General features: G+C 72.8%; 100 protein-coding genes, 4 tRNA genes and 3 pseudogenes (2 of these 107 running past the window's edge). 54 read left to right on the top strand and 53 right to left on the bottom strand.

All coding sequences use genetic code 11. The annotated features are described in order from the left end of the window. On the bottom strand, window positions 1-425 hold the start of the coding sequence (locus tag AC067U_RS09715) for a LacI family DNA-binding transcriptional regulator (protein ID WP_478829109.1). The gene continues 691 nt to the left of window position 1, outside the view; the window shows 425 of its 1,116 coding nt (coding positions 1-425); the start codon lies at window positions 423-425; the stop codon falls past the left edge of the window. A 350-nt stretch (window positions 426-775) separates the two neighbouring features. Here AC067U_RS09715 and hisC point away from each other — a divergent pair, with 350 nt between their 5' ends. Then, a complete protein-coding gene (gene hisC / locus AC067U_RS09710) occupies window positions 776-1,858 on the top strand; it encodes a histidinol-phosphate transaminase (RefSeq protein ID WP_478829108.1) in 1,083 nt (360 codons plus the stop codon). Between the two features lie 2 nt (window positions 1,859-1,860). On the opposite strand, the gene AC067U_RS09705 is transcribed toward hisC, so the two are convergent. Then, window positions 1,861-2,229: a cyclophilin-like fold protein gene (locus tag AC067U_RS09705; protein WP_478829107.1), complete on the bottom strand. Its 369-nt coding sequence runs from the start codon at window positions 2,227-2,229 to the stop codon at window positions 1,861-1,863. Window positions 2,230-2,422: 193 nt separating this feature from the next. Between AC067U_RS09705 and AC067U_RS09700 the strand changes: the two genes are divergently transcribed. The 4 genes from AC067U_RS09700 to AC067U_RS09685 are packed head-to-tail and all read left to right on the top strand — an operon-like array spanning window position 2,423 to window position 10,345. Further along, window positions 2,423-3,931: a cytochrome ubiquinol oxidase subunit I gene (locus tag AC067U_RS09700; RefSeq protein WP_478829106.1), complete on the top strand. Its 1,509-nt coding sequence runs from the start codon at window positions 2,423-2,425 to the stop codon at window positions 3,929-3,931. Window positions 3,932-3,949: 18 nt separating this feature from the next. Then, a complete protein-coding gene (cydB, locus tag AC067U_RS09695) occupies window positions 3,950-4,954 on the top strand; it encodes a cytochrome d ubiquinol oxidase subunit II (protein ID WP_478829105.1) in 1,005 nt (334 codons plus the stop codon). Window positions 4,955-4,969: 15 nt separating this feature from the next. Continuing rightward, window positions 4,970-8,569 carry a thiol reductant ABC exporter subunit CydD gene (gene cydD / locus AC067U_RS09690; RefSeq protein WP_478829565.1) on the top strand — a complete coding sequence of 1,200 codons (3,600 nt, stop codon included), beginning with the start codon at window positions 4,970-4,972 and terminating at the stop codon, window positions 8,567-8,569. Between the two features lie 42 nt (window positions 8,570-8,611). Beyond that, window positions 8,612-10,345, top strand: a complete 1,734-nt coding sequence (locus tag AC067U_RS09685; RefSeq protein ID WP_478829104.1) for a GAF domain-containing sensor histidine kinase — start codon at window positions 8,612-8,614, stop codon at window positions 10,343-10,345. Between the two features lie 28 nt (window positions 10,346-10,373). Here AC067U_RS09685 and AC067U_RS09680 read toward each other — a convergent pair whose 3' ends face one another. Beyond that, window positions 10,374-11,342 (bottom strand): Cof-type HAD-IIB family hydrolase, encoded by a 969-nt coding sequence (locus tag AC067U_RS09680; protein WP_478829103.1) that lies wholly within the window; start codon window positions 11,340-11,342, stop codon window positions 10,374-10,376. Window positions 11,343-11,405: 63 nt separating this feature from the next. On the opposite strand from AC067U_RS09680, the gene AC067U_RS09675 reads away from it, so the two are divergent. Continuing rightward, window positions 11,406-12,308 carry an LLM class flavin-dependent oxidoreductase gene (locus AC067U_RS09675; protein WP_478829102.1) on the top strand — a complete coding sequence of 301 codons (903 nt, stop codon included), beginning with the start codon at window positions 11,406-11,408 and terminating at the stop codon, window positions 12,306-12,308. A gap of 61 nt (window positions 12,309-12,369) precedes the next feature. Here the strand turns inward: AC067U_RS09675 and AC067U_RS09670 are convergent, their stop codons facing one another. The 3 genes from AC067U_RS09670 to AC067U_RS09660 form a co-directional block, all read right to left on the bottom strand. Beyond that, complete coding sequence (locus tag AC067U_RS09670) at window positions 12,370-15,459, bottom strand: tetratricopeptide repeat protein (RefSeq protein WP_478829101.1); 3,090 nt, start codon at window positions 15,457-15,459, stop codon at window positions 12,370-12,372. Beyond that, window positions 15,456-17,309, bottom strand: coding sequence for an HSP90 family protein (locus AC067U_RS09665; protein ID WP_478829100.1), 1,854 nt, complete (start codon window positions 17,307-17,309; stop codon window positions 15,456-15,458). Before AC067U_RS09665 ends, AC067U_RS09670 begins: the two co-directional genes overlap by 4 nt. A gap of 166 nt (window positions 17,310-17,475) precedes the next feature. Next, a complete protein-coding gene (locus AC067U_RS09660) occupies window positions 17,476-18,030 on the bottom strand; it encodes an RNA 2'-phosphotransferase (RefSeq protein WP_478829099.1) in 555 nt (184 codons plus the stop codon). 174 nt (window positions 18,031-18,204) lie between these two features. On the opposite strand from AC067U_RS09660, the gene AC067U_RS09655 reads away from it, so the two are divergent. Beyond that, entirely contained in the window at window positions 18,205-18,954 is a 750-nt protein-coding gene (locus AC067U_RS09655; protein WP_478829098.1) for an aquaporin, read from the top strand. An 82-nt stretch (window positions 18,955-19,036) separates the two neighbouring features. On the opposite strand, the gene AC067U_RS09650 is transcribed toward AC067U_RS09655, so the two are convergent. From AC067U_RS09650 to AC067U_RS09640, 3 genes are all read right to left on the bottom strand, one after another. After that, the gene (locus AC067U_RS09650; protein ID WP_478829097.1) at window positions 19,037-19,951 is read right to left on the bottom strand and encodes a MerR family transcriptional regulator; all 915 of its coding nucleotides are present in this window, start codon (window positions 19,949-19,951) and stop codon (window positions 19,037-19,039) included. A gap of 114 nt (window positions 19,952-20,065) precedes the next feature. Beyond that, window positions 20,066-21,838, bottom strand: coding sequence for an SDR family oxidoreductase (locus tag AC067U_RS09645; RefSeq protein ID WP_478829096.1), 1,773 nt, complete (start codon window positions 21,836-21,838; stop codon window positions 20,066-20,068). Beyond that, a complete protein-coding gene (locus tag AC067U_RS09640; RefSeq protein ID WP_478829095.1) occupies window positions 21,835-22,668 on the bottom strand; it encodes a M24 family metallopeptidase in 834 nt (277 codons plus the stop codon). The genes AC067U_RS09645 and AC067U_RS09640 overlap by 4 nt, the downstream gene beginning before the upstream one ends. Before the next feature lie 234 nt (window positions 22,669-22,902). Here AC067U_RS09640 and AC067U_RS09635 point away from each other — a divergent pair, with 234 nt between their 5' ends. The 5 genes from AC067U_RS09635 (at window position 22,903) to AC067U_RS09615 (ending at window position 27,148) form a co-directional block, all read left to right on the top strand. Beyond that, window positions 22,903-23,883, top strand: a complete 981-nt coding sequence (locus AC067U_RS09635; protein WP_478829094.1) for an ABC transporter ATP-binding protein — start codon at window positions 22,903-22,905, stop codon at window positions 23,881-23,883. Continuing rightward, complete coding sequence (locus AC067U_RS09630; RefSeq protein WP_478829093.1) at window positions 23,873-24,760, top strand: ABC transporter permease; 888 nt, start codon at window positions 23,873-23,875, stop codon at window positions 24,758-24,760. Before AC067U_RS09635 ends, AC067U_RS09630 begins: the two co-directional genes overlap by 11 nt. Then, on the top strand, window positions 24,757-25,668 hold the full coding sequence (locus tag AC067U_RS09625; RefSeq protein ID WP_478829092.1) for an ABC transporter ATP-binding protein: 912 nt from the start codon (window positions 24,757-24,759) through the stop codon (window positions 25,666-25,668). The genes AC067U_RS09630 and AC067U_RS09625 overlap by 4 nt, the downstream gene beginning before the upstream one ends. 15 nt (window positions 25,669-25,683) lie before the next feature. Next, window positions 25,684-26,403: an ABC transporter permease gene (locus AC067U_RS09620; protein WP_478829091.1), complete on the top strand. Its 720-nt coding sequence runs from the start codon at window positions 25,684-25,686 to the stop codon at window positions 26,401-26,403. An 85-nt stretch (window positions 26,404-26,488) separates the two neighbouring features. After that, a complete protein-coding gene (locus tag AC067U_RS09615; RefSeq protein ID WP_478829090.1) occupies window positions 26,489-27,148 on the top strand; it encodes a rhomboid-like protein in 660 nt (219 codons plus the stop codon). Between the two features lie 77 nt (window positions 27,149-27,225). On the opposite strand, the gene AC067U_RS09610 is transcribed toward AC067U_RS09615, so the two are convergent. Both AC067U_RS09610 and AC067U_RS09605 read right to left on the bottom strand, forming a co-directional pair. Next, window positions 27,226-27,876, bottom strand: a complete 651-nt coding sequence (locus AC067U_RS09610) for a response regulator (protein WP_478829089.1) — start codon at window positions 27,874-27,876, stop codon at window positions 27,226-27,228. 10 nt (window positions 27,877-27,886) lie between these two features. After that, complete coding sequence (locus AC067U_RS09605; protein ID WP_478829088.1) at window positions 27,887-28,873, bottom strand: sensor histidine kinase; 987 nt, start codon at window positions 28,871-28,873, stop codon at window positions 27,887-27,889. A 153-nt stretch (window positions 28,874-29,026) separates the two neighbouring features. Here AC067U_RS09605 and AC067U_RS09600 point away from each other — a divergent pair, with 153 nt between their 5' ends. After that, on the top strand, window positions 29,027-29,569 hold the full coding sequence (locus tag AC067U_RS09600; protein WP_478829087.1) for a hypothetical protein: 543 nt from the start codon (window positions 29,027-29,029) through the stop codon (window positions 29,567-29,569). 134 nt (window positions 29,570-29,703) lie between these two features. Here AC067U_RS09600 and AC067U_RS09595 read toward each other — a convergent pair whose 3' ends face one another. From AC067U_RS09595 to AC067U_RS09555, 9 genes are all read right to left on the bottom strand, one after another. Then, window positions 29,704-30,510, bottom strand: coding sequence for an HAD family hydrolase (locus tag AC067U_RS09595; RefSeq protein WP_478829086.1), 807 nt, complete (start codon window positions 30,508-30,510; stop codon window positions 29,704-29,706). After that, entirely contained in the window at window positions 30,507-31,784 is a 1,278-nt protein-coding gene (serS, locus tag AC067U_RS09590) for a serine--tRNA ligase (RefSeq protein WP_478829085.1), read from the bottom strand. The genes AC067U_RS09595 and serS overlap by 4 nt, the downstream gene beginning before the upstream one ends. Window positions 31,785-32,311: 527 nt before the next feature. After that, window positions 32,312-33,247 (bottom strand): prephenate dehydratase, encoded by a 936-nt coding sequence (gene pheA, locus AC067U_RS09585; RefSeq protein WP_478829084.1) that lies wholly within the window; start codon window positions 33,245-33,247, stop codon window positions 32,312-32,314. 42 nt (window positions 33,248-33,289) lie between these two features. Then, window positions 33,290-34,570: an iron uptake transporter deferrochelatase/peroxidase subunit gene (efeB, locus tag AC067U_RS09580; RefSeq protein ID WP_478829083.1), complete on the bottom strand. Its 1,281-nt coding sequence runs from the start codon at window positions 34,568-34,570 to the stop codon at window positions 33,290-33,292. Between the two features lie 5 nt (window positions 34,571-34,575). Continuing rightward, window positions 34,576-36,639, bottom strand: a complete 2,064-nt coding sequence (locus tag AC067U_RS09575; RefSeq protein ID WP_478829082.1) for a copper resistance CopC/CopD family protein — start codon at window positions 36,637-36,639, stop codon at window positions 34,576-34,578. Window positions 36,640-36,661: 22 nt separating this feature from the next. Further along, window positions 36,662-37,165 carry a copper chaperone PCu(A)C gene (locus AC067U_RS09570; RefSeq protein ID WP_478829081.1) on the bottom strand — a complete coding sequence of 168 codons (504 nt, stop codon included), beginning with the start codon at window positions 37,163-37,165 and terminating at the stop codon, window positions 36,662-36,664. Beyond that, a complete protein-coding gene (locus tag AC067U_RS09565) occupies window positions 37,162-37,812 on the bottom strand; it encodes an SCO family protein (RefSeq protein ID WP_478829080.1) in 651 nt (216 codons plus the stop codon). Before AC067U_RS09565 ends, AC067U_RS09570 begins: the two co-directional genes overlap by 4 nt. A gap of 81 nt (window positions 37,813-37,893) precedes the next feature. Then, window positions 37,894-38,640, bottom strand: a complete 747-nt coding sequence (locus AC067U_RS09560) for a YcnI family copper-binding membrane protein (protein ID WP_478829079.1) — start codon at window positions 38,638-38,640, stop codon at window positions 37,894-37,896. A gap of 119 nt (window positions 38,641-38,759) precedes the next feature. After that, window positions 38,760-39,590: a hypothetical protein gene (locus AC067U_RS09555; RefSeq protein ID WP_478829078.1), complete on the bottom strand. Its 831-nt coding sequence runs from the start codon at window positions 39,588-39,590 to the stop codon at window positions 38,760-38,762. 144 nt (window positions 39,591-39,734) lie between these two features. On the opposite strand from AC067U_RS09555, the gene AC067U_RS09550 reads away from it, so the two are divergent. Further along, on the top strand, window positions 39,735-40,202 hold the full coding sequence (locus tag AC067U_RS09550) for an ATP-binding protein (RefSeq protein WP_478829077.1): 468 nt from the start codon (window positions 39,735-39,737) through the stop codon (window positions 40,200-40,202). Window positions 40,203-40,376: 174 nt separating this feature from the next. On the opposite strand, the gene AC067U_RS09545 is transcribed toward AC067U_RS09550, so the two are convergent. After that, entirely contained in the window at window positions 40,377-41,840 is a 1,464-nt protein-coding gene (locus AC067U_RS09545; RefSeq protein WP_478829076.1) for an aminopeptidase P family protein, read from the bottom strand. Between the two features lie 148 nt (window positions 41,841-41,988). Then, window positions 41,989-43,518, bottom strand: coding sequence for a PP2C family protein-serine/threonine phosphatase (locus AC067U_RS09540; protein ID WP_478829564.1), 1,530 nt, complete (start codon window positions 43,516-43,518; stop codon window positions 41,989-41,991). A 376-nt stretch (window positions 43,519-43,894) separates the two neighbouring features. On the opposite strand from AC067U_RS09540, the gene AC067U_RS09535 reads away from it, so the two are divergent. Beyond that, on the top strand, window positions 43,895-44,620 hold the full coding sequence (locus AC067U_RS09535; RefSeq protein WP_478829075.1) for a bifunctional DNA primase/polymerase: 726 nt from the start codon (window positions 43,895-43,897) through the stop codon (window positions 44,618-44,620). Window positions 44,621-45,628: 1,008 nt separating this feature from the next. On the opposite strand, the gene AC067U_RS09530 is transcribed toward AC067U_RS09535, so the two are convergent. From AC067U_RS09530 to AC067U_RS09520, 3 genes are all read right to left on the bottom strand, one after another. Continuing rightward, window positions 45,629-46,606: a DUF5926 family protein gene (locus AC067U_RS09530; protein WP_478829074.1), complete on the bottom strand. Its 978-nt coding sequence runs from the start codon at window positions 46,604-46,606 to the stop codon at window positions 45,629-45,631. A gap of 159 nt (window positions 46,607-46,765) precedes the next feature. Continuing rightward, window positions 46,766-47,380: an ATP-binding protein gene (locus AC067U_RS09525; RefSeq protein WP_478829073.1), complete on the bottom strand. Its 615-nt coding sequence runs from the start codon at window positions 47,378-47,380 to the stop codon at window positions 46,766-46,768. Between the two features lie 84 nt (window positions 47,381-47,464). After that, window positions 47,465-48,265, bottom strand: a complete 801-nt coding sequence (locus AC067U_RS09520; RefSeq protein ID WP_478829072.1) for a glycerophosphodiester phosphodiesterase — start codon at window positions 48,263-48,265, stop codon at window positions 47,465-47,467. Between the two features lie 193 nt (window positions 48,266-48,458). Between AC067U_RS09520 and AC067U_RS09515 the strand changes: the two genes are divergently transcribed. The 6 genes from AC067U_RS09515 to AC067U_RS09490 all read left to right on the top strand — a co-directional run bounded on the left by AC067U_RS09515 (window position 48,459) and on the right by AC067U_RS09490 (window position 54,339). Continuing rightward, a complete protein-coding gene (locus tag AC067U_RS09515; protein ID WP_478829071.1) occupies window positions 48,459-50,036 on the top strand; it encodes a S1C family serine protease in 1,578 nt (525 codons plus the stop codon). A 153-nt stretch (window positions 50,037-50,189) separates the two neighbouring features. Next, window positions 50,190-51,095, top strand: a complete 906-nt coding sequence (locus AC067U_RS09510; protein ID WP_478829070.1) for a LysR family transcriptional regulator — start codon at window positions 50,190-50,192, stop codon at window positions 51,093-51,095. 99 nt (window positions 51,096-51,194) lie between these two features. Continuing rightward, on the top strand, window positions 51,195-51,746 hold the full coding sequence (locus tag AC067U_RS09505) for a cysteine dioxygenase family protein (RefSeq protein WP_478829069.1): 552 nt from the start codon (window positions 51,195-51,197) through the stop codon (window positions 51,744-51,746). Further along, a complete protein-coding gene (locus AC067U_RS09500; protein ID WP_478829068.1) occupies window positions 51,746-52,804 on the top strand; it encodes a YeiH family protein in 1,059 nt (352 codons plus the stop codon). Before AC067U_RS09505 ends, AC067U_RS09500 begins: the two co-directional genes overlap by 1 nt. 187 nt (window positions 52,805-52,991) lie before the next feature. Further along, a complete protein-coding gene (locus AC067U_RS09495) occupies window positions 52,992-54,008 on the top strand; it encodes a trypsin-like serine peptidase (RefSeq protein ID WP_478829067.1) in 1,017 nt (338 codons plus the stop codon). 246 nt (window positions 54,009-54,254) lie between these two features. Beyond that, window positions 54,255-54,339: transfer RNA gene (locus AC067U_RS09490), tRNA-Ser, on the top strand. 129 nt (window positions 54,340-54,468) lie between these two features. Here AC067U_RS09490 and AC067U_RS09485 read toward each other — a convergent pair. Further along, on the bottom strand, window positions 54,469-55,341 hold the full coding sequence (locus AC067U_RS09485; RefSeq protein WP_478829066.1) for a hypothetical protein: 873 nt from the start codon (window positions 55,339-55,341) through the stop codon (window positions 54,469-54,471). Between the two features lie 9 nt (window positions 55,342-55,350). Next, window positions 55,351-55,884 carry a SigE family RNA polymerase sigma factor gene (locus AC067U_RS09480; protein ID WP_478829065.1) on the bottom strand — a complete coding sequence of 178 codons (534 nt, stop codon included), beginning with the start codon at window positions 55,882-55,884 and terminating at the stop codon, window positions 55,351-55,353. Between the two features lie 263 nt (window positions 55,885-56,147). On the opposite strand from AC067U_RS09480, the gene AC067U_RS09475 reads away from it, so the two are divergent. The 9 genes from AC067U_RS09475 (at window position 56,148) to AC067U_RS09435 (ending at window position 65,073) form a co-directional block, all read left to right on the top strand. Next, window positions 56,148-56,729, top strand: coding sequence for a DUF6344 domain-containing protein (locus AC067U_RS09475; RefSeq protein WP_478829064.1), 582 nt, complete (start codon window positions 56,148-56,150; stop codon window positions 56,727-56,729). A gap of 396 nt (window positions 56,730-57,125) precedes the next feature. Then, window positions 57,126-57,437: a hypothetical protein gene (locus tag AC067U_RS09470; protein ID WP_478829063.1), complete on the top strand. Its 312-nt coding sequence runs from the start codon at window positions 57,126-57,128 to the stop codon at window positions 57,435-57,437. A gap of 242 nt (window positions 57,438-57,679) precedes the next feature. After that, window positions 57,680-58,837 (top strand): acyl-CoA dehydrogenase family protein, encoded by a 1,158-nt coding sequence (locus tag AC067U_RS09465; RefSeq protein ID WP_478829062.1) that lies wholly within the window; start codon window positions 57,680-57,682, stop codon window positions 58,835-58,837. Further along, window positions 58,834-59,844 (top strand): bifunctional MaoC family dehydratase N-terminal/OB-fold nucleic acid binding domain-containing protein, encoded by a 1,011-nt coding sequence (locus AC067U_RS09460; RefSeq protein WP_478829061.1) that lies wholly within the window; start codon window positions 58,834-58,836, stop codon window positions 59,842-59,844. Before AC067U_RS09465 ends, AC067U_RS09460 begins: the two co-directional genes overlap by 4 nt. Beyond that, a complete protein-coding gene (locus AC067U_RS09455; RefSeq protein ID WP_478829060.1) occupies window positions 59,844-60,965 on the top strand; it encodes an acyl-CoA dehydrogenase family protein in 1,122 nt (373 codons plus the stop codon). The genes AC067U_RS09460 and AC067U_RS09455 overlap by 1 nt, the downstream gene beginning before the upstream one ends. Then, window positions 60,962-61,345, top strand: coding sequence for a MaoC family dehydratase (locus AC067U_RS09450; RefSeq protein ID WP_478829059.1), 384 nt, complete (start codon window positions 60,962-60,964; stop codon window positions 61,343-61,345). Before AC067U_RS09455 ends, AC067U_RS09450 begins: the two co-directional genes overlap by 4 nt. Further along, window positions 61,342-62,505 (top strand): lipid-transfer protein, encoded by a 1,164-nt coding sequence (locus tag AC067U_RS09445; RefSeq protein ID WP_478829058.1) that lies wholly within the window; start codon window positions 61,342-61,344, stop codon window positions 62,503-62,505. Before AC067U_RS09450 ends, AC067U_RS09445 begins: the two co-directional genes overlap by 4 nt. Window positions 62,506-62,675: 170 nt before the next feature. Beyond that, complete coding sequence (locus AC067U_RS09440; RefSeq protein ID WP_478829057.1) at window positions 62,676-63,251, top strand: SigE family RNA polymerase sigma factor; 576 nt, start codon at window positions 62,676-62,678, stop codon at window positions 63,249-63,251. A gap of 172 nt (window positions 63,252-63,423) precedes the next feature. After that, entirely contained in the window at window positions 63,424-65,073 is a 1,650-nt protein-coding gene (locus AC067U_RS09435) for a long-chain fatty acid--CoA ligase (RefSeq protein ID WP_478829056.1), read from the top strand. Between the two features lie 143 nt (window positions 65,074-65,216). Here AC067U_RS09435 and AC067U_RS09430 read toward each other — a convergent pair whose 3' ends face one another. From AC067U_RS09430 to AC067U_RS09420, 3 genes are all read right to left on the bottom strand, one after another. Next, window positions 65,217-65,792, bottom strand: coding sequence for an antibiotic biosynthesis monooxygenase (locus AC067U_RS09430; RefSeq protein ID WP_478829055.1), 576 nt, complete (start codon window positions 65,790-65,792; stop codon window positions 65,217-65,219). A gap of 13 nt (window positions 65,793-65,805) precedes the next feature. After that, on the bottom strand, window positions 65,806-69,543 hold the full coding sequence (locus tag AC067U_RS09425) for a PAS domain-containing protein (RefSeq protein WP_478829054.1): 3,738 nt from the start codon (window positions 69,541-69,543) through the stop codon (window positions 65,806-65,808). Between the two features lie 119 nt (window positions 69,544-69,662). After that, on the bottom strand, window positions 69,663-70,094 hold the full coding sequence (locus AC067U_RS09420; protein WP_478829053.1) for an SSI family serine proteinase inhibitor: 432 nt from the start codon (window positions 70,092-70,094) through the stop codon (window positions 69,663-69,665). A gap of 200 nt (window positions 70,095-70,294) precedes the next feature. Here AC067U_RS09420 and AC067U_RS09415 point away from each other — a divergent pair. The 4 genes from AC067U_RS09415 (at window position 70,295) to AC067U_RS09400 (ending at window position 73,133) form a co-directional block, all read left to right on the top strand. Beyond that, window positions 70,295-70,385: transfer RNA gene (locus tag AC067U_RS09415), tRNA-Ser, on the top strand. 311 nt (window positions 70,386-70,696) lie between these two features. Beyond that, a tRNA-Arg gene (locus tag AC067U_RS09410) sits at window positions 70,697-70,769 on the top strand. 64 nt (window positions 70,770-70,833) lie between these two features. Beyond that, on the top strand, window positions 70,834-71,778 hold the full coding sequence (locus tag AC067U_RS09405; RefSeq protein ID WP_478829052.1) for an RNA polymerase sigma-70 factor: 945 nt from the start codon (window positions 70,834-70,836) through the stop codon (window positions 71,776-71,778). Between the two features lie 134 nt (window positions 71,779-71,912). Continuing rightward, window positions 71,913-73,133 carry an NAD(P)/FAD-dependent oxidoreductase gene (locus AC067U_RS09400; RefSeq protein ID WP_478829051.1) on the top strand — a complete coding sequence of 407 codons (1,221 nt, stop codon included), beginning with the start codon at window positions 71,913-71,915 and terminating at the stop codon, window positions 73,131-73,133. A gap of 103 nt (window positions 73,134-73,236) precedes the next feature. Here the strand turns inward: AC067U_RS09400 and AC067U_RS09395 are convergent. Next, window positions 73,237-74,203, bottom strand: a pseudogene (locus tag AC067U_RS09395) (SMP-30/gluconolactonase/LRE family protein). Window positions 74,204-74,344: 141 nt separating this feature from the next. Between AC067U_RS09395 and AC067U_RS09390 the strand changes: the two are divergent. The 9 genes from AC067U_RS09390 to AC067U_RS09350 all read left to right on the top strand — a co-directional run bounded on the left by AC067U_RS09390 (window position 74,345) and on the right by AC067U_RS09350 (window position 84,077). Next, a complete protein-coding gene (locus AC067U_RS09390) occupies window positions 74,345-74,779 on the top strand; it encodes an Lrp/AsnC family transcriptional regulator (protein WP_478829050.1) in 435 nt (144 codons plus the stop codon). Continuing rightward, window positions 74,776-75,705: a DUF2797 domain-containing protein gene (locus tag AC067U_RS09385; protein ID WP_478829049.1), complete on the top strand. Its 930-nt coding sequence runs from the start codon at window positions 74,776-74,778 to the stop codon at window positions 75,703-75,705. Before AC067U_RS09390 ends, AC067U_RS09385 begins: the two co-directional genes overlap by 4 nt. 191 nt (window positions 75,706-75,896) lie before the next feature. Then, window positions 75,897-76,238, top strand: coding sequence for an antibiotic biosynthesis monooxygenase family protein (locus AC067U_RS09380; protein ID WP_478829048.1), 342 nt, complete (start codon window positions 75,897-75,899; stop codon window positions 76,236-76,238). Continuing rightward, a complete protein-coding gene (locus AC067U_RS09375) occupies window positions 76,216-77,124 on the top strand; it encodes an amidohydrolase family protein (RefSeq protein WP_478829047.1) in 909 nt (302 codons plus the stop codon). The genes AC067U_RS09380 and AC067U_RS09375 overlap by 23 nt, the downstream gene beginning before the upstream one ends. Before the next feature lie 97 nt (window positions 77,125-77,221). Further along, a complete protein-coding gene (locus tag AC067U_RS09370) occupies window positions 77,222-78,010 on the top strand; it encodes a response regulator transcription factor (protein WP_478829046.1) in 789 nt (262 codons plus the stop codon). Continuing rightward, a complete protein-coding gene (locus AC067U_RS09365) occupies window positions 78,010-79,656 on the top strand; it encodes a sensor histidine kinase (protein ID WP_478829045.1) in 1,647 nt (548 codons plus the stop codon). Before AC067U_RS09370 ends, AC067U_RS09365 begins: the two co-directional genes overlap by 1 nt. A gap of 25 nt (window positions 79,657-79,681) precedes the next feature. Beyond that, on the top strand, window positions 79,682-80,944 hold the full coding sequence (locus AC067U_RS09360) for a bifunctional glycosyltransferase family 2/GtrA family protein (protein ID WP_478829044.1): 1,263 nt from the start codon (window positions 79,682-79,684) through the stop codon (window positions 80,942-80,944). Beyond that, window positions 80,941-83,121 (top strand): ArnT family glycosyltransferase, encoded by a 2,181-nt coding sequence (locus AC067U_RS09355; protein ID WP_478829043.1) that lies wholly within the window; start codon window positions 80,941-80,943, stop codon window positions 83,119-83,121. The genes AC067U_RS09360 and AC067U_RS09355 overlap by 4 nt, the downstream gene beginning before the upstream one ends. A gap of 365 nt (window positions 83,122-83,486) precedes the next feature. After that, window positions 83,487-84,077 carry a TetR/AcrR family transcriptional regulator gene (locus tag AC067U_RS09350; RefSeq protein ID WP_478829042.1) on the top strand — a complete coding sequence of 197 codons (591 nt, stop codon included), beginning with the start codon at window positions 83,487-83,489 and terminating at the stop codon, window positions 84,075-84,077. A gap of 151 nt (window positions 84,078-84,228) precedes the next feature. Here AC067U_RS09350 and AC067U_RS09345 read toward each other — a convergent pair. Next, window positions 84,229-85,749: pseudogene (locus tag AC067U_RS09345) on the bottom strand (MDR family MFS transporter); the annotation flags it as partial. A gap of 146 nt (window positions 85,750-85,895) precedes the next feature. Further along, window positions 85,896-86,318 (bottom strand): MarR family winged helix-turn-helix transcriptional regulator, encoded by a 423-nt coding sequence (locus AC067U_RS09340; protein ID WP_478829041.1) that lies wholly within the window; start codon window positions 86,316-86,318, stop codon window positions 85,896-85,898. Window positions 86,319-86,437: 119 nt separating this feature from the next. Between AC067U_RS09340 and AC067U_RS09335 the strand changes: the two genes are divergently transcribed. After that, window positions 86,438-86,665, top strand: coding sequence for a hypothetical protein (locus AC067U_RS09335; protein ID WP_478829040.1), 228 nt, complete (start codon window positions 86,438-86,440; stop codon window positions 86,663-86,665). 37 nt (window positions 86,666-86,702) lie between these two features. Here the strand turns inward: AC067U_RS09335 and AC067U_RS09330 are convergent, their stop codons facing one another. The 9 genes from AC067U_RS09330 to AC067U_RS09290 all read right to left on the bottom strand — a co-directional run bounded on the left by AC067U_RS09330 (window position 86,703) and on the right by AC067U_RS09290 (window position 92,465). Beyond that, window positions 86,703-87,581, bottom strand: coding sequence for a hypothetical protein (locus AC067U_RS09330; RefSeq protein WP_478829039.1), 879 nt, complete (start codon window positions 87,579-87,581; stop codon window positions 86,703-86,705). Between the two features lie 47 nt (window positions 87,582-87,628). Continuing rightward, complete coding sequence (locus AC067U_RS09325; RefSeq protein ID WP_478829038.1) at window positions 87,629-88,477, bottom strand: RNA polymerase sigma factor SigF; 849 nt, start codon at window positions 88,475-88,477, stop codon at window positions 87,629-87,631. 221 nt (window positions 88,478-88,698) lie between these two features. Next, window positions 88,699-89,541, bottom strand: coding sequence for an RNA polymerase sigma factor SigF (locus AC067U_RS09320; RefSeq protein ID WP_478829037.1), 843 nt, complete (start codon window positions 89,539-89,541; stop codon window positions 88,699-88,701). Between the two features lie 251 nt (window positions 89,542-89,792). Next, window positions 89,793-89,954: a hypothetical protein gene (locus tag AC067U_RS09315; RefSeq protein ID WP_478829036.1), complete on the bottom strand. Its 162-nt coding sequence runs from the start codon at window positions 89,952-89,954 to the stop codon at window positions 89,793-89,795. A gap of 463 nt (window positions 89,955-90,417) precedes the next feature. Continuing rightward, window positions 90,418-90,711, bottom strand: a complete 294-nt coding sequence (locus tag AC067U_RS09310; protein ID WP_478829035.1) for a hypothetical protein — start codon at window positions 90,709-90,711, stop codon at window positions 90,418-90,420. An 87-nt stretch (window positions 90,712-90,798) separates the two neighbouring features. Then, window positions 90,799-90,883: transfer RNA gene (locus AC067U_RS09305), tRNA-Ser, on the bottom strand. 59 nt (window positions 90,884-90,942) lie between these two features. Then, window positions 90,943-91,371 (bottom strand): tRNA adenosine(34) deaminase TadA, encoded by a 429-nt coding sequence (gene tadA, locus AC067U_RS09300; RefSeq protein ID WP_478829563.1) that lies wholly within the window; start codon window positions 91,369-91,371, stop codon window positions 90,943-90,945. Between the two features lie 71 nt (window positions 91,372-91,442). Next, the gene (locus AC067U_RS09295; protein WP_478829562.1) at window positions 91,443-91,985 is read right to left on the bottom strand and encodes a tRNA adenosine deaminase-associated protein; all 543 of its coding nucleotides are present in this window, start codon (window positions 91,983-91,985) and stop codon (window positions 91,443-91,445) included. 273 nt (window positions 91,986-92,258) lie between these two features. Further along, window positions 92,259-92,465, bottom strand: a complete 207-nt coding sequence (locus tag AC067U_RS09290) for a hypothetical protein (RefSeq protein ID WP_478829034.1) — start codon at window positions 92,463-92,465, stop codon at window positions 92,259-92,261. 221 nt (window positions 92,466-92,686) lie between these two features. Between AC067U_RS09290 and upp the strand changes: the two genes are divergently transcribed. After that, a complete protein-coding gene (gene upp / locus AC067U_RS09285) occupies window positions 92,687-93,322 on the top strand; it encodes a uracil phosphoribosyltransferase (RefSeq protein ID WP_478829033.1) in 636 nt (211 codons plus the stop codon). Window positions 93,323-93,332: 10 nt separating this feature from the next. Here upp and AC067U_RS09280 read toward each other — a convergent pair whose 3' ends face one another. Next, a complete protein-coding gene (locus AC067U_RS09280; protein WP_478829032.1) occupies window positions 93,333-93,986 on the bottom strand; it encodes a LytR C-terminal domain-containing protein in 654 nt (217 codons plus the stop codon). Between the two features lie 79 nt (window positions 93,987-94,065). Beyond that, complete coding sequence (locus tag AC067U_RS09275; protein ID WP_099173160.1) at window positions 94,066-94,362, bottom strand: type II toxin-antitoxin system VapB family antitoxin; 297 nt, start codon at window positions 94,360-94,362, stop codon at window positions 94,066-94,068. 88 nt (window positions 94,363-94,450) lie between these two features. Between AC067U_RS09275 and AC067U_RS09270 the strand changes: the two genes are divergently transcribed. Beyond that, window positions 94,451-96,046, top strand: coding sequence for a helicase HerA-like domain-containing protein (locus AC067U_RS09270; protein WP_478829031.1), 1,596 nt, complete (start codon window positions 94,451-94,453; stop codon window positions 96,044-96,046). A gap of 55 nt (window positions 96,047-96,101) precedes the next feature. Here the strand turns inward: AC067U_RS09270 and AC067U_RS09265 are convergent, their stop codons facing one another. Both AC067U_RS09265 and AC067U_RS09260 read right to left on the bottom strand, forming a co-directional pair. After that, window positions 96,102-96,587, bottom strand: a complete 486-nt coding sequence (locus AC067U_RS09265; RefSeq protein ID WP_478829030.1) for a cupin domain-containing protein — start codon at window positions 96,585-96,587, stop codon at window positions 96,102-96,104. 142 nt (window positions 96,588-96,729) lie between these two features. Beyond that, complete coding sequence (locus AC067U_RS09260; protein WP_478829029.1) at window positions 96,730-97,323, bottom strand: HhH-GPD-type base excision DNA repair protein; 594 nt, start codon at window positions 97,321-97,323, stop codon at window positions 96,730-96,732. A 118-nt stretch (window positions 97,324-97,441) separates the two neighbouring features. Here AC067U_RS09260 and AC067U_RS09255 point away from each other — a divergent pair, with 118 nt between their 5' ends. The 3 genes from AC067U_RS09255 to AC067U_RS09245 all read left to right on the top strand — a co-directional run bounded on the left by AC067U_RS09255 (window position 97,442) and on the right by AC067U_RS09245 (window position 99,736). Further along, entirely contained in the window at window positions 97,442-98,263 is an 822-nt protein-coding gene (locus tag AC067U_RS09255; protein WP_478829028.1) for a VOC family protein, read from the top strand. 109 nt (window positions 98,264-98,372) lie between these two features. Beyond that, window positions 98,373-99,152, top strand: a complete 780-nt coding sequence (locus AC067U_RS09250; RefSeq protein ID WP_478829027.1) for a DUF4097 family beta strand repeat-containing protein — start codon at window positions 98,373-98,375, stop codon at window positions 99,150-99,152. Between the two features lie 164 nt (window positions 99,153-99,316). Then, window positions 99,317-99,736: a TOBE domain-containing protein gene (locus tag AC067U_RS09245; RefSeq protein WP_478829026.1), complete on the top strand. Its 420-nt coding sequence runs from the start codon at window positions 99,317-99,319 to the stop codon at window positions 99,734-99,736. Between the two features lie 53 nt (window positions 99,737-99,789). On the opposite strand, the pseudogene AC067U_RS09240 reads toward AC067U_RS09245, so the two are convergent. Both AC067U_RS09240 and AC067U_RS09235 read right to left on the bottom strand, forming a co-directional pair. Beyond that, window positions 99,790-99,960: pseudogene (locus AC067U_RS09240) on the bottom strand (hypoxanthine oxidase); the annotation flags it as partial. 61 nt (window positions 99,961-100,021) lie between these two features. Beyond that, window positions 100,022-101,005, bottom strand: a complete 984-nt coding sequence (locus AC067U_RS09235) for an ArsR/SmtB family transcription factor (protein ID WP_478829025.1) — start codon at window positions 101,003-101,005, stop codon at window positions 100,022-100,024. 158 nt (window positions 101,006-101,163) lie between these two features. On the opposite strand from AC067U_RS09235, the gene AC067U_RS09230 reads away from it, so the two are divergent. Both AC067U_RS09230 and AC067U_RS09225 read left to right on the top strand, forming a co-directional pair. Continuing rightward, complete coding sequence (locus tag AC067U_RS09230) at window positions 101,164-102,447, top strand: MFS transporter (RefSeq protein WP_478829024.1); 1,284 nt, start codon at window positions 101,164-101,166, stop codon at window positions 102,445-102,447. 147 nt (window positions 102,448-102,594) lie between these two features. Then, a complete protein-coding gene (locus AC067U_RS09225) occupies window positions 102,595-103,062 on the top strand; it encodes an SRPBCC family protein (protein WP_478829023.1) in 468 nt (155 codons plus the stop codon). A 32-nt stretch (window positions 103,063-103,094) separates the two neighbouring features. Here AC067U_RS09225 and AC067U_RS09220 read toward each other — a convergent pair whose 3' ends face one another. The 5 genes from AC067U_RS09220 to AC067U_RS09200 all read right to left on the bottom strand — a co-directional run bounded on the left by AC067U_RS09220 (window position 103,095) and on the right by AC067U_RS09200 (window position 108,354). Then, a complete protein-coding gene (locus AC067U_RS09220; RefSeq protein ID WP_478829022.1) occupies window positions 103,095-103,841 on the bottom strand; it encodes a PP2C family protein-serine/threonine phosphatase in 747 nt (248 codons plus the stop codon). 274 nt (window positions 103,842-104,115) lie between these two features. Next, a complete protein-coding gene (locus AC067U_RS09215) occupies window positions 104,116-105,417 on the bottom strand; it encodes an aspartate kinase (protein WP_478829021.1) in 1,302 nt (433 codons plus the stop codon). Then, the gene (locus AC067U_RS09210; RefSeq protein ID WP_478829020.1) at window positions 105,414-106,538 is read right to left on the bottom strand and encodes a DMT family transporter; all 1,125 of its coding nucleotides are present in this window, start codon (window positions 106,536-106,538) and stop codon (window positions 105,414-105,416) included. Before AC067U_RS09210 ends, AC067U_RS09215 begins: the two co-directional genes overlap by 4 nt. Further along, entirely contained in the window at window positions 106,535-107,527 is a 993-nt protein-coding gene (locus tag AC067U_RS09205; RefSeq protein ID WP_478829019.1) for a transketolase family protein, read from the bottom strand. The genes AC067U_RS09210 and AC067U_RS09205 overlap by 4 nt, the downstream gene beginning before the upstream one ends. Then, window positions 107,524-108,354: a transketolase gene (locus tag AC067U_RS09200; RefSeq protein ID WP_478829018.1), complete on the bottom strand. Its 831-nt coding sequence runs from the start codon at window positions 108,352-108,354 to the stop codon at window positions 107,524-107,526. Before AC067U_RS09200 ends, AC067U_RS09205 begins: the two co-directional genes overlap by 4 nt. Window positions 108,355-108,617: 263 nt before the next feature. Between AC067U_RS09200 and AC067U_RS09195 the strand changes: the two genes are divergently transcribed. The 3 genes in view from AC067U_RS09195 to AC067U_RS09185 are tightly spaced (at most 53 nt apart) and all read left to right on the top strand, a layout consistent with a single transcriptional unit that may run on beyond the window. Continuing rightward, on the top strand, window positions 108,618-110,015 hold the full coding sequence (locus tag AC067U_RS09195; protein ID WP_478829017.1) for an ATP-grasp domain-containing protein: 1,398 nt from the start codon (window positions 108,618-108,620) through the stop codon (window positions 110,013-110,015). After that, on the top strand, window positions 110,015-111,364 hold the full coding sequence (locus tag AC067U_RS09190; protein WP_478829016.1) for an MFS transporter: 1,350 nt from the start codon (window positions 110,015-110,017) through the stop codon (window positions 111,362-111,364). The genes AC067U_RS09195 and AC067U_RS09190 overlap by 1 nt, the downstream gene beginning before the upstream one ends. Before the next feature lie 53 nt (window positions 111,365-111,417). After that, a protein-coding gene (locus tag AC067U_RS09185; protein WP_478829015.1) for a lyase family protein crosses the window boundary here: on the top strand, window positions 111,418-112,474 show its 5' portion. Its footprint extends 545 nt past the window's final position; the window shows 1,057 of its 1,602 coding nt (coding positions 1-1,057); it begins with the start codon at window positions 111,418-111,420; the stop codon falls past the right edge of the window.

Raw genomic sequence — 112,474 nt, 5'->3', positions numbered from 1 at the left:
CCGTCCAGGGCCACGTTGGACCAGACGTCGTGGCGGGAGGTGGCCGGGAGGATCACCAGGGCGTAGCCGCGGGCGAGCGCGGCGGAGGTGGCGGCCCTGGCCATCTCGGCGAAGTAGGCGAACTCGGTGAAGGTGAAAGGTTCATCCCCGTACGTCGTCACGGTCAGACCGATCAGACCGGACTTGCCGGTACGGAGGGTGCGGGCGGCCGCGGAGGGGCGGTAACCCAGCCGGTCGGCGACCTCGCGGACGTGGCGGCGGGTGGCGTCCGGGAGCCGTCCCTTGCCATTGAGCGCGTCGGAGACGGTCGTGATCGAGACGCCCGCCGCGGCGGCCACGTCCCTGATGCCTGCCCGGCCCTGCCGGCCGGCGGCCCGCCGGGTGGTCTCGGTCCGGCTCACCTGATGCTTCCCTGCTGCTGTCATCGCGAGCCGATAGTAGGGCTCGGTGGGGTGCTTGGTCCGTATGCATATGCACGCGTTGACAGGCACGTTTCTGCATGGTTCGCCACCGCCAATGACCTTGGAAGTGAAGGGAGTTAGCGGGGTGGAAGGGGTGGGTTGCCTGTCGGCGGGTACGAGCATGCCAAATCGGATTGATCTCGGACTGGTCTCAACTCACCCTGACGAGGGATGCGCGCCACGGCGCAGGCCACCGGCGCGTGCATATATGTGCGCGCTCCCCCTCTTTCTCGGCGCCCGCCGTTTTCGGGAGGGCGGAATCCTCATAAGGTGAGCAGTATTGAGTTGTACGGGAAGGTCGAGGAGGACCTGCGGTGAGCGAGAAGAGCCCGAAGCTGCGCGCCGAGCTGGACGGCATCCCCACCTACAAGCCGGGCAAGCCCGCGGCTGCCGGTGGTCCGGTCGCCTACAAGCTGTCCTCCAACGAGAACCCCTATCCGCCGCTGCCGGGGGTGCTGGAGAGCGCCGTGGCGGCCGCGGGGAACTTCAACCGCTACCCGGACATGGCCTGCACCGGCCTGGTCACCGAGCTGGCCGACCGGTTCGGCGTCCCGGTCGAGCACATCGCCACCGGCACCGGTTCGGTGGGCGTGGCCCAGTCGCTGATCCAGTCCACGGCGGGTCCGGGCGACGAGGTGATCTACGCCTGGCGGTCCTTCGAGGCGTACCCGATCATCGTCCAGATCGCCGGTGCGAAGTCGGTGCAGGTCCCGCTGACCGCGGGTGACGTGCACGACCTGGACGCGATGGCGGAGGCCATCACCGACCGGACCCGGCTGATCTTCGTCTGCAACCCCAACAACCCCACCGGCACGGTGGTGCGGCGGGCGGAGCTGGAGCGCTTCCTGGACCGGGTGCCCTCCGACGTGCTGGTGGTGCTGGACGAGGCGTACAAGGAGTTCATCCGGGACCCCGAGGTGCCGGACGGCATCGAGCTGTACCGGGACCGCCCGAACGTGGCCGTGCTGCGGACGTTCTCCAAGGCGTACGGCCTGGCCGGGCTGCGGGTCGGCTTCGCGGTGGCGCACGAGCCGGTGGCCGCGGCGCTGCGCAAGACGGCGGTGCCCTTCGGCGTGAGCCAGCTGGCGCAGGACGCGGCGGTGGCCTCGCTGCGGGCCGAGGACGAGCTGCTGGGCCGGGTCGGTTCGCTGGTGTGCGAGCGGAACCGGGTGTACGAGGGCCTGCGCGGTCAGGGGTGGACGGTGGTCCCCGAGACCCAGGCGAACTTCGTCTGGATGCGGCTGGGGGAGCGGACCGCCGAGTTCGCGGCGGCCTGCGAGAAGGCCGGTGTGGTGGTCCGGCCCTTCCCGGGCGAGGGCCTGCGGGTCACGATCGGTGAGACCGAGGCGAACGACCTCTTCCTGCACACGGCGGAGGCGTTCTTCAAGGAGCTGTGAGCTCAGGCGAGCTCGACGCGGATGGGGTCGCCGTCGCGGACGGTGGCCAGCAGGCGGGGGTCGCCGTCGAACGAGCCGAGCACGTTGCACGGGCTCGCCAGGCGGCTCTCGCCCCCGCGCGAGATGGGGGTGGGGCCGTAGGGGAGGGCGAGTGCGTCCCCCTCGGTCCAGAAGGCGACCGTGCCGGGGTCGACGACCTGCTGGGCGTCGTGCTCCAGGGCGACCGAGACGCCGGTGTCGAAGTAGACCTCCTCGCCCCAGGTGTTCGCGGTGGCGGCGATCGGGAGTGCCGCGGCCAGGGCCTTGGCGGTCGGGGTCTCGTCGAGGGTTGCGGTGAGGTGGCCGGCGGGCCACGAGATTCGAATCTGCATGAGCCAAATTCAACATTATGTTGAATTCGCTGGCTAGGGGTGTACCCCCCGGATGAATGATCGAAGGGACCATGCGTCATAATTGCTTGTGAATGTGAACGCGTTCACAAGCGTGTCCTGCTTCCTCCCTGTATGGGCGGAACCCGCCAGGCAGACTGCCCGCTTGACCACGGCGACGTAAGGAGAAGACGACGTGGACCTGGCTTTGGCGCCCGAGACATTGGCGCGCTGGCAGTTCGGCATCACCACCGTCTACCACTTCCTCTTCGTCCCCCTCACGATCTCGCTCGCCGCGCTGACCGCCGGCCTGCAGACCGCGTGGGTCAGGACCGAGAAGGAGAAGTACCTCAGGGCCACCAAGTTCTGGGGCAAGCTCTTCCTGATCAACATCGCGATGGGTGTCGTCACCGGCATCGTCCAGGAGTTCCAGTTCGGCATGAACTGGTCCGACTACTCGCGCTTCGTGGGTGACGTCTTCGGGGCCCCGCTGGCCTTCGAAGCCCTGATCGCCTTCTTCTTCGAATCGACCTTCATAGGTCTGTGGATCTTCGGCTGGGACAAGCTCCCCAAGAAGATCCACCTCGGCTGCATCTGGATGGTCTCGATCGGCACCGTCCTCTCCGCCTACTTCATCCTGGCGGCGAATTCCTGGATGCAGCACCCGGTCGGCTACCGGATCAACGAGGCCACCGGGCGGGCGGAACTGACGGACTTCTGGGCCGTGCTCACCCAGAACACCGCCCTCACCCAGTTCTTCCACACCATCACGGCCGCCTTCCTGGTCGGCGGTGCCTTCATGGTCGGCATCGCCGCCTACCACCTGATGCGCCGGAAGCACGTCCCGGTGATGCGGACCTCGCTGCGGCTCGGTCTGGTCACCCTGATCATCGCCGGCCTCGGCACGGCCATCAGCGGTGACCTGCTCGGCAAGGTGATGTTCCAGCAGCAGCCGATGAAGATGGCCGCCGCCGAGGCCCTCTGGGACGGCGAGGCGCCCGCGCCCTTCTCCGTCTTCGCCTACGGCGACGTGGACAAGGGCCACAACGAGGTGGCCGTCGAGGTACCCGGCCTGCTGTCCTTCCTGGCCAACGACGACTTCAGCTCCTTCGTCCCCGGCATCAACGACGTCAACAAGGCCGAGCAGGAGAAGTTCGGCCCCGGCGACTACCGGCCCAACATCCCGGTCGCCTACTGGGGCTTCCGCTGGATGATCGGCTTCGGCATGGCCTCGCTCGGCATCGGCATGCTGGGCCTCTGGCTGACCCGCAGGAAGTTCCTGCTCCCGCCCGCCCTGCGGACCGGGGAGGACGAGGTGCCGAACCTGGTCCTGTTCCCGAACAAGGTGCTCAGCCCCAAGCTCACCAAGTGGTACTGGACCCTCGCGCTCTGGACCATGGGCTTCCCGCTGATCGCCAGCTCCTGGGGCTGGATCTTCACCGAGATGGGCCGCCAGCCCTGGGTGGTCTACGGAGTCCTGCGCACCAAGGACGCGGTCTCCCCCGGCGTCTCCCAGGCCGAGGTGCTCACCTCGATGATCGTCTTCACCGCGCTCTACGCCGTGCTCGCCGTGATCGAGGTCAGGCTGCTGGTCAAGTACGTCAAGGCCGGACCGCCCGAGCTCACCGAGTCCGACCTCAACCCGCCCACCAGGATCGGCGGCGACCCGCAGAACGCCGACCGGCCGATGGCCTTCTCGTACTGAGGCTGGGGAGACCACACCATGCAACTCCACGACGTCTGGTTCGTACTGATCGCGGTCCTGTGGACCGGCTACTTCTTCCTGGAGGGCTTCGACTTCGGTGTCGGCGTCCTGACCAAGCTGCTCGCCCGCGACCGGGCCGAGAAGCGGGTCCTGATCAACACCATCGGCCCGGTCTGGGACGGCAACGAGGTCTGGCTGCTCACCGCGGGCGGCGCCACCTTCGCCGCCTTCCCCGAGTGGTACGCCACCCTCTTCTCCGGCTTCTACCTGCCGCTGCTGCTGATCCTGGTCTGCCTGATCGTCCGGGGCGTGGCCTTCGAGTACCGGGTCAAGCGGCCCGAGGACCGGTGGCAGACCAACTGGGAGCACGCGATCTTCTGGACCTCGCTGATCCCCGCCTTCCTGTGGGGCGTGGCCTTCGCCAACATCGTGCGGGGCGTGAAGATCGACGCGGACAAGGAATACGTCGGCACCCTGCTGGACCTGGTGAACGTCTACTCGGTCCTGGGCGGCCTGGTCACCCTCACCCTGTTCACCTTCCACGGGGCGGTGTTCACCTCGCTGAAGACCGTCGGCGAGATCCGCGAACGCTCGCGGGCGCTGGCCACCCGGCTGGGCGCGGCCACCGCGGTGCTGGCCCTGGTCTTCCTGGCCTGGACCCAGGTGTCCCGGGGTGACGGGACCAGCCTGATCGCGATGATCGTGGCCGTGCTGGCCCTGGCCGGCGCCCTGGGTGCCAACCTCGCCGGGCGCGAGGGCTGGTCGTTCGCCCTGTCCGGGGTCACCATCGCCGCGGCCGTGGCGATGCTGTTCCTGACGCTGTTCCCGAACGTCATGCCCTCCTCGCTGGACGAGGCGTGGAACCTGACGGTCACCAACTCCTCGTCCAGCCCGTACACGCTGAAGATCATGACCTGGCTCGCCGCCATCGCGACCCCGCTGGTCCTGCTCTACCAGGGGTGGACGTACTGGGTGTTCCGCAAGCGGATCGGTACCCAGCACATCGCCGAGCCCGCTCACTAAGGGGGCATGTTTCACGTGAAACCGATCGACCCGCGCCTGCTCCGGTACGCCCGCTCCACCCGCCTGTTCCTCGGCGCGCTGGTGGCCCTCGGCCTGGCCGGGGCAGGGCTGGTCGTCGGCCAGGCGATGCTCATCGCCGAGATCGTGGTCGGGGCCTTCGAGGAAGGACTCGACGCCGGCGCGCTCCGGACGCCACTGCTGCTGCTCGCGGCGGTGGCGCTGGGGCGCGCGCTGGTGTCCTGGCTGACCGAGCTGGCCGCGCACCGGGCCAGTGCGGAGGTCAAGTCGGAGCTCCGCGGCCGGCTGCTGGCGCACGCCTCCGGCCTGGGGCCGGGGTGGCTGAGCGGGCAGCGGACCGGCTCGCTGGTGGCGGTCGCCACCCGGGGCGTGGACGCGCTCGACGACTACTTCTCCCGCTACCTGCCGCAGCTGGGGCTGGCCGTGGTGGTCCCGGCGGCGGTGCTCGCCCGGATCGTCACCGAGGACTGGGTGTCCGCCGCGATCATCGTGGGCACGCTGCCGCTGATCCCGCTGTTCATGGTCCTGATCGGCTGGGCCACACAGGCCCGGATGGACCGGCAGTGGCGGCTGCTGTCCCGGCTGTCGGGGCACTTCCTCGACGTGGTCGCGGGACTGCCGACGCTGAAGGTGTTCGGCCGGGCCAAGGCCCAGGCGGAATCGATCCGCGCGATCACCTCGGACTACCGCCGGGCCACCCTGCGGACCCTGCGGATCGCCTTCCTGTCCTCCTTCGCGCTGGAGTTGCTGGCCACCCTGTCGGTGGCGCTGGTGGCCGTCACCATCGGCATGCGGCTGGTGCACGGCGACCTCGACCTCTACACCGGCCTGGTGATCCTGGTCCTGGCGCCGGAGGCGTACCTGCCGCTGCGGCAGGTGGGGGCGCAGTACCACGCGGCCGCCGAGGGGCTGGCGGCCGCGGAGGAGATCTTCGAGGTGCTGGAGACCCCGCTGCCGGCCCGCGCGGGACGCGCGGAGGTTCCGGCGGGGCCGGTGGCACTGGACTTCGAGGGGGTCGAGGTCCGCTACGGGGGGCGGGCCGAGGCCTCGCCCGGACCCGTCTCGCTGCGTGTGGCGCCGGGCGAGTGCGTGGCGCTCACCGGGCCCAGCGGGGCGGGCAAGTCGACGCTGCTGTCGGTGCTGCTGGGATTCACCGCGCCGACCGGGGGGCGGGTCCGTGTCGGCGGTGTGGATCTGACGGAGCTTTCGGCGGAGGCGCTGGCCGAGTGGCGGTCGCGGATCGCGTGGGTGCCGCAGCGGCCGCACCTGTTCGCGGGGACCGTCGCGGAGAACGTCCGGCTGGCCCGTCCGGAGGCCTCCGACGAGCAGGTGGCCGCCGCGCTGCGGGACGCGGGCGCCCAGGAGTTCGTATCGGCCCTGCCGCGGGGTGCGGAGACCGTGCTGGGGGAGGGCGGGACCGGGCTCTCCGCGGGGCAGCGGCAGCGGCTCGCGCTGGCGCGGGCGTTCCTGGCGGACCGTCCGGTGCTGCTGCTGGACGAGCCGACGGCCGCGCTGGACGGGGAGACCGAGGCGGCCGTGGTGGACGCGGTCCGGCGGCTGGCGGCGGGCCGCACGGTCCTGCTGGTGGTCCACCGGCCGGCCCTGCTGGCGGTGGCGGACCGGGTGGCCGAGGTGCGGCCGGGGGCTGCGGCCCCGGCCCCGGCTCCGGGCCGGGCCCCGGCTCAGGGCGCGGCCGCCGCGGCGGCCGGGGGCTCGGACCCCGGTGCGTGGATCCTCGGGCCGGCGCCGCAGGAGGCCGAGAACCCCGCGCCGGGTACCGGGGCCGGAATCGCCGTCGGCGCCCCCGGCGGCAGCCGGGATCCGCTCGGGCGGGTGCGGGAGGCCGCGCGGGCCTCGCGCGGGCGGTTCGGGCTCGGGCTGCTGCTCGGCGCGCTCGCCGTCGGCAGCAGCGTCGGCCTGATGGCGGTGTCCGGATGGCTGATCTCGCGGGCCTCCGAACAGCCCCCGGTGCTCTACCTGATGATGGCCGTCACCGCGACCCGCGCCTTCGGCATCGGCCGCGCCGTGTTCCGCTACGCCGAGCGGCTGGTCTCGCACGACGCCGTCCTGCGCATGCTCGCCGAGCTCCGGGTCTCCGTGTACCGCCGGCTGGAGCGCATCGCCCCCGCCGGGCTGCGCGAGCAGCGCCGGGGCGATCTGCTCGCCCGGCTGGTGGCCGACGCCGACGCGCTGCAGGACTACTGGCTGCGCTGGCTGCTGCCGGCCGGCACCGCCCTCCTCGTCGGCACCGGCTCGGTGGCGTTCACCGCCTGGCTGCTGCCCGGGGCGGGCGTCGTACTCGCCGCCGGCCTGCTGCCGGCCGGCGTGGGGGTCCCGCTGGTCACCGCCGCCGTCGCACGGCGCGCCGAGCGCCGGCTCGCCCCGGCCCGCGGCGAGCTCGCGGACCGGGTGGCCGAACTGCTGTCCGGCACCGCCGAGCTGACCGTCGCCGGCGCCTTGGCCGGCCGTAGGGCCGCGGCCCGGGAGAGCGACCGTACGCTCACGGCCGTCGCCGCCCGGGGCGCCGCCGCGGCCGGGCTGGGGAGCGGGCTGTCTGCCCTGGTCTGCGGGCTGACCGTGGTGGGTGCGGCCGCCGTGGGCGCCGCCGCCGTGGCCGGCGGACGGCTGTCCGGCGTGTGCATGGCCGTGGTCGTCCTCACCCCGCTCGCCGCCTTCGAGGCGGTCAGCGGCCTGCCCACGGCCGTGCGGTACCGGCAGCGCGTCCGGCGCAGCGCCGAGCGGGTCTACGAGGTGCTGGACGCGCCCGTTCCGGTCGCGGAGCCGGAGCTCCCCGGCCCGGCCCCGGCCTCTCCCTTCCCGCTGCGGCTCGCCGGGATCACCGCCCGGCACCCGGGCCAGGAGCGGGACGCGCTGACCGGCGTCGACCTGACCCTGGAGCCGGGCCGGCGGATCGCGGTCGTGGGGCCGTCCGGCTCCGGCAAGACCACGCTCGCCCAGGTGCTCCTCCGCTTCCTGGAGCCGGACGGGGGCGCGTACACCCTCGGCGGGACCGACGTCCGCACGCTGGAGGGCGACGAGGTGCGCCGGTTCGTCGGGCTGTGCGCCCAGGACGCGCACATCTTCGACAGCTCGGTGCGGGAGAACCTGCGGCTGGCCCGGCCCGCGGCGACCGAGCCGGAGCTGCGCGCGGCCCTGGCCGGCGCCCGGCTGCTGGACTGGGCGGAGGCGCTGCCGGACGGGCTGGACACGCTGGTCGGCGAGCACGGCGAGCGGATCTCCGGCGGGCAGCGGCAGCGCCTGGCGCTGGCCCGGGCCCTGCTGGCGGACTTCCCCGTGCTGGTCCTGGACGAGCCGGCCGAGCACCTGGACACCCGGACCGCGGACGCCCTGACGGCCGACCTGCTGGCCGCCACGGCGGGCCGGACCACGGTCCTGATCACCCATCGGCTGGCCGGGCTGGACCAGGTCGACGAGGTGCTGGTGCTGGAGGCCGGGCGGATCGTGCAGCGCGGGGCGTACGGCGAACTCGCCGGCACCGACGGGCCGCTGCGCGGGCTGCTGGAACGGGAACGGGAGGCGGACCGCGCGGCGGTGCACCTGGCAGATCGCGCGGCGGTGGCTTCGGGATCCGCTTGAGCCGACTTTCCTCGGTAAAAGGGACTAATTAGGCTCAAGGTCATGTCAGTCCAGGAGCCGCAGGAGTCCGCCGACCCGCAGGAGTCCGCCGACCCGCTGGAGGCCGCCACCCGGGCCACCCGCAGTCTGCAGGGGCTGTCCACCGAACTCACCGCACGGGTGCCGCAGCTGCTGGAGGCGATGCGGTCGGTCGGCACCGGCCTGGAACTGCACTCCACCCTGGACCGCATCTGCGAGACCGCGGCCGAGCTCGCGGACGCCCGCTACGCGGCGATCGGGGTGGTGGACACCGAGGGCCGCGGGCTCTCCGACTTCGTCACCCACGGCATCGGAGCCGAGCGGGCCCACCTGATCGGGCACCGCCCCGACGGCAAGCGCGGCCTGCTCGGGGCGCTGATCCGGCATCCCGACCCGGTGGTCCTCGCCGACCTCACACAGGACCCCCGCTCGGCCGGCTTCCCGGCCCACCACCCGCCGATGAAGACCTTCCTGGGCGTGCCGATCCGGGTGCAGGGCGAGATCTTCGGCAACCTCTACCTGGCCGAGAAGCGCGGCGGCGCCGAGTTCAACGACTACGACCTGCACATGGTCCGGGTACTGGCCACCGAGGCGGGCATCGCCATCGGAAACGCCCGGCTCTACGAGGCGGCCACCCAGCGGGAGCGCTGGATCGACGGCTCGGTCGCCGTCACCACGGCCCTGCTGTCGGGCGGCGACGCCGACGACGCCCTGGTCGTGGTCGCCGAACAGGCCCGCCGGCTGGCCGACTCGGCCGCGGGCATCGTGATGCTGCCGGCCGGCGAGGGCGGCATGGAGATCGTCGCGGTGTCCGCCGACGACCCCTCGTCCTCGCTGGGGCTCGTGGTCCCCGCCGGGAGCCCGGTGGTGCGGAAGCTGCTGGAGGGCGAGCCGGTGTTCGCGGACGACGCGTCCACGGACCCCCGCATGATCACCCGGCTGACCGTCGAGTTCGGGCCCTGCATGATGCTCCCGCTGCACAGCGAAGGCCGGGTGCTGGGTGCGCTGGTGACCCCCCGGGCCCGCGGGCAGCGGCCGTTCACCGAGGCCGAGCGGACCCTGGCCACCCAGTTCGCGGCACAGGCGGCGCTCGCGCTGATGATGGCGGAGGCACAGCGCGACCGGGAGCGGCTGGCTGTGTTCGAGGACCGCGACCGGATCGCCCGGGACCTGCACGACCTGGTGATCCAGCGGCTGTTCGCCACCGGGATGATGCTGGAGGGTGCGCAGCGCCGGTCGGTCGTGCCGGAGGTGGTGGAAGGGGTCGGCAAGGCCGTGGACGAGCTGGACGTCACCATCCAGGAGATCCGTACGGCGATCTTCGCGTTGCAGCAGGGACCCGCCGAGGTGCCCTCCGGGTTCCGCACCCGGGTCCTGCGCGAGATCAACATGGCGGCCGTGCCGCTGGGGTTCAAGCCCTCGCACCGGTTCCTGGGGCCGATCGACGCGGTGGTCGGTGAGCTCGTCGGCAAGAACCTGATCGCCGCGCTGCGCGAGGCCCTGTCCAATGCCTTCCGGCATGCCGGGGCCTCCCGCATCGAGGTGGTCCTCGACTGCACCGGCACGCTGCCGGACGGGCGGCCCGCGGTACGGCTGGAGGTCGCCGACGACGGGGTGGGCATCGCGGAGGGCGGCCGCCGCAGCGGCCTGCGGAACCTGCGGCGGCGGGCCGAGTCGCTGGGCGGCTCCAGCCGGTACGGGCCGGGGATCGGCGAGGACGGCGGCGGCACCACCCTGGTGTGGGAGGCGCCGCTCTAGGTGTCCTGCCCAGTGAGGCCGGGGACGCCTACGGCTGTGCCTCCGGCTGGGCGGTGGCCTCCCGCTGTGCGGCCTCCTGCTGTGCGGCCTCCTGCTGTGCGGCCTCCCGCTGTGCGGCCTCCTGCTGTGCGTGCTCGGCGAGGATGCTTTCGATGACGACGGCGACGCCGTCCTCGTTGTTCGCCACGGTCCGGCCGGAGGCCGCCGCGATCACGTCGGGGTGCGCATTGCCCATGGCGTACGAGGTGCCCGCCCAGGTCAGCATCTCCACGTCGTTCGGCATGTCGCCGAACGCCACCACCTCCTCGGGGGAGATGCCGCGCTCCGCGCAGCACATCGCGAGGGTGCTGGCCTTGGACACCCCCGGCCCGCTGACCTCCAGCAGGGCGGTGGGGCTGGACCGGGTGATCGAGGCGTGCGCGCCGGCCACGGACCGGGCCAGCTCCAGGAACGCGTCGGGGGTCAGTTCCGCGTGGTGGGCGAGCAGCTTGAGGACGGGGGCGGCCTGCGCGCCGGGCTCCTCGCGGAGCAGCTTCTCGGCGGTGGCCACGGTGGCGCCCGGGTCCTTGAAGAACGGCGGGTAGTCCGGCTCGTAATGGATCCCGGTGGTCATCTCGACCGCGAAGGAGGTGCCGGGCGCGGCCTCCCGCAGGGCCCGCACCACGGCGAGCGCGGCCGTCCGGGCCAGCGGCCGGACCTCGATGATCCGGGCGTCGTCGTGCAGGTCGACGACCGCGGCACCGTTCGCGCAGATGGCGAGGCCGTGGCCGTGGACATGCGCGCTGACCACGTCCATCCAGCGGGCGGGCCGCCCGGTGACGAAGAACACCTCGATGCCGGCGCGCTCCGCGGCGGCGAGCGCGGCGACGGTCCGTTCCGAGACGGATTTGTCGTCACGCAGCAGCGTTCCGTCGAGGTCAGTGGCGATGAGCCGGGTCACGGGTGCGGGCGCGGACGCGGGTGTGTGCCCGTCCGGGCGCTGGGAAGCCGAGGTCACCTGACCATCTTCGCCGATGCCGGGTGACCCGGAAGGGGTGCGGGCCGCCGTAGGCTCGGTGACATGAGTCTGCGTCTGAGCACGGTGATCCTCCCGGTACGTCGGTGGCACGAGGGAGGGCGGGACCAGTGGCTGCGCGCCGAGCGGCTGGGTTTCCACACCGCCTACACCTACGACCACCTGGCCTGGCGCAGTTTCCGTGACCGTCCGTGGTTCGGTGCGCTGCCGACCCTGACCGCGGCGGCCGGAGCCACCGAGCGGCTGCGCCTGGGCACGCTGGTCACCTCGCCCAACTTCCGGCACCCGGTCACCCTGGCGAAGGAACTGATCTCGCTGGACGACATCTCCGGCGGGCGGATCACCCTGGGCATCGGGGCGGGCGGCAACGGCTACGACGCCACGGCGCTCGGCCAGCAGGCGTGGACCCCGCGCGAGCGGGCGGACCACTTCGCGGAGTTCGTGCCGCTGCTGGACCGGCTGCTGACGGAGGGCGCGGTCACCGAGCGGGGCCGGTTCTACTCGGCTGACGAGGCCCGGAACATCCCCGGCTGCGTGCAGCGGCCCCGGCTGCCGTTCGCGGTGGCCGCGACCGGACCGCGCGGGCTGAAGCTGGCCGCCGCGCACGGCCAGGCGTGGGTGACCACGGGCGACCCGAAGCTGTACGAGGCGGGCACGCCGGAGCAGTCGCTGGAGGCGATCCGCGGCCAGCTGGAGAAGCTGGGCAAGGCGTGCGCGGAGTCCGGCCGGAACGTGGCGGAGCTGGACAAGATCCTGCTGACCGGCTTCACCCCGGAGCAGAACGCGGTGCTCGACTCGGTGGACGCCTTCGTGGACTTCGCCGGCCGCCACCACGAGCTCGGCTTCACCGAGATCGTGATCCACTCCCCGATCCCGGACTCCCAGTTCGCCTCCGACGAGACCGTCTTCGAACGCATCGCCACCGAAGCCCTCTCCCAGCTGCGCTGAACTGCCGCCCTGTCCCCCGTACCTTCGCCGGTGCGGGGGACACGAGCGCATGCGGCTCCGGTCAGTCGAGCAGTGCCCTGGCCGCCTCCTCGACCTGGGGCAGCAGCCAGTCCGGCACGGAGCCGTCCGGCATCGCGCGGAGATCCGCCGCCAGCCCCGCCAGCCGCTCAGCCCCCGCCCCCGGCCGCCCGAGCCGGGCCTCCGTCCAGGCGGCCGCGTGCAGGCAGCGGTAGCGCTGCTGGACGTGCTCCGGGCCGAGCCCGGCGTAGATCCCGGCGGCCCGCCCCCACAACCGCACGGCCTCGTCCCGCAGCGCCCGTATCTCGGCCTCGGTCAACGGCTCGGCGGGACCGCTCCCGCACTCCCCCTGGTCATGATCGTCCTCCTCGTCCTCATAGGCATGAGCGTCCTCGAAGGCGTCCACCCGCTGGTCGAGGATCTGCGCGAGCTGCTGCCAGGTCTGCGCCGTCTCATAGCGCAGCTGGGGCTCGGTGGCGCCGTCCAGGACCGCGGCCGCCTCGTCCATCCGGGCCCGGGCGCGTGCCACCGTCGCGTTCACGGTGTCCTCGCGCAGGTACAGCCAGGCCAGGGACCGCAGGATCCGCACCACCGCCACCGGGTTGTCCCCCGTCGCCCGGTGCAGCTCCAGCGCCCGCTCGTAGGCGGCGAAGGACTCCGCCACCAGCCCGGCCGCGGCCAGGGACTCGGCCGCCGAATGGGCCAGCCCTGCCTGCGGGCGGGGGTCCTCCCAGCCCCTCGCCGTCTCGGCGGCCAGCAGGAACTGCTCGGCCGCCGCCCGCGCGTCGTGCAGCCCGCCGAGCAGCTCCCCCAGGAACTGCCGTGCGTGCACCGCCTGGTGCTCGCCGTGCTCCAGCAGGTCCGGCAGGGCGGACTGGAGCACCTCCGCGGCCTCCGCGGTGCGCTCCTGCCGCGCGTACGCGTGGGTCAGCAGCAGCCGGGCCTTCGCCCCGCCGCCCCGGGAGCCCGAAGGTCCCGCCTGGTCGAACCAGTGGGCCGCGTCCAGAGCGTGCCGGGCCGATTCCTCCGCGTCCCCGGTCCGCAGCAGTACGTCCGCCAGGTTCAGCCGTACGGCGCCCTGCCGCTCGGCCTCGGGCAGTTCCGCCGCGTGCGCCAGGGCGGCCCGGGCGGCCTCCACCGCGTCCCCGGGCCGGCCCAGCGACGCCAGGACTGCGGCCCGGGTGGCCAGGGGGTCCACCGCCAGCCACGGCCGGCCGGAGCCGGTGCCACGGGCGGCGGCCGAGGCCAGCAGGGCGTCGGCCCGCTCGGGGTCCCCGTCGGCCAGGGCCAGCCTGGCCAGCGCCTCCTCGGCGTCGGAGAGCAGGTCCGCGAGGTGCGCGCCCTCGCCCCCGTCGGTGTGGTCCGCGTTCCCGGTCAAGGCGGCCAGGAACGCGGACAGGTCCGCGGCCAGCAGGCGGTCCGCTTCCTCAGGCCCTTCCGCGCTGTCCTGTTCGGCCCGCAGGTAGGCCTCGATGCGGATCCGGGTCAGCTCGACCGAGGCCACCCGGCGGGCCCGCAGCGGCTCGTCCGCGGTGAGTGCTTCCGCCGAACGGGCGGCCACCGCGAGCAGCTCCCGGACCTCCTCGGGTGCGGCCCCGGACTGCACGGCCGCCGAGGCCAGGCGGAGTTCCGCGAGCACGGCCCGGTCCTCCTGCCCGAGGGCCCGGTAGGCGTCCCGGGTCTCGGCGATCAGTGCCGAGGCCGCCGGATCGCCGCTCTGGGCGGCGCGCACGCCCCGGTACTCCAGCAGGTCGGCGGCCAGCAGTGCGTCCGCGGGCTCCTCGCCCGCCTCGGCGAGCACTGCAGCCCACCGCAGATCGGTGGCCGGATGTCCCTGGGCGCGGGCCGCTCGCGCCGCATCCAGCAGTTCGGACAATGCGGTGCGTGCTTCACCGGCCTCTGTTTCACTGGGGGTACCCCCGGCGGCAGCTGGGGGAGAAACATCGCCTCGGGGCACGGCGGCCGGGGCGGGGGCCGAGGCGGCAGGAGCCGGGACCGCCGCGCGCGCCTCCGGCAACGGGCTGCTGCGGACCCCCAGCGGCAGTGCCTCCAGCAGCGGGTCCTGGGCGATGCGCTCCTCGAAGCGTTCCGAGACGCGGGCGTTGCCGTTGCGCGCGTCGAAGCGCCGCGCGATGTCCAGCGCATCCGCGTACAGGAGCTCGTCCAGCTCCCGGACCGTGTGCGGGACCCCGTCGAAGGGGGCGGCCGGGCTGTCGCCGAAGCCGAGCCCGGTCAGCCGGCGCAGCAGTACGAGCACGCCGCCGTAGAAGGTCAGCCGTGCGTCCAGGTCGGCCAGCGGCCGCAGATGGGCGGAGTGCTCGGCGAGGATCTCCAGCCCGCGCGACTCGTTGCCGGTCAGCGCGCAGAACTCGATGTGCTGCCCGACGGAACGGAGCAGGCTCTCGTTGCCCCGGGCCATCCGGTAGCCCCGCAGATGGTGGGCGCGGGCCTCGTCGACCCGGCCCAGGCGGACCAGGGGCATCAGGGATCGGGCCAGTGTCCGGTGCGGTTCCTCCGCGCAGGAGCGGTCGCCCTCCAGGACCGGCTTCCACACCTCGACGGCCTTGGCGTCGTCGCCCTGGTGGGACCAGAACCAGCCCTGGGTGTTGAGTTCGCAGGCGTGGCAGTCGCTCATGGAGTCGCGTTCGGCCGCCATGAACGCCTCGGCGGCGCGCTCGGCGCGGGCGTCGTCGGCCATCGCCTCGGCGAGGAACAGTTCGGCCTCCCGCACGGGGCGGTCGCTGTATCCGGCGATCCGGTAGCGGCGCTCCATCTCGGCCAGCCAGCCGGCCCCGGACTCCAGGGAGATCTCGGGGGAACACGAGATGGCCGTGGCCACCCACTTGAACTGCCAGAACAGCGAGTGCGTCTCGCTGGGCGTGAAGGCGGCCGGATCCCGGTCGTACTCCTGGAGCAGCCGGGCGAAGGGGACCAGGATCTTGGGCCGCTCGGAGGAGAACTCGTACGCGTCGATCTGGCTGTCCAGGGCCTGGCGGAGCAGTGCCCTGTCGCCCGTGGCCTCGGCGGCGGCGCTGAGCGCCTCGGCGTGGGCGTTGCGCGCGGCGCCGTGGGGGGCCCGCCGGTTCTCGGCGAGCTGTCGGCGTACCTCGTCGGGGGTCATGTTGCCGCTCACTGGCGTCCTTCCTGCTGCCCGGCGGAGCCGTCGCTGTGGGTGGCCCATTCCAGGAGTCCGAGGAAGGCCCGGTTGAGCAGGGTGGAGTCGGCGGGGCGCAGCGGGCGCTGCGACATCAGCAGCGCCTGCCCGTAGAGGGACTCGACGGCGGTGCCGGTCAGCTCCGGGTCGGTGACTCCGGCGATCCGGCGGACCAGGGGGTTGTTGTGGTTGAGGACGAGCCGGGCGCGCGGGCCCGATCCGCGGAGTGCGCCGAGAATGCCGGACCAGAGGGAGTCGGCGCTCTCCTCGGCGGCCGAGCGGTCCCGTTCCTGGCGGGCCTGCCGGTCGTCGAGGTAGAGGGCGGGGACGGACACCGGCTGGAAGGCGCGCAGCACCACGTCGCAGCTCTGCGGCTCCAGGCGGGTGCGTGCGGTGGACAGGAACCCGGCCAGGGCCAGCTCGGCCGGGGTCGGCACCGGGTCGAGCCGGTCGGTGACCGCTCCGGCGTCCAGCTCGGTGACCTTGATGCCGGGGCGCACGGTGGGCAGCAGGGCCAGCAGGTCGGCGTCGTAGGTGTAGCCCGCGTTGATCACGCCGAGGCCGTGGGCGGCGGCGATCGGGGCGACCTGGCGGAACTCCTCGACGGTGCGGGTGAAGTGGATGTCGCTGTGCGCTGCGGCGAACTCCTCCAGGCTCATCGAGCCGTCGCTGGTTTCGAAGGGCAGCCACGGCAGCATCAGCCCGAGCAGTTCGGCGTCGTGCCGGGCCAGCGACTTCACGCCGAGGTGGTGCACGTTCAGGAAGGCGGCGAGCCGGTCCGGTTCGGTCGCGGCGAGCTCGGCGAGCCAGCCGCGGATGCGGGCGCCCAGGGCCTCCCGTACGGCGGCGAGGGTCTCGTCGTCGTAGAGGTTCTCCCGGGAAGCGGTGGGCCGCAGGGTGTCGGTGTCCAGGACGGCGCGGACGAAGAAGGCCCAGTCCGGCAGGAGGTTGTCGGCCCGGTCGGTGAGGAGCATGCCCTTGAGGTGGACCCGGTGGCCGGCGCGGTGCGCGGGGCTGGTCGGCTCGGGCAGGACGTACGCCACTCCGCGTACCCCGGCGACCGGCAGGTCCAGGTCGATCGAGTCGAGCGGGGTGAACCCGAACTGCTGTGCGCAGTGGCCGGCGAGGGCGACGCGGCGGGCGGTGGGGGTGGGGAACTCGCGGTCCCAGACCGCCGGCCGGTCGGTGATCACGCGGGGCGCGGTGCCGGTGCCGTCCTCGAAGGTGATCTCGTAGGGCAGCAGCGCGCCGAAGTCGCGGGCGAGCTGCTCGACCCTGGAGGGAACGGTCCACTCGGCGGCGCCGGGGCGGGCTTCCAGGTGGACGGTGGTGCCGGGTTCGGGGCGGGCCTCGTCGGGGAGCTCGCGGACGGTGTACGAACCGTCGTCGGTGGCGAGCCATTCGACGGGGGCGGCCTTCGGGTCGCGCGCGGAGCGGGTGACCACGCGGATCCGCCGGGCGACGACGAAACAGGCCAACAGGCCGATGCCGAACTGGCCGAGGAATTCCTGGCGGGTGGTCTCCAGGCCGCGGAGGTCCTCGGCGGTGCCGCCGCCGCGCTTGGAACTGCGGCCGATGGTGGCGAGCAGGGAGTGGGCCTCCTCGGCGGTCAGGCCGATGCCGTTGTCCTCGATGGAGACCCCTCCGCCGGAGGCGGTCAGGTGGATGCGGACCCCGGCTTCCGGTTCGTGGATGCGCCGGGCGGTGACGGCGTCCACGGCGTTCTGCAGGAGTTCGCGCACATACACCCGGGGGCTGGAATAGAGGTGGTGGGACAGCAGGTCGACCAGGCCGCGCAGGTCGACCTGGAAGTTGTTCACGGACGTCATGGGATGTCACCTCGTGGTGCGCACGGTGGGTGGAGCGACCGCGAGGACCCCCCCTCACAGATCGTTGTGATCAGCGTAGGGGGCGGGTCCGACAATCTCCCGGGTAATTCCGATCGTGCCGGAGGGCTCCGGAGCCGTGCCGAACGGCCGCTGAGAAGAGGGGACTTCAGCGGCGCTGCGCGGGCATGCGCAGGAACTCGGGGGGCACCGCGTCGACCAGCCACACCCCGTTGGCGCTGACCCGGAAGACGTGCCCGGCGGCGCGCATGGCGGCGGCGTCGACGACCAGGACGACGGGCCGGCCGCGGCGGGCGCCGACCCGGGTGGCGGTCTCCCGGTCGGGGGAGAGGTGGACGTGGTGGCGGCGCATTGGGCGGAGCCCCTGGTCGCGGATGGCGTCCAGGGCGGCGGGCACGGTCCCGTGGTACAGGAAGGCGGGCGGTTCGGCTTCCGGGAGGCGGAGGTCGACCCCGGTCACGGTATGGCCCTGATTGGCGCGGATCCGGGTGCCCTCCACCGCGAAACGCTGTTTGTCGTTCGAGGCCACGACATGATCGAGTTCGGCGCGGGTGAAGTGGAAACCGTGGTTCGCGGCGGCGCTCAGAAGATCGTCGATTTCCACCCAGCCCTGGGGGTCGAGCACCAGTCCGATGCGTTCCGGCTGATGCCGCAAATGTTTCGAGACGTATTTGGATACTTTCACAGTGCGTTTCTCGTCCATGGCCACAGAGTGCCTGGTCGGAGGCGGTCCGGGCAGGGATTTTCGGCCCTTGGCCACGTGTGGACCCCCTCTATCGCACTTCCGGGGTACGGAATACATTTTCCGTAATCACATCCTGCGGCGTCGGTCCGAGTCTGACCGACGCCTGCACGCGTCTGCCCCGAGGGAGACCCCATGACCTCTGCCCCCGCCTCACTCGCGCGCCGGGTGGCCGCCGAATCGATCGGTACCGCAGCCCTGCTCATCGTGATCATCGGATCCGGCATCCAGGCGGACGCCCTGAGCGCCGACGGCGCCGTGTCCCTGATCGCCAACTCCGCCGCCTCCGCGATCGGGCTCGGCCTGCTCATCACCCTGATCGGCCCGCTCTCCGGCGCCCACTTCAACCCCGTGGTGACCCTCACCTCGTGGTGGGGCCGGCGCACCGGCGACCAGAGCGGCCTCACCGGCCGTGAGGCCCTGCTCTACACCGCCGCCCAGACCGCCGGCGCGATCGGCGGCGCCGTGGTCGCCGAGACCATGTTCGGCCGCACCCCCGGCGCCCTCGCCACCCAGGTCCGCGACGGCGGACACCTGCTGATCGGCGAGATCGTCGCCACCGCCGGACTGGTCCTGCTCATCCAGGGTCTGGACCGCCTCGGCCGCGGCCGGTTCATCCCCGCCGCCGTCGCCCTCTACATCGCGGCCGCGATCTGGTTCACCTCCTCGGGTTCCTTCGCGAACCCCTCCGCCACGGTCGGACGCGCCTTCACCGACTCGTTCACCGGCATCGCCCCCGCGTCCCTGCCCGGCTTCGTGGTCGCGCAGCTGCTCGGCGGCATCCTCGGACTCTTCCTCGCCACCGTCCTCTACGGCCGCCGCCCCGGGGCCACCGGCCGCGCCAAGAAGACCCGGCTCAATCAGGTGTACGAGACGGTTAGTTGAGCCGTCCACAGCTTGGGTGACTTGTCCACAGCCGATTCGGCGGGAAATGCGCCCAAAGGAGTGATCCGCCCTGTGGACGACCTCAGCCGCCTCCCCGCCGCGCCAGATCGTTCATCGTCCTGGCCTGGAGCTCCCGCTCGGTCGCGGCCCGGACGAACGCCGCCACATGCTCGGGGCCGACCAGCCCGGCGACCGCCCGCACCGTCTCGGCGGGCAACGCCACCGGAGTCGGCCCGGCCGGGTGCGGCGGGCCCGCCGCACCCAGATGCCGCTGCAGATGGCGCGTCGCGAACAGCCGCATCGCACGTGCCAGTTCCGCGTCGACCGTCTGCTGTGCGAGCGGCCGCAGCCGGCGCACCAGGGTCGCCGCTTCCGCGGCGTCCGCGTCCGAAGGCGGAAGCTGGCCAAGGTACCGGGCGAACACGTGCTCCGTGGTGAACTCCAGGAACCGCGAGGCGATGTGCTCCACCTGACCCCGCAGCTCCCGCAAGTGACCCGTGATCGCGGCCAGCGGCACCCCCGCCGCGTGCAGCTCGGCGGCCACCGCGAGCTCCTGCGGAGAGGGCACCAGGAACTCCTCGGGTGACCCGGGGACCCGCTCCAGCACGCCCAGCTCGCACGCCTCGTCCACCGCCCGGTCGTCGGGGAAGCCGCCGAACCGCTCGTTCAGCTCGTCCCGGGATATCCGGGCCGCCTCCTCGTCCGTCCACGGACCGTGCACCTCGGCCACCAGCCCCAGCACCCCGCCCAAACCGCGCCCGGCGTCCCAGGCCTCCAGCAGTTCCTTGATGGAGGCCAGGGTGTAGCCGCGGTCCAGCAGATCGGCGATCTGCCGCAGCCGCGCCAGGTGCGTGTCCCGGTACACGTTGGAACGGCCCCGCCGCTCCGGCTTCGGCAGCAGCCCGCGGTCCTGGTACGCACGGATGGTGCGGACCGTCGCACCGCTGTGGTGCGCCAGATCCTCGATCCGGTACTCGGCTACCACCTGTTCGGACAATCCCCGCTCCCTACGCCATGGCCTGCGAGGGATGGTACGACCGCCGGAGGGAGCCGGGTATGGCCGTGCCGTGCTCTCTGCGCACCGGACGGCCAACCCCGGCCCGGGGCCCGCTCACAGCTTCGGCTCCACCCTGGCCAGCCGGCGCAGCAGCCGCGGGGTGTACCTCGACATGAACAGCGCGCCCTTGGACTCGGGGGTCACCGGAACGACCGCCCGGTTGTGGACCACCGCGTCGAGGATCGCGTCGGCCACCTTCTCCGGCGGGAAGTTGCGCAGCCCGTACATCCGGGCCGAACGCTGCTGCCGGCGCTTCTCCTCGGCCTCGTCCACCCCGGCGAACCGGGCGGTGGAGGTGATGTTGGTGTTGACGATGCCGGGGCAGATCGCCGACACCCCGATCGACCGCGAGGCGAGCTCCGCCCGCAGGCACTCGGACAGCATCAGCACCGCCGCCTTCGAGGTCGAATAGGCCGGCAGAGTCCTGGACGGCAGATAGGCGGCGGCCGAGGCGGTGTTGACGATGTGCCCGCCCTGTCCGCGGTCGGCCATCTGGCGGCCGAAGATCCGGCAGCCGTGGATGACGCCCCACAGATTGACGTCCAGGACCTTCTTCCAGTCCTCCGAGCTGGTGTCGAGGAAGCTCCCGGACAGGCCGATCCCCGCGTTGTTGACCAGGACGTCGACGATCCCGTACTCGGCGGCGACCTTCGCCGCCAGCTTCTCCATCGCCTGCTCGTCACTGACGTCCGCGCATTCGCCCCAGGCGGCGGGCGCCCCGATCAGCCGGGCCATGTCGGCCGTCCGCGCGGCCCCTTCCGCGTCCCGGTCGACCGCCACCACCCGGGCGCCGGCCTCGGCGAACGCGAAGGCGGTGGCCCGGCCGATGCCGCTGGCGGCTCCGGTCACCAGTACCAGCTGCCCGCCGAACCGGTCGGCGTACCGGCCGGGCGCCCGCTGCTCCGGGGCCGGGCCGGGTGTGTCCTCCCGCGCGGTGACGAACTCGGTGATCCACGCGGCCAGCTGGTCGGGCCGGGTCCGCGGGATCCAGTGCTTGGCCGGCAGGGTACGGCGCACCAGCTCCGGTGCCCACAGCTCCAGCTCGTCGTAGAGCCGCTCGGAGAGGAACGCGTCCTCGGTCGGAGTGATCAGCTGGACGGGCACGTGGGCGTACGCGTCCGTGCGGGGCCGGCGCATCCGGGCCCGGACGTTGTCCCGGTAGAGCCAGGCGCCGTGCGCCGCGTCCGAGGGCAGCGAGGCCGTCGGGTAGCTGCCGGACGGGACCCCCTCGGTCCGTTCGAGGAGCTTGGGCCACCGCTTGCCGAGCGGCCCCCGCCAGGCCAGCTCCGGCAGGACCGGGGTGTGCAGCATGTACACGTACCAGGACTTGGCGCCCTGGCCGAGCAGCTGCGCCGCCCGCCGCGGGGTGGGCCGGGCCAGCCGCTTCTTGATCCAGTGACCGAAGTGGTCCAGTGAGGGCCCGGACATCGAGGTGAACGAGGCGATCCGCCCCTCGGTCCGCTTGACCGTGGCGAACTCCCAGCCCTGGACAGACCCCCAGTCGTGCCCCACCAGGTGCACCGGCCGGTCCGGGCTCACCGCGTCCGCGACGGCCAGGAAGTCATCGGTGAGCTTCTCCAGCGTGAACCCGCCGCGCAGTGGCTGCGGGGCCGTGGACCGGCCGTGCCCCCGCACGTCGTAGAGCACCACGTGGAACCGCTCCGCCAGCCGCTCGGCCACCTCCGACCAGACCTCCTTGCTGTCCGGGTAGCCGTGCACCAGCAGCACGGTCGGCCGCTCCGGGTCACCGAGCTCGACGACGCACAGCTCGATCCCGCCCGTGCTCACCCGGCGCTCGCGTGCCTCCGCACGCCCCGTCCCGCTCATGCCACCTTCTCCTCGGTCTCGGCCCAGCGCCGCACGTGCGGCAGATCGTCGTCCAGCCAGAAGGCGCTCTCCTCGGGATCCCTGGAGTCGGTCACGACCAGGAGCTCCTCGAACTTCGCCCCGGTGCCCCGGAACCCCAGGTGGGGCTCCACCGCCCACAGGCCGGGCTGCGGTGGGTGGTCGGAGAATTTGTAGGGGCTCCACAGCGGGGACCAGCCGTCGCGGTGCCCGTGCAGGACGTCGCTCGCCAGCCCCTTCAGCGACTGGGTGCCGAACCCGAACGCGGTCGGTGACCAGCGGCGCTCCCTGACCCGCCCCACCTTGTGCGCGATCACCCCGAACGGATAGGCCCGGTGCCGGTTGGCGTACCCCTGCCGGACCATCAGCCGGTCGACGTCCTCGTAGATCTCGCGCAGCGTCCGCCGCTCGCGGACCTCGGCGAGGATCAGCTCCCGGTGCGCCCGCAGGTCGTCCATCAGCCGGTCCTGCACCGGGTTGAGCCCCAGGCTGCCCGAGTAGCCGATGTCCGCCGCGTACCCGCCCAGGACCGGGGCCGCGTCCAGGATGAACGGCATGCCCGGCTCCAGCCGGCGGTTGGTGGGAAAGAACTGGAGCGGTATCCGGAAGTTCACGAACGCCGTGCGGTCCCCGAACCAGGCGAAGGGCAGGTGGAACCAGTCCCGCACCCCCCGTTCGCGCAGCCAGTCGCGCTGCATCCGCGCGGCCTCCCGCTCGGTGACCCCGGCCTTGAGCTGGGCCGCCACCGCCTCGGCGCACGCATAGGCGAGCCGCTGCACTTCCCTGAACCCGCGAAGATCGTCCCCTGCCATGACTACCGTCCGTCCCCTGGCCGTACGCGTCCGTAAGTTGACACTGATGAATGTGACAATGCCTGGAGATCACGTCAAGGGCTGTGCACGGACCCGTGCCGGTCCGGCCCCAAGACCGCTCCCCGGAGCCACCCCGCGTCAGCCTCCCGTACGGGCATGTAGTCCTGAAGGCGGAGACGTGGTCCCGCTCCAGGTCTGACGACCGGAACCGGCCGCACCACTACCGTCGGAGCCGTGACTGTCATCGCGACCGAAAGCCTGAGCAAGCGGTACCCCCGAGTGACCGCCCTCGACCGGCTCTCCCTGGACATCGGGCCCGGCGTAACCGGCCTCGTGGGCGCCAACGGAGCCGGCAAGTCCACGCTGATCAAGATCCTGCTGGGACTGTCCCCCGCCACCGAGGGCCGTGCCGCCGTACTCGGACTCGACGTCGCCACACACGGCAGCGCCATCCGGGAACGCGTCGGCTACATGCCCGAACACGACTGCCTGCCGCCCGACGTCTCGGCCACCGAGTTCGTCGTGCACATGGCCCGCATGTCCGGCCTGCCGCCGGCCGCCGCCCGCGAGCGGACCGCCGACACCCTGCGCCACGTCGGCCTCTACGAGGAGCGCTACCGCCCTATCGGCGGCTACTCCACCGGCATGAAGCAGCGGGTCAAACTCGCCCAGGCCCTGGTCCACGATCCCCAACTGGTGCTCCTGGACGAGCCCACCAACGGACTGGACCCGGTCGGCCGCGACGAGATGCTCGGCCTGATCCGCCGCGTGTACACCGACTTCGGCATCTCCGTCCTGGTCACCTCGCACCTCCTGGGCGAACTCGAACGGACCTGCGACCACGTGGTCGTCGTCGACGGCGGCACGCTGCTGCGCTCCAGCTCCACCAGCGACTTCACGCAGATCACCACCACCCTGGCGGTCGAGGTCACCGACTCCGACACCCACCCCGACGGCACGGCCGCCCTGCGCGAGGCGCTCACCGCGGCGGGCATCGTGCCCCACGCCGGCGAGGAGCAGGGCCTGCCCGGCGCCGGCCACATCCTCCTGGTCGAGGCCACGGGCGAGCAGACGTACGACATCGTCCGCGACACCGTCGCCGCGCTCGGCCTGGGCCTGGTCCGCATGGAGCAGCGCCGCCACCACATCGCGGAGGTCTTCCGCGAGCCCACCCAGCAGCACGTACTGAAGGGAGCCGGTTCCGATGGCCGCTGACAGCTCCACCCAGATCCACAACATCGGCTACCGCTCCTACGAGGGCCCCCGCCTCGGCCGCGCGTACGCCCGCAAGTCCCTCTACTCGCAGTCCCTGCGCGGCGCCTACGGACTGGGCCGCTCCGCCAAGTCCAAGGTCCTGCCGATGCTGCTCTTCGCGGTGATGTGCGTCCCCGCGCTGATCATCGTCGCCGTGGCCATCGCCGTCCCGGGCTCCACCGACCTGCCGATCAAGTACACGACGTACGCGCTGACCACCCAGGTCGTCATCGGGCTCTACCTGGCCTCCCAGGCCCCGCAGTCGGTCTCCCGGGACCTGCGCTTCAAGACCGTGCCGCTGTACTTCTCGCGGCCCATCGAACGCGTCGACTACGTCCTCGCCAAGTACGCCGCGATGGCCAGCGCGCTGTTCGTCCTCACCGCCACACCACTGGTGATCATGTACATCGGCTCGCTGCTGGCGAAGTTCGACTTCGGCGACCAGACCAAGGGATTCGGGCAGGGACTGGTGTCGGTACTGGTGCTCTCCGTACTGTTCGCGGGCCTCGGCCTGGTGATGGCCGCGCTCACCCCGCGCCGCGGCTTCGGCGTGGCCGCCGTCATCGCGCTGCTGCTCATCCCCTTCGGCGCCGTCTCCACCATCCAGGCGGTGGCCACGGAGACCGGCAACAGCGGGGCCATCGAGTGGATGGGCCTGTTCTCCCCGATCACCCTGATCGACGGCTTCCAGACCGCCTTCCTCGGCGCCACCTCCGCCTTCCCCGGCGGCGAGGGCCCCTCGGCCGGCATGGGCGTCGTCTATCTGCTGGTGATCCTCGGCCTCATCGCCGGCTGCTACGCCGCGCTGATGGCCCGCTACCGGAAGGCCGGGCTGTGACAACCATCGACATCGACCACACCTCCCGCTGGTTCGGGAACGTCGTCGCCGTCAACGACGTGACCATGCGCATCGGTCCCGGCGTCACCGGCCTCCTCGGCCCCAACGGCGCCGGCAAGTCCACCCTCATCAACATGATGGGCGGCTTCCTGGCCCCCTCGACCGGCACCGTCACCCTCGACGGCACCCCGATCTGGCGCAACGAGAGCATCTACAAGCACATCGGAGTCGTGCCCGAGCGCGAGGCCATGTACGACTTCCTCACCGGCCGCGAGTTCGTCGTCGCCAACGCCGAACTCCACGGACTCGACGACGCCGCCGCCCGGCGGGCGCTGGCCACCGTCGAGATGGAGTACGCCCAGGACCGCAAGATCGCGACGTACTCCAAGGGCATGCGCCAGCGCGTCAAGATGGCCTCCGCCCTGGTCCACGACCCGTCCGTGCTCCTGCTGGACGAGCCGTTCAACGGCATGGACCCGCGGCAGCGCATGCAGCTGATGGACCTGCTGCGGCGGATGGGCGCCGAGGGCCGCACCGTGCTGTTCTCCTCCCACATCCTGGAGGAGGTCGAGCAGCTCGCGTCCCACATCGAGGTGATCGTCGCGGGTCGGCACGCGGCCTCCGGCGACTTCCGCAAGATCCGCCGGCTGATGACCGACCGCCCGCACCGCTACCTGGTCCGCTCCTCCGACGACCGGGCACTGGCCGCGGCCCTCATCGCCGACCCCTCCACCGCCGGCATCGAGGTCGACCACAAGGAAGGCGCCCTGCGCATCCAGGCGGTCGACTTCGGACGGTTCACCGAACTGCTGCCCCGTGTCGCCCGCGAACACGGCATCCGGCTGCTGACGGTGTCCCCGTCCGACGAGTCCCTCGAGTCGGTCTTCTCCTACCTCGTAGCGGCCTAGAAGGAGCTGGCACCGATGTATAACCCCACCGTCGCCCGGCTCACCTACCGGGCCCTCCTCGGCCGCCGCCGCGCGCTGATCCTCTTCGCGCTCCCGGCCCTGCTCCTCGTCATCGCCGCCGCCGTACGCGCCCTCACGGGCGTGGACGACAAGGTCGCCGCCGACCTGCTCGGCGGGTTCGCCCTGGCCACCATGGTCCCGCTGATCGGTGTCATCGCCGGCACCGGCGCGATCGGCCCCGAGATCGACGACGGCTCGATCGTCTACCTGCTCGCCAAGCCGGTGAAGCGCCCGACGATCATCATGACCAAGCTGATCGTCGCGATCGCCGTGACGATGGCCTTCTCCGCGATCCCCACCCTGATCGCCGGCTTCATCCTCAACGGGAACGGCCAGCAGATCGCCGTGGCGTACACCGTCGCCGCCCTCGTCGCCTCCGTCGCCTACAGCGCCCTGTTCCTGCTGTTGGGCACCATCAGTCGGCACGCGGTGGTGTTCGGCCTGGTCTACGCCCTGATCTGGGAGTCCCTCTTCGGCAGCCTGGTCGACGGCGCCAAGACCCTGAGCGTCCAGCAGTGGGCGCTGTCCCTGGCCGAGAAGGTCGCCGGACCGGGCTACGTGGACTCGGCAGTCGGCCTGCCCACGGCCTCGCTCCTGCTCGCGGGCGTCACCGTCGGAGCCACCGTCTACGCCGGCCAGAAACTGCGCCGCCTCACCCTCGCCGGGGAGGAGTAGCCCCGGCGCCCGCCGCCGGCCGAAGCGGTGCCCCACCCGGACCACAATCCGGGCGGGACACCGCTTCGCGCGTCATGATCGGATCATGATGCCGCCCCCCGGTCCGGAGCCCTCCAGGCCGATCCGGTCCTGGATCCGCTCCTCGCCCGGTACGCACATCTGGCTGCTGGTCATCGCCGTCACCAGCCTGGTCGTGGTCATCGCCCCCGACCGGATCGACCACGTGCTCCTGCACCGCAACAGCAGCAACCTCCACGAACTCGTCCAGTACCCCGTCCGGGCGCTGATCGGCAGCGCGTTCTGGATCGAGAACCCGGCCTCCCTCGCCCTCTACGCCGTCCTCTTCGAGTTCTTCCACGCGCCGGTCGAGCGCTGGCTGGGCAGTGGGCGCTGGATCGCGATCGTCGCGACCGCCCATGTGGTCGCCACCCTGATCAGCCAGCGGCTGGTCCTGGCGGCCATCGAGCACCACCGGGCCCCGCGCAGCATGGCCCACGTGGTCGACATCGGCGTCAGTTACGGACTCGCCGCGTCCGTCGGGGTGCTCACCTACCGGCTCCCGCACCCCTGGCGATGGCCCTACCTGATCGGCGCCGTCGCCTTCTTCGGCATCCCGCTGCTCACCGGCGCCACCTTCACGGACCTCGGGCACGCCATCGCCCTGTCCGTCGGCCTGCTCGCCTGGCCCCTCACCCGGAACCCCGTTTCACGTGAAACATCTGCCTGTGTTTCACGTGAAACATAGGCAGATGCTTCACCGGGGTACCCCCGGCGGCCCCGGCGGCAGCCGGTGGAGAAACACCGCTGCCGACCTGCTGTCAGTCACCGCTCGGCCTTCACCACCCCGTGCTCCCACGCCCACGAGGCGATCCCCACCCGGTTCCGCACGCCCAACTTCGCCTGCACGTTCGCGATGTGCGTCTTGGCCGTGCCCGCGCTGATGAACAGTTCCGTGCCGATCTCCGCGTTCGTCAGCCCGCGTGCCACCAGCCGGACGATCTCCAACTCGCGCCCGGTCAGCGGGTGAGCGGGAGCCGCCCGGTCCGCCGGTGCCGTGGGCCGCTCGGCCAGCGAGCCCAGCAGCCGCACCGTGATCTGCGGGCTGATCAGCGTGTCCCCCTGCACGGCCGCCCGTACGCCCTCGATCAACAGGGTCGGCCCCGACCGCTTCAGCAGGAACCCGCAGGCCCCGTTCCGCAGCGCCGTGTGCACGTACTCGTCGTGGTCGAAGGTGGTCACCACGACCACCCGGGTGTCGGGGGCCAGCAGCCGGGTCACCTCCAGCCCGTCGAGCTTCGGCATCCGGATGTCGGCCAGCACCACGTCCGGCCTGAGCTCCCGGGCCAGCGCCACCGCGCGCTCCCCGTCCTCCGCCTCCCCCACCACCGTCATGTCCGGCTGCGAATCGAGGATCAGCCGGAATCCGCTGCGGACGTCCGCCTGGTCGTCGGCTATCAGAATGCGCGTCGTCACCCAGCCATGATCACCCCTGGGACCCCGCCGCCGTCGGGAAAACCGCCCGGACCAGCCAGCCGCCCCCGGCCACCGGACCGGCCGTGAGCGTTCCCTCCGCCGCCTCGACCCGGCCCCGCAACCCTTCCAGCCCGGTGCCACCGCCCCAGCGCCGCGCCCACCGGCCCCGACCGCCCCGGACGCCCTGCACGTTGGCCACGCTCAGCTCGATCCCGTTCCCGTCCCGCCTGACCGTCACCGTGACCGCCGCGGCGCCCGGCGCGTGCCGCCGTACGTTCGTCAGCGCCTCCACCGCCACCCGGTACGCGGTGGTGTCCGCCTCCCGCGACAACCCGGCCAGCGCCCCCGGCTCGGCTTTCAGCACCCCGCCCTCGAACCGCTCGACCAGCGCCGGGAGTTCGGCCAGTCCCGGAGTGGGGGCGGTCGGGCCGCCGCCCGCCACCCGCAGCGCGTGCACCGTCCGGTCCATCGTGGCCAGCGCGTTCAGCCCCGCCTTCTCGATCCGCTCCAGGGCCGCCAGCGCCAGCGCCGGGTCCTGCTCCGCCACGAACCGCGCCGCCTGCGCCTGGACCACGATCGCGCTCACGTCGTGTGCGACGAAGTCATGCAGATCGCGCGCGAGTTCCAGCTGCTGCTCGCGCCGGGCCTCGTGCACCGCCCGCCGGGCGCGCCCCGCCTGACGCCGCAGGTGCCATCCGGCCCCGGCCGCTCCCGCCGCCGGCAGTGCCCAGAACAGGGCCGCCCCGGACAGCTCCAGCCACCCCCCGTCCCCGATCAGGGACACCGGCCAGTACGCCGACGCCACCCCGCCCAGGAGGCAGGCGGTCCAGGCCCATGGTCCGGGGGACCAGCGGGCCGAGAGCGCCTGGAGCGGGAGCAGCACCAGGACTCCCAGCAGCGTCGCCCCGGCGGGCGCCCCCAGCACGCAGGCGATCAGCAGCACGACGGAGCCCAGGGCCAGCGAAGACGCGTACACGGCGTGCGGTTTCGGGATCACCCGACCGACCCTACGAGGGGTGGCCGGGCCGGGCCATCTGCCGATCGGCAGAGCGCCGGCGCCCGGGACCTGCTCATCGGCGGATGGTTCCGGCGCGGCGCCCGAACGAGGCTTGGATCCATCAACCGTTGCCTCGGGACAAGGACTTGGCTGATGACCACGATCCCCTCCACACGCGCCACGGACATCGTGCCCGGTGTCTCCCGCCGGCTCCACCGGATCGCCGTGCTCGCCTCGCTGACCGTGCTGCCCAGCTGTGTGTGGCGGCTGCTGATCGCGGCGGGCGTCTCCATGGGCTGGGGTCCGGGCAGCGACCTGCACCACTCGTACTACCCGGGCCGGGCGTCCCTGGTCCTGCTGTTCGTGTGTGCCCTCCAGGAAGCCGCGGGCCTGCTGAGTCTCGGCCTGGTCCAGCGCTGGGGCGAGCAGGTGCCCCGCTGGGTGCCCGGACCGGGCGGACGCCGGATCCACCCGGCGGTGGCCCTGGTCCCCGCCGCGCTCGGTGCCCTCGCGGTCACCGGCATCACGTTCCTGGGGGCGTGGGTGTGGAACGACACCAACGGCGCGAATCCCGACGCGCCCACCGGGTTCTTCGGCTGGGTCTTCGCGCTGACCTATGCGCCCCTGCTGCTGTGGGGTCCCCTGCTGGGCATCCTCACCGTCGCCTACCGGCGCCGCCGCCGGGCGCATGGCTGAGGCGCGGAAATTCGCTGGTACGGGGGCACCCGCAGGGGCACAGTGGATCTCGCGGGGAGCAACACGGAGGTCCGGGGCAGCCACTTCGAGCGCGCCTCACGGCGCGGGCCGTCCCGGACCTTCCCGGACTTCTGCTACGCGGCGCCCAGCAGGCGCTCCAGCACCACCGCGATGCCGTCCTCCTCGTTGGAGGTCGTCACCTCGTCGGCGACGGCCTTCAGCTCGCGGTGGGCGTTGGCCATGGCCACACCGTGGGCCGCCCAGCCGAACATGGGGATGTCGTTCGGCATGTCGCCAAAGGCGATGGTCTCGGTCTTCTTCACGCCCAGGCGGCGTGCCGCCAGCGAGAGCCCGGTGGCCTTGCTCAGCCCCAGCGGAAGGATCTCCACTATGTTCGGACCGGCCACGACCACGTCGACCAGCGCCCCGACGACCGCCCTCGCCTTCGTGGCCAGGGTGTCGTCGTCCAGCTCGCCGTGCTGGACGTAGAGCTTGGTGAGCGGGGCCGCCCACAGCTCCGCCGTGTCCTCCAGGAACACGTACGGCAGCGGCCCCTCCTGCACCCGGTAGCCCGGACCGACCAGCACGTCGCCGTCGAGGCCGTCCCGGCTCGCGGCCAGGCGCACCGGTCCGAGCTCCGCCTCGATCTTGGCCAGCGCCAGTCCGGCGAGCTGCCGGTCCAGGGTCACCGAGGTGAGCAGCCGGTGCTCTCCCGCGTGGTAGACCTGCGCTCCCTGCCCGCACACCGCCAGCCCCTGGTAGCCCAGGTCGTCGAGGATGTGACGGGTCCAGGGGACCGCACGGCCGGTGACCACGATGTGCGCGGCACCCGCCGCGGTGGCCGCGGCGAGCGCCTCGCGCGTCCGCTCGGAGATCGACTCGTCGGCCCGCAGCAGGGTGCCGTCGAGGTCCGTCGCGATCAGGCGGTACGGGAAGCTCACTTGGTGACCGGCTCCAGCAGCTCCCGGCCGCCCAGGTAGGGCCGGAGGACCTCGGGCACCCGCACGGAGCCATCGGCCTGCTGGTGGTTCTCCAGGATCGCCACGATGGTGCGCGGGACGGCGCACAGGGTGCCGTTCAGGGTGGACAGCGGCTGGATCTTCTTGCCCTCGCGGACGCGGACCGACAGGCGGCGGGCCTGGAAGCCGTCACAGTTGGAGGCGGAGGTCAGCTCTCGGTACTTGCCCTGGGTCGGGATCCACGCCTCGCAGTCGAACTTGCGGGAGGCGGAGGAGCCCAGGTCACCGGTGGCCACGTCGATCACCTGGAACGGCAGCTCCAGGGAGTTCAGCCACTGCTTCTCCCAGTCCAGCAGGCGCTGGTGTTCGGCCTGGGCGTCCTCCGGGGCGACGTACGAGAACATCTCGACCTTGTCGAACTGGTGGACGCGGAAGATGCCGCGGGTGTCCTTGCCGTACGTGCCGGCCTCGCGGCGGAAGCACGGGGAGAAGCCGGCGTACCGCAGCGGCAGCTTGTCGGCCTCGATGATCTCGTCCATGTGGTACGCGGCGAGCGGGACCTCGGAGGTGCCGACCAGGTAGAAGTCGTCCTTCTCCAGGTGGTAGACGTTCTCCGCGGCCTGACCGAGGAAGCCGGTGCCCTCCATGGCGCGCGGGCGCACCAGGGCCGGGGTGAGCATCGGGATGAAGCCGGCTTCGGTGGCCTGCGCGATGGCGGCGTTGACCAGCGCCAGTTCGAGCAGGGCGCCGACACCGGTCAGGTAGTAGAAGCGCGAGCCGGAGACCTTCGCGCCGCGCTCGACGTCGATGGCGCCGAGGGCCTCGCCGAGCTCCAGGTGGTCCTTGGGCTCGAAGCCCTCCGCGGCGAAGTCACGGATGGTGCCGTGGGTCTCCAGGACCGCGAAGTCGTCCTCGCCGCCGACCGGCACGTCCGGGTGGACGATGTTGCCGAGCTGCAGCAGCAGGGCGCGGGCGGCGTCGTCCGCCTCGTTCTGTTCGGCCTCGGCGGCCTTCACGTCGGCCTTGAGCTGCTCGGCCCTCTTCAGCAGCTCGGCGCGCTCGTCCGGAGTGGCCTTGGGGATCAGCTTGCCCAGGGACTTCTGCTCGTTGCGCAGCTCGTCGAAGCGCACGCCCGCGGACCGGCGGCGCTCGTCGGCGGAGAGCAGGGAGTCGACGAGGCCGACGTCCTCTCCACGGGCGCGCTGCGAGGCGCGGACACGGTCAGGGTCTTCACGGAGCAGCCGAAGGTCAATCACCCCTCCAGGCTACCGGTCGGGGCTTCCTCGGATCACACCGATATCACGCTGCGTGTCGCTATGTCCCAATTGCCGAGAATGGAAAACTGTTGCCGTGTGGCCGGATCCGAACAGTCCGAAGAGGTCAATAAAAGCACCCGCATTCCCTGAAACGGGGCACATCGCCAACGCCAGGTCCACGGCCTGAGCAGCCGACTTGTCCACAGGAATGAAGGAGGGCCGCATCTTTTCCACAGGCTGCGCTCCGTGTCTGTGGACAGGATTCGAGATCTTTGGTGGATGTGACCAGCGGCAAGGGATTCGGGGTTCAAACCGCCCTCACACACTCATTCGGGTGGGAATGACTCGCCCCAAAGAGTTGATCGGTGATACAGGGGTGACGCCGTTCACCTTCCGCTCGCTCATGCGAAACCCGGGCGCCCCGACCGATTTGTCGACCTTGCCGTCCCCAAGTGTCGACTAGTCCACAGGTCTCCCCGGTGCCCTGTGGATAACTCTGTGGACAACCCGGTGGATAACTTGGCCGGCTACGGACGGCCGTCGAGGCAGCGGGTCAGCCAGTCCGAGGCGGCCGTGAAGTCCGAATCCGCCGTTCCGGGCCGGGTCGCGCCCACGTCACTCTGTGCGACACCCGCGCGCGGGTAGGAGCCCAGGAAACGGATCTGCGGACAGGTCCGCCTCAGCCCCATCAGCGCCTCGCCCATCCGCCGGTCGGAGACGTGGCCCTCGGCGTCCACCGCGAAGCAGTAGTTGCCGATGCCCTCGCCGGTCGGCCGCGACTGGATCAGCATCAGGTTCACCCCGCGGACCGCGAACTCCTGGAGCAGCTCCAGCAGCGCGCCCGGGTGGTCGTCGTGCATCCACAGCACCACCGAGGTCTTGTCCGCGCCCGTCGGGGCAGCCGGCCGGGCAGGCCGCCCGACCAGCACGAAGCGGGTCTCGGCGTTCTGCGCGTCGTGGATCTCGGTGACCAGCGGCTCCAGCCCGTAGGTGGCCGCGGCGAACTCCCCCGCGAAGGCCGCGTCGTACCGGCCCTCCTGGACCAGCCGCGCGCCGTCCGCGTTGGAGGCGGCCGACTCCCACAGGGCGTCCGGGAGGTTGGCCCGCAGCCAGTTCCGCACCTGAGGCTGAGCCACCGGGTGCCCGGTGACCGTCTTGACGTCCGACAGCTTGGTGCCCGGCCGCACGAGCAGCGCGAAGGAGATCGGCAGCAGCACCTCGCGGTAGATCATCAGCGGCTCGCCGGAGGCCAGCTCGTCCAGGGTCGCGGTGACCCCGCCCTCCACCGAGTTCTCGATCGGTACCAGCGCCGCCGCGGCTTCCCCGTTGCGTACGGCGTCCAGGGCGGCCGGCACCGACACCATGGGCACGAGCTCCCGGGTGGCGGCTTCCGGCAGGGTGCGCAGGGCGGCCTCGGTGAAGGTGCCCTCGGGTCCGAGATAGGTGAAGCGGGTGGCCGACATGCGATCAGCCTAATGCCGGGGGGCCGTCCGCCGGGGCGGCGTTCACCCTTCGAGCAGACGCTGCCCGACGTACTCCCCGGGACCCGGACCGCCGGGGACCGCGAACAGGCCGCTGGCCTCGTGCACGATGAACGCGGACAGCGCGTCGCCCCGGTCGAGCTTGCGCTGCACCGGTACGAAGCCCCGCAGCGGGTCGGCCTGCCAGCAGACGAAGAGCAGACCGGCGTCCGGGGCACCGTCCGGGCCGATCCCGTCGTGGTAGGAGAACGGCCGCCGGAGCATCGCCGCCCCGCCGTTCTGCTCGGGGGCGGAGATCCGGGCGTGCGCGTTGGAGGGGATCACCGGCTTGCCGTCGGCACCCCGCTTGTCCAGGTCCGGCTCGGTGGTCTCGGTGCCGCCGGTGAGCGGGGACCCGTCGGCCTTCCGGCGGCCGATGACACGTTCCTGCTCCGCCGGGGGCTGCTTCTCCCAGTCGTCGAGGAGCATCCGGATGCGGCGTACGACGGCGTACGAACCGCCGGCCATCCAGGCGTGCCCGGCCGGGCCGGGTCCGGCCTCGGGTACGAAGATCCGTTTGTCGAAGTCGGGCTCGGCCGGCTTCGGGTTGCCGGTGCCGTCGACCTGGCCCATCAGGTTGCGGGCGGTCATCGGGCTGCCGGTGGCCCCGGGGGACCGGTTGAAGCCGTTCATCTGCCAGCGGACCCGGGCGGCGTCCCCGGCGTCCTTCTGCAGGGAGCGCAGGGCGTGGAAGGCGACGAGGCCGTCGTTCGCGCCGATCTGGATCCACAGATCCCCGTTGCTGCGGCGCGGGTCGAGCCGGTCGGCGGAGAAGTCGGGCAGCGGGTCGAGCGCGGTAGGCCTGCGGTCGGTGAGCGCGGTGCGGTCGAAGAAGGAGTGGCCGAACCCGAAGGTGACGCTCAGAGAGCAGGGCCCCGCGTCCAGGGCGATACCGGTGTCGGCGTTCGGCGCCGGCTCGCCCGCCATCAGCCGGCGGGCGGTCTCGGACCAACGGCGCAGCAGGGCCGCGGCCTCCTTGCGGCCCGCCCCGGGGGCCAGGTCGAAGGCCAGGAGGTGCCCCTTGGCCTGCATCGGGGTGGTGATCCCGGCCTGGCGGGTGCCGTGGAAGGGGACCTCGGTGCTGCCGAGCGAGGCCAGCGCGCCGGCGGAGCCGGCCGCGCCGCCGCTGCCGGAGCCGTCGGCCAGTGCGGAATGGGCCAGGGCGCCGGCGGTCCCGCCCAGGGCGAGGCCGGCGGCGCCGGCCGCTCCGACGGTGCCCAGCAGCCGCCTGCGGGAGATCTCGATGTCGGTGTTGGTCTCGGTCACGCTGGTCAGCCGATCTTCACGTTCTTCTGGACGGTCGTCTGGTCGATGTCGGAGGTGCGCACGGTCACGTCGACGCGCCACTCGCCGGCGAGGGGGAGCTGGACGCCCTGGGCGGTCCAGTGTCCGGGAGCGAGGCGGTCGGGGGCGAGCGGCAGCGGGCCGATGTCCTTGGCCGGGAGGGTGAAGGCCACCTTCACCTCGGGGGCGTCCAGCGGCTTGCCGTCGGCGCCGTCGATCCAGAGGTGGAGGGTGTTGGCGCCGGTCCGGCCCGGGTCGAGCTCGAAGCGCGCGGTGCCCTTGCCGTTCGGGCCGCCGGTGTCGAACGGCAGGCTGATCTTGATGGGTCGGTCCGGGACGGCGGTGCTCACCGGACCGCCGCGACCGACTTCCTGTTGGGCGGTGCGGCCGGGCTCGGTGCCGGTGAGCAGGGTGGTGACGGCGAGCAGCACGGCGGCGACCGCTGCCTCTGCGAGCACGGACCGGCGCAGTCCGGCCCGGCCGGGGTCGGCGTCGCGCTCCCGCCGCCGGGTGGCCTTGGCCCGGGCGGCCTGCTGCCGGGCGAGCTGGGCGGCGCGCTCCGGGTCGGCGGGGACGGTGACCGGCTCGCGCTCGGCCGCCTCCTCGGACCCGCCTTCGGACCCGGCCTCGGACCCGGTCTCGGACCCGGTCTCGGACCCGGCCTCGGACCCGGCCTCGGACTCCGCCTCCCCCTCGGCTTCCGCCCGTGTTTCTCCCCCGGCTGCCGCCGCGGGTACCCGCAGTGGAACCTCGCCGGTCTCGGCCAGGTGCGCGGTCCACTTCCGGGACAGGGAGGCGATCCCGACCAGCACCACGACCAGCCCGATCTTGAGGATCAGGAGCCGCCCGTACTCGGTGCCGGTGAGCGCGGACCAGCTGCCGACCTGCCGCCAGGACTGGTAGAGCCCGGTGGCGGTGAGGACGAGCACGGAGACGAAGGCGACCCGGGAGAAGCGCCGCACGGAATCGAGTTCGAGGCCGGGCGCCGTGTGGAGGCTGACCAGCAGGGCGGTCAGCCCGCCGAGCCAGACGGCGACGGCCAGCAGGTGGAGGATGTCCACCGGCATGGCGAGGCCGGTCTGGACGCCGGTGGAGGCGTGCTCGGAGAGGGCCCAGGTCGCGGCGATGCCCGCGGCGATGACCGCCCCGCCCATGGCGAGGCCGAAGGTCAGGTCGCCGGTGTCCTTCGGGTCGGTCTCCGTACCGTTGCGCTCGCCGTCGAGCTCGCCGCGCTGTCGTCGGGCGTAGCTGCCGAAGAGTACGGCGATGAACAGGGCCGCGGCGCCGAGCAGGAGCAGCCGGGAGACCAGCGAGGCGCCGGTCTTGGTGTCCAGGACGGCCTTGAGCCCGGCGAGGTCGAAGACGTCGGCGAACTCGCCGCTGCCCGTGTAGGGGTTCCGCAGCACCAGCATGGCCAGGGTGGCCGCGGTGAGTGCCAGCCAGCCGCGGAGGACCAGCTTCTGCAGCGGCCGCTCCTCGGCCCCGCGCGGCCGGCACAGCAGGATGAAGGCGGCGGCGCCCACCAGCACGGTGAAGCCCGCGTAGGCGAGGTACCGCGCGATCCCGTAGGCGGTGCCGACCGGCCCGCCGCCCGCCTGCCGGGCGGGCAGGGTGACGCTGGTCGCGGAGGGTGCGCCGACGGAGAAGGTGAAGGCGCCGGAGATGGGGTGGCTGTCGGCGGAGACCGCCTGCCAGGCCACCGTGTAGGTGCCGTTGGGGAGCCCGGTGTGCAGGCCGATGCCGTACCGGACCACGGATCCGCTGCACATGTCGCGGAGTTCACCGGTGTCGACCCGCCTGCCCCGGGGGTCCATGACGCGGAGGGAGTCCTCGCCCATCGCGACCTGCTCCGAGAAGGAGAGGGTCACCTGTGCGGGGGCCGTGGCGACCACCGACCCGTCCTTGGGGTCGCTCGCGGTGAGTGCGGCGTGCGCCGTGGCCGGGGTGGCCGCGGTGAACAGCGCCGCCAGCAGGGCTGCGAGGACCAGCACGAGCCGGGGCAGGAGCGCGCCGGCGGAGGTGCGGGCCAGGGATGGGGCGGTGGCCGTCATGGCGTGTGTGTCCCTCGGTCCGTCAGTGGGATGCGTCGTGCGATGCGCCGTGCTGCGGGTTGTACGTGCGTTCCTTCACGTCGAGTTCGACCTTGACCGGGCCGGACTTCTCGAACCGGAGCTCGACGGTGACCTTCTCGCCCACCTTCGGCTTGTTCTTCAGGCCCATGAACATGACGTGGTTGCCGCCGCGCTCCAGCCTGAGTTCGCCCTTCGCGGGCACGTCCATGGCCTGGACCTGCTGCATCTTCTGGTTCTTGGTCTCGTGGATCTGGACGTCGTCGGAGAGCGGGCTGGTGACGCCCGTCAGCTTGTCCGCCGTGCCGGAGCCGTTCTCGATGACCATGAACCCGCCGGCCATCTTGTCGTTGACGGGTTCCGGCATGAAGGCGCCGCTGACCTTCATCTCCGGCTTGCCGGAGGCCTTCGACCCCTCCGAGCCGGAGTCGGAGGAGCAGCCGGATATGGCGAGGGCGGCCGTCAGGGAGAGGGCGGCGGCCAGGGTACGGGTGGTGCGGGTGTTCACGGGTTCTCTCCCTTGGCGATCTTCGGCAGGTCCTTGGTGTAGTCGTCGACGCTCGTGTTCTCCCCGTAGAGGACGTAGCCCTCGTCGGTCTTGGGGGAGAACGCGATGACCTGTGCGCCGTGCATGGAGACGACGCTGCCGTCGGCCTCCTTCTTCGCCGCCTCGATGCCGATGCCCAGCTTGAAGGCGCCGGCCTGGATGGTCTTGAAGTCGCCGGTCAGGCCGACGAAGGACGGGTCCTGCGCCTTGAGCCACTTTCCCAGGGAGTCGGGGGTGTCCCGCTCGGGGTCGGTGGTGACGAAGACGACCTGGAGGTCGTCCTGGTCGGCCTTGGGCAGGGCCTTCCGGGCGACCGCGATGTTGCTCATGGTCAGCGGGCAGACGTCCGGGCAGTTGGTGTACCCGAAGTAGATGAGCGTGGGCTTGCCCTTGGTCTGCTCCCGCAGGCTCCAGGGCTTGCCGGTGGTGTCGGTGAGGACCAGGTCCGGCTTCTGGAAGGGCCGGTCGAGGACCGTGGCCGCCTTCCTGGCCGCGGGTGCGTTGACCTCGGCGACGGAGTTGCCGCCGGATCCGCCGTCACCGCAGGCGGACAGGGTGAGCGCGGCCGCCAGCGCCAGGGCGGCGGCCGTCACACGTGTGGTGCGCATGAAGAGATGTCCCTCTGATCGGGATCGGGATCGGGATGTCGGAAATTCGAATGCCGTAGGGATTCCGGACGGACCGGAAGATCAGGCGGAGGTGCGGCGCCGGGAGGCGATGCCGAACGCGACCCCGCCGAGGCCGACGACGATGCCGGCGATGCCGAGGGCGCGTGCCGTGGTGTCGGTGCCGGAGCCGTCCGCGGCAGCCGTGCCGTGCCCGTCCTGCTTCTCGTTCCCCTTGCCGCCGTCCGCGGGGGCGTTCTTGTCGTCGCCGCCGTGGTGCCCGTCGGCCTTGGCCGGGGTCAGCTCGAGTACGGGGGCCGGCGCATCCGGCTCCTGGCCGCCTTCCTTCGGCTCCTCGATCCAGCGGACGACCTCGTTGTTGTCGTACGTCTGGACCGCCTTGAAGACCATTTTGTCGGCCTTCTCGGGGAGCGGGCCGAGTGCGACGGGGAACTGCTGGAACTTGCCCGGCTCGACCTTGCCGCCGGACCAGGTGATCTTGCTGACGGCCTCGTTTACCTGGCTGCCGTGGACCGTGAGCGGCTTGTCGAGCTTGGTCTTCTCGACGGTAACCGTCCAGCCGGGAATGTCCTGAGGCATGGCGTGGGACAGCGGCTGGCCGGCCGGGAAACTGATCTCCAGCTTGTTCGTCGAGGCGTTGTCGCGCTCGTTCGGCACCCGGAAGACGATGGTGGCGTAGCCGCCCTGGGCGGCTTCCCCGAACGGCTGCACGCTGACGTGCGCGTAGGCGGTGGCCGAGAGGACGAGGACGGAACCGGCGGTGAGTGCGGCGGCGAAGGCGGTGCGAGAGCAGGCGCGAGCGATCTTCATGGCGGAAACTCCACGGATGCAGTGGTGCGGTGGCTCCGGGCGCGGACGCGCGCGGAGTACGCGGCGGCCGCCGCTGCTCACCGCACTCGGTCCGCGAGTGAGGGCAGGAGGGCGCCGCGTCAGGCAGCGAGGGCGTACGCCGCCGGCGGCCCGCGCCTGATGACCGTGTGCTGGAGTGCCTCCCGGCCCGGGCAGGGTGTCCGGTCGGGGGCCGCGCGCCGGGCCCGCCGGGGCGCCGGGTCGGTGTCGTGGAGTGCGCTGCCGAGGGCCCGTACGAAGCCCAGCGCGGCGCGCAGCGCCCGTACGGGAGCGGCTTCGGCGGACCGTCGGCCCAGCTCGATCAGCCGGAACAGGGCTGCGTCGCCCCGCCCCAGGAGCCACCCCGCGACCAGCGCGGCCAGCAGGTGGCCGAGCAGCATGGGCAGGCTGAACAGGGCGGTCGCGGGTTCGGCCGCGGCCTGCGCGGCCGGTGCCGCGTGGGCGTGGACGGCGTGCGCCGCCTGCCCGGCCAGCGCGGCCTGGGCGTCGGGATCGATGCCGGCGGCTTCGAGCAGCTGCCGGGCCTCGCCCGGCCGGAGCGGGACGGAGTTGCCGCCGCACACCAGCTTGGCTGCCAGGGCCGCCAGGGAGGCGTCGGAGGCCGGCTGCACCCCTCCGGCGGCCGGTGCCGCCGCGGCCCCGTGCTGGCCGAGGCCGAACAGGGCGTGCAGCCCGATCTGTCCGCCGGCCAGTGCGGCCGCGATGCCGGGCAGCGACCGGCGGCGTCCGGCGAGGGGCGCGGCGACGGAGAACACGAGCAGGAATCCCGCGCCGATCGCCCACCAGGGCACGGTGGCGCAGGAGGCCAGGGCGTGCCCGATCGCGGACAGCACGACGCAGACCGCGGTGAACACCGCGGCCCGGGCGAGCCGGATCGAGGCTCCGGCGCGTGCCGTCTGGGGGACAGTCATGGCCGGGCCATTTTTGCACTGCGCCCCGGTACTTCCCCAGGCAGGTGCCGAAGGAGTCCGAGTCCCGCCGCCGTCTGGGCCGAAAGAGGGCTCTGCCGGACGCGGGGGGCTTACGGGGCGGCCCCTGCGGCAATAGGTACGGGTATGAGCATCTGGTGGTCTCTCCACTTGAGGCGCGAGGCCGCGAGCGTGCCGCTCGCACGGCGGCTGCTGCTCGGGGCGATGGAGACCGCGGGGGTGGATCCGGACATCTCCTTCGATCTCTCTCTGGCGCTGAGCGAGGCGTGCGCGAACGCGGTGGAACACGGTGGCCGGGCCGGACTGGACGGGCGGCCCGCGGAGTGCGGCGCGTACCGCGTCACCGCCTATCTGGACGGGGACCGGTGCCGGATCGAGGTGACCGACTCGGGTCCGGGCTTCCCGGCGCACGCCGTCGGCCCCCACAGACCGGCCCGGCCCGGACCGGGGCTCCGGGAGAGCGGGCGGGGCCTGTGCCTGATCGAGGAGCTGGCCGACCACGTGCGGTTCCGGAACCGGCCGGGCCGGGGTGCGGTGGTCAGCTTCGACAAGATGCTCAAGTACCGCGACGGAGCGCTGCTGCACGTGTCGTGACGTCGGTGGCCCGGGCATCCGCGCAGGTGGCCGGGGCATACGCGCGGTGGCCCGGGGCGTACGCGCGGTGGGGCGTACGCGCCGGAGGGCGGTGCCCGCTCGGGACACCGCCCTCCGGCGGTCAGCGCTTTCCGGCCCCGGCGCCCGTGGGCGCCGAACGGGCCGGCGGGGTGGTCAGCCCTTCAGGCCGGCCATCCAGGCCTCGACCTCGTCGGACCGGCGCGGCAGCCCGGCCGACAGGTTCCGGTTGCCGTCCTCGGTGACGAGGATGTCGTCCTCGATCCGGACGCCGATGCCGCGGTACTCCTCGGGCACGGTCAGGTCGTCGGCCTGGAAGTAGAGGCCGGGCTCGACCGTGAGGCACATGCCGGGCTCCAGGGTGCCGTCCACGTAGGCCTCGGTGCGCGCGGCGGCGCAGTCGTGGACGTCCATGCCGAGCATGTGGCCGGTGCCGTGGAGGGTCCAGCGGCGCTGCAGGCCCAGTTCCAGGACGCGCTCGACCGGGCCCTCCAGGAGGCCCCACTCGACCAGCTTCTCGGCGAGGACGTGCTGCGAGGCGTCGTGGAAGTCGCGGAACTTCGCGCCCGGCCGGACGGCCGCGATGCCGGCCTCCTGGGACTCGTACACCGCGTCGTAGATCTTGCGCTGGATCTCGCTGAACCGGCCGCTGATGGGCAGGGTGCGGGTCACGTCGGCGGTGTAGAGGGTGTCGGTCTCCACACCGGCGTCGAGCAGCAGCAGGTCGCCGGAGCGGACCGGGCCGTCGTTGCGGACCCAGTGCAGGGTGCAGGCGTGCGGGCCGGCGGCGGCGATGGTGCCGTAGCCGACGTCGTTGCCCTCGACGCGGGCGCGCAGGAAGAAGGTGCCCTCGATGTAGCGCTCGGAGGTGGCCTCCGCCTTGTCGAGGACCTTCACGACGTCCTCGAAGCCGCGGACGGTGGAGTCCACGGCCTTCTGCAGCTCGCCGACCTCGAACTCGTCCTTCACGGCGCGGGCCTCGGAGAGGTAGACGCGCAGCTCCTCGTCGAGCTCCTTGGTGACCTTGTCGGTCAGGGCGGCCTCGACGACGGAGTCGTGGCCGCGGACGTTGCGGACCGGGCCGGTGGCCTCGGTGAGCTCCTCGGGGAGCTTGCGGACGTCCTTGGCGGGGATGCCGAGCAATTGCTCGGCCTCGGCCAGCGAGTGGCGGCGGCCGACCCACAGCTCGCCCTGGCCGGAGAGCCAGAACTCGCCGTTCTCGCGGTCGGAGCGCGGCAGCAGGTAGACCGTCGCGGTGTGGCCCGTGGTGGTGGGTTCCAGCACCAGGACGCCGTTCTCGGTCTGGTCGCCGGTGAGGTACGCGTACTCGGTCGAGGCGCGGAAGGGGTACTCGGTGTCGTTCGACCGGGTCTTCAGCCGGCCGGCCGGGACGACCAGGCGCTCGCCGGGGAAGCGGGCGGAGAGCGCGGCGCGGCGGGCGGCGGTCTGTCCGGCCTGGGGGATCGGCGCCAGGCCGTGGAGCTCGGTGTCGGCCCAGCCGGAGCGCATGCTCGCCGCGAGTTCCTCGCTGACGCCCGGGTAGAGACCGTTCTTCCGCTGCTTGTGCGTCTTCTTGGGCTGCTCTTCTTCCGGGGTCTCCGGGGTGAGCTCGTCAGCCACGTCTTCTCCTCATACGACCGCTACGGCAAGGGACCGGGTAGGAACCTCTTCCATCGTATGTGCGAGGGGCAAGCAGCCGACCAGGCTGTGATGAATCAGTCAATCGCCCCAAAACGGGCATGAAGTCGCCCGTCCAGGGGAGGCCGGCTCACTCGAAACGGGCGGCGAGCAGGACGACGTCCTCGTCGGCGGCGGACGGGACGTCCTCGGGCAGCACCGTCCGCAGCACGTGCTCGCAGAGGGCGTCCGGGTCCTCGCGGAGCGACCTCGGCACGTTCGCTGCCGCCGCGTGCAGCCGCGCGTAGGCCCGGTCCATCGGGTCGCCGGTCCGCCGGAGCAGCCCGTCGGTGTAGAGAAGCACCGTTTCTCCGGCGGCGGGCTCGATCTCCACGCTCGGCGCTTCCCAGCAGGCGAGCATCCCCAGCGGGGCGGAGAGCGAGGTCTCCACGTATTCGGTGCGGCGGTCCCCGATCAGCAGCGGCGGGGCGTGCCCGGCCCCGGCCAGGACGATCTTCCGCTGGGCGGGCTCGCAGTACGCGAACAGCGCGGTCGCCGCGCGGGCCGGCTCGGTGAGCCGGAGCAGCAGCTCCAGGTCGGACAGGACGGCGACCGGGTCCTCGCCCTCCATGACGGCGTACGCGCGCAGGGACGCCCGGAGCCGGCCCATCGCGGCGACGGCGCTCGGGCCGGAGCCGGTGACCGAACCGACGGCCAGGCCGAGGGCGCCCTCCGGCAGTGGCAGGGCGTCGTACCAGTCGCCGCCGCCTGCCGGGCCGGTGCGGTGCCGGGAGGCCAGCTGCACGCCGGGGACCCGGGGCAGCCGGCTGGGCAGCAGCTCCTCGGAGATGGTGGCGAGCCGGATGCGGGTCCGCTCGACCTCCACCATGCGGGCCAGGTACTCGGCCCCGTGCCGGACGTAGAGGTCGGCCAGGTCGCGCTGGCGGTCGTTCGGCTCGGCCGGTTCGTCGTAGAGCCAGACCGCCGCGCCCAACCGGCCCGTGGCCTCGGCGGTCAGCGGCAGCGCGTAGCTGGCGGCGTAACCCAGGCGCGCGGCGACCTCGCGGTGGTGCGGGTCGACGGGGACCGCGTAGCCGCCGGAGCCGGGCGCGGAGTCGGGCTCGGGCAGCACCTCGGAGCCGCCCTGGGCGTCGGGGAGGCCGTCGAGGATGCGGCCGTAGCGGGTGGCGCTGCGCGGCACGGTCTCGATGTGACCGAGCTCGGCGCGGCCGAGGCCCAGGCCGATGGTGTGGACCGGGCCGAGTCCGTCCGCGGGCTCCAGGACCACCAGACCGCGGCGGGCGCCGACCAGGGAGGCGCCGGCGCGCAGGAGTTCCCTGAGGGAGGAGTCGAGATCGGTGGTGCGGGCGAGTCGTTCGGTGAGTTCGTGGAGGGTGGTGAGGTCGGAGACCATGCCGGCCAGCCGGTCCTGGATGACCGAGCTCGGCGTGGGCGGCGGGGGCGGGCCGGGGGGCGTCCGGGCGGACACGGGGGCCGCAGTGTGAGGGGAGGCCGCAACTGCTGGATCGATTCCGGCCACTTTCGGCAGATGCGAGGCGCTCATGGCGTCCGCCTTTCCACCTGGTGCGATTCGCCATAAGGCATTGCAAACCCCCAGATCAATCTGCGCCGCCATCAATGGGTCCACATCTACACGTCCGGGAGGATCGATGTCCAGCATTGTCAAGCTGGGAATCCTGGTGTCTGTGAGGCGACAACTCCACGTACGGCCAAGGCTCGAACTTGGCCGGAAATGGCCGGACGGGAGCCGTTTTTGAGGTCGACTGGACGGGCGTGGAAGTGACTCCGGGTACGTAGTTCGTGGTGGCCGGAGCGAGTTGGCGGCGAGGTCGGCGGGAGCGCCGGCCGGGGCCGGGCTCGATCCGGTGCTGGTGCGTTCCACCCCCGCCGGACGTTTCATGGACCCGTAAGAAAACTGCACGAACCGTGTGAACTTGCTTCAAGCGGACAGTGACGCGAATCGTGTACGTGCGGTGAAACACCGCATACATGGTGTGATGTGGCCCTCGGCGTTCAACGGAAAGGAACGAGCGCACATGCGCGAGATCCTCGGAAGGCGTCTCCAGCGGCTCCGCAGTTCCTTGCAGTCCGTGCGTTCCCGTGCCGGCTCCCGCCCCCGTTCCCGCGGCGGCGACGGGAGCGGCCCGTCCGGCCCGCCCGACCTGCTCGGCGGGGCACTGCGCTGCGCCGACGACTGGGGCTGGCCGGTGCTCCCCGGTGTCGGCCGCTCGGGCACCGACGAACGGCGGTGCGCCTGCCCCGACCCGGACTGCCAGGTCCCGGGCGCGCACCCCTTCGACCCCGGCCTGCTCGCCGCCACCACCGACGCCCGCATGGTGCGCTGGTGGTGGACCAACCGGCCCGCCGCGCCGGTCATCCTGGCCACCGGCGGTCGTGCGCCCTGCGCGGTGAGCCTGCCCGCCGGCGCGGGCGCGCTGGCGCTGGCCGGGCTGGAGGCGCTGGGCCTGCGGCTGGGGCCGGTGGTGGCGACGCCCGCGCGCTGGTCGCTGCTGGTCGCTCCCTACTCCCTGGAACGGCTCGGCGAACTGCTCTACGCCCAGGACCGGGTGCCCTCCTCGCTGCGCTTCCACGGCGAGGGTGGCTATCTGCTGCTGCCGCCCTCCGCCGCCTCCGGCGGCGGGCGGGTGCGCTGGGAACGGGCGCCGCAGCCGGGAGCCGGACGGCCCTGGCTGCCGGACGTGTCGCAGGTCGTGGACGCGCTGGTGGAAGCCGCATCCCTCGAACGGGTGCCACCGGCGTGAGTTTCCCGGGGAATTGGGCGCGGACATCTCCGTAGCCCTTTCCCGCGCCGCTATCTTCGCCGAATGAATCTCCGCCTGATCGCAATCGGTGCCGGTGTACTGATCATCTTGTCGCTGCCGCTCGCGGGCGCGATTGCGGGACCGGACTTCCGCGGTCAGGGCGACGGAAAGGGCGGCGGACTGCTCACCACGTTCGGGCTGGCGGAGGATTCCGGCCGGGCGGGCGGTTCAGGCGGCTCTGCGGGCCGGGGTCCGGGTGAGGGTTCGGGCCGGTCCGGCGGTACGGGTGGTGCTCATGGTGCGGCCGGTTCTGCGGGGTCTTCCGGTTCTACGGGTCCTGCGGGGTCTGCCCGGGCCGAGGGTGCCGACGGGCGGCCGGATCCGTCCGGTGGCCGGGACGGCTCCGCGTCCGGATCAGGTGCCGTGTCCGGTTCCCCGGGTGCTCCGTCCGCCGCTCGTTCCGGCCCGGCCGCAGCGCCCCGTACGGACTCCCGCTGCGGCCCCGAACTCACCTCCCCCGACGGGCTGGAGGCGCAGACCTGCGTCCTGTCGGCCGAGGGGCGGACCTGGGGGCGGAGTTACTACCGCAACACCAGTGGCCGCGCCCTGGACGCCGTGCTCACGTTGATGGGGCCGGCCGGACGGACCGTACGGATCCACTGTGGCGTGGAGGGCGGGGACGAACCCGGGCTGTGCGAAACACCGCGTGAGCGGGTTGCGGGGGCGCCCGGGGACTACTCGGCAGTAGCGGAATTTGCAGTTCCGGATGATGAAGGGAAGCTGCTCCTGCGCTCGGGGAGCAACTCCCCGGCCCCGGCGGACGGTTGAAGTCCGCGAGAAATGTAAGGCCCGGTCGCTGGCGACGGGGGATGCACCAGCGACCGGGCTACAAGAACCGTAACAAGAGATCGCCTGTTCGCAAATTCGATCTCTGATATTCAGACACCGATTTGCAGGCGATTAGCGGGAGTTGTGACCCCGGTCACCGGTCCTGCGGGTGGCCGGACATCAACTCAGCGTGACCTGGCGGTTGGTGAGCCCGCCGCGGGCACGACGCTCCTCCGCGGTCAGCGGGGCGTCGTTGGCCAGGGCCTTCGCGAGCCGCTCGGCGAGCGCCGCGGCCGGCTTCTCGACCTCCTTGGCCGAGACTCCGGTGGGCAGGTCCCAGACCGGCACCATCAGGCCGTGGGCACGGAACGAGCCGACCAGACGGGTGCCTTCGCCCAGCGAGGACTCACCCGCGGCGTGCAGCCGCGCCAGTGCGTCGAGCAGCTTCTCCTCGGGGTGCGGCATGACCCAGCGCAGGTGGTTCTTGTCCGGGGTCTCGCACCAGTAGGCCGCGTCGACGCCGGACAGCTTGACGGTCGGGATGGCGGCCGCGTTGGCGCGTTCCAGGGAGGCGGCGACCTCCGGGGAGGCGTTCTGGGCGCTCTCCGCATCCGGAATCCAGAATTCGAACCCGGTGTGAACTTCCGGCTCGAAAACGCCGTCGAGGTCGAGGAGATCCTGAAGTCGCGGCCCCTCGGCGGGCGCCTTGCGGGCCGGCACCGGGTTGCCCGGCTCGGTGGCGAGGGCGCGCTCCAGGGTGTCGGCCATGTCCCGGGCGAGGTCGCCGGTGGAGCTCTCGTTCTGGAGGCCGAGCAGGATCGAGCCGTCCTCCCGGCGCAGCGCCGGCCAGGCCATCGGCAGCACGGTCGCCAGGGTGACCGAGGGGACGCCCTTGGGCAGGCCGCCCTTGAGGGACAGCTCGACCGTGGCGGCGGGCACCAGTTCGCGCAGCGCCACCCAGTCGCACTCGCCGGGCAGTCCGGCGAACGGACGCTGCACCAGCTCGGTGCCGGCGTGCGCGGCGGTCCGGCCGTGACAGGCCTTGTAGCGGCGCCCGGACCCGCAGGGGCAGGGCTCGCGGGCACCCACCACGGGGATCTCCCCGTCCTTGAGCTGCGGCTTGGCAGCGGTCGTCGCTGCGGGGCGCTTCTTGGCCATGGTCGGTGTCTCCCGGTTGCGGCGGTACGTGACGGCGCGAGCCTAGCCGCTCGAACCGCCCGCACCGCCGAACCCGGGGCCTTGCCGGAAGCACGGTCGGCGTGCACTCCCGGAACGGCCGCCTCGGAGCCCTGACGCGGACCCGCTCATGGATCCGGATCAGGGGATCTCGGGGAGATCCAGATCATCGAAGGGTGCCGTGAAGTCGATCGCGGGCGCCGCAACGCGCGTAGCGAAATCGTCGTGACGGGGCCCGGCGGCGACGATCACCCATACGGTGACCTCGCCCGCGGCTCCGTCGCGGACACCCCAGTCCAGGGCCAGGGCGCTGATGATGTTCAGCCCCCGCCCGCCGCGCGCGGTGACCGAAGGCGTGGCCGGAACCGGGCGGGTGGGACCGCCCCCGTCCGTCACCTCGACCGTCAGCCGCCCCGCTCCGTCGACGCGCCACGCGGCGCGTATGTCCCCGTCCCCGACCTCTCGGGTGCCCAGTGGCCTGCCGTGCCGGCAGGCGTTGCTGAGCAGCTCGGAAAGGATCAGTACGGCGTCGTCCACGACCGAATCGGACACCCCGCTGATGCGCAGCTGCTCGCGCATCCGGTGCCTCGCCTCGCCCACGCCCGCAGGACCATGGGGTACGGCCATGCACGACGACGTGGGCACTTCCTGTGCCACCACCAACGCCACCCCCGGAACCTCCTTAGCCCCACGCCATGGTCTGGATGCCCCAATGGCCTGGACCGGAAACCGCCGGGCCGGAGCCCTCTGACGCATTCATGACCATAGGAAACGGAGCGGATGCGCCGGTGCACACCCTGTAACGACGGGAGGGGTGTGACAGGTGGGACAAAAGGTGTTTCAGCGACCGAGTTGGGACAGGACTTGTCGTGGCCGATTGGTGATGATCGCTTCCACACCCAGATCAGCGCAGAGCTGAACGTCTTCGGGTTCGTTCACGGTCCACACGTGGACGGAGTGCCCGGCGGCCTGGAGCCGCCGGATGAACCCGGGATGGCTGCGGACGATCCGTATGCCGGGGCCGGCGATCCGCACCCCGGCGGGCAGCCGCCCGTCCCGCATCCGCGGGGAGATGAACTGCATCAGGTAGACGGTCGGCACCGTGGGCGCGGCCGCGCGCACCCGGTGCAGCGACCGGGCGGAGAAGCTCATGACCCGGACGGGGTGCGGGCCCCCGGCCGGCGGCGCGTCCAGCCCGAACCGCTTGAGCAGGAAGAGCAGGCGCTCCTCCACCTGTCCGGCCCAGCGGGTCGGATGTTTCGTCTCGATGGCGAGGTCCACCGGCCGGCCGGCGTCCGCGATCAGCTCCAGCAGCCGTTCCAGGGTCAGCACCGAGGTGCGCTCGGGGTCCGTGTCCCAGTCGGGCGACTCCTCGCGGCCCTTCCAGGACCCGAAGTCCAGTGCCGCGAGATCGGCCAGTTCCAGGGCGGAGACCGCGCCGCGTCCGTTGGAGGTCCGGTTCACCCGGCGGTCGTGGACGAGCACGAGATGGCCGTCCGCGGTCAGCCGTACGTCACATTCGAGCGCGTCCGCGCCGTCCTCGATCGCCTTCCGGTAGGCGGCCAGGGTGTGCTCGGGGGCGTCTTCCGAGGCTCCTCGGTGGGCGACGACCTGGATGGGACGCGGCGTTGCGTGGGTCACCGGGTCATGGTGCCACCGAGCGGGGCCAGCGCGCCGGGCCGGGCGCGGATGCACAGGTCCGGCTTACAGTGCTCTGACAGTTCATGGGAAAGGCTTTGCCCTGGAACTTGTGCGGGTGGTCGAACGTTCAGTCGGACCGATATCCGTGGACACTCGATACCAGTGAAGCCGTGTGCGACGAGGAGAGAGCGCTGTGAGCACCGAGAACGAGGGCACCGCGGCCCCGACGCCCCCCGCGGCCCCGTCCGCACCTCCCGTGCCGGTGGCCGCTCCCGTGCCCGTGAGTGACAGCACGCACCGGTCGGACCGGCCGGCCGAAGGCGAGTCCGGCCCGGAGGCGGCGCATGCCGCTCCCGCGGGTCCGGCGGCGCCTGCCGCTCCCGGCCCCGCCGCCCCCGTTCCGGGCGAGGCGCCGACCCAGCAGCTGCCGCCGGCGCCCGAGCCCCCCGCCCAGCCCGTCCAGCCCCTCCAGGGCCAGGCCCCTGCGCCCGCCGCCCCGGCGTACGGCGCGCCCGTACCTCCCCCGGCCGCGCACGGTGCGGCCGCCTGGCCGCCGCCCCCGCCGGCCGTCCCGGGGTACGGCATGCCCGGCGGAACGGGCCACGGCGGCTGGGGTGCCCCGCTGACCACCGACGGCATGCCGCCGGCCAAGCGCAAGAGCCGCGGCGGCCTGATCGCGGCGGTCCTGGTGGCGGCGCTGCTCGCCGGCGGGGTCGGCGGCGGCATCGGCTACTGGGCGGCCGAGCGCGGGGACGTGGTGTCCGGCTCCACCACGGTCGCGGCCGGGAACACCCCGAAGGACCTCAAGCGCGACCCCGGCTCGGTGGCGGGTCTGGCCGCACACGCCCTGCCCAGCGTGGTGACCATCCAGGCGCAGGCGGGCGACGGCGAGGGCGGCACCGGCACCGGCTTCGTCTACGACCAAGAGGGCCACATCCTCACCAACAACCACGTGGTGGCCTCCGCCGCCGAGGGCGGGAAGCTCTCCGCGACCTTCTCCAACGGAAAGAAGTACGACGCCGAGGTGGTGGGCCGGGCCCAGGGCTACGACGTGGCCGTCCTCAAGCTCAAGACCCCGCCGTCCGGCCTGGCCCCGCTGGCCCTCGGCGACTCCGACCGGGTGGCGGTCGGCGACCCGACGATCGCCATCGGCGCCCCCTTCGGCCTGTCGAACACCGTCACCACCGGCATCGTCAGCGCCAAGCACCGCCCGGTGGCATCCGGCGACGGCAGCGGCAACAAGAACTCGTACATGAGCGCGCTGCAGACCGACGCCTCGATCAACCCCGGAAACTCGGGCGGCCCGCTGCTCGACAGCCGGGGCGCGGTGATCGGCATCAACTCGGCGATCCAGTCCGCCGGCAACGGCGGTTTCGGCGGCGGCCAGGCCGGCTCGATCGGCCTCGGCTTCGCCATCCCGATCAACCAGGCGAAGACGGTCGCCGACCAGCTGATCAAGAACGGCAAGCCGGTCTACCCGGTGATCGAGGTCTCCGTCGACCTCCAGGCCAAGTCCGAGGGCGCCAAGATCTCGGAGTCGGGCGGCTCCCCCGCGGAGCTCGTCAAGCCGGGCGGTCCGGCCGACAAGGCAGGACTCAAGCCGGGCGACGTCATCACCGAGTTCGGCGGCAAGCCGATCGACAGCGGCCCGACGCTGATCAGTGAGATCTGGACGCACAAGCCGGGCGAGACCCTGAAGCTCACCTACCTGCGGGACGGCAAGCCGCACACGGTGGACATCACCCTCGGCTCGCGGATCGGCGACAAGTAACCCACGGGCGGAAGCACCCCACGGGCTGAAGCAACCCACGGGCTGAAGCACCCGGCCGGCCCCCGGGCCCTGGCCGATCACCGGCCGGTCCGGGAGGGGTCGTAGGCGCGATTGTGCCTACGGCCCCTCCCAACATCCGCTTATGCTTCGGAGGTGTTCGATTCGCGGCACATCCGGACATTCCACGAGGTCGTCGTCTCGGGGTCGTACTCGGCGGCCGCGCGCGCCCTGGGGTACACCCAGCCCGCGATCACCCAGCAGATGAAGGCGCTCGAACGCGCCGTCGGCACACCGCTGTTCACCCGCGTCGGCCGCCGGATGCGGCTCACCGAAGCCGGTGAGTCCCTGGCCAGGCACGCCGAGTCGATCCTCGGCTCCCTGACCGAGGCACAGCAGCAGATGTCCGCGTACGCCCGGCTGCGCACCGGGCGGGTCCGGCTCTGCGGTTTCCCCAGCGCCAACGTCGCGCTGGTCCCCGAGGCGCTCAGCGGACTGGCCAAGGACCACCCGGGAGTCCAGGTCGAACTGCTGGAGGGGGAGCCGCCCGATTCGCTGCACCGGCTGCGGCGCGGAGAGTGCGACATCACCCTCGCGTTCACCTATCCCGGGCTGCACGAGGCGGTTCCGGAGGAGGTCGCCGAGGTCAGGCTGATGGAGGACCAGCTGACCGTCCTGCTGCCCAACGGCCATCCGCTGGCCCGCCGCCGCGCGGTGAACCTCGCGGACCTCGCCGAGGAACGGTGGATCGCGGGCTGCCCGCGCTGCCGGGCCAACCTGCTGCACGAGTGCGCGGAACTGGGCTTCGTCCCGGACATCCGGTTCGCCACCGACGACAACCTGGTGGTGCAGAGCCTGGTCGCCCAGGGGCTGGGCGTGGCGATGATGCCGGCCCTGGTCCTTCCCTCGCTGGCGCTGAGCCGGGTCTGCGGGCGTGCCCTCCAGCCCGCTGCCCGCCGCCACATCTCCGCCTACGTCTACCGGGACCACCTGCGGATCCCCGCCACCTCCGTGGTGCTGGACAGGCTCCGGCGGGTGGCGGCGAACCGCGTGGGCTGCTGAAACCGCCGCGCGCAGTCGCCCCCATCCATAACGCGGGCTTGGGATCTCGGGTCGAAACTGGCGTTGGACGCGAGGAATCGCCGGGCGGACGCTGCGGATATGACCACGACCGTGCCGGCCCGCACCACCGCGAGGATGGCCGCCCTCGTCCGCGACATACGCACCGTCGTCGACCGGGGCCTCGCCCCCGACCTGACCGCCTACCTGGTCGGCGAGCTGCTCGCCCCGCATCTGGGCGCGCCCGACCTCCTCACCCCCGCCCAGCAGGAGGGCGATCCGGAGCGCTACCGGCAGCACGTCCTGCACGCCGATCCGGACGGCTCCTTCTCCGTGGTCGCGCTGGTCTGGCTGCCCGGCCAGGAGACCTGCATCCACGATCACGTCTCCTGGTGCGTGGCAGGGGTGCACCAGGGTGAGGAGAGCGAACGGCGTTACCGGCTGGCCGCGTCGCCGGGCGCCGCCGCCCGGCTGGTGCCGACCGAGGACGTGGTCAACGCGCAGGGCGAGGTGTGCGGGTTCGCGCCGCCCGGTGACATCCACCGGGTGCGCAACTCCTGTACGGACAAGGCGATCTCGATCCACGTGTACGGCGCTGACGTGTCCCGGCTGGGCACCAGCATCCGTCGCGTGTACCGGCTCCCCGCCGAGTGATGGCCCTCCTCAACAGGCCGCGGAGCGGCGGGCGGAGCGCGGACGCGGGGCGTGTTTCACGTGAAACATCGTCTCCCTGGGCGGGGTTGGCGATGGCCGCCTGTGGCGCCCTGCTGGCCTGGGGTGTCCACCGGCTCCTCCCCGCTGTGCCGATGCTGACCGCCTCGGTGGTACTGGGGATCGCCGTCGCCCACCTCCCCGGCGCCCGGGCGGTCGTACGGGGCCCTGGGCGCCCAGGGCTCTCGCTGGCAGGACGGCGGCTGATGCGGATCGGCATCGTGCTGCTGGGGCTCGGTCTGGGCCTGGACGAGGTGCGGCGGCTTGGCTGGGCCACGGTGGCCATGGTGGTCGGCGTGGTCGCGGCGACCTTCCTGGGCACCCTCTGGCTGGGTCGGCGCCTGGGACTGCGCGGGGACCAGCCGCTGCTGATCGCGACCGGCTACTCGATCTGCGGGGCCTCGGCGATCGGAGCGGTCAGTGAGGTGTCCGGCAGCGACGAGGAGGACGTGGCGGCCTCGGTGGCCCTGGTCACCCTGTGCGGGACGTTGGCCATCGCCGTTCTTCCGCTGCTCCAGGGCCCCTTGGGCCTGTCGGACCCGGCCTTCGGCCGCTGGGCGGGGGCGAGCGTGCACGACGTGGGCCAGGTGGTGGCGACTGCCCGGACGGCCGGACCGGAGGCGCTCGGTGAGGCGGTTCTGGTCAAGCTGATGCGGGTGGCGCTGCTCGCCCCGCTGGTGGCGGCGGTGGCCCTGTCCTTGCGGGCCCGGCGGCGCGGGACGCGCACGCCCTCGGGGCGGAGGCCGGCACCGGTGCCGCTGTTCGTGGCCGGCTTCCTGGCGGCGGCGGCCCTGCGGGCCACCGGCCTGGTGCCGGAGACGGCCCTGGCCTGGTCGCGCACCGCCCAGGAAGCGCTGCTGGCGGCGGCCCTGTTCGGGCTGGGGAGCGCGGTCCACCTGCCGACGCTGGCCCGTACGGGCGGGCGAGCCGCACTGCTGGGGCTGGGTGCCTGGGTGGTGGTGGCCGGGGCCTCGTACGCGGGCGTGCTGCTCACCGTATGAGGGCGTCGGGGGCGTCACGACCTCGACCGGTCCTGGCCTGAACCCGACCGAAGAACTGACAAGGACATGACAGCGATGCCGGTGTCGTGCCACTCTGCCCCGGCAAGCCGATCCGCACCGACAGCACTTCGTCCCCCACCCTGCCCGGACCCGACCACCGGTTCCGGCGTGGCAGAAGGAGTCCTGCGTGAATCGACACCGCACAGCCGCTTCCGTCCTGCTGGCGGCCGGAGCCCTGATCGCCGGGGCGCTGTCCGCCGCGACCCCCTCGGCGGCCTCCGCCGCCCCGGCGTCCTTCACCCCGCGGCACACCCAGGGCTTCTGGACCGCCGAGCGGATGCGCAGCGCCACCCCGCTGGACGTGGACCCGGCCGCCGCCCCGGCCGGGCGCGGGGCCGACATGAAGAAGCCCCCGTGGCGGACGGCCGAGCCGGTGACCATCCCGCCGACCGCCCCCTCCGCCGGTTCGGCCACGGCGTCCGCCACCGTGCCGGCCTCCGGGTCGGGGACCTCGCCCATGGCGTTCCCGCAGGCGGGCGGGGCCTGGACGGGCGGCGGCGCGGTGGTGCGGACCTCGGGCCGGGTGTTCTTCACCTTCCAGGGCCGCACCGCCTCCTGCTCCGGCGACTCGATCACCAGCGCCAACGGCAGCACCGTCATCACGGCCGGGCACTGCGTGAAGTACCAGGGCTCCTGGCACACCGACTGGGTGTTCGTGCCGGCGTACGACAACGGCAACGCGCCCTACGGCCAGTGGTCCGCGACCAAGACCTTCGCCACCGACCAGTGGGCGGCCAACGAGGAGATGAACCACGACGTCGGCTTCGCCGTCGTGGCCCCGCTGAACGGCCGGACGCTCGCCCAGGCGGTCGGCGCCCAGGGCCTCCTCTTCAACGGCGGCTACAGCAAGCGGATGTACGCCTTCGGCTTCCCCGCCGCCTCGCCGTACGACGGCACCAAGCTGGTCTACTGCAGCGGCAACAGCGGCAAGGACTTCCTGCTGACCAAGGACCACAGCCTGTCCTGCAACATGACGGGCGGCTCCAGCGGCGGCCCCTGGTTCCAGGACTTCAACGAGACCACCGGCCTGGGCACCCAGGTCTCGGTGAACAGTTTCGGCTACACCTTCCTGCCGAACCGGATGTACGGGCCCTACTTCGGCCCCGAGGCGAAGGCGGCCTACGACAAGGCGCAGACCGCCTGACCACCCTCGTACCCCGGCGCAGCCCCCGTACGCCGGCCGGTCCGATCAGCGCCTGACGCGATCGGGCCGGCCGGCCACGACGGCGGCGATGCCGGCCGCCGAGGTGGCGTCCTCGTCCCGCCCGTCGTACGGGCCCGGCCACGCGCCGGGGCCCGCACCGAGCCCGCCCCGCCCCGAGACCGTCCCGCCCCCGGCGAGAACACCAGCCCCCACCCACCCCCGCCGCCCGGTACTCTGTACCGGCCAGGTGGGTTGCCCGAGCGGCCTAAGGGAACGGTCTTGAAAACCGTCGTGGCGCGAGTCACCGTGGGTTCAAATCCCACACCCACCGCACCACATCAGCCGACGCGCTGATCACAAGGGGTGTCCCGGATACGGGGCGCCCCTTTGTCGTGCCTCCTGGCGTGCCGTTGCGCCCGCCGTGTACACGGCCCGGCGGGCAGGGGCCGGCCCGTGCCGGTCACCCGCCCTTGACGGTCCTCTGCTCCTCCTGCACGGGGTTCTGCTCGGCGTACCGGACCAGGTCGAGGAGGCGCGGGTCCGCGGCGGCCGCCAGCAGCTGGTCGGCGGTGACCGGGGCGGAAGCCGTGGCGCCCTTGTCGGGTGTCACCGTGAGGCCCACGGAGCTCTTGCCGTAGCGGAAGGAGACCGTGGTGGCCGTGAGGCCCGGTCCGTCCGAGGGGTGCTGCATCGCGGTCGCCCGGATGCCGCCCGGCAGGAGGGCCCGAGCGCAGACCATGCCCCGAAGGGCCGCGGCCTCCCCGGAATCGCAGGGGTGGCGTTCCGGGGTCCCTTGGGACGGTGCTACGGAGAAGAGGACGGGGAACTGCTTGCCGTTCGCGGCTTCGCCCTGGTAGAGCGTCACGGGCAGGTCGACCGGCCGGATCAGGCCGACGGCGTCCGGCAGCAGAGCATCCAGGACGACGGCCGCCCGCTGCTGGAAGTCCGCCCGCCGCTGGCGCTCGGCGGGCGGCAGGCCGGTGGACGCGGACGCCTCCGACTCGCTCGTCGGCTCGACGTGGACGGGCGTGCGGTAGGGCTCCGGCGCCTGGCTCGGGGACTCGCTGGGCTCGGGCGAGGCGCTCGTGGCGGGCCGGACCGTGCCCTCGCCGCTGCCGTTCGGCAGCGCCACGGCACCGAACACGACGGCCCCGGCGACGGCGGCGACCGCGGCGGCTGTCGTGAACCGGGCCCGCGCCCGGCGGCGCCGGCCCTGGGCGATCGCGTCCGGCACCAGGTCGCGGGCCGGCGGCAGGTCCGACACCGTACGCTCCATCGCGTCCCTGACCAGCAGGGCGTGGGCGTCGGCTTCTTCGGTCATCGTGTCTCGCATGGCGGTTCCTCAACTCCCCGTGGCGTACGTGTGGACCTCGCCCAATTGGGCGCGCAGCTTGGTCAGGGAGCGTGAGCACTGGCTCTTGACCGTGGATTCGCTGCACTTCATGAGCTCGGCGACGGCCTCGACGCTCAGGTCCTCCCAGTACCGCAGTACGACCATGGCCCGGGCCCGGGGCGGCAGCCCGGCCAGCGCGGAGAGCAGGGTGAGCCGCAGGTCGGCGTGGTCGGGCGCGGGGCGGGGGTCGGGCCGGGAGTGCGCCAGCAGATCGCGCAGGCGGCGCCGCCGCTCGGCGAGGTACGTGCGGGTCAGCACGGTCCGGGCGTACGCCTCGACGTGATCGGCCGCGCCGGCCCGCCGCCAGTGCTGGAACATCTTCGCGAGCGTGGTCTGGGTGAGGTCCCGGGCCGTGTCCGCGTCCCCGCACAGCAGGTACGCGGTCCGGTACAGCCGCCCTTGGCTCGCCCGGGCAAAGCTCTCGAAGCTCTCGGGTGAGGGGGAGTTCCCTGACCCTCTGTGGCCCCGGCCGTCATCCGGCATCTGCGTTTCCTTTCCGGGGCCCTGGTGGAGGGCCCTGCTCTGTCACCACCTTCAGAGCACTGCCGGACGCCAAAGGTTGAAAGGTCGACAGCGAATCTTTCCGTGCCGCCGGGGCCCGCGCGACCCGTGGCCTTCGGACTGGTCCGGGCGAGTGGTGTTTGTCGGAAGATCGGCGCGCGGCGGGGTGCTCGTCCGGTTGCGTCCGCATCATGACGAATGTATGCAGATCCGCCCGTCCGAACATCGGGAAGTGAGGGACCGTCATGGCCGGCAGCATCAAGGTCGAGTCGATCCGGAACGCAGTCTCCGCCGTCCTCGCCGCGCTCGTGGCGTTCTTCACCTCCCTCGGGTTCGTCCGTAAGGCAGGGTCGCGCTTTGGGGCCGCCGCCGTGGTGCCTGCCGCCGGCGCCCCGGCCGTGCCCGCAGCTCCCGCCGTCACCGTCTACGGCGGTACGCATGTCCGCAGGGTCCCGGCTCCGGCTCCGGCTCCGGAACCGGCTCCGGTGGGGGCGGTGGCGACCGCGGCCCGCCCGGTCGTGGCGGATGCGCCGCGCGTGCCCCGGCAGCCGGCCGTGCCGGACCGAGCGGCCGTACGGGACGGGTCGGCGGTACGGGACGGGTCGGCCGCAGCGGACGGGTCGGCCGTACGGGACCGGCAGCGCAGCCGGCGCGAGTTGCTCCTCCGTGGCGCGCTGCCGCCGACCCTCGCCCAGCGGATCCGCGCCGAGGCCCATGGTTCCGCGCCCGCGCCCCGCCGCTCGCTCGCCAGTGCCGACCTGCTGGACCTGTTCCGCTTCGACCGGCTGCTCGGGGCCGCCGGGCCGGTGACCGCGCCGGCCGCATAGCCGGGGGTGAGGGCTCCGGCGTGCGCCTGGGGGGCGCGGGGGGTGTGAAGCTTGGTGTTCCAGGGTCGTGGGCCCCGGGAGGTGCTGGTCCTCCGGGGCGGTCGCGGCCCTTTTCGGCATGTACGGGTCCAGCCGATTGCCGGAACGCTTCGTCCCTTGTGGGGCAGGGGTTTCCAGGGTGAAAGGGGTCCTGACCTGGGGCTCTGGGGGCGCGAATCAGGTTTATCCGATGTTGCTCATACTTGCGGGGGAATCGTGCCGTCCGGGGTGGTTCGCCGGGGATTCGGTGGGCAACTCTGATCTCGCGACGTCGTCACCGAACGACCGAGGCGGTCGGCCAACTGCCTTGGAATCAGCCCCACTTGTCCCGTTCCGGGTCTCTGGAGGATAGAAAACATGTCAAGCATCCGTACCGCCCGCGTCATCGCAGCCGTCGCCGCTCTCCCGCTCGCCGTCGCCCTCTTCGGTGGCGTGGCCCAGGCCGACAACGGCTCGTTCGCGAACGACGGATCGAATGCGAGCGTCGCCAGCATCGTCGGCAGCGGTGTCGGCGGGAACAACAACGGGAACTCCGCCACCACGCAGCAGGTCGCCACCGGTTCCGGTGCGTCCAACCAGAACAACACCGCGCAGGTCAACGGCTCGGCGTTCACGGCCATCGACCAGTCGAACGCCAACGTCGAGGTGAACTTCTTCCCCTGGTGGTAGATCCCCTCGAAACGCTGCGAGCGCCCGTGCGACCGGACCGGCTGGGGTCCGGTAGCGCGGGCGCTCCGCCGTTTCCGGGCCTGCTCCGCCGTTTTCGGGCCTGCTCCGCCGTTTCCGGGCCGCCGCCGGGGGCCTGCTCCGCCGTTTCCGGGTCGCCGCCGGACGCCTCCGCCTTGACATCCCCGGGCGATCTGACGGACAGTCAGATTCCTCCGATGTCGTGACGCCGGGAGGCCCGTGCCGTGCACCTCGCCCCGACCGAAGGCCAGCTCCGGCTGCGCGCCGAACTCCGCGCCTACTTCCGGCAGGTGATGCCGGACGGTCCGCCGCCCCCGCAGGACCCGGACGCCCAGCGCGCCCTGCTCCGCCGCATCGGAGCCGACGGCCTGCTCGGCCTCGGCTGGCCCGCCGAGTACGGAGGCCAGGGGCGCGGTCCCGACGAGCAGTTCGTCTTCTTCGACGAGGCGTACCGGGCCGGCGCCCCGGTCTCCATGGTCACCCTCAACACGGTCGGTCCGACCCTGATGAAGTACGGCACCGCGGAGCAGAAGGAGTACTTCCTCCCCCGCATCCTCCGGGGCGAGCTGGTCTTCGCCATCGGTTACTCCGAGCCCGAGGCCGGCACCGACCTCGCAGCCCTCCGTACCAAGGCCGTCCGGGACGGCGCGGACTGGGTGATCGACGGGCAGAAGATCTTCACCTCCAACGCCCAGAACGCGGACTGGATCTGGCTGGCCTGCCGCACCGACCCCGAGGCCCCCAAGCACAAGGGCATCTCGATCGTGCTGGTCCCGACCGACGCCCCCGGTTTCTCCTGGACCCCCATCGACACCGTCGGCGGCCTCACCACCACCGCCACCTACTACGACACCGTCCGCGTGCCCGCCGGGAACCTGGTCGGCCCCGAGCACGGCGGCTGGGGGCTGATCACCAACCAGCTCAACCACGAGCGGGTCGCCCTCGCCGCGATCGGCATGCAAGCCGAGGACTTCTACGCCGCCGCCCTCGACCGCGCCCGTACGCCCGACCCCGACACCGGCGAGCGGCCCGCCGACCGCCCCTGGGTGCAGGCCCGGCTCGCCGAGGCGCACGCCCGGCTGGCCGCCGTACGCCTGCTCAACTGGCGGCTGGTCCAGGACGTGGGCGCCGGCACCCTGGCGCCCGGCGACGCCAGCGGGGTGAAGTTCCTCGGCACCGAGACCACCGTCGATGTCTACCGGATCTGCCAGGAGGTCGTCGGCGAGGAGGCCCTGGTCCGCGGCCCGGACGGGTTCGGCGGCGGCGAGCTGGAGCGGATGAACCGGGCGGCGCAGATCAACACCTTCGGCGGCGGGGTCAGCGAGGTCCAGCGGGAGATCGTCGCGATGATGCGGCTCGGAATGAAGGGACGCAAGCGGTGAGCGAGGACCTGTACGAGCGGCTCCGCGCCTTCGAGGGGCGCCCCGCCGCCACCGGCGGCACCGGCAAGGACCCCGTCAACGAGCCCATGATCCGCCACTGGTGCGAGGCGATGGGCGACACCAACCCCGCCTACGCCGGACCGGACGCCATCGCCCCGCCCACCATGCTCCAGGCGTGGACGATGGGCGGTCTGTCCGGCCACACCGACGGAACCGGGCGCTCCACCGCCTACGACGAGCTGTTCTCCCTCCTCGACGGGGCCGGCTACACCTCGGTGGTCGCCACCGACTGCGAGCAGGAGTACTTCCGCCCGCTGCGGCCCGGGGACACGGTCACCTACGACGCGGTCATCGAATCGGTCTCCCCGCGCAAGACCACCAAGCTGGGCACCGGCCACTTCGTGACCACCCGCACGGACATACGCACCGGCGGCGGGGAAGGCGGACCCGACGGTGACGGCAACGGTGGCGGCGACGGCCGGGAGCTCGTCGGCACCCACCGCTTCCGCATCCTCAAGTACGCCCCGGCGGCGCGCGCCCCGAAACGCCCGCTCCGCCCCCGCCCCGTGGTCAACCGCGACAACCAGGGCTTCTGGGACGGGGTCAAGGAGCACCGGCTGCTCATCCAGCGGTGCACCGCCTGCGCGGCCCTCCGCTTCCCCTGGCTGCCCGGCTGCAACGACTGCGGCAGCCCCGACTGGGACACCGTCGAGGCGTCCGGCTCCGGCACCGTCTTCTCGTACGTGGTGATGCACCACCCGCCCTTCCCGGCCTTCACCGCCTCTGATCATGCCGCTGACGCGGCGGGCCCCTACGCGGTCGCCCTCGTGGAGCTCGCCGAGGGCGTCCGGATCATCAGCAACATCACCGGTGTCCCCTACGACAAGGTGAACATCGGCATGCCCGTCCAGCTGGAGTTCCTCCGCGCCGACGAGGAGCTCGAACTCCCCGTCTTCCGCGCCGGCGGGTTCCGGGAGAGCGAGCGGACACAGGGGAGCGAGGACTGATGGACTTCCGCCCGACCGAAGAGCAGGCCGAAGCCGCCGCGCTCGCCGCCCGGATCTTCCGGGACCTCGCCACCCACGAGCGCCTCGCCGCCGCCGGGACCGGCACCGACGCGGAGCTGTGGAAGGCCCTGACCACCGCCGGACTGGCCGCCGCCGTGCCCGATATCGGCCTGCTCGGCCTCGTCCTGCTGCTGGAGGAGCAGGGGCGCACCACCGCCCAGGTGCCGTTCGCCGCCACCTGCGTCTACGGGATCCTCGCCGTCACCGCGCACGGCAGCGCGGAACAGCGCGCCCGCCTGCTGCCCGCGTTCGGCGACGGCACGGCCGTGGCCACCGGGGCCTTCCCGGCCCGCGGCCACATCCGCGCCGATGGCCATGGCGACAGCGACGGATACGGCCGGCTCACCGGCACCGCCCCCGCCGTCCCGTGGCTGCGCGATGCCACCCATGTGCTGGTGCCCGACGCCGCCCACGCGCTGTGGCTCGTACGGACCGACGCGCCGGGGGTTCAGGCGACGGCCGTCGACACCACGGCCCCGTGGGCGGCGGGCCGGCTGGTCCTCGACGGAGCCCCCGCGGAACGCCTCGGCACCGGGACGGGCACCACTCCCTACGCGCACCTCCTCGCCACCGCCCGAACCGCCTTCGCCGGGCTCCAGGCGGGGGTGTGCGCCGGTTCGCTGGCCCGCGCCGTCGAGTACACCTCCACCCGCCAGCAGTTCGGCCGTCCGCTCTCCACCAACCAGGGCGTCCAGCTCCGCGCCGCCGACGCCCACATGGACACCGAGGCGATCCGGGTCACCGCCTACGAGGCGGCCTGGCGCGCGGACGAGGGCCTCCCCTTCGCCGAGCACGCCCTCACCGCCGCCTGGTGGGCCTCGGAAGCGGGCAAGCGGGTGGTGCACGCCGGGCAGCACCTGCACGGCGGCACGGGTGCCGACCTGGACCATCCCGTCCACCGGCACTTCCTCTGGGGGCGCCAGCTGGACGCGTACCTGGGCTGCGGCAGCGAGCTGCTGGCCGAGCTCGGTGCCGTACTCGCGCACGATGACGGGACGGCGCACCACGACGGGACGGCGCAGGACGTGAAGGCGCCCGACGTGAAGGAGCAGCAGCGATGAACGTCGGCGACACCCTGCCCCCGCTGGAGATACCGGTGACCCGCACGCTGATCGTCGCGGGCGCGATCGCCTCCCGCGACTACCAGGACGTGCACCACGACGCGGAACTCGCCCGGCAGAAGGGCTCCCCGGACATCTTCATGAACATCCTCACCACCAACGGCCTGGTCGGCCGCTACGTCACCGACCGCCTCGGCCCGCGCACCGTCCTCCGCAAGGTGGCGATCCGCCTGGGCGCGCCCAACTACCCCGGCGACACGATGGTCCTGCGCGGCACGGTCACCGCCGTCGACGGCAGCACCGTCGAGATCCGCGTGACCGGCGCCAACGGCCTCGGCCACCACGTCACCGGCACGGTCACCGCGGAGGTGGCGGCATGAGCGCCCGCACCCGGGACTCCCTCGGCGGCCTGGCCGCCATCGCGGGCATCGGAGCCACCGAGTTCTCCAAGGACTCCGGCCGCAGCGAGCTCAAACTGGCCGTCGAGGCGGTGCGCGCCGCCCTCGACGACGCCGGGCTCACCCCCGCCGACGTCGACGGCATGGTCACCTTCACCATGGACACCAGCCCCGAGATCACCGTCGCCCAGGCGGCCGGGATCGGCGAGTTGTCCTTCTTCTCCCGGATCCATTACGGCGGCGGCGCGGCCTGCGCCACCGTCCAGCAGGCGGCGCTCGCCGTCGCCACCGGAGTCGCCGAGGTCGTCGTCTGCTACCGCGCCTTCAACGAGCGCTCCGGCCGCCGCTTCGGCTCCGGGGTGCAGCAGCGCGAGCCCTCGGCGGAGGGCGCGGCGCTCGGCTGGTCGCTGCCCTGGGGCCTGCTCACCCCGGCCTCCTGGGTGGCCATGGCCGCCCAGCGCTACCTGCACGCCTTCGGCCTGTCCCCGGATGCCTTCGGCCACGTCGCGGTCACCGGCCGGAAGTACGCCGCCACCAACCCGGCCGCGTACTTCCACGGCAGGCCCATCACCCTCGCCGACCACGCCGCCTCGCGGTGGATCGTCGAGCCGCTCCGTCTGCTCGACTGCTGCCAGGAGACCGACGGCGGACAGGCGATCGTCGTGACCACCGCCGAACGGGCCCGGGACCTGCGGCACACCCCTGCCGTGATCACGGCCGCGGCGCAGGGGGCGGGCCGCCGCCAGGAGGGCATGACCTCCTTCTACCGCGACGACCTGACCGGCCTGCCGGAGATGGACGTGGTCGCCCGGCAGCTGTGGCGGACCTCCGGGCTGCGTCCCTCGGACATCGACGTGGGCATCCTCTACGACCACTTCACCCCGTTCGTGCTGATGCAGCTGGAGGAGTTCGGCTTCTGCAAGCCGGGCGAGGCCGCCGACTTCGTCGCCGCCGGCACCCTGCCGCTCAACACCCACGGCGGCCAGCTCGGCGAGGCGTACCTGCACGGTATGAACGGCATCGCGGAAGCCGTCAGGCAGCTGCGCGGGACCTCCGTCAACCAGGTGGCGGACACGGAGCACGTCCTCGTCACGGCGGGCACCGGCGTCCCGACCTCGGGGCTGATCCTGGGCCGGTCCTGAACGGACGTGAGACGCAAGAGCGGCGGAGAGAGACGTAAGAGAGACGTAAGAGGGCATGCCCCTCCGACTTCAGTAGGTAGGGCGGGCCCCAGCCCTACAACCTGAGACGGACCCTCCTTCGGCACCTGCGGCCGATCCCAGGGGCATGCCCCGCCTCCTAGCGTGGAGCCATGACCACGCCTGTGTGCACGGAAGCCTCGCTCCCGGCGACGTACCCGACGTTCCCGGCCTATTCGTCGTTCTCGTCGTACGTACGGGCCCGCGGTACGGCCCTGATGCGCACCGCGCGCTCGCTCACCGCCAATCCCTGCGACGCCGAGGACCTCCTGCAGACGGCCCTCGCCAAGACCTATGTCGCCTGGGACCGGATCGAGGACCACCGGGCCGTCGACGGGTACGTCCGCCGGGCCCTGGTCAACACCCGTACCTCGCAGTGGCGCAAGCGCAAGGTGGACGAGTTCGTCTGCGACGAGCTGCCCGAGACCGAGGCCCCCGCGGCCACCGACCCCGCCGAGGCCCAGGCCCTGCGCGACGCGATGTGGCGGGCGGTCACCAAGCTGCCCGACCGGCAGCGCGCGATGGTGGTCCTCCGCTATTACGAGGACCTCAGCGAGGCCCAGACCGCCGAGGTGCTGGGAGTGTCCGTCGGCACCGTGAAGAGCGCCGTGTCCCGGGCGATAGGGAAGCTCCGCGAGGACCCAGAGCTGAACCTGCAGTGTTTCACCGGGGGCACCTCCCAGCGGTAGCCGGGAGAGAAACAAAGCATCGTCTGGGACGGCAGAACGGAACGGCGCGGTGATTCGTACCCCCGTTCATACCCCTGGGTAGTGACAGACCGATCGGTATGTGAGCAGAATCTGCACGACGGCAGAGCCGCCGCAGACCGCCGTAGAGTCGCAGCGCCCCCGGGAGGACGCTTTGCTGAGCACCATGCAGGACGTACCGCTCCTCGTCAGCCGCATACTGCAACACGGCATGACGATCCACGGCAGGTCCCGGATCACCACATGGACCGGGGAAGCCGAACCGCACCGGCGCAGCTTCGCCGAGGCCGGCACCCGTACGCACCAGCTCGCCCACGCCCTGCGGGACGAGCTCGGAGTCCAGCCGCACGAGCGCGTGGCCACCCTGATGTGGAACAACGCCGAGCACGTCGAGGCGTACTTCGCGATCCCGTCCATGGGCGCGGTCCTGCACACCCTCAACCTGCGGCTTCCCCCCGAGCAGCTCGTCTGGATCGTGAACCACGCGGCCGACCGGGTGGTCCTGGTCAACGGCACCCTGCTGCCCCTGCTGGTCCCGTTGCTGCCGCACCTCCCGACCGTGGAGCACGTGGTCGTCTCCGGCCCCGGCGACCGCTCCGGCCTGGAGCCGCTGCCGGTCCGGGTGCACGACTACGAGGAACTGATCGCCGGCCGCCCGACCCGGTTCGACTGGCCGGAGCTGGACGAACGCCAGGCCGCCGCCATGTGCTACACCTCCGGCACCACCGGCGACCCCAAGGGCGTGGTCTACTCCCACCGCTCGATCTACCTGCACTCCATGCAGGTCAACATGACCGAGTCGATGGGCCTGACCGACCGCGACACCAGCCTGATCGTGGTCCCGCAGTTCCACGTCAACGCCTGGGGCCTGCCGCACGCCACCTTCATGACCGGCATCGGCATGCTGATGCCGGACCGCTTCCTGCAGCCCGCCCCGCTCGCCGAGATGATCGAACGGGAGAAGCCCTCGCACGCGGCGGCCGTCCCCACCATCTGGCAGGGCCTGCTGGCCGAGGTCACCGCGAACCCGCGTGACCTGACCTCGATGAAGCAGGTCACCATCGGCGGCTCGGCCTGTCCGCCCGCGCTGATGGAGGCCTACGACGCGCTGGGCGTCCGGCTCTGCCACGCCTGGGGCATGACCGAGACCTCCCCGCTGGGCACCATGGCCCACCCGCCGGCCGGCCTGTCGGCCGAGGAGCAGTGGCCGTACCGGGTCACCCAGGGCCGCTTCCCGGCGGGCGTCGAGGCGCGCCTGATCGGCCCGGGCGGGGACGTGCTGTCCTGGGACGGCGAGTCCGCGGGTGAGCTGGAGGTCCGCGGCAACTGGATCGCCGCCTCCTACTTCGGCGGTGTGGACGGCGAACCGATCCGCCCCGAGGACAAGTTCAGCGCGGACGGCTGGCTCAAGACCGGCGATGTCGGCGTGATCACCGCGGAGGGCTTCCTCACGCTCACCGACCGGGCCAAGGACGTGATCAAGTCCGGCGGCGAGTGGATCTCCAGCGTGGAGCTGGAGAACGCGCTCATGGCCCACCCCGAGGTCGCCGAGGCGGCGGTCGTCGCCGTCCCCGACGAGAAGTGGGGCGAACGGCCGCTGGCCACGGTCGTCCTCAAGGCCGGTGCCACCGCCGACTACTCCGCCCTGCGCGAGTTCCTCGGCGGGTCCATCGCCAAGTGGCAGCTGCCGGAGCGCTGGACGATCGTCGACGCCGTCCCCAAGACGAGCGTCGGAAAGTTCGACAAGAAGGTCATCAGGCGGCAGTACGCGGCCGGTGAGCTGGAGGTCACCACGCTCGACTAGGCGGGCGTACGGCGGGGCCTGACCGGGTGCGGCCGGTCGGCCCCGTACGCCGGTCGCCCTCGTCGGCCAAGCCGGTCGGCCCCGTACGTCCGTCGGCCCCGTACGCCGCTCGGCCCGGACGGCCGGGGCGGGCCGGTACGGCCTCAGTCGCGGGTCAGCCAGCTCCGCAGCAGCCTGCTGACCGCGGGCATGGCCACGTACGTCATCAGGGTGCTGAAGACCACGGTGAAGGCCGCGGTCCGCAGGACGAAGTTCAGGTCCACCAGGATCGGCCCGAGCAGCGCGTTGCCCGCCAGCGAGATCGGGAAGATGGCCAGTCCCGAGCTGATCGCCATCTTCCAGCGGGGCGGCGCGGGCCGGGCCGATCCGGGCTTGGCGAACCAGGTCTCCATGCCGTGCAGTTCCCGGCGGGCGATCTCGGTGTGGTGGTGGCCCTCGCAGTTCGCGAACCACGAGGCCCGCTCGGGCGAGTCCTGCCAGGCCTCGAAGGCCGCCTGGTCGCGGAAGCGGTGGACCAGGAACCACGGTGCGCCCTCGGCGGCCGGGCGGAACAGCCCGTATCCGAGGTGGTCGGGGAAGCCGGCGGCAGTGTCCAGGATGCCGCGCGCCCACTTCTCGAAGGACTCCTCGTAGCCCGGCTCCACCTGCCGGGCTATGAGGAGGGTGACCTCGCCGTCGTCGGCGGGAACGGGCTTCTCGGTGCGATCGATGATGGCCATCGGTACAGACTGGCTAATTGGTGCCGATCTTGGCCAGGAGGTCCACGATCCGGCCCTGCACCTCGGCGGTGGTCGACCGTTCGGCGAGGAACAGCACGCTCTCCCCGGAGGCCAGCCGCGGCAGGGCCTCCGCGTCGATGCCGGCCGTGGTGTAGACGACCAGCGGAGTGCGGTTCAACTGCCCGTTCGCGCGAAGCCAGTCCACGATCCCCGCACGGCGGCGGCGGACCTGCATCAGGTCCATCACGACCAGGTTGGGCCGCATCCGGGTCGCCAGCTCGACGGCGTCGGTGTCCGCCCCCGCCCGGCCCACCTGCATGCCGCGCCGTTCCAGGGCGGCGGCGAGCGCCCCGGCGATCTCTTCCTTCTCCTCGATCAGCAGCACCCGGGAGGGGTGCTGCTCGCTGTCGCGCGGCGCCAGCGCCTTGAGCAGCACGGCAGGGTCCGCCCCGTACGCCGCCTCCCGCGTGGCGTGCCCCAGTCCGGCCGTCACCAGGACGGGCACCTCGGCGGCCACGGCCGCCTGCCGCAGCGACTGCAGCGCGGTCCGGGTGATCGGCCCGGTCAGCGGGTCGACGAACAGCGCGGCGGGGAACGCGGCGATCTGCGCGTCCACTTCCTCGCGGGAGTGCACGATCACCGGGCGGTAGCCGCGCTCGCTCAGCGCCTGGGTGGTCGCGACGTCCGGCGCGGGCCAGACGAGCAGCCGGCGCGGGTTGTCGAGCGGCTCGGGGGGCAGCTCGTCGTCGACGGGCTGCGGCACCGGCCGGTTGACCACCTCGACGGCTCCGCCCGGGCCGTCGAGCGGCTCGGGTCCCTCCGCGGCACCGGCCTCGGGCGCCCCTATGGCGAAGGCGCGGCCCTGCGGGGCGGGTTCGGCGAGCCTGCGCCGCCGTCCGGAGCCGGAGGCGGGAGCGCCGGCCGCGGGACCGGCCGCGGCGGGGTCGGGGGTGACGCCCTGTCCGATCGTCTGCACGCTGACGGGCCGGCCGGCGTCGTCCTGCGGCTGCCGGGCCGCGGGTACGGCGGCCTGCGCGGCGGGACCGTCCTCGGGCGCGGTACGGGCGGCCGGCACCGGCCACGCAGGGGCCTCGGGCGCGCCGTCGGCCGGGGCCAGGGCGCGGCGCCGGCCGGTGGGGTGCGGCTGGGCCGGGGTGTGGGTGTCCTGGCCGCCGTTCCCGTCAGCGCTCGCGTGCGTCTCCTCGGCGGCCTCGGGGCTGGCGAGTGCCCGGCGGCCGCGGCGTCCGCCGGGCGCGGTCGGGGCGGGCTCGCCCGCGCCGCTGCCGGCGGCGGGTCCGGCCGGGGGGAGGGCGAAGCCACCGGGCGGGGCGACGGGCGGGGCGGCGGGAGCGTCGGAGACGGCGGCGCGCGCCTCGGCGGCGCCCTGCGGACCCGCCGGGAGGGCGAACCCACCGGGCGGGGCGACCGGGGCGGCGGCCGGGGCGGGCGCGCCGACGGGGCTCATGCCCTGCGGGCCCACCGGCTGCGGGCCCACCGGCTGCGGACCGACGCCCCGCTGCCCGTCGGGGCGGCCGGACGCCGGCTGCTGCGGCCCGGCGGGCAGGGCGAAGCCGCCGGGCGGCGCGATCGGCGCCGTAGCTGCTTCGGGAGCCCCGGCAGGAGCGGAGGACCGGTCCGGGGTCGGGGCCAGGGCCCGGCGGCGCCCGGCCGGCGGGGCCACGGCCTGGGCGGGCACGGGGGCACCGGGCGGTACGGGCGCACCCGGGGGTACGGGCGCACCCGGGGGTACGGGAGTGCCGGGAGGCACGGGAGCACCGGGAGGCACCACGGCCCCCGGCGGTACGGCCGTCCCGGCAGGCACGGGCATCCCCGTGGGCACGGGCGTACCCGCAGGCACGGGAGCCGGAGGCGCGGGCGTGGCCGGAGATCCGGAGGCCACCGCGGGCAGTGCCGGCAGCGCCCGGCCCCCGCCCCCGCCCGGGGCACCGGTGGCGGCGCCCTCGGCGGAGCCGTCACCGTCGCGTCCGCGACGCCGTCCCGTGCCCAGCCCGGCCGGGTTCACCGGGGCCTGGGCGAGCTCGGGGGCCACCGGACCGGCCGCCCGGCGCCGCCCCGACGGCAGCGCGAGCGCGCCTCCGCCGGACTCCCCCTCCGGACTCCGCACGTCCTCCAGGAAGGCGTCGACCCCGCGCCGCCCCCGCCGCCCGGACCCCGGCGCGCGCCCGGGCCCGTGCTCCGGCTGCCGATCGGCCGCGGCCCCGGCCGCGGCATCGGCATCCGCATGCGCATCGGATTCGGGTTCCGGCTCGGGCTCCGGATCCGGCAGGGTGACCGTCCCGGCCCCCTCGCCCAGCGGCAGCTCCAGCACGTACGCGCCACCGGGCGCGCCCGGCACCTCGACGGTCTGCAGCACACCGCCGTGCGCGGCCACCACGCCCCGCACGATCGGCTCGTGCACCGGGCTCCCGCCGTCGTACGGCCCGCGCACCTCGATCCGTACCGCGTCCCCGCGCTGCGCCACCGCCACGACGATCGTCGAGTCCGTGTAGCCGCTGCCGGCCGGAGTCTTGCCGGTGGCGTCGACCCCGGCCACGTCCGCGATCAGGTGCGCGAGCGCGGTCGCGATCCGCTCCGGGTCGATCTCCGCCTCGATGGTGGGCGCGTGCACCGCGAACTGCGCGCGGCCCGGCCCGATCAGCTCCACGGCGCCGTCGACACCGGCCGCGACGGCCTCGTTGACCATCGCCTTCCGCTTGGTGAGCTTCTCCCGGCCCGCGTCCAGCCGCTGGAAGCCGAGCACGTTGTCCACCAGCGTGGTCATCCGCGAGTACCCGGCGGCCAGGTGGTGCAGCAGCTGGTTCGCCTCCGGCCACAGCTGGCCCGCGTCGTCCGCCGCCAGGGTGGCCAGCTCGCCGCGGAGCTCCTCCAGCGGACCGCGCAGGGCGTCCCCGAGCACCGCCATCAGCTGCCGGTGCCGCGCGGCCAGGGCGTCGTACGGCCGACGGTCGGTGAAGGTCATCACCGCGCCGACCAGCTGGTCGCCCTCGCGCACCGGCGAGGTGGTGAGGTCCACCGCGACGGCCTGCCCGGCCTTGTTCCACAGCACCTGCCCGCGCACCCGGTGCTTGCGCCCGCTGCGCAGGGTGTCGGCGAGCGGCGACTCCTCGAAGGGGAACGGGGAGCCGTCGGCGCGGGAGTGCTGGATGAGGCCGTGCAGCTCGCGGTTGCCGAGGTCGGTGGCCCGGTAGCCGAGGATCTGGGCGGCGGCCGGATTGACGAGTACGACCCTGCCGTCGGTGTCCGTACCCACCACGCCCTCGGCGGCGGCCCGCAGGATCATCTCGGTCTGCCGCTGCGACCGGGCGAGCTCGGCCTCGGTGTCCATGGTCCCGGAGAGGTCGCGCAGGACGAGCATCAGCAGTTCGTCCCCGGTGTAGCCCTGGTGCGGCTCCCGGTAGGCGTCCCGGCCGTCCAGACTGGCGCTGGTCACCTCGGCCGGGAACTCGGTGCCGTCCGTACGGCGTGCCGTCATCCGGGTCGGTTTGCTGCGCAGGCCGTCGTCGTCGCCGGGCCGGCGCATGGAACCGGGGATCAGCTTGGAGTCGAATTCGGGCAGCAGGTCCAGCAGACCGCGCCCGACGAGCCCGGTGCCCGGGCTCTCCATGAGCTCCAGCGCGATCGAATTCGCGTTGACGACCGTGCCGTTCGCGTTGACGAGCAGCAGCGCGTCCGGCAGAGCGTCGAGTATTGCTGCGAGGCGAGCAGCGCCTCGGGATGGCCTGCTGCTCACGACGAGCTTCCTCCCTGACCACGACGACCGGCATGACTCGGGAGGAGTCTAAGGCCACGTTCCCCGCGCGGGACGGCGGATCGGGGCCCGGGACGCGGTGCCTCCGGCATCCTGCCTGGTCAGGAACGCGCACTCGGAAGCACAGGTTCCAAGTCATTCCACCTGCTGATCTCACAACCGTTCTTCCTGCTGAAGGAGGCGTCGACCTCGCGCCCCCGCCAGGTCCCGGTGATCCGGGCGACGGCCCGGCCGCCGTGCACCCCGGCGCACATCTCGTCGGGCGGGACGGGCGCGAAGGGGTCCTTCCCGGCGCGGGCCAGCCGGTCCAGCCGCGCGCACGCCCGCCGGGCCTCCGGATGGGTGCCGCCCACCGGATCGCATTCCAGGGAGTACGTCCCGTTGGCCGCGCGGGAGGGCCCGTTGTGTTCCACGGCCACGGTGAGCCGGTCGGGCGGCGGGGCGAGGAGCCCGCCGAGCGGAAGGGGCGGAAGCGGCCCGGCGGCCGCCGCCGCGGCGGCGACGGCAGAGGCGGCGAGGGTGGCGAGACGCATCGAGATCTCCAGGGTCGGTCGTCCGGTACGCGTCGGGCGGGTACGCCTGACCAACGAGAACCCGGCCCCGATGTTCCGCGCGCCCACCCCCGAAAGCCTTTGCTCTGGTGCCGCCACGCCTAGTACCGTGGGAGCGGATTGGTGACCGGGCCTGGGCCTGTGTCATCATCTGCACGCACCCTCGTACACGCGGGTGTGCTGGAGGCGTCGCCTAGTCCGGTCTATGGCGCCGCACTGCTAATGCGGTTTGGGCTTTACCGTCCATCGAGGGTTCAAATCCCTCCGCCTCCGCGCTGTGATCACCGAAGCCCCGGTCCGACAGGACCGGGGCTTCGGTCGTTCTCCGGCGCTTGGTTCCCCACCTGGTTCCCCCGCTTGGTTTCCCCGCCCGGTTCCGGGCCTGGTTCCCCGGTTCACTTCTTCCCGCCGAGACCGGCGCTCCCCACCCGCACGCCGCTGCGCGCCCCGCCCGGCCGTCAGCCCGTCCTCCAGGCGTTTCCGCAGGTCAGAGGTGGTTTGGGTAATGGATTTCGCGTCCCGGCGAGGTCCATGTATTGTTGTTCTCGCAAGGCCAACGGGGCGAAAAACCCCGGGAAGCACAAGCACTCGTAGCTTAACGGATAGAGCATCTGACTACGGATCAGAAGGTTGCAGGTTCGAATCCTGCCGAGTGCACAGCCCAAGAGGCCCCGGACGAAAGTCCGGGGCCTCTTGTGTTGCCCGCGGTTAGGATCCCGGCATGGTGTTGACCATGGAGGAAGTGGACCGGTTCGAAGCGGCGCGGGGGCGGCTGGAGGCCATTGCCTATCGGCTGCTCGGGTCGGCCGGTGAGGCCGAGGACGTCGTGCAGGAGACGTTCCTGCGGTGGCAGGGTGCCGATGTCGGGCGGATCGAGGTGCCCGAGGCGTGGCTGACGAAGGTGCTCACCAACCTGTGCCTCAATCAGCTCGGTTCGGCGCGGGCCCGGCGCGAGACCTATGTGGGGCACTGGCTGCCCGAGCCGTTGCTCGAGGGGGACCCGATGCTCGGGCCGGCCGACACGGCCGAGCAGCGCGAGTCGGTCTCGTACGCGGTGCTCACCCTGATGGAGCGGCTGTCGCCCAACGAGCGGGCGGTGTACGTGCTGCGGGAGGCCTTCGACTACCCGCACCGGGAGATCGCCGAGATCCTCGACATCAGTGAGTCGGCCAGCCAGCAGGTCTTCCACCGGGCCAAGAAGCACATCGCCGAGGGGAAGGCCCGGACCGAGGTCGACGAGGAGTCCGCCCGGCGGATCGTCGAGGAGTTCCTCGCGGCCGCCACCAGTGGGCGGACCGAGCCGCTGGTGCGGCTGCTGACCGGCGATGCGATCGCCATCGGGGACGGCGGCGGGAAGGTTCCGGCGCGCGCCAAGGCGTTCGAGGGTGCCATCGCGGTGGCCACGTTCATGCGGGGCATGTTCAAGCCCTCCGTGGCCAAGCGCGCCATTGTCGGCGGCTCGGCCGAGATCCACGTGACGGCCGCCAACGGCGTACCCGCCGTCGTGGCGGTCCTGGACGGCCGGGTCATCGGGGTCATGTGCCTGGAGATCACCTCCGAGGGCATCGCCGCGTTCCGCAGCCAGGTCAACCCCGACAAGCTCGCCCGCGCGACCGAGGTGTGGGCGGCCGGCGAGCACGGGGAACCCCTCCTCGTCGCGTTCTGACCTGATCCTTCCGACCCCGCCCCCGGTGTGACGTGCTTCACACCGGGGGCCTGTCAGGAAACGGCGGGCTGCCCGGTTCAAGGTGCGTAACCGCGTCGGACAGCGGGCGTAACCGCGCAGACAGGAGCAGGGACATGCAGCACCGCATCATCGTTCTCGGTGCCGGGTACACCGGAGCCATGGCGGCCGGCCGCCTCGCCAAGCGGCTGCACCGCGACGACGTCGCCATCACCCTCGTCAACGCCGAGCCCGACTTCGTCGAGCGCGTACGGATGCACCAGCTCGCGGCCGGTCAGGACCTCAAGGCCCGGCCGTTCGCCGAGATGTTCGCGGGCACCGGCGTCGAACTGCGGATCGCGAAGGTCACGGGCGTCGACGTCGAGCGGAAGACCGTCGCCGTCGTCGACGCGGACGGTGGGGGCGCCGGAGCCGGGGAGCTGGAGTACGACACCCTCGTGTACGCCCTCGGCAGCGGCTGGGACGACCACGGCGTGCCCGGTGTCGCCGAGCACGCCCACGAGGTCGCGAGCCGGCCCGGAGCGCTGCGGCTGCGCGAGCGGCTGGCCGGCCTGGCCGCCGGGCAGCCCGTGGTCGTCGTCGGCGGAGGCCTCACCGGCCTGGAGGCCGCGACCGAGATCGCCGAGGCCCGCCCGGACCTCGACGTCGCCCTCGCCGCCCGCGGCGGCCTCGGTGACTGGCTCTCGCCCAAGGGCCGCGGGCACCTGCGGAAGGTCTGCGACGGGCTCGGTATCACGGTGCACGAGGACACCGCCGTCACCGCCGTCGCCGCCGACCGCGTCATCACCGCCGACGGGGAGGTGGTGCCGGCCGCGGTCACCGTGTGGACCACCGGCTTCGCGGTCCACCCGATCGCGCTGGCCACCGCGCTGGAGGTGGGCGACACCGGCCAGATCGTGGTCGACGGGACGATGCGCTCGGTCTCGCACCCGGACGTGTACGCCGTCGGCGACGCGGCCCTGGCGATGGGCCCCGGTGACAAGCCGCTGCGGATGTCGTGCGCCTCGGGCGGCCCGGCGGCCCTGCAGGGCGTCGATGCCATCGCCGCGCGGCTGACCGGCCGGAAGATCCCCAAGATGCCGGTCCGCTACTTCAACCAGTGCATCTCGCTGGGGCGCAAGGAGGGGCTGATCCAGTACGTGACCGCCGACGACCGCGCCGTCAGCGCGGCCCTCACCGGCCGGCTCGCCGCCGTCTACAAGGAGCTGATCTGCAAGGGCGCCGCCTGGGGCGTCGCCAACCCGACCTTCGGTCTGCCGGTCCGCCGCCGGCGCGTCGTGCCGGGGGCGGTGGCCCGGACGGGCTCGGCCGCCGCCGTCACGGCCCCGGCTGCCTGACGCCAAGTCCGCGGCTCCGTAGCCCCGTAGCCCAGTAGCTCAGTAGCTCCGTGGTTCGTGGCTCGTAGAAGGCCCCCCGGCGGCCGGGGGGGCCTTCCCCTCGTCAGCCGGCTGCCGGGGAGGGTGCGGCAGGGGCGGCGCCGCGGTGGACGCGGGGCAGCCCCGTCACCGACATCACCAGGGAGTAGAGCGAGGTGGTGGCCGTGGAGACGGTTGTTGCGCGGGCCGCCGAAGGCGATGTTCGAGACCGGTTCGGGGACCTTGACGCGGCCGATCAGGTCGCCGTCGGGGGCGTAGCAGTGGACGCCGTCCTCCATCGCCGCCACCCACAGCCGGCCGCCGTCGTCGAAGCGGATATTGTCGAAGCGGGCGCGCGGGCGGTCGGCGGGGGCCTCGGCGAAGACCTTGCCGTCCGACAGGGTCCCGTCCTCGCGGACCTCGAAGACCCGGATGTGGCCGTTGCGGGTGTCGGACACGTACAGCATGCGTTCGTCCGGGGAGAAGACCAGGCCGTTCGGGCCGTCGAAGCCGTCCGCGACCAGCCGCACCTCGCCCGTCACCGGGTCGGCGCGGTAGACGTTGCGGGCGCCGATCTCGCTCTCGCCGCGGACGCCCTCGTAGTCGCTGGTGATCCCGAAGTCGGGGTCGGAGAACCACACCGAGCCGTCCGAGCGGACCACCGCGTCGTTGGGGCTGTTCAGGCGGCGGTTCCCGTAGTGCGTGGCGAGGGGAGTGACCGTGCCGTCCGGTTCGGTGCGGCTGACCCGCCGGTTGCCCTGCTCACAGGTGATCAGCCGGCCTTCGCGGTCGAGGGTGTTGCCGTTCGGGTGTCCGGCCGGGGTGCGGAACGTGCCGACCCTGCCGGTGAGTTCGTCCCAGCGCAGCATCCGGTCGTTCGGGATGTCGCTCCAGACCAGCTGGCGCCAGGCCGGGAGGTAGAGCGGGCCCTCCGCCCAGCGGCAATCGTCGTGGAGGCGTTCCAGCCGCATGTCGCCGTTCGCGCAGCGGCCGGTCCGGAAGCGATCGTCCAGGATCTCGTACAGGTCAGGATCGGCTATGGGGGAAGGCATCGCCTCAGACTCCTTGATCGCCGAATTGTGTTCGGTCGTGATCGAGATTGCCGGATGCGGTACGGTCCTGGCAAGGACATGCCGGAGGAGATCCGAGGAGTCCGAGGAGTCCGAGGAGAGGGAAAGGGGCCGCGAGCACCTATGGACGGGATCGACCGGGCGATCGTCGCGCGGCTGCAGGAGGACGCCGGGCAGTCGTACGCCACCCTCGGCGCGGCTGTCGGGCTGTCGGCCGGTGCCGCGCACGAGCGGGTACGGAAGCTGCGCGAGCGCGGCGTCATCCGGCGCACCACCGTGGACGTGGATCCGGCGGCCGTCGGCAGCGGGGTGCTGGCCTTCGTGATGGTGGACGCGAACGCCTGGATGGGGGACTCCGCGGAGCAGTTCGCGGCCATCGCCGAGATCCAGGAGGCGCACATCATCGCCGGCAGCGCGTCCGTGCTGGTGAAGGTGCGGACGGCCACCACCGAGCAGTTGCAGGACGTCCTGCGCCGGCTCTACGCCATCGACGGGGTCAGCGGCACCCAGGCGACGGTCGCCCTGGAGACCTTCTTCGAACGGCCGCTGCCCCTGTGACCGCGCCGGTCGACTGGCAGTGCACGGGCCCGCGTTGGAGCGGGGGCCGGCCCGGCATCGGCTGGTACGCCGACGGGCGGGGCGATCGGGTCAGCGTGCTCGCGTACGGTCAGCGGCTCGCCTTCACCGGCGCCGGGGAGCGGCGCTGCACCGGGGTGCGGCGGGGCGGTCGGCGGACACCGTGCCCCACGGCGGCTCCGGTCCCGGCCGCGGCCGGTTCCGCGCAGTGCGCCGAGTGCGCCCGACTGGACCGCTCCTTCTCGGTGGCCGCCGACACCAACGCGGCCGACCCGCGCCCCTACCGCGTCTACCTGGCCTGGTTCGGGCCCGGCCTGCTCAAGGTGGGGATCACCGCGGAGGAACGCGGCAGCGCACGGTTGCTGGAGCAGGGCGCGGTGGCCTGGAGCTGGCTCGGGCGGGGGCCGCTGATGGCCGCCCGGCGTACCGAGGAGCTGCTCCGGGCGGCCCTCGGGGTGCCCGACCGGATCCCGTACGCGCGCAAGCGGGCCGTCCGCGCGCAGCTGCCGCCGGCCGCCGAACGGGAGCGGGAGGTGGCCGGGCCGCACGCCCTCGCCGCCGCGCTGCCCGGCTGGCCGGACTCCCTGGAACGGCTGCCCTGTGAGGTGACCGACCACGACGAGGCGTTCGCCCTGGCGGCCCTGGCCCGTACGGCGGGGGCGGCGCGAACGGCGGAGCCGGTACGGCCGCGGGTGCTCGAAGCCATGGCGGGCGGCGGAACGGTCGCGGGCGTCCTGGTGGCCGCCGCCGGGCCCGACCTGCACTTCGCGGACGGTCTCGTGGTGGACGCCCGGCTGCTCGCGGGCTGGGCGCTGACCGCCGCCGGACCGGACGCGGAAACCTCCGGAGTACCCCTCGCCCCGCTCGCCCCGGCACCGGACCCGGCGGAGCAGGACGGGCTGTTCTGACCCGGTCCCGCAAGGACCCTGCGGAAGCGCCCGGGGCCCCGGGAGGGCCCGGAAAGCCCGGGGAAGGCCCGGCGGGAGGGCCCCGGGAGGGCCCCGGGGAAGGCCCCGCGAAGGTCAAATCTTGGATCCCTTTGCCCGCCCGGCGGGCTTTGCCGTGGACACGATCCGATCTTCGACCGGAGAGTGGGCCCATGAGCATCCGACCCCTTCCGGCGTTCGAACCGCCGTACCTGATGACCGTGTTCACCTCCGTCCGCACCGCCGGGGCCGACGAGGGCTACCCCGAGGCGTCCGCCCGGATGAACGAGCTCGTCAAGGAGGTCCCCGGCTACCTCGGCCACGAGAACGCCCACACCCCCGGCGGGCTCAGCATCACCGTCGCCTACTTCCGCGACGAGGAGGCGCTCACCGCCTGGCGCACCGACCTCGAACACCGCCGGACGCAGGCGCGCGGCATCAAGGAGTGGTACGAGAGCTACACCCTGCACGTCGGCACAGTGGAGCGCAGCAGTGAATTCACCCGCGGAGGCTGACGCGGCGGCGCGGACCGCCGCGGCCGTCCGGCGCTTCCGGGACCGGCTCGGCGTGCCCGGCCTGGTCGACGTACACACCCACTTCATGCCGCGACGGGTGCTGGAGAAGGTGTGGGACCACTTCGACGCCGTGGGCCCGCTGACCGGCGTCGAATGGCCCATCACCTACCGGCACGAGGAGGAGGAACGCGTCGCACTGCTCCGCGCGTTCGGCGTCCGGGCCTTCACCGCCATGCTGTACCCGCACAAGCCGGCGATGGCCGCCTGGCTGAACTCCTGGTCGGCCGGTTTCGCGGCCAGGACCCCAGACTGCCTGCACACCGCGACCTTCTTCCCGGAGGACGGGGTGGCGGAGTACGTGCGCCGGGCAGTCGGCGGCGGGGCACGGGTCTTCAAGGCGCACCTGCAGGTCGGCGGGTACGACCCGAACGACGACCGGCTGGACCCGGTGTGGGGGCTGCTCGCCGAGGCCGGGATCCCGGTGGTGGTCCACTGCGGGTCCGGCCCGGTCCCCGGCAAGCACACGGGGCCCGAGCCGGTCGGGCGGCTGCTCGCCCGCCATCCCCGGCTGCCGCTGATCGTCGCCCACATGGGCATGCCCGAGTACGAGGACTTCCTCGGCCTCGCCGACCGGTACCCGGAGGTCCGGCTGGACACCACCATGGCCTTCACCGACTTCGCCGAGCGGCTCGGCGGCTTCCCGCCGGGCGCGCTCGGCCGGCTCGCCGCCCTGGGGGACCGGATCCTGCTCGGCACCGACTTCCCGAACATCCCGTACCCCTACGACCACCAGCTCGACGCGCTCGAACGGCTCGGCCTGGGTGACGACTGGCTCCGGGCGGTCTGCCACGACAACGCGGCCCGGCTGTTCGCACTCGACACCTGAGCCCCCGAGGGGGCCGGGCCGGCGGCCCACGGGTTTCTCAGGAGATTCACAGGAACCGGCAAGGGCGCTCTCAGAGGCGGCGGCGAGCGTGGTCCCCATGACTGCGACGACCACCTCCCCCGCGTCCGCGTCCACCCTCACCGCCCCGCACCAGGACCGGGCGGCCGGAGCGCTGGTCCGCCCCGACGGCGGGCCCTGCCGGGTCCTGGTCGTGGACGACGAGGCCAGCCTCTCCGAGCTGCTCTCCATGGCCCTGCGCTACGAGGGCTGCGAGGTGCGCACCGCCGGCGACGGCGCCACCGCCCTGCGGGCGGCCCGGTCCTTCCGGCCGGACGCCGTGGTCCTCGACATCATGCTGCCGGACATGGACGGCCTGTCCGTGCTGGGTCGGCTCCGCCGGGAACTCCCGCAGGTCCCGGTGCTGTTCCTGACCGCCCGGGACTCCGTGGAGGACCGCATCGCCGGCCTCACGGCCGGCGGGGACGACTACGTGACCAAGCCGTTCAGCCTGGAGGAGGTGGTGGCCCGGCTGCGCGGGCTGATCCGCCGGGCGGGGGCCGCCCAGGCCGCCCGGGGCGAATCCGTGCTGGTCGTCGGCGACCTCACGATGGACGAGGACAGCCACGAGGTGACCCGTGGCGGCCGGGAGATCCGGCTGACCGCCACCGAGTTCGAGCTGCTGCGCTACCTGATGCGTAATCCGCGCCGGGTGCTCAGCAAGGCGCAGATCCTCGACCGGGTCTGGTCCTACGACTTCGGCGGCCAGGCCAATGTCGTCGAGCTCTACATCTCCTACCTGCGGCGCAAGCTGGAGAGCGGCCCCGGGCTCAGCCGGATGATCCACACCCGGCGCGGCGCCGGCTATCTGATCAAGCCGGGCGAGTAGTGCGGGGGGTCGGGGGCGTCCGCGCCCGGTCCGCCCGGCCCTGGTCGCTGCGGACCCGGCTGGTGGTGTCCGCCGTCGTGCTGGTCGCCGTCGTGGGGGCGGTGATCGGGGCGGTCACCACGCTCGCCCTGCGCGCGTACCTGGTGAACCAGGTGGACGGACAGCTGGGCGCCGCCGTCGAGAAGTCCACCCACGGCGATGGGACCAAGCCGGGCCGCGAGGCGCCCCCGGCCGCCGTTCCGCCCCCTTTCCTCTGGACCCCGCCCGGCTCACCGCTCGGTACCGCCATGATCCGGCTGGGCTCTGACGGCACTGTCATCAGCAGCGCCCGTTTCATCTCCGACGAGGGTCCCGCCAAGAACTACAACACCCCGCTCACGGACGCCCAGGTCCAGGCCTTGTCGGCCGCCGTTCCGCGGGCCCGGCAGGACGCGGTCGAGCTGGAGGTGCCGGAACTCGGCCACTACCGGGTGCTGGCCGCTGCCGACGGCTCGCTCGCCCTCGCCTTCCCGCTGGCCGCGGTCGACTCCACCCTGAACACCATGATCACGGTCGAGGTGTGCGTGACCCTTGCCGGGCTGATCGCCGCCGGGCTGGCCGGGCAGGCCCTGGTCGGGGTCGCCCTGCGCCCGCTGCGCCGGGTCGCCGCCACCGCCACCCGGGTCTCCGAACTTCCCCTGCACAGCGGCGAAGTGGCCCTGCACGAGCGGGTCCCGGGCGCCGAGGCGGACCCGCGTACCGAGGTGGGCCAGGTGGGTGCCGCCCTGAACCGGATGCTGGGCCACGTCGGTTCGGCCCTCGCCGCCCGCCAGGAGAGCGAAACGAGGGTCCGGCAGTTCGTCGCGGACGCCAGCCACGAGCTGCGCACCCCGCTGGCCTCCATCCGCGGATACGCCGAACTCACCCGCCGGGGACGGGAGGAGCCCGGCCCGGACACCCGGCACGCCCTGAGCCGCATCGAGTCCGAGGCGACCCGGATGACCGGGCTGGTCGAGGACCTGCTGCTGCTCGCGCGGCTGGACGCCGGCCGCCCGCTCAGCCGCCGGACCGTGGACCTCGCGCCGCTGGTCGTGGACGCGGTCAGCGATGCCCGCGCCGCCGGGCCGGAGCACCGCTGGCGGCTCGAACTCCCGGCGGAGCCCGCTCCGGTGGACGCCGATCCGGCGCGCGTCCAGCAGGTACTGGTCAACCTGCTCGCCAATGCGCGGACGCACACCCCGCCCGGCACGACGGTCACCGCGCGCGTGTCACTGGGGGTACCCCCGGCGGCAGCCGGGGGAGAAACCTTCAGTGGGGCTGGGCCTGAGGCCGGGCCTGGGGCCGAGCCTGGGGCCGGGCCTGGGGCTGCGGTCGGCGCGTGCGTGCGGATCGAGGTGGAGGACGACGGGCCGGGGATCCCGCCGACCCTGCTCCCCCACGTCTTCGAACGGTTCGCGCGCGGTGACGCCTCCCGTTCCCGGCAGGCCGGCTCCACCGGCCTGGGCCTGGCCATCGTCCAGGCCGTGGTCGCCGCCCACGGCGGGCAGGTGGGCGTACGGAGCGAGCCCGGGCGCACCCGGTTCGAGGTCCGGCTGCCGCTCGTACCGTCGCCCGTAGCGGCACAGGAGTTCTCACAGGCGGGGCACAGGCTCGGCACACGGCCGTGACAGCCCGCGCGGCGAGGGTCGGTCCATGCCGACCGAAACGACTCTCCCGCGCCGTGAGCACCTGACGCCCAGCGCCTCCGGTGAGCCCGTACTCGATGTGGTGGTACCGGTCTTCAACGAGGAGAAGGACCTCGGAGCCTGTGTCCGCCGCCTGCACGAGCACCTCACCGCGACCTTCCCCTACGCCTTCCGGATCACCGTCGCCGACAACGCGAGCACCGACCGGACCCCGGAGATCGCCGCCGGGCTCGCCGCCACCGTGCCCGGCGTGCGCAGCGTCCGGCTGGAGGAGAAAGGACGGGGCCGGGCCCTGCGGACCGTCTGGTCCGGGTCGCAGGCACCGGTCCTGGCCTATATGGACGTCGACCTCTCCACGGACCTCAACGCGCTGCTTCCGCTGGTCGCCCCGCTCATCTCCGGCCACTCCGACCTGGCCATCGGCACCCGGCTGGCCCGGTCCTCCCGGGTGGTGCGGGGGGCGAAGCGGGAGTTCGTGTCCCGTGCCTACAACCTGATCCTCCGGTCCTCGCTGGCCGCCCGGTTCAGCGACGCCCAGTGCGGGTTCAAGGCCATCCGCCGGGAGGTCGCGGAGCGGCTGCTGCCGCTGGTCGAGGACACCGGATGGTTCTTCGACACCGAGCTGCTGGTGCTCGCCGAGCGGGCCGGACTGCGCATCCACGAGGTGCCGGTGGACTGGGTGGACGACCCCGACTCCACCGTGCACATCGTCCGGACCGCCGTCGAGGACCTGAAGGGGGTCTGGCGGGTGGGCCGGGCGCTGGCCGTGGGGGCGCTGCCGCTGGACCGGGTGGCCCGGCCCTTCGGCGACGACCCGAGGGACCGGGCCCTGAGCGGAGTGCCGCGCGGGCTGGCCCGGCAGCTCCTCGGGTTCTGTGTGGTCGGTGTCCTCTCCACCCTCTGCTACCTCGGCCTGTACTCCCTGTTCCGACTCGGCACCGGGGCGCAGGCGGCCAACGCGGTGGCGCTGCTGCTGTCCGCCGTCGCGAACACGGCCGCCAATCGGCGGCTGACCTTCGGGGTCCGCGGCCGCGAGCGGGTGCTGCGGCACCAGGCGCAGGGGCTGGTGGTCTTCGGCATCGGACTGGCGCTGACCGCCGGTTCGCTGGCCGCGCTCGGCGCCGCGACCGACCGCCCCTCGCACGGCACCGAACTCGCCGTCCTGATCACCGCGAACCTCGCCGCCACCGTGCTGCGTTTCCTGCTCTTTCGCTCTTGGGTCTTCCCCGAGCGCCGGGCCACGACCGACCTGAAGGACCACACCCGATGACCACCACGCACCGACCGCGCTGGGAACGCCCGGCGCTGGCCGCCCTGCTGCTGGCCACGGCCGTACTGCTGCTCTGGAACCTGAGCGCGTCCGGCTACGCCAACTCCTTCTACTCCGCGGCCGCGCAGGCGGGCGGCGAGAGCTGGAAGGCGTTCTTCTTCGGCTCCTCGGACGCCGGGAACTCCATCACCGTCGACAAGCCGCCCGCCGCGCTGTGGCCGATGGCCCTGTCGGTCCGGCTGTTCGGACTGGGTGCCTGGCAGATCCTGGTGCCCCAGGCACTGATGGGCGTGGCCACCACGGCGGTGCTCCACGCCTCCGTGCGGCGGCAGTTCGGGCCGGGAGCGGCACTGCTGTCGGGCACGGTGTTCGCTCTGACGCCGGTGGCCGCGCTGATGTTCCGCTTCAACAATCCGGACGCGCTGCTGACACTGCTGCTGACCGTGTCGGTGTACTGCGTGCTGCGGGCGATGGAGGGGGCCCGGACGAAGTGGCTGGTGTGGGCGGGGGTGGCACTGGGCTTCGCCTTCCTGACCAAGACCCTGCAGGCCTTCCTCGTCCTGCCGCCGCTGGCCCTGCTCTACGCCGTCTGCGCGCCGACCCGGCTGCGGCGACGGCTGGGCCAGCTGGCCCTGGCGGGCGCCGCGATGGTGGTCGCGGGCGGCTGGTGGGTCGCGGTGGTGGAACTGTGGCCGGCGTCCTCCCGGCCGTACATCGGGGGCTCCCAGACGAACTCCTTCCTGGAGCTGACCTTCGGCTACAACGGCCTCGGCCGGCTGAACGGCGACGAGGTCGGCAGCGTGGGCGGCGGCGGCGGGCGCGGCAGCGGCACGGGCCCGGTGCTCAGCGCGGAGCTGCCGTACGGGGCGCAGGCGCCGACCGGGCCGGCCTTCGGCGGCGGTGGCGGGGGCGCTTGGGGGGAGACCGGGATCGACCGGCTGTTCTCGGCCGGGATCGGCGGGCAGATCTCCTGGCTGCTGCCGGCGGCGCTGGTACTGATGGTCGCCGGGCTGGTCGTCACCTGGCGGGCCCGGCGGGCCACCGACTCCCTGGAGAGCATGGGCCGCGCGGCCTTCCTCGCCTGGGGCGGCTGCCTGCTGGTCACCTTCGTCGTGTTCAGCTGGATGCAGGGCATCTTCCACGAGTACTACACGGTGGCGCTGGCGCCGTACGTGGCGGCGCTGGTCGGCATGGGCGCGGCGGTGCTGTGGGAGGAGCGGCACGGGTTCGCGGCCGCGGCCGTCCTGTCCGGGGTGACGGCGCTGACGGCGTGGTGGTCGTACGTACTGCTGTCGCGCTCGCCGGACTATCTGCCGGGGCTGCGGTGGGCGGTGCTCGGCGGCGGGCTGGTGGCGGCGGCCGGCCTGCTCGCGGCCGGCCGGCTGGGCCGGCGGCTCACGCTGGGCGCGGCGGGGGTGGCGCTGGGCGCGGCGCTGGCCGGGCCGTTCGCGTACTGCCTGAGCACGGTGGACACCCCGCACTCCGGCTCCATCGTGACGGCGGGCCCGTCGGTGGCGGGCGGCGGTCCGGGCGGCGGCCCGCGACTGTTCCGCGGCGGGGAGAACGGCGGGCGGGGGCCGGGGCTGGGCTTCGGCGGCGGCCAGGGCGTGCAGGGGGGCATGCCGGGCGGAATGCCCGGTGGCCCGGGAGGAACGCAGGGCGGTGTACCGGGTGGCGTTCCGGGCGGTCCGGGCACCGGCCAGACGATCCCGGGAGGCCCCGGCGGAGTCCCCGGCGGTGCAAACGGCTCGGCGACCGGCTCGGCCACCGGCCCGTACGCGGGCAGCGGCAGGGGCCTGGGCGGCGGGACGGGCGGTCTGCTGGACGGCGCCCAGGTCTCCGACGAGGTGAAGGCACTGCTCCGCAAGGACGCGGACCGCTACACCTGGGCCGCGGCCGCCATCGGGGCGCAGAACGCGGCGAGCTACCAGCTGGCGAGCGAACGGCCCGTGATGCCGATCGGCGGGTTCAACGGCAGCGATCCGTCGCCGACGCTGGCGCAGTTCCAGGAGTACGTGAAGGCGGAGAAGATCCACTACTACGTTGGTGGCGGCCAGGGCATGCGCGGCGGCGGCGGACCGGACGGCTCCGGCAGCTCGGCGATCGCGGAATGGGTGCAGGCAAACTACGAGCCCATCGAGGTCGGCGGCGCCACCCTGTACGACCTGACCTCCTGACCCTGCGGGGCCTTTCCCCCACCCCACCCCTTCCCGAAACCGGGGCTCCGCCCCGGACCCCGCGGGGCTCCGCCCCGAGCCCGGTGGGGCTCTGCCCCAAGCCTCGTGGGGCTGCGTCCCCAGCCCCACCGGGCTGTTGCCCAAGCCCGGTGGGGCGCTGCGCCCCGAGCCCGGTGGGGCGCTGTGGCCCCATCGCCATCCAGCCGGGTGCGCCGCGGGCTTCGCCGCCGATCTCCGTCGGCCATCCCTCGACGGTGCGTCACCGTGCCGCAGGTGGAGGGCGGGTGGGTGGGGGAACGCTCTAGCATGAAGAGGGCGCAGCCGGGCATAGCGGGTGGATGGCGGGCGCTTCAGGAGGGTGCTCCATGGTGAGGGAAGCGGGCCCGGCCGGGTTGGACCGGGAGCGGATCACCGGCGCTGCCGTGCGGTTGCTCGATGCCGAAGGGCTCGGGCGGTTCTCCATGCGGCGGCTCGCCGGGGAGCTCGGGGTCACCGCGATGTCCCTCTACTGGTACGTGGACACCAAGCACGACCTGCTGGGGCTCGCGCTCGACCGGGTCATCGGCGAAGTGCCCGTGGCGGGGGACGAGGGGCCGGACGGCGGGCCGGACTGCGGGTGGGACCTGCGGCTGCGTCGGCTCGCCTGCGGGTACCGGCAGGTGCTCGCCGCGCACCCGTGGGCCGCGCGACTCGCGACCGACTGCGCCGAGACCGGTCCGCACGCCCGAGCCTTCGACACCGCCCTGCAGCGTCTGCTGGACGCTGCCGGCCTGGCCGGACGCGCCAGGAGCGGCGCCCACCTCGCCGTGGCGCACTTCCTCCGGGGGTGCGGGGGCACTGACGGGCGGGTCCCGGAGGGGGCCTTCGTATCGGCCCTCGACGTGCTCGTCGCCGGGATCGCCGGGATCGCCGCCCAGGCCCGGGGCGAAAGCCCGGGACCCGTCATCGCCGGGTAGCCCGGCCCGCTGCCCCTGACCGGCGCGGTCCGGGAGGCGCCCGGGTACCCGTCGGCGATGATCGGGGCGAACGGCGGCTGTCCGCCGTCCCGCCCCGTTCCCGGGCCGGCCGCTGCTAGGCGGACTGCTTCTCGCCGGCCGGCTCGCGTTCGGCCGGCTCGTGCTCGGCCGGCGTACGGCCCTTCAGGGCCACTTCCTTGATGAAGAGCACCAGCAGCAGCGCGAGCAGCGCGGTCGGCGCCGCGTAGAGGAAGACGTCCCCGACGGCGTGTCCGTACGCCGACTCGACCACCTCGCGGAACGGCGCCGGGAGCTTGTCCAGGTCGGGGATGCCGCCTCCGCCGGTGCCGCCGTGGCCCAGGGCGGCCGCCTTCGGGCCGAGCGCGGTCAGACCGTCCTTCACGTAGCCGGTGACCTGGTGGGCCATCAGCGCGCCCAGCGCCGAGACGCCCACCGCACCGCCGAGCGACCGGAAGAAGGTGACGACCGAGCTGGCCGCGCCCAGCTCCTCCGGGGCCACCTGGTTCTGGGTGGCGAGGACGAGGTTCTGCATCATCATGCCGAGGCCGAGCCCGGTCAGGACCATGAAGACGGCGATGTGCCAGTACGGGGTGTCGTGGCGGAGGGTGCCCAGCAGGCCCATGCCCGCCGTCAGCAGCACACCGCCGGCGATCAGCCAGGCCTTCCACTTTCCGGTGCGGGTGATGATCTGCCCGGAGACGGTCGAGGAGACGAACAGTCCGCCGATCATCGGGATGGTGAGGATGCCGGACATGGTCGGCGACTCGTTCCGCGCCAGCTGGAAGAACTGGCTGAAGAACACCGTGCCCGAGAACATGGCCACGCCCACGAACAGGGAGGCCGCCGAGGCGAGGCTGATGGTCTTGTTGCGGAAGAGGTGCAGCGGGATGATCGGGTCGCTCGCCCGGGACTCGACCAGGACGAAGAGCGCGCCGAGCAGCAGCGCGCCGGCCGTCATCGCGTACGTCTGCCAGGACAGCCAGTCGTACGAGTCCCCGGCCTGGGTGACCCAGATCAGCAGCACCGAGACCGCCGCGCTGATCAGGAACGCGCCGAGCCAGTCGACCTTGACCTCGCGCCGGACGACCGGGAGCCGCAGCGTCCGCTGGAGCACGATCAGCGCGATCACCGCGAACGGCACGCCCACGTAGAAGCACCAGCGCCAGCCCAGCCACTCCGTGTCGGTGATGACGCCGCCGAGCAGCGGGCCGCCGACGGTGGCCACGGCGAAGACGGCACCGAGGTAGCCGCTGTACCGGCCGCGCTCACGCGGCGGGATCATCGCGGCCATCACGATCTGCGCGAGGGCGGACAGGCCGCCGACGCCGATGCCCTGGACCACGCGGCAGGCGATCAGCATGCCGGTGTTCTGGGACATGCCGGCCACGACCGAGCCCAGGACGTAGATCACCAGCGATATCTGGACCAGCAGCTTCTTGCTGAAGAGGTCGGCCAGCTTGCCCCACAGCGGGGTGGCGGCGGTCATCGAGAGCAGGGCCGCGGTGACCACCCAGGTGTACGAGGACTGGGTGCCGCCGAGGTCGGTGATGATCTGCGGCAGGGCGTTCGAGACGATCGTGGAGGACAGGATCGCGACGAACATGCCCAGCATCAGGCCGGACAGCGCCTTCATGATCTGCGGATGGGTCATGGTCAGGGTGGTGGTGCCGCTGTCGGGCGGTGCGGGCGCGGCGGTCGTGGCCATGGGTGTCCTTCGTGTGCTTCGGTTCGGCAGGTCAGTGGTCGGCGGGCGCCGGCGGTGGGCGCCGGCGGCGGGCCGAGGCCGGCGGGCAGCGGTCAGAAGCTCCGGCGGAGCCGGGCCAGCAGCGTGCTCAGCACGGTCACGTCCTCGGCGGACCAGTCGGTCAGCGCCCGTTCGAGCGCGGCCGTGTAGCGGGCCGCGAGCTCGGTGAGGAGCAGGCGGCCCGCCGGGGTGATCCGGAGGATGCGGCAGCGGGCGTCGGCCGGGTCGGTCTCCCGGTCGATCCAGCCGCGCTCGGCGGCGTGGGCCACGTGCCGGCTGGTGACCGAGATGTCGACGGCGAGCAGCTCGGTGAGCCGGCTCATCCGCATCTCGCCGTGCCGGTCGAGCACGGTGAGCACCGCGGCGGGGCCGGGCGGGCAGTCGGCGGGGAGGGTGCGCGCGAGGTCGCGCTTGACCGCGCCGATGCCGGTGAGCTGGCGGGCCAGCTCCTCGTACGGGACCGCAGGGACCGTCACGGGACACCCTCTCCATCTTGTTGCTTGGGGCAACCATAGAAGAGGATGGTTGATACAGGCAAATGAATCGCAGGGGGTAGGCGGTAAAGGAAACGGAAAACCCGCTAGGGTCCTGGTCCATGTCTGCACAGAGCAACGCACAGGGCCCCGAGGGCAACTACGACCCCGCGGGCAGCACCCAGATGTTCCGGGCCTTCGTGGACGAGGGCGAGCAGGCCGGTCCGGCCCCGGCGGCGGGCAGCCGTCGGCGGCAGGAGTCCGGTACGGGCCCGCAGGCGGGCTGGATCGCTTTCGCCGTCGCCGTGCTGCTGCTGATCGGCTGCGCGGCCTGGGTGGCCCTCCACTGACCGTCCGCCGCCCGACCGCCGCCCGGTCGGTGGACGGCTACCGCCAGGTGGCCGTGACCTGCCGGGTGTCGATGTGCCAGCCCAGCGGGACCCGCCAGGCCTCCACGCACACCGTGTAGGTCTGCGTCCGGGTGGCCCCGCCGGCGAGGGGGGCCGGCAGCGGCTGGTCCGTGGTGACCGTGCCCCAGCGTGCGCCGAGCAGGTCGCCGAGGATGTCGACGGTGAACGTCACGGTGCCCGAACGGACTGCGGTGCCGCCGGTGTTGGTGAACCGGACGGTGACCTTCTCGCACCGGCGCTCGCCGGTGTCGGCCAGTGTGGGCGTGCCGAGCGTCAGCTTCGCCGGGGTGGCCGGGGGTGTGGGGCCGGGCGCCGGGGCCGTCGGTGGCCCCCCGGTGGGCGGCTTCGGGGCCGGAGGCGTAGTCGGGGTGCCCGGCCGGGGCGGTGCGGGCGCGGTCGGATCGTCCGGGTCCGCGGGCGTTCCCGTGCCGGGGGGTGTGCGCGTGCCGGGCGGCGTCGTGCCCGGGGTGCCGGGGTCGCCGGGTCCGCCGGTGCCGGGATCGCCGCCCGGACCGGTGTTCCCGGGCGGAATGCCCGCCGTGCCGTCCGTGCCCGCCGTACCCGAGGTCGTACCCGTCGTGCCCGTCGTGCCCGTCGTGCCCGTCGTGACGGTGGTCGTGGACGTGCCTGTCGCGCCGGACGGGGATGCCGGGGAGCCCGGGGGCGGCCCGGCGAGCGGCTGGAGCTCCACCCCGCCCTCCGGCGGCACGGTCTGCCCTGCGGACCGCTCCGGGCCCGCGCCCGCCCCGCCCACGGCCACGAAGCCGTCGCGCGCCTGGCCGCCGCAGCCCGTCAGGGTCGCGGCGGCCAGGCACGCCGACAGCAGGGTGAGCGCTCCGAGCGGTCGCCTTCGCATCGCGCCAGTGTCACTGACGCTCCGTCAAATCGCCAGACCCGTACGGCTCACTCGCCGATCAGGCCCTGCCGGAGCTGCGCCAGGGTGCGGGTCAGCAGCCGCGAGACGTGCATCTGCGAGATGCCGACCTCCTCGCCGATCTGCGACTGGGTCATGTTGGCGAAGAACCGCAGCATGATGATCTGCCGTTCCCTGGGCGGGAGTTTGGCCAGCAGCGGCTTCAGGGACTCGCGGTACTCGACACCCTCCAGCGCGGTGTCCTCGTACCCCAGCCGGTCCGCGAGGGAGCCTTCGCCGCCCTCGTCCTCCGGGGACGGGGAGTCGAGCGAGGAGGCGGTGTACGCGTTGCCGACCGCCAGGCCGTCGACGACCTCCTCCTCGGACACCCCCAGTACGGCGGCCAGTTCGGGCACCGTCGGGGAGCGGTCCAAGCGCTGGGCGAGCTCGTCGCTGGCCTTCGTCAGCGCCAGACGCAGCTCCTGGAGTCGGCGGGGGACCCGGACCGACCAGGAAGTGTCCCGAAAGAATCGTTTGATCTCGCCCACGACGGTCGGCATCGCGAACGTCGGGAACTCCACGCCGCGTTCGCAGTCGAACCGGTCGATCGCCTTGATCAGCCCGATCGTGCCGACCTGGACGATGTCCTCCATCGGCTCGTTTCGGCTGCGGAACCGGGCCGCGGCGTAGCGCACCAGCGGCAGGTTCAGCTCGATCAGGGTGTCGCGTACGTAAGCCCGTTCGGGGCTGTCCGCGTCCAGGGCGGCGAGACGCTGGAAGAGGGAGCGGGAGAGGGTGCGGGTGTCGATGGCTTCCGTGCGGTCAGACGCCGTGGGTGCAGTGGGAGCCTCGCTCTTGACGAGCGTGAGCACCTTGGAGCTGCCCTGGTCTACGGACATGCCACCCCCTTGAGGTCGCGGACGGTCGCGTCGGGCGCGTCCGTCGGAGGAACGCAGCCTCAACCTGAATACCGGCGGCGGGGCTGCGGCAAACGCGGTTCCAGCAGAATGTCACATGTCGGCAACACGCTGTAGCGCCAAGTCGACATATCAGTGCAGCGACAGAGCGGAATGAGCCCGTTCTGTCGGGAAACCGGTTCTGCGATCTCCACCCGATCCGGTTACGCCTCGATCCTGTTTGCGGATCGCAGCCGGGCGAAGCTCCGCGCGAGCAGCCGGGAGACGTGCATCTGGGACACTCCGAGCTCCGCGCTGATCTGCGACTGCGTCAGATTGCTGTAGTAGCGCAGCAGCAGGATCCGCTGCTCCCGCTCGGGCAGCTGGACGAGCAGGTGGCGGACCAGGTCGCGGTGCTCGACCCCGGCCAGCTCCGGGTCCTCGTAGCCGAGCCGGTCGAGCAGGCCGGGCAGCCCGTCCCCTTCCTGGGCCGCCTCCAGCGAAGTGGCGTGGTAGGAGCGCCCGGCCTCGATGCAGGACAGCACCTCGTCCTCGGAGATGCGCAGCCGCTCGGCGATCTCGGAGGTGGTGGGGACCCGGCCGTGCAGGGTGGTGAGGTCCTCGGTGGCCGCGTTCACCTGGACCCAGAGCTCGTGCAGCCGGCGCGGTACGTGCACGGTCCGGACGTTGTCCCGGAAGTACCGTTTGATCTCGCCGACCACGGTGGGCATGGCGAAGGTCGGGAACTGCACCCCGCGGTCCGGGTCGAACCGGTCGATCGCGTTGATCAGTCCGATGGTGCCGACCTGGACCACGTCCTCCATCGGCTCGTTGCGGCTGCGGAACCGGGCGGCCGCGTAGCGGACCAGCGGGAGGTTGGCCTCGATCAGGGCCCCGCGTACCCGGTTGTGCTCGCCGGTGCCCGGTTCCAGCTCCTTCAGCTGCCCGAAGAGGACCTGGGTGAGCGCCCGGGTGTCCGCGCCCCTGCTGTGCGGTCTGGCGGGGGCTGAGGGCTCCTCGGGGGGCTCCTGCTGGGGTGGCACCTGAGGCGCAGAATTGGCCGGCACGGTCACGCCACCCCTTCGATGTCAACGCGGTCGGTCAACGCGGCCGCAAATTCGCAAAAGCGGTCATAGCATCACAAGAGATGTGCACCATGCGCAAGCACCGTATATCACCGTGTTGAGGGCAAGTTGGACATTCGACGGGCTGTTGTGGTGATGTTCTCGGGGCGGGTGCACGGAAGGCCCCCCACCTGTTGTCGGTGGAGGGCCTGTAGGCCGTCGGGCGGATCCGGAAAACGGACCGGCGTACGGACTCAGGTCACCAGTTCGGTCATGAACTCGCCGATTCCCTTGGCGGCATCCGATATGCCCTGAAAGCCGATTTCCACCATCTCGGCGGCCCGCTTCGGCTGGGTGATGATGACGAAGAGGACGAACACGGTGAGCGCGCCCGTGATGAGCTTCCTGGTGTCCACGAGCGGTTTCGGCCTCCCCTGCCGGTCCTGCTGAGTCGGGTGAGTCTAACCCGGTCGGGTCGGGCACTCACCCGGTCTTCAAGGACCAACGGCCCGCAGGTCGGGGCCCTTCGTCGGGTGCCGCGGGGCAGGCGGAGGGGGAGGATTGTCGTCGTGCCCACCGGTTCTGGCAGGAAACCGGAGGGCGGAGGGACGGGCCTCACCGCGGGGTCCCGGGCCGCACGCTTCCCCCTGACGGCGGCCGGGACTTTTCGGCCCGTCCTCGCCGGGGGGAGCGGCTTGTCCCCCCGATGCCGCTTCCCCCGTCCCCACGCGCGAAGGCTCCGGCTCAGGCCGGGGCCTTCCTGCGTCCGGGGACGGTACGGGGGGCACGGGGGCCTGCGGGGGCGTACGGGGGCGTGCGGGCCCCTGCGGGGGCCGTCGGCGGATACGACTCCGCGGGGGCCGCCCGCGGGCCGGCCGGCTATTCGAGGGCGCCGGTCAGGCCGATCACCGGCTCCACCTGGGAGACCAGCGGCGCCAGCTGGTTCGGCACCTCCATCAGTGCGTTGGCCTGGTTCAGCCCGCCGCTCAGCTGTCCGCCGATCTCCTGGACGGAGCGGGGCTGGGCGCCGGCCGGCATGCCGGGAGCCGCCTGCGGCAGGTCCGGCAGGGCCAGGGGGGCGCCCACCGGCAGGGCGGAGGCGGTGGGGGCGGCGAGGCCCGCAGCGGCCCCCGCGAGGGCGATGGCGGCGAGCATGCGCTGGGTCTTGGTCATGCCGTGACAACGGCCCCGGCGCCGGGGCGGTCACGGCGGGCATGCACGAGAGCCCCGGTTCGTACGAACCGGGGCTCTCGTCCAGAGCGGTGGTGGAGGGATTTGAACCCCCGATGGGTTGCCCCATACTCGCTTTCGAGGCGAGCTCCTTCGGCCACTCGGACACACCACCGAGAGAGATCCTAGCCCACCCCGGGGAGTGCTTTGCAAATCGGTTCCGCGCGGTCCCGCTCACCGCTCCCGGAAGAAGGCGGTGAGCAGGGCGGAGCACTCGTCCTCCAGAACCCCGCGGATCACCTCGGGCCGGTGGTTCAGCCTCCGGTCCCGTACGAGGTCCCAGAGCGAGCCGGCCGCGCCCGCCTTCTCGTCGCCGGCTCCGTAGACGACCCGGGCGACCCGGGACTGCACGAGGGCCCCCGCGCACATGACGCACGGCTCCAGGGTGACCACCAGGGTGCACCCGGACAGCCGCCACTCGCCCAGCCGCGCCGCGGCCCGCCGGAGGGCCAGCACCTCGGCGTGCGCGGTCGGGTCGGAGGTGGCCTCCCGCTCGTTGTGGCCGGCGCCGAGGACGGTGCCGTCCGGGCCGAGCACGACGGCGCCGACCGGTACGTCACCGGCCCGCACCGCCCGCGCGGCCTCGGCCAGCGCCAGGCGCATGGCGTCCCGCCACGGGTCCCGGACCGGGTCGGCACCCGCCCCGGGACCGTGTTCGCGTACCACTGCCCCCACTAGCGGACGGCCTCCAGCACCTCGGTGGCGCCGAGGGCGTCGGCGAGCTGCGAGAGGGCGTCCCCGTCCAGGGACAGCAGCTCCTTTTCGCTCACCCCGAGGTCGTCGAGCAGCCGTGCGTCACCGAGCGGGCCGGCCAGTACCGGTTCTCCGGTGGCGCCGTCGGCGTCCACGTCCTCGTCCTCGTACGAGGCGGCGACGTCCTCCTCGCCGTCCTCGGTGCCGTCGAGGTCGAGCGCGTCGAGTTCGTCGTCGTCCGTGTCGTCACGGCCCAGCAGCTCGTCCGTGAGCATCGAACCGTACGAGCTGCGTTTGGCGGCGGCGGCGTTCGAGACGAAGATCCGCGGATCGTCCTCGCCGTCCACCCGGACGACGCCGAACCACGAGTCCTCCAGCTCGATGAACGCGACCACCGTGTCGTCGTCGACCGCGGCGTCGCGGGCGAGCTCGGTCAGATCGGTCAGGGACTCGACGTCGTCGAGTTCCATGTCGCTCGCTTCCCACCCGTCTTCGGTGCGCGCGAGCAGTGCGGCGAAGTACACCGTGACTCTCCCACTGGTCATAGGCGTGATGCCGGTTGGAGGTCCCCCCGGCCGGAGGCCGGGGGGTGGAACGGCCGTCGTGCTTGGCGTTTCGTGCCCCGCCCCATCGGCATCGTGGCAGAAACAGCGGCTTTGCGAGAGGTCTTCCGCGCTTGCGTCGTGCCGTGCCGCCTGCGCGGAGGGCGGCCGTGCGTGGTGCCGTGGGTGTGGTCGGGGGCGGCCTGCGGCCCCCTCGGGGCACGGTACCGCGCGAGGTGCCCGGCGTCGTGGGTGCTACCAGCGGAAGGTGCGCATACGCATCTGCTGGCGCATCCGCGCGGCCCGGGCGCGCCGCGGCTGGACCCGGTCGCGCAGTTCCCGCGCCTCGTTCAACTCGCGCAGGAACTGGGCGCGGCGGGCCCGGCGCTCCGCCGTGGTCTCCGGCGCTTCGGGCTCCTTTTCTGCCGTTCCCGTCTGAATGCTCGGCTGGTCGTCGGGCATCGGCCACCGTCCCAGGCTGGTCCGTCGTCCTCCTCCGCGTCGCGAAGCAGACCCCCCGCCACCACTTTCCCCCGGACCGGCCGCTTGATGCCAGGGTCTCCGGCGGGTCTGTTGCGGGCCGGTTCCGGCCGGCGTCGCGTTCCCGTCAGGTCCGCCCGCCGGCCGTGTGCGCGCAGGCCGGGGCGGTCTCACATGCCGGTCGTCGCGGTTACTGTGGGGTCATGCGGATTCACGTCGTCGACCACCCCCTGGTCGCGCACAAGCTGACCACCCTGCGCGACAAGCGCACCGACTCCCCGACCTTCCGGCGGCTCGCCGACGAGCTGGTGACCCTGCTCGCGTACGAGGCGACCCGGGACGTGCGTACCGAGCAGGCCGACATCGAGACCCCGGTCGCCCCGACCACGGGCGTGAAGCTGTCGAACCCGCGCCCGCTGATCGTCCCGATCCTCCGGGCGGGCCTGGGCATGCTGGACGGCATGGTCCGGCTGCTGCCGACCGCCGAGGTGGGCTTCATGGGCATGGTCCGCAACGAGGAGACCCTGGAGGCCTCCACCTACGCGACCCGCATGCCCGAGGACCTCTCCGGCCGCCAGGTCTACGTCGTCGACCCGATGCTGGCCACCGGCGGCACGCTGGTCGCGGCGATCCAGGAGCTGATCAAGCGCGGGGCCGACGACGTCACGGCCGTGGTGCTGCTGGCCGCGCCGGAGGGCATCGAGATCATGGAGCGCGATCTGGCGGGCCAGCCGGTCACCGTGGTCACCGCCTCCGTCGACGAGCGGCTCAACGAGCACGGCTACATCGTCCCGGGCCTGGGCGACGCGGGTGACCGGATGTACGGCGCGGCCGAGTAGCAGCCGGTGCTCAGCACTTCCCGGAGGGCGCGGGTGAGGGGTTGGCCAGGACGGCCAGTGCCTTGTCCGCGTTCTCCTTGGTGGCGAGTGCCGTGAAGCCGGTGCCGAGGATCAGGTCGATGTCCGCGGTCTCACGGGTGTCGGTCTGCTGGGTGGTACCGGCCAGCTGGGTGCCCAGGACCGAGTAGGCCGCCTTGTCGGTGCGGGCCGAGCCGAGCAGTATCCCGGGCCCGGGCACCTTCTTGTCGAAGTCGGCGGGCGCGTTGCCGACCTTGCCGATGACGAAGCCGCGTTTCTTCAGCTCGTCGCCGACGGCCTTGGCCAGTCCGGAGCGGGGCGTGGCGTTGTACACGTTGACCGTGATCTGTCCCGGCTGCGGGAGCACCACGGCGGGGGCCTTGGAGGCCGCGGCGGGTGCCGCCCGTCCGCCCTGCTTGCCCGAGGTGCCCTGGACGCAGTCCTTGCCGGCGGCGGTCTTCTTGCCGTCTCCGCCGAAGACGCCGACGAGCTGGAGCGTTCCGTAGCCGAGCAGGCCCAGTGCCACCAGGGCACCGAGGACGGCGAGCACGATCCGGCGGCGGCGCCGGGGACGGGACAGGCGGGGATAAGAGGTTCCCGTTACGCGGTACTTTCCGCCCATGCCGGGGGGAGTGAGCATGCTCATGGGCGCAGCGTAGTGCGGCCCGGTGACGATGCCTACTAAATGATCTGCTGATAGTGCAGAGCAGACCCGAAAGGCGCAATCAGCCCAGTTCGAGAACCCGCGCGTGCAGGACCTGACGCTGTTGCAGGGCGGCGCGCACGGCGCGGTGCAGCCCGTCCTCCAGGTACAGATCGCCCTGCCATTTCACGACGTGCGCGAAGAGGTCGCCGTAGAACGTCGAGTCCTCGGCGAGCAGCGTCTCAAGATCCAGTTGGCCCTTGGTGGTCACCAGCTGGTCGAGCCGGACCGGGCGTGGCGCGACGTCCGCCCACTGCCGGGTGGTTTCCCTGCCGTGGTCGGGGTACGGCCGCCCGTTTCCGATGCGCTTGAAGATCACACGGAAAGCCTACCGGTCCGGTGGCTGCGGGCGCAGCCTCGCGACGGTGATGCAAAGGTGTCAAACAGGGCTATTCCGGGAGTGAGATATGAGCGACAGCACCCCGCGGACCGCGGCGGGCGGCGCGGAGGCGATCGCGGCCGGGTACGCGTTCACGAGTCCGGCGCTCGACCTCGGCGCCTTGCTGTGGGACGGCGCCTGCCTGCCGGAACACCAGGTCCGGGTGCCGCTGTCGATGCTCGGCCGGCACGGGCTGATCGCGGGTGCGACCGGCACGGGCAAGACCAAGACCCTCCAGCTGATCGCCGAGCAGCTGTCGGCGCAGGGCGTGCCGGTGTTCCTCGCCGACATCAAGGGTGACGTGTCGGGAATCTCGGCGCCGGGCGCGCCCGGCGAGAAGACCGCCGCACGGGCCCGGGAGGTGGGCCAGCAGTGGGAACCGGCCGCATGTCCGGCCGAGTTCTACGCGCTGGGCGGGATCGGCACGGGAATTCCGGTGCGGGCCACGGTCACCGGTTTCGGGCCGGTTCTCCTGTCGAAAGTGCTGCAGCTCAACCAGACGCAGGAGCAGTCCCTCGGACTGATTTTCCACTATGCCGATTCCAAGGGCCTGGAACTGATCGACCTGAAGGATCTGCGGGCGGTTGTCGCATTCCTGGTGTCGGACCGGGGAAAGGCGGAACTGAAGGGGATCGGCGGGCTCTCGACGGCGACCGCGGGCGTGATTCTCCGGGCCCTCACGGCATTCGAGCAGCAGGGTGCCGCGGAATTCTTCGGCGAGCCGGAATTCGATACGAGCGAATTCCTCCGGACGGCTCCCGACGGGCGCGGGGTGGTGTCCGTGCTGGAGCTGCCGGCGGTCCAGGACAAGCCCAGGCTGTTCTCCACGTTCCTGATGTGGCTGCTGGCCGACCTCTTCCACGACCTGCCGGAGGTCGGCGACGTGGACCGGCCGAAGCTGGTGTTCTTCCTGGACGAGGCACACCTGCTGTTCAACGGCGCGTCGAAGGCGTTCCTGGAGGCGGTCACCCAGACGGTGCGGCTGATCCGGTCGAAGGGGGTCGGGGTCTTCTTCGTGACGCAGACGCCGAAGGACGTGCCGGCGGACGTGCTGGCGCAGCTCGGCAACCGGGTGCAGCACGCGCTGCGGGCCTTCACCCCGGACGACGCGAAGGCGTTGCGGGCCGCCGTACGCACCTTCCCCGATTCGGAGTACGACCTGGAGGAGCTGCTCACCCGGCTGGGGACGGGCGAGGCGGTGGTCACGGTGCTGAGCGAGAACGGCGCGCCGACACCGGTGGCCGCGACCCGGCTGCGGGCCCCGCGGTCGCTCATGGGGCCGGTCGACGCGGCCGGGCTGGAGCGGGCGGTGACCTCCTCGCCGCTCTGGGCGCGGTACGCGGAGCCGGTCGACCGGGAGTCGGCGTACGAGCGGATCGGGGCCGAGCAGGCGGCGGCGGAGGCCGAGGCGGAGGCCGCGGCGGCCGCGGCGGAGGCGGAGAAGGCGGAGAAGGCGGGGCAGCGGGCGCGGGCCGGGGCGAAGGCGGCGCCGAAGCCGGAGCCCTCACTGGCCGAACAGGTGGTGGGGAGCGGGCTGTTCCGCTCCCTGGCGCGGTCGGTCGGCACGCAGCTGGGCCGGGAGATCTCCCGTTCGCTCTTCGGGACGGCCCGGCGGCGCCGCTGAGCGGGTCGGCGGCCCGGGTGGCTGCGGGGGGCGCGCGGTCTGCCGGCCGGGTGGCTCAGCGGGTGCGGGCGCTCCACACGGTGCTCTCCGCGTAGTGGTTGTCGTACACCGGGGAGGAGTCCTTGATGTCCTGGACGGTGGCCTCGCCGGCGCTGACCCGGCCCAGCAGGCGGTAGTAGTCGAAGCGCTCCATGCCGGGGGTGAAGCCGACCAGGACCTGCGCGGTGGAGCCGGCGGCGGGCGCGAAGGCGTGCTTGGTGCCGGGCGGGACGGCGAGGAAGTCGCCCTTGCCGAGCGTGACGATCTCCTCGTCGACGAGCACGTCGAGCCGGCCGTCGGTGACGAAGAAGAACTCGGTGGCCCGGGTGTGGAAGTGCACCGGGGCGCCGGCCGCGCCCTCCTCGAACTCGGCGGTGTTGCAGGTCAGACCGGGCTGGTCGGCGAGGAGGGTGATCAGGCTGCCGGGGGCGTCGGAGATCTTCTCGGCGGTGGCCTCGCGGGTCAGGAGGGGCGAGGTCCGGGTGCTCTGCGTGGTGTCCATGCGTCAAAAATAGATCATGGTGTGACTGGGCTGCAGGTGCATTTGGCGGGCTGTTTTTCCGGTCAATTCAGTCCGCCGCAGCTCGGCCCCCGGCGGCTGGGGCCCAGGTGGCTGGGGCCCAGGCAGCTCAGCCCTCGGCGGCTCAGCCGCCGGCGGCCCTGGCCGCCTTGGCCGCCGCCTTCGCCTCCTGCTTGTAGGCGCGGACCTTGGCCAGGGACTCCGGGCCGGTGATGTCCGCCGCAGAGCGGTAGACGCCCGCCGGGCCGTAGCCGCCCGCGGCCTCCCGCCAGCCCTTGGGGCGGACGCCCAGCCGCTTGCCCAGCAGGGCCAGGAAGATCTGGGCCTTCTGCTCGCCGAAGCCGGGCAGGGCCTTCAGCCGGGCCAGCAGCTCCGCGCCGGTCTTCGCGTCCGACCAGATCGCCTCGGCGTCCCCGTCGTAGTGCTCGACCAGGTACCCGCACAGCTGCTGGATCCGCTTCGCCATCGACCCGGGATAGCGGTGCACGGCCGGCTTCTGCGACAGCAGCGCGGCGAACGCCTCCGGGTCGTACGCGGCGATCACGTGCGCGTCCAGGTCGTCGGAATCCATCCGCCGGGCGATCGTCCACGGCCCCGAGAACGCCCACTCCATCGGTACCTGCTGGTCCAGCAGCATGCCCACCAGCGCGGCGAGGGGGCTGCGGCCCAGCAGTTCGTCGGCCTCCGGCTGCTGCGCCAGCCTGATGGTGATGTCCATGCCTCCAGCCTGCCCCGCGGCCCGGCTCCGCGCGCGATTGTCGGAGCCCCGGCCTAGCGTGTGTACCGGAGCGGACCGAGCTGCCCGAGCGCACGCACGCGACAGGAGTGGATCCACCATGACCGACTTCCCCGAAGGCGCCCCCTGCTGGGCCGACGCGATGTTCAAGGACGTGGAGGGCGCGAAGCGCTTCTACGGCGAGGTGCTCGGCTGGACCTTCGGCGAGGCGTCCAGTGAGTACGGGAACTACACGCAGGCGTATGCGGACGGCAAGGCCGTCGCCGCGGTGGTCCCGCCCATGCCGGGCGGCGAGGACATGCCCTCGGCCTGGTGTCTGTACTTCGCCACGGCCGACGCAGCCGCCACCGCCGAGAAGATCAAGGCGGCGGGTGGCAATCTGCTGATGGAGCCGATGCGGGTCGGCGAGTTCGGCACCATGCTGCTCGCCCAGGAGCCCAGCGGAGCGGTGTTCGGCTGCTGGCAGCCCGGTCAGCACAAGGGTTTCGAGAAGATGGGCGAGAACGGCGCCTACGCCTGGGCCGAGGTGTTCACCCGGGACCCCGGCAAGGCCGACGCCTTCCTCAAGGCGGTCTTCCCCTACTCCGCGCAGCGGATGGAGCCGGGCGAGGACACGGCGGAGGCCGGCATGGACTTCAAGGTGTTCAGCGTGCCCGGCCACGAACAGCCGGTCCTCGGGCGGATGAAGATGGGCGAGGAGTTCCCGCCGGAGATCCCCTCGTACGTCCAGCTGTACTTCACCGTCCCCGACTGCGACGCGGCGGTGAAGAAGGCCAAGGACCTCGGCGGTGCCCTGCACTTCGGGCCGATGGACAGCCCGTTCGGCCGGTTCGCCGCGCTGGCCGACCCGCAGGGCGCGGCCTTCGCGGTCATCGACATGACCACCACGGCCGGGGAGATGCCGCAGCTCAGCAGCGAGTGACGCGGCGGGGGCCAGTACCCCCGCCGGGGCGGTCCGGGGGTTAACCCCAGGCCCGGTCCGGTGGGCGGCACCATCGGCGGAGGGCGGTCCGGACGGCACGATCGTCGGTATGACTGCTGATCGCACCTCCCGCCGCCGTCCCGCCGTGGCCGCGACCGCCGCCGGCATCTCCCTCGCCGTCGCCGCGGGGCTGCTGCTCACCGCCGGCTGTTCGCTGCCCGGTGCGCGGAAGGCCGTCTCGGCCGACGCGACCGTGACCGAGGCCGTCACTGCGGTGGACCTGGGGGACACCGGCTCCGGCGACATCACCGTCACGACCGGGGAGGGCACGGGAGTCGCCGTGCACCGCACCGTCCGCTATCGGGGCGGCGCGGCGCCGGAGCCCGGCCAGCGGGTCGCCGGCGGGGTGCTGACCTTCAGCGACGGCGGCTGCGACGACGACTGCTCCATCGACTACGAGCTCCGGGTGCCGGCGTCGGCCACGGTGAAGCTGCGCACCGGCAGCGGGGACATCGCCGTGACCGGGGTCGCGGCGGCCGACCTGCACACCGGCTCGGGTGACGTCCGCGCGGACCGGATCGCGGGCGCGCTGAAGGTGCGTACGTCCTCGGGGGACATCTCCGGTGCGGCCCTGGCCGGGCCGACCGCCGACACGAAGTCCTCCTCGGGCGACGCGCGCCTGGAGTTCGCCACGGCACCCCGCGAGGTCGCGGCGCACACCTCCTCCGGCGATGTGACGGTGCGTCTGCCGCACGGCCCCTACCGGGTGCACGCCGAGACCGGCTCCGGGGACCGCGAGATCTCGGTGCCCACCGACCCGGCCGCGGAGCCGAGCCTCTCGGTGACGACCGACTCCGGGGACGTCCGGATCAGGCCGGCGGCGGCCTGATCCCCAGGTGATGCGGATCATGGTGCGCAGGTGCGGGCCGGAAGGGTGGTTGCGGTGGGCGAGTGCGACGGCCTCGTCGCACCGAACTGAACTCCGTCCTAGCGTCAGCGGTGTGACGTCCCGCCGGACGGCACGCCGTGTCCACACAAGAGGTAGAACGAGCCATGAGCCTGAGCATCCGCAACCAGATCGCCGGCACCGTCACGTCCGTCGCCACCGGCGAGGCCATGGCCGCGGTCAAGGTCCGTCTGGAAGGCGGCCAGGACATCACCGCCGCCATCACCGCCGACGCCGTCAAGGACCTGGGCATCGCGGCGGGGTCCTCGGTGAAGGCGCTGGTCAAGGCCACCGAGGTGGCCCTGGCCGGCGGGCCGGTCGAGGGCATCTCCATCCGCAACCAGATCAACGGAACGGTCGTCGACGTGGCCGTCGGCCCGGCGATGGCCTCGGTCAAGGTGGACGTGGACGGCGGGGCGCTGACCGCCGCCGTGACGGCCGACGCCGTCGAGGCGCTGGGCCTGGCCCCGGGCAGCCGCGTCGTCGCCCTGATCAAGTCGACCGAGATCTCCCTGGCCACCGCCTGACCGCCGTCGGTCCGGGCGTCCTGACCGTCAGGGGGCGGCCATCGCGCCGAACGCAGTCCGGGCACCTCGACGTCGAAGGTGTAACGGGCGGTGCCGGTGACCACCTGGGGGGCGGCGGGCGCGCCGAGGTTGCGGCCGACGGCCCTGCCCGCCTCGGGTTCCTCGACGTGCTTCACGCCGCGGACGGCGTCCTCGATGGCGCGGTAGCCGGTACAGCGGCAGATTTGGACCTGTACGCGGCACTGCGCTGCGCCTGACCGGGCGGGCCCGGGCGGGATCAGCCCTTCAGCTGCCCTCCCCCAGCAGCGCGTCGGCGATGGCCGTGCGGGCGTAGAGGACCGACCGGCCGCTGCGGTGCGCGGTGACCAGGCGGGCGTCGCGCAGGGCGGTCAGGTGCTGGGAGACCCCGGCCGCCGAAAGGCCGCTGAGCAGCGCCAGCCGGGTGGTCGAGGCGGGGGTGTCCAGCTCGGCCAGCAGCTGCGCGCGGGAGCGGCCCAGCACGGCGGCGACGGCCTCGGTGGAGGCGGTGCGCCGGGGTTCCCACAGGGCGCCGATCCCACGGGCGGGATAGGCGAGCTGCGGCGGGTCGGGCGGCACGATCCGGGTCAGGATGCGCGGCCAGGCGAACACCGACGGCACCAGCAGCAGCCCGGAGCCCGCCTGGTCGCGGCTGAGCGAGCAGTGGCGGCGCAGCAGGGTGAGGGTGCCGTCGTCCCAGCGCATGTTCTCGTGCAGTTCGTTGAGGACATGGGCGGAGCCGTGCTCGGCGACCTGGCGGGCGCGGTGGAAGACGTCCGCCTCCAGCAGCCGGCCGATCCGGGCCCAGTACGGGGCGAGCGCGATCTCCCAATAGCCCGCGATCTCCTCCGCGACCTTGGCGAGCGCCTGTTCCGGCGCCTCGCGCAGCAGCCGGAGCCGGGTGCCCGTCACCCCGTTCGCGGCCAGCAGGTCCAGGTCCGTGCGGACCCGGTCCGGCGGGGCCTGCCGGATCTGCTCCAGCTCGGCGTCGAGGGTGGGGAAGGGCTTGGTGGGGGGCGGGTTCAGGAAGTCGGCGAGGTAGCCGTCGGCGGGGATCAGCTCGGCGAGCCAGCCGCGGTCCAGCCCGGCGGCGGTCACCCGGGGCCGGACCTGCGCGGCCCAGTTCCGGTGCAGGGGGAAAGCGGCCGGATCGCGCAACACCCGGTAGCTGGTGACCACTTCCCACATCGGCGACACGGTGAAGCGTGTCTGCGCCAGGTCCGCGGTGGAGAACGTCAGCTCCGATTCCATCCCGACCCCCCCAAGCCCTGCCGGATCCGGCGTCGACCGGGCGTCGTTCCGGCATCGCTCCGTCGTCGCTCCGGTCTCCGCCCGTTCTGGATCCCGTTTGGATTCGGTCTCAGCTTAATCAATCGGCGACGGGCGGTGGCCGGCCGCACGCTCCTCGCATGTTCTCCAGCTTCCGCGGTCTCCCGCGCACCGTCTGGACCGTGTTCGCCGGCACCGTGATCAATCGCCTCGGCTACATGGTCACTCCCTTCCTGGTCTTCTTCCTCTCCTCGCGCGGGGTCACCGGCAGCGAGACGGCGTACGTCCTCGGTGCCCTGGGCGCGGGCAACCTGATCGGCCCGGCCGTCGGCGGCCTGCTCGCGGACCGCGTCGGGCGGCGCCCGACGATGATGGCCGGGCTGATCGGCGCGGCGGTGGCGCAGGGCGCCCTGTTCGCCGCCCCGGGCGTGGTCACCATGGCCGCCGCGGCGCTGCTGATCAGCGCGGCGGGCGCGATGGTGGGCCCGGCGGCGTACGCGCTGATGGCCGACACCGTAGAGGCGGAGCGCAGGCGGCGGGCGTACGCACTGCTGGGCTGGGGCGTGAACATCGGCACGGCCGTCGCGGGCGTGCTGGGCGGCCTGCTGGCGGCGCGCGGGTACTGGCTGCTGTTCGCCGTGGACGCGGCCTCGATGCTCGTGTACGCGGTGGTGGTCGCGACCAGGCTGCCGGAGCCGGCGCGGCCGGCCGTCGGCCGCCGTGCGGCGGGGGCCGCGGCTCCCGGCGGGACCGGCTACGGCGTGGTGCTGCGGGACCGGCTGCTGCTCGCGCTGCTCGGCATCTTCGGCGTCCAGCTGTTCGTGTATTCCCTCACCGAGGTCGCCCTGCCGATGGCCATCCACGACAGCGGCCTGTCCCCGGCCGTCTACGGGGCGATGGCCGCGGTCAACGCCCTGCTGGTGGTCCTGCTCCAGCCGCTGGCCACCGCCCGGCTGGGGCACCTGCCGCAGCTCCCGGTGCAGTGCGCCGGCAGTGCGCTGATCGCGGTGGGCGTGGCCCTGACCGGGCTCGCCGACGGCGTCGCCGGGTACGCGTTCTCGGTGGTGGTGTGGTCCCTGGGCGAGGTGGTGGGCGCGGGCATCGCCGCGGCCGCGGTGGCCAACCTGGCCCCGGCGCACGCCCGCGGCCGGTACCAGGGGGCGTTCAGCTGGGTCTGGGGCGTGGCCCGGTTCGCGGCCCTGACCCTCGGGGTCACCGTGTACACGGGGCTGGGGGCCGCGGTGCTGTGGTGGACGGCGCTGGCCGCGGGTCTGCTGTGCTCGGCGGCGACGCTGGCGGTGTCGGGGCGGGTGGTCCGGCGGACGGAGCCGGAGCACGGGGAGCAGGAGAAGCGCGGCGAGAACGGCGAGCGCGGCGCGCGCGAGGAGCAGGACGAGCACGGGGCGCACGAGCTGGCGGCCTGATCGGCTTTCCGGCCCCACGGGGGTGGGACGGGAGGCGGCCGCCGGTCCGTCCGGGTCCGTTCGGGTGCGCCCGGCGTGCGCATCCGGACGGACCGGCGGTACGTATGGAGGTCCCGATCCGTCGGCCCGACCGGAGGACGCACGTCCATGGGAAACCTGTCCTTCCGCTACGTCAGCTACCTCGCCGGCACCCCCGACCAGGTCTGGTACGCGCTGACCGACCCCGACCTGACCGCGGCCTACTGGGGCCACAGCAACGTCTCCGACTGGCGGCCCGGCTCGCCGTGGGAGCACCGGCGGACGGACGGGTCGGGCATCGCCGACGTGGTCGGCACCGTAGAGGAGAGCGTTCCGCCCAGCCGCCTGGTCTCCACCTGGGCGCTGCCCGGTGACGGGGCCGGGGCCGCCGACCCCTCGCGGGTGACCTTCGAGGTCGACGCGTGGGAGGACCTCGTCCGGCTCACCGTCACCCACGAGAACCTGGCCGACGAGACCGAGCGCGAGCAGGCCGCGGCGGGCTGGGCGGCCGTGGTGTCCAACCTGAAGACCCTGCTGGAGACGGGCCGTACGCTGCCGCAGCAGCCGTGGCTGTTCCCCGAGGGGCCGACGGGATGACGCTCACTCCCGCCGGCCGCCCGGGATGAGGCTCACTCACCCGTGCTGAGCACGGCGAGCGTGATGTTGTCGGGGCCGCCGGCCTCGATGGCGGCCCGCCACAGTTCGAAGGCCGCCCGGCCGTCGTCCTCCGCGCCGGCCAGCAGTCGGCCGAGCTGCTCGTCCGGGACCGAGTCGGTGAGTCCGTCGGTGCAGATCAGCCAGCGGTGGCCGGCATCCGGCGGGAGGTCCGTCAGATGCGGGGTGACCTGCTGGAACTCCAGACTGCCGCCGAGGGTCTGGGTGACGATCGAGGTGGTCCGCTGTCCCGGTCGGAGGGGCGGGCTGTCGTCGACGCTGACCTGCCGCAGCCCGTCCCGGCCGGTCTCGTAGACCCTGCTGTCGCCCACGTTGAAGCAGAGCAGCGAATCGGCGAGCACGACCACACCGGCGACCGTGGTCCCCATGGTCAGGAGCCCCGGATCACCGGCGGCCGCCGCGTACACGACCTCGTTGCAGGCCTCCAGCGCCCGCCGGACGGCGTCCTCGCCGTCCAGGGACGGGCCGAGCAGGGAGAGGTTGCGGACCACCAGCGCGCTCGCCACCTCGCCGGCGGGCTGCCCGCCGAGCCCGTCGGCGACGGCCACGCACAGCGGGGTGCCGCGGCGGAACACCATGGTCTGCGGGTTCTCGGTGACGGTGCCGCACAGTGTCCAGGGTCCGACGACCAGGCTGTCCTCGTTGTCCTCACGTACCAGCCCGGCATGGCTCAGAGCGGTCACCGCCACGTACGACGCCACGCCACCCACCTCTCCCGCCATTGTGACGCCGGGGTCAGGCCCGCACCCACTCCAGGAGCTCCCGCAGGTCATCGACGCCTCCATGCGCACGAGCTACGCCGGGGACCGCGCACTCAGCCTGGAACACCGCCCCTGCCCGGTCACCACCACCGAAGCCCCCGCCCGGTCCGCCGCCTGGCCCACGCCTGGCCCACACCACGCGAAAGACCCCGGCGGGCAGTCCCGCCGGGGTCTTTCGCCTGTCCTGCCCGGCACGAGCCGGGCCACGGGCGCGTCAGACCGCCACCGGGTGGCCGGCCAGGGCGTGGTCGGGGGTCTCGGCCGGGCGGTCCAGGCGGAATTCGCGGTGCAGCAGGCCCACGGCGCGGCCGCAGTGGGCCTTGGGCAGGGTGAAGGAGGTGCGCACCTGCGAGGTGGACACCGAGTACGCCTCGATGCCCGCGCGGCCCAGGGCGGCCAGCATGCGGCCGGTGGTCTCCGGCTTGCTCAGCAGCCCCGCGCCGACCAGGGAGATCTTGGCCACCGGCTCGTGGACGTCGGCCTCGCAGCCGAGCCCGGCCAGGACCTCGCGGACCGCGTCCAGGTGGGAGCGGGCGACGGTGAAGTCCCAGCCGTAGCCGATGTCCCGGTCGCCGACCCGGGACACCAGGTCCACGGAGACGGAGGCCTCGGCGAGCGCGGCGAACAGCTCCGTGCCCCGGTGGGCCAGGGTGCCCGGACGGATCACCACGCGGGCGACGTCCGTGTCATGGGCGATCCCGGTGACGGGCTGGGCGTCCTCGAGCATTTCTTCTCCAGTTTCGACGGAATCGGATACGACGGTGGTGCCGGGCTCGTCGGAGAACGCGGAGCGCACGTGGATGCTGACGCCTTCCCGGGCGGCGAGTTCGACCGACCGGGGGTGCAGCACGCGCGCCCCGGAGTAGGCCATCTCGGCCATGACGGTGCTGCCGACCCGGGTCAGCAGGCGGGCGTCGGCGGCGATCCGCGGGTCGGCGTTGTAGATGCCGTCCACGTCCGTGTAGATCTCGCAGACCTCCGCGCCGAGCGCGGCCGCGAGGGCGACGGCCGAGGTGTCGGATCCGCCCCGGCCGAGCGTGACCACGTCACCCGTGGCGCCGACCGCCTGGAATCCGGTGACCACGGCGACCGTGCCGCCGCGGAGCACCTCCGCCAGCCGGGAGCCCTCGACGCCGGAGATGCGCCCGTCGCCATGGCGGCCGGAGGCCACGATGCCGGCCTGCGCGCCGGTCAGCGAGACCGCGGGAACCCCCGCTTCCTCCAGGGCGATCGCGAGCAGGGCCGCCGAGACGATCTCGCCGGTGGACAGCAGCTGGTCCATTTCCCGGGCCGCCGGCGCCGGGGACGCCGACTGCGCGTCGGCCACGAGCTCGTCCGTGGTGGCGCCGCGCGCGGACACCACCACGACCACCGGGTGTCCGTCCCGGTGTACGGCGGCCACGCGCTCGGCCACGGCGCGCATCCGCTCGGGCGTGGTGCCCATCGAGGTGCCGCCGAACTTCAGGACGCGGATGGTCTGCGCCGTCGCGGGGACGGACGCCACGGGGCTGTTCACCGGACTCCTTCGGGTGTGCTCGGGACCTTCTGGCCCGTCGGGACCGCGGGGGTGGTCGAGGTGGTCGCGCTGGTCGGGCGGGTCGGGCGGGTCGGGCTGGTCGGGCTGTGTGATGCGGATGCCGATGTGGATGTGGAGGAGGCGGCCGGTGCGGATGCGGTCGGCCGCTCGTCGGCGTCACCGGCCGCGGGCCGGGGTGCCCGTCCGCCGCCCGCCGCCGCGACCAGTACGCCCGCCAGCAGGACCGCGACCCCGCACAGCTGCTCCGCGGAGGGGTCCTCGCCGAAGACCGCGGCCCCGAGCGCCACCGCGCCCACGGGCTGGATCAGCAGCAGGGTGCTGGTGAGCGCGGCGGGGAGGGCGGGCAGCGACCGGGAGATCAGCAGCCAGCCGACCACCTGGGAGGACAGGGCCAGGACGAGCAGCCAGCCCAGCGACGCCCAGGGCACGTCGAGCCGTACGTCGCCCACCGCGAAGGAGAGCACCGCCGAGCCGACGGCCGCGCCGAGCGTCGCCTCGTAGAGCGGGGCGATGGTGCCCACCTCGGAACTCCTGCCCGTGCTCAGTCCGGAGGCGCGCAGGATCAGGATGTAGCCGGCGTAGGCGAGGGAGGTGCCGATGCCGAACAGCACGCCCAGCCCCGGGCTGTCGCCGTAGGCGCCGCTGCCGAACACCCCGCCGATGAGCACCACGCCGCCCAGCATCAGCGGCAGCGCGACCAGCAGGGAGCGGGCCGGGCGCTCGCCGAGCACGGTCCAGGCGATCAGCGCGACGAACACCACCTGCAGGTTGCCCAGGACGGTGGCCAGACCGGAGCCCACGGCGTTGATCGTGTGGCTCCACAGCACCAGGTCGCAGGCGAGCGCCACCCCGGAGAGCCGGGCCAGCCAGCGCGCCCCGGGCGAGAGGGGGCTACGGCCGGCCCGCTTCCGGTCGAGGACCATCAGGGCCCACAACACCGGCACGGCGAAGGCGCAGCGGAAGAACGCAGCCATGCCGGCGGTGGTGTCGGCGAGCCGGACGAAGGTCGCGGACGCGGCGATGAAGCCGGCCCCGGCGAGCACGTCGAGCGTGGGCCGTCGGCCGGCCGGCGCCCCGTCCGGGTGGGAGGCGGCGTTCACCGCGCCAGCACTTCCCGTGCCCGCGCGACCGCGTTGGCCGCGTTGATCCCGGCGTGGTGCAGCAGGTACTGCTCGCCGCCGACCAGGTCGTAGTGGACGTCGGGCACCCCGATGCGGCGCACCGGCGGGCCGCCGACCTCGGCGATGACCTCGCAGACCGCACCGCCGAGGCCGCCCACGGCGCGGTGGTCCTCGATGGTCACCACGACCTCGGCCGGCTCGATGGCCGCCAGGATCGCCTCGCGGTCGAGCGGCTTGACCGTGTGCATGTTCAGGTGCCCGGCGGTCACGCCCTGCGCGGCGAGCTCCCGGGCCGCCTCGGCCGCCACCAGGTTGGGGTAGGGGCCGGTGGCGACGAACAGCACCCGGCCGGGCTCCCGCAGCACCCGGGCCCTGCCGAGGACGAACTCGCCGCGCTCCTCGTACAGCGAGGGCGTGGCCAGCCGGCCCAGCCGCAGGTAGGCGGGCCCGGGGTCGCGGGCCACGGCGACCGTGGCCTGCGCGGCCTCCCAGGCGTCGCCCGGCACCACCACGGTCATGTTGGGGAGCATCCGGGTCGCGCCGATGTCCTCCAGCGAGTGGTGCGTCGGGCCGTAGTGGCCGGAGGCGAGGCCCGCGTGCGTTCCCACGAGCTTCACCGGCAGGTTGGCGCCCGCCACGTCGACCTTGATCTGCTCGTAGGCGCGGGCGATGAGGAACGGGCTCATGCCGTTGGCGAACACCGGACGGGCGGCCACGGTCATCCCGGCGGCCACGCCGATCATGTTCTGCTCGGCGATGCCCACCTCCACGTACTGGCGGGGCAGTTCCGCCGCGAAGTGGTCCTCGTAGTCCATGTCGGTGGCCACGCACGCCAGGTCCGGGTTCTCCCGGCCCAGGGCGAGCAGCATCATCACGTAGGCGTCGCGTCCCTGGATGGTGGACCGGTTCTCCCAGACGTGGTCCAGGACCTCCGCCACGGTGCGGCGGGCGGCGAGTGTGGTGCTCATGCCAATTCACTCTCCAGGGCCTCGAGGGCCAGTCGCTGCGCCTCCGGCTTCAGGGTGGCCGAGTGGCTCTTCTTGGTGTCGTGCAGGCCCGGGACCCCGCGCCCCTTGATGGTGCGGGCGATGACCACGGTGGGACGGCCCGGCTCGGCCGGGGTGCCCAGCGCCCGCCGGATCTGGGCGTGGTCGTGGCCGTCGACGGTGAGCACCCGCCAGCCGAAGCTCGCCCACTTGTCGGTCAGGGGCTCCAGCGACATCGTGTCCTCGGTGCGGCCGCTGATCTGCCAGAGGTTGCGGTCCACGATCGCGAACAGGTTGTCCGTGCCGAGGTGGGCCGCGGCCATGGCCGCCTCCCAGTTGGAGCCCTCCTGGAGCTCCCCGTCGCCGAGGATCACGTAGGCCCGGCTGTCGTACCCGTAGCGCTGTCCGGCCAGGGCGATCCCGAGGCCCAGCGAGAGTCCGTGCCCCAGGGCCCCGGTCGAGAAGTGCACGCCGGGCAGCCGTTTCATCGGGTGGCCGCCCAGTCGGCTGCCCTCTTCGGCGTACGTCGCGCACTCCTCCTCGGGGATGACCCCGACGGAGGCGAGCGCCGCGTACAGGCCGGCGGAGGCCTGCCCCTTGCTCAGGACCAGGTAGTCGCGGTCGCCGGACGGCCCGTCGCCGGCCGGGTCCCGGAGCACCTCGCCGTAGAGCACCGCCAGCAGGTCGGCCATCGACATGCTGCCGCCGATGTGGACGCCGTTGGGCGAACCGCTCATCTCGATGACCTTGCGCCGGATCTCCACGGCGAGTCGCGTGGCCACGTCGTGCGGTGGCGCCTGTGTGAGCATGCTTGATCCTTCCGAAGCCCCGAAGCCGTCTACTTCCCACGATCAGCTGATCGATATAACAAACCAACTGCGCTGTTTTGTCAACGGGGATTCCAAGGTGTTCTCGCGACATCACCCGCATTTCGCCCCCTGATCGCCCTTTTCGGCCAATGGATCTTGCTCCGGGTCCGGGGTTGACAAAACCAGGTGGTTGGTTTTCTATGCCTGTGGCTGGCACCACCAGCCGTTGATCACCGCCGATCGAGCAGGGATGTGAGGACCTGATGAGCAAGCAGTCCGAAGGCGCGCGATCCGAGCTGTGGAACGACCCCCGCGAGGTGGTGCGCAAGGCCGCCGGACGCGAGGTCGGCGTCCTGGTCGACGCGTACGGCACCGGGAACCACCTGCCGGCCGCCTTCAACCGGCACGGCATCGAAGTGATCCACGTCCAGAGCTCGCCCGAGCCGATAGCCCGGATGCAGCCGTGGGAGCCGTCGAGCTACCTGGACTGGCTGGTGTACGACCCGGACGGGAGCACCGAGAGCGCCCTCAAGGAGCTCCGGCCGCGCTTCGTCCTGCCCGGCCAGGAGCCCGGCGTACGGCTCGCCGACCGGCTGAGCGAGGCCCTGGGCGTCCGCACCAACGGCACGGAGTACTCCGCGGCCCGCCGCGACAAGTACGAGATGATCCGGGCCGTCTCCGCGGCCGGCCTGCGCACCGCCGACCAGCTGGCCACCGACGACGCCGAGCGGGCCGTCGCCTGGGCCGAGCGGAACGGCCACTGGCCGTGCGTGGCCAAACCGCTGTCCTCCGCGTCCACCGACGGGGTCTTCATCTGCCGCGACGCCGACGACCTGCGCGCCGCCTTCCCGGACATCCTGGGCAGCAGCACCGTCTTCAACGGCGCCAACACCCAGGTACTGGTCCAGAGCTTCCTGGAGGGCACCGAGTACATCCTCGACACCGTGAGCGTCGACGGCCGGCCCTTCGTCTGCGGTGTCTGGCAGTACGAGAAGCGGCTGCTGGCCAACGGCAAGCCGATCTACAACCGCGACATCCTGCTGGCCTCCGACGACCCGACGGCCGTGGTCCTGATGGACTACATCCGCGAGGTGCTGGACGCCCTGCGCATCCACAACGGCCCCGCCCACTCCGAGGTGATCATCACCAAGGACGGCCCGGCCCTCGTGGAGGTCGGCGCCCGCGTCAACGGCCACCTGCACCCCGCCTTCCACGACCGGGCCATCGGCACCAACAGCGCCGACCTGACCGCACTGGCCTACGCCCGGCCCGAGCGCTTCCTCGCCGGCTACGGCGACGGCGTGTACACCAAGCGCCAGCCAGCCGTCGTCTACAACACCCCGACCGAGCTGGCCGGCGAGGTGACCGCGATCGACGAGGCGCTGGTCGAGGAGATCCGCAACCGCCCGTCCGTGGTGGACCTCGTGGTCAAGCGCAAGCCCGGCGACGTCATCGTGCCCACCCACGACCTGCTCACCAGCCCGCTGCGGGTCTTCCTGACCGCCCCCGACCAGGCCACCGTCGACGCCGACTACCGGTTCATCGAGTCCGTCCGCGAGGCGGTCTTCCAGGTCCGGCCGCTGGGATCCGCGGCACCCGCCCCGGCCCCCGCGGGCGCGCGTGCCGCCGGCGGTCCGCGCGTCGCCTGCGGAGTCGTGTGATGTCCGGCGGAGGGCAACTCCCCGGGCACAAACCCGGATTACGGGCGAACCTCGCCGGACTGCGGCCCATCGGCGGCCTGCTGGCGACGGTGGCCCTCTCCCGCAGCGCCGTCGTGCTCTACCCGTTCTACGCGGTCTACCTCGCGAGCGAACGGCACGGACTGAGCGCCGAGTTGATCGGCCTGGTCGTCGGCACCTTCGGCATCGGCGCGCTCCTCGCCGGCCTCGGCGCCGGCGCGCTCGCGGGCCGGTTCGGCGAACAGCGCCTCGCCGTCGCCGGCCTGGCCGGGGTGTCCGCGATCGTCGTGGTCATCGCGTTCACCTCACCCCTGTGGCTGCTCGTTCCGCTGACCGCTCTCTGGGGCTTCTGCTACGAGCTGGTCAACCCCATCGCGTACACGCTCGTGGCCCGCGTGATGCCCGAGGAGCAGCGGCGGTTCGCCTTCTCGGCGGTCCGGCTCGCCATCAACCTGGGCATGGGCATCGGACCGGTGCTCGCCGCCATCCTGTTCGAGATCAGCCCCGCCCTGCTGCCCTGGGGCACCGCGGTCGGCTACCTCGCCTCGGCGTTCATCCTGGCGCGCGTCCCCATCTCCGCGGGCCGGGCCGAGGACGACACCGGCACCGCGTCCGCCGCCGACGAGCACGGCACGCAGGCCCGGCCGGGCGTGCGCTTCTGGAGCTTCCTCGCCGTCACCACCCCGATCCACCTCGCCTACGCCCTGCCGTCCACCGTGGCCAGCGTGTACGTGATCCACACCCTGGACCGGCCGGCCGGCTGGGTCAGCGCGATCTTCGCGGTGAACGGCTTCATGGTGATCACCTGCGAGATCGCCCTCAACCACGCGATGCTCGGCATCACCCGCCGCACCAGCCTCCTCATCGGCTACGCCTGCGCCGTCCTCGGGTTCGTTCTGATGGGCTTCGGGACGTACACGACCTGGCTGCTGCTCCTGGCCACCGCCGTCTGGACGCTCGGCGAGATGATCGTCTACCCGGTGATGCCCGACCACATCAGCGCCATCAGCCCGGGCCGGCTCAAGGCGCGCAACATGGGCTTCTACACGGCGCACTTCAACCTGGGCGTGGTGCTCGCACCGCTGATCTTCCTGCCGCTGGTGCGGGACCTCGGCCCGGTCCCGTCCTGGTCGCTGGTCGGCGGCGTCCTGCTGGCCGGCCTCGTGGCCACCGCCGTGATCAGCAGGTCGCCCCGCGTCTGGGGCGTCGACGAGCCCGCCCCGGCCGCCACTCCGAAGCCGGAACCCGCCCCCGCCGTACCCGCCCCCGCCGTACCCGCCCCCGCCGTACCCGCCCCCGCCGTACCCGCCCCCGCACTGGCCGAGCCGTAGGCCCGCCCCCGTCCCCGTCCTGTCCAGATCCCCGCGAGAGAAACGGATTCCAGGTGCACCCTGACCCCGACACCGGCGGCAGCCCCGGGCTCCCGCTGAGCGGACGCATCGGCAGCGGGCCGAGCGATCTGCTGCGGGAGGAGATCCTCGACCCGCAGTTCCGCCACGAGGCGGACCACCTCCTCCCGCACTACATCGCCATCGAGAAGGCCCTGGTCGCCGAATACCTGCGGATGGGCCTGGTCACGGACGGCCAGGCCGCCGAACTCGACGGCCTGCTCGGCTCGGCGACCCGCGAGGAACTGCTGGCGGGACGGCAGGCGAACATGTCCGACATCGCCTTCGCCCTCGAACGCCACGTCGAGACCCGGCTCGCGGCCCCCGTGCCCGCCTGGCACGTGGACCGCAGCCGCAACGACCTCCAGGCCTGTGCCCAGCTGATGTTCGGCCGGCGGCGGCTGGCCGACGCGGCGGCCGTCCTGCTCGCCTTCGGCCGCGCCGCGCACCGCCTGGCCGGCCGGTACGCCGACGACCCCATGCCCGGCTACACCCACCTGCAGGCCGCGCAGATCATCTCGCCCGGCTTCTACCTCGCCGCCCTGTCCGAGCAGGTGCTGCACACCGCGCGGCGGCTGCTCGCCACGTACGACGGCATCGACGCCTGCCCCCTCGGCGCCGGCGCCATGGCGGGCCAGGAACTAGCCTGGGACCGGGACCGGCTGGCCCGGCTGCTCGGTTTCCGGGGGGTGCAGCCGCTCGCCCTGACCTCCGTGGCGTACCGCGGCTGGACCCTGGAGATCACCGCCGAGTTCGGCGTCTTCGGGGTGGCCCTCAGCCGCTTCGCCACCGACCTGATGGCCTGGGGCAGCAGCGCGTACGGCTACCTGGACCTGCCGGACGAGCTCTCCGGCATCTCCTCGGCGATGCCCCAGAAGAAGAACTTCCCGGTGCTCGAACGGATCCGGGGCCGCTCCGCACACCTGGCCTCCTCCCACCTCGACGCGGTCCTCGGCCAGCGCAACACGGCCTTCTCCAACTCGGTCGAGGTCTCCAAGGAGGCGGGCGCCCAGCTCTCCCTCTCCTTCGACACCTTCGAGAGCGTGCTGCGGC

It is taken from the genome of Streptomyces sp. NPDC043853, assembly GCF_056436025.1.
Note: the sequence above shows the minus strand (reverse complement) of the source record. Positions and strands in the feature narration are given on the sequence as shown.

Excerpts from the sequence above, each read along its gene's own strand:
- AC067U_RS09705 (WP_478829107.1), bottom strand. The coding sequence starts at position 2,229 with ATGCAGATTCGAATCTCGTGGCCCGCCGGCCACCTCACCGCAACCCTC.
- cydB (WP_478829105.1), top strand. The coding sequence starts at position 3,950 with ATGCAACTCCACGACGTCTGGTTCGTACTGATCGCGGTCCTGTGGACC.
- AC067U_RS09685 (WP_478829104.1), top strand. The coding sequence starts at position 8,612 with ATGTCAGTCCAGGAGCCGCAGGAGTCCGCCGACCCGCAGGAGTCCGCC.
- AC067U_RS09675 (WP_478829102.1), top strand. The coding sequence starts at position 11,406 with ATGAGTCTGCGTCTGAGCACGGTGATCCTCCCGGTACGTCGGTGGCAC.
- AC067U_RS09665 (WP_478829100.1), bottom strand. The coding sequence starts at position 17,309 with ATGACGTCCGTGAACAACTTCCAGGTCGACCTGCGCGGCCTGGTCGAC.
- AC067U_RS09660 (WP_478829099.1), bottom strand. The coding sequence starts at position 18,030 with ATGGACGAGAAACGCACTGTGAAAGTATCCAAATACGTCTCGAAACAT.
- AC067U_RS09655 (WP_478829098.1), top strand. The coding sequence starts at position 18,205 with ATGACCTCTGCCCCCGCCTCACTCGCGCGCCGGGTGGCCGCCGAATCG.
- AC067U_RS09645 (WP_478829096.1), bottom strand. The coding sequence starts at position 21,838 with ATGAGCGGGACGGGGCGTGCGGAGGCACGCGAGCGCCGGGTGAGCACG.
- AC067U_RS09640 (WP_478829095.1), bottom strand. The coding sequence starts at position 22,668 with ATGGCAGGGGACGATCTTCGCGGGTTCAGGGAAGTGCAGCGGCTCGCC.
- AC067U_RS09630 (WP_478829093.1), top strand. The coding sequence starts at position 23,873 with ATGGCCGCTGACAGCTCCACCCAGATCCACAACATCGGCTACCGCTCC.
- AC067U_RS09620 (WP_478829091.1), top strand. The coding sequence starts at position 25,684 with ATGTATAACCCCACCGTCGCCCGGCTCACCTACCGGGCCCTCCTCGGC.
- AC067U_RS09615 (WP_478829090.1), top strand. The coding sequence starts at position 26,489 with ATGATGCCGCCCCCCGGTCCGGAGCCCTCCAGGCCGATCCGGTCCTGG.
- AC067U_RS09600 (WP_478829087.1), top strand. The coding sequence starts at position 29,027 with ATGACCACGATCCCCTCCACACGCGCCACGGACATCGTGCCCGGTGTC.
- pheA (WP_478829084.1), bottom strand. The coding sequence starts at position 33,247 with ATGTCGGCCACCCGCTTCACCTATCTCGGACCCGAGGGCACCTTCACC.
- AC067U_RS09575 (WP_478829082.1), bottom strand. The coding sequence starts at position 36,639 with ATGACGGCCACCGCCCCATCCCTGGCCCGCACCTCCGCCGGCGCGCTC.
- AC067U_RS09565 (WP_478829080.1), bottom strand. The coding sequence starts at position 37,812 with ATGCGCACCACACGTGTGACGGCCGCCGCCCTGGCGCTGGCGGCCGCG.
- AC067U_RS09560 (WP_478829079.1), bottom strand. The coding sequence starts at position 38,640 with ATGAAGATCGCTCGCGCCTGCTCTCGCACCGCCTTCGCCGCCGCACTC.
- AC067U_RS09555 (WP_478829078.1), bottom strand. The coding sequence starts at position 39,590 with ATGACTGTCCCCCAGACGGCACGCGCCGGAGCCTCGATCCGGCTCGCC.
- AC067U_RS09550 (WP_478829077.1), top strand. The coding sequence starts at position 39,735 with ATGAGCATCTGGTGGTCTCTCCACTTGAGGCGCGAGGCCGCGAGCGTG.
- AC067U_RS09540 (WP_478829564.1), bottom strand. The coding sequence starts at position 43,518 with ATGCTGGACATCGATCCTCCCGGACGTGTAGATGTGGACCCATTGATG.
- AC067U_RS09535 (WP_478829075.1), top strand. The coding sequence starts at position 43,895 with ATGCGCGAGATCCTCGGAAGGCGTCTCCAGCGGCTCCGCAGTTCCTTG.
- AC067U_RS09530 (WP_478829074.1), bottom strand. The coding sequence starts at position 46,606 with ATGGCCAAGAAGCGCCCCGCAGCGACGACCGCTGCCAAGCCGCAGCTC.
- AC067U_RS09525 (WP_478829073.1), bottom strand. The coding sequence starts at position 47,380 with ATGCGTCAGAGGGCTCCGGCCCGGCGGTTTCCGGTCCAGGCCATTGGG.
- AC067U_RS09505 (WP_478829069.1), top strand. The coding sequence starts at position 51,195 with ATGACCACGACCGTGCCGGCCCGCACCACCGCGAGGATGGCCGCCCTC.
- AC067U_RS09500 (WP_478829068.1), top strand. The coding sequence starts at position 51,746 with ATGGCCCTCCTCAACAGGCCGCGGAGCGGCGGGCGGAGCGCGGACGCG.
- AC067U_RS09485 (WP_478829066.1), bottom strand. The coding sequence starts at position 55,341 with ATGCGAGACACGATGACCGAAGAAGCCGACGCCCACGCCCTGCTGGTC.
- AC067U_RS09480 (WP_478829065.1), bottom strand. The coding sequence starts at position 55,884 with ATGCCGGATGACGGCCGGGGCCACAGAGGGTCAGGGAACTCCCCCTCA.
- AC067U_RS09475 (WP_478829064.1), top strand. The coding sequence starts at position 56,148 with ATGGCCGGCAGCATCAAGGTCGAGTCGATCCGGAACGCAGTCTCCGCC.
- AC067U_RS09470 (WP_478829063.1), top strand. The coding sequence starts at position 57,126 with ATGTCAAGCATCCGTACCGCCCGCGTCATCGCAGCCGTCGCCGCTCTC.
- AC067U_RS09455 (WP_478829060.1), top strand. The coding sequence starts at position 59,844 with ATGGACTTCCGCCCGACCGAAGAGCAGGCCGAAGCCGCCGCGCTCGCC.
- AC067U_RS09450 (WP_478829059.1), top strand. The coding sequence starts at position 60,962 with ATGAACGTCGGCGACACCCTGCCCCCGCTGGAGATACCGGTGACCCGC.
- AC067U_RS09445 (WP_478829058.1), top strand. The coding sequence starts at position 61,342 with ATGAGCGCCCGCACCCGGGACTCCCTCGGCGGCCTGGCCGCCATCGCG.
- AC067U_RS09440 (WP_478829057.1), top strand. The coding sequence starts at position 62,676 with ATGACCACGCCTGTGTGCACGGAAGCCTCGCTCCCGGCGACGTACCCG.
- AC067U_RS09430 (WP_478829055.1), bottom strand. The coding sequence starts at position 65,792 with ATGGCCATCATCGATCGCACCGAGAAGCCCGTTCCCGCCGACGACGGC.
- AC067U_RS09420 (WP_478829053.1), bottom strand. The coding sequence starts at position 70,094 with ATGCGTCTCGCCACCCTCGCCGCCTCTGCCGTCGCCGCCGCGGCGGCG.
- AC067U_RS09405 (WP_478829052.1), top strand. The coding sequence starts at position 70,834 with ATGGTGTTGACCATGGAGGAAGTGGACCGGTTCGAAGCGGCGCGGGGG.
- AC067U_RS09400 (WP_478829051.1), top strand. The coding sequence starts at position 71,913 with ATGCAGCACCGCATCATCGTTCTCGGTGCCGGGTACACCGGAGCCATG.
- AC067U_RS09390 (WP_478829050.1), top strand. The coding sequence starts at position 74,345 with ATGGACGGGATCGACCGGGCGATCGTCGCGCGGCTGCAGGAGGACGCC.
- AC067U_RS09380 (WP_478829048.1), top strand. The coding sequence starts at position 75,897 with ATGAGCATCCGACCCCTTCCGGCGTTCGAACCGCCGTACCTGATGACC.
- AC067U_RS09370 (WP_478829046.1), top strand. The coding sequence starts at position 77,222 with ATGACTGCGACGACCACCTCCCCCGCGTCCGCGTCCACCCTCACCGCC.
- AC067U_RS09360 (WP_478829044.1), top strand. The coding sequence starts at position 79,682 with ATGCCGACCGAAACGACTCTCCCGCGCCGTGAGCACCTGACGCCCAGC.
- AC067U_RS09355 (WP_478829043.1), top strand. The coding sequence starts at position 80,941 with ATGACCACCACGCACCGACCGCGCTGGGAACGCCCGGCGCTGGCCGCC.
- AC067U_RS09350 (WP_478829042.1), top strand. The coding sequence starts at position 83,487 with ATGGTGAGGGAAGCGGGCCCGGCCGGGTTGGACCGGGAGCGGATCACC.
- AC067U_RS09335 (WP_478829040.1), top strand. The coding sequence starts at position 86,438 with ATGTCTGCACAGAGCAACGCACAGGGCCCCGAGGGCAACTACGACCCC.
- AC067U_RS09330 (WP_478829039.1), bottom strand. The coding sequence starts at position 87,581 with ATGCGAAGGCGACCGCTCGGAGCGCTCACCCTGCTGTCGGCGTGCCTG.
- AC067U_RS09325 (WP_478829038.1), bottom strand. The coding sequence starts at position 88,477 with ATGTCCGTAGACCAGGGCAGCTCCAAGGTGCTCACGCTCGTCAAGAGC.
- AC067U_RS09310 (WP_478829035.1), bottom strand. The coding sequence starts at position 90,711 with ATGACCAAGACCCAGCGCATGCTCGCCGCCATCGCCCTCGCGGGGGCC.
- tadA (WP_478829563.1), bottom strand. The coding sequence starts at position 91,371 with ATGCGCCTGGCGCTGGCCGAGGCCGCGCGGGCGGTGCGGGCCGGTGAC.
- AC067U_RS09290 (WP_478829034.1), bottom strand. The coding sequence starts at position 92,465 with ATGCCCGACGACCAGCCGAGCATTCAGACGGGAACGGCAGAAAAGGAG.
- upp (WP_478829033.1), top strand. The coding sequence starts at position 92,687 with ATGCGGATTCACGTCGTCGACCACCCCCTGGTCGCGCACAAGCTGACC.
- AC067U_RS09280 (WP_478829032.1), bottom strand. The coding sequence starts at position 93,986 with ATGAGCATGCTCACTCCCCCCGGCATGGGCGGAAAGTACCGCGTAACG.
- AC067U_RS09270 (WP_478829031.1), top strand. The coding sequence starts at position 94,451 with ATGAGCGACAGCACCCCGCGGACCGCGGCGGGCGGCGCGGAGGCGATC.
- AC067U_RS09265 (WP_478829030.1), bottom strand. The coding sequence starts at position 96,587 with ATGGACACCACGCAGAGCACCCGGACCTCGCCCCTCCTGACCCGCGAG.
- AC067U_RS09260 (WP_478829029.1), bottom strand. The coding sequence starts at position 97,323 with ATGGACATCACCATCAGGCTGGCGCAGCAGCCGGAGGCCGACGAACTG.
- AC067U_RS09255 (WP_478829028.1), top strand. The coding sequence starts at position 97,442 with ATGACCGACTTCCCCGAAGGCGCCCCCTGCTGGGCCGACGCGATGTTC.
- AC067U_RS09250 (WP_478829027.1), top strand. The coding sequence starts at position 98,373 with ATGACTGCTGATCGCACCTCCCGCCGCCGTCCCGCCGTGGCCGCGACC.
- AC067U_RS09245 (WP_478829026.1), top strand. The coding sequence starts at position 99,317 with ATGAGCCTGAGCATCCGCAACCAGATCGCCGGCACCGTCACGTCCGTC.
- AC067U_RS09235 (WP_478829025.1), bottom strand. The coding sequence starts at position 101,005 with ATGGAATCGGAGCTGACGTTCTCCACCGCGGACCTGGCGCAGACACGC.
- AC067U_RS09230 (WP_478829024.1), top strand. The coding sequence starts at position 101,164 with ATGTTCTCCAGCTTCCGCGGTCTCCCGCGCACCGTCTGGACCGTGTTC.
- AC067U_RS09225 (WP_478829023.1), top strand. The coding sequence starts at position 102,595 with ATGGGAAACCTGTCCTTCCGCTACGTCAGCTACCTCGCCGGCACCCCC.
- AC067U_RS09205 (WP_478829019.1), bottom strand. The coding sequence starts at position 107,527 with ATGAGCACCACACTCGCCGCCCGCCGCACCGTGGCGGAGGTCCTGGAC.
- AC067U_RS09200 (WP_478829018.1), bottom strand. The coding sequence starts at position 108,354 with ATGCTCACACAGGCGCCACCGCACGACGTGGCCACGCGACTCGCCGTG.
- AC067U_RS09195 (WP_478829017.1), top strand. The coding sequence starts at position 108,618 with ATGAGCAAGCAGTCCGAAGGCGCGCGATCCGAGCTGTGGAACGACCCC.
- AC067U_RS09190 (WP_478829016.1), top strand. The coding sequence starts at position 110,015 with ATGTCCGGCGGAGGGCAACTCCCCGGGCACAAACCCGGATTACGGGCG.